This is a genomic window from Nocardioides sp. Z40_12 (assembly GCF_058215795.1).
Genome location: NZ_JBZAJA010000005.1, coordinates 55,220 through 166,558 on the forward strand (window position 1 = coordinate 55,220; position 111,339 = coordinate 166,558).

Annotated in this window: 104 protein-coding genes and 1 pseudogene (2 of these 105 only partly in view); 34 read left to right on the forward strand and 71 right to left on the reverse strand. The window is 72.2% G+C overall.

All coding sequences use genetic code 11. The features are described 5' to 3' along the window. The 3 genes from AC4BG9_RS10915 to AC4BG9_RS10925 all read left to right on the forward strand — a co-directional run. Nucleotides 1-553, forward strand: the 3' end of a protein-coding gene (locus AC4BG9_RS10915; protein ID WP_490571123.1) for a sensor histidine kinase. It extends 584 nt beyond the left edge of the window; 553 of the gene's 1,137 nt are visible here — the last part of the coding sequence; the start codon falls outside the window, past its left edge; its stop codon occupies nucleotides 551-553. After that, nucleotides 550-1,227: a response regulator gene (locus tag AC4BG9_RS10920; protein ID WP_490571124.1), complete on the forward strand. Its 678-nt coding sequence runs from the start codon at nucleotides 550-552 to the stop codon at nucleotides 1,225-1,227. Before AC4BG9_RS10915 ends, AC4BG9_RS10920 begins: the two co-directional genes overlap by 4 nt. A 65-nt stretch (nucleotides 1,228-1,292) precedes the next feature. Then, nucleotides 1,293-2,276, forward strand: coding sequence for a DMT family transporter (locus AC4BG9_RS10925; RefSeq protein WP_490571125.1), 984 nt, complete (start codon nucleotides 1,293-1,295; stop codon nucleotides 2,274-2,276). On the opposite strand, the gene AC4BG9_RS10930 is transcribed toward AC4BG9_RS10925, so the two are convergent. The 4 genes from AC4BG9_RS10930 to AC4BG9_RS10945 all read right to left on the reverse strand — a co-directional run bounded on the left by AC4BG9_RS10930 (nucleotide 2,221) and on the right by AC4BG9_RS10945 (nucleotide 5,511). Next, nucleotides 2,221-2,724, reverse strand: a complete 504-nt coding sequence (locus AC4BG9_RS10930; RefSeq protein WP_490571367.1) for a type III secretion system chaperone family protein — start codon at nucleotides 2,722-2,724, stop codon at nucleotides 2,221-2,223. The two genes, AC4BG9_RS10925 and AC4BG9_RS10930, sit on opposite strands and share 56 nt — an antisense overlap. 11 nt (nucleotides 2,725-2,735) lie before the next feature. Beyond that, nucleotides 2,736-3,974, reverse strand: coding sequence for a D-inositol-3-phosphate glycosyltransferase (mshA, locus tag AC4BG9_RS10935; protein ID WP_490571368.1), 1,239 nt, complete (start codon nucleotides 3,972-3,974; stop codon nucleotides 2,736-2,738). Between the two features lie 177 nt (nucleotides 3,975-4,151). Next, nucleotides 4,152-4,397: a hypothetical protein gene (locus AC4BG9_RS10940; protein WP_490571126.1), complete on the reverse strand. Its 246-nt coding sequence runs from the start codon at nucleotides 4,395-4,397 to the stop codon at nucleotides 4,152-4,154. Between the two features lie 214 nt (nucleotides 4,398-4,611). Continuing rightward, nucleotides 4,612-5,511, reverse strand: coding sequence for an RNase H family protein (locus AC4BG9_RS10945; RefSeq protein WP_490571127.1), 900 nt, complete (start codon nucleotides 5,509-5,511; stop codon nucleotides 4,612-4,614). A gap of 19 nt (nucleotides 5,512-5,530) precedes the next feature. On the opposite strand from AC4BG9_RS10945, the gene AC4BG9_RS10950 reads away from it, so the two are divergent. Then, complete coding sequence (locus tag AC4BG9_RS10950) at nucleotides 5,531-6,316, forward strand: SDR family NAD(P)-dependent oxidoreductase (RefSeq protein ID WP_490571128.1); 786 nt, start codon at nucleotides 5,531-5,533, stop codon at nucleotides 6,314-6,316. Nucleotides 6,317-6,341: 25 nt separating this feature from the next. On the opposite strand, the gene AC4BG9_RS10955 is transcribed toward AC4BG9_RS10950, so the two are convergent. The 3 genes from AC4BG9_RS10955 to AC4BG9_RS10965 all read right to left on the reverse strand — a co-directional run bounded on the left by AC4BG9_RS10955 (nucleotide 6,342) and on the right by AC4BG9_RS10965 (nucleotide 9,320). After that, on the reverse strand, nucleotides 6,342-7,742 hold the full coding sequence (locus tag AC4BG9_RS10955) for a matrixin family metalloprotease (RefSeq protein ID WP_490571129.1): 1,401 nt from the start codon (nucleotides 7,740-7,742) through the stop codon (nucleotides 6,342-6,344). A 122-nt stretch (nucleotides 7,743-7,864) separates the two neighbouring features. After that, on the reverse strand, nucleotides 7,865-8,557 hold the full coding sequence (locus tag AC4BG9_RS10960) for an aspartate/glutamate racemase family protein (protein WP_490571130.1): 693 nt from the start codon (nucleotides 8,555-8,557) through the stop codon (nucleotides 7,865-7,867). Between the two features lie 34 nt (nucleotides 8,558-8,591). Then, nucleotides 8,592-9,320, reverse strand: a complete 729-nt coding sequence (locus AC4BG9_RS10965; protein WP_490571131.1) for an alpha/beta fold hydrolase — start codon at nucleotides 9,318-9,320, stop codon at nucleotides 8,592-8,594. Nucleotides 9,321-9,437: 117 nt separating this feature from the next. Here AC4BG9_RS10965 and AC4BG9_RS10970 point away from each other — a divergent pair, with 117 nt between their 5' ends. Next, entirely contained in the window at nucleotides 9,438-10,415 is a 978-nt protein-coding gene (locus tag AC4BG9_RS10970; protein ID WP_490571132.1) for a helix-turn-helix transcriptional regulator, read from the forward strand. Nucleotides 10,416-10,431: 16 nt separating this feature from the next. Here the strand turns inward: AC4BG9_RS10970 and AC4BG9_RS10975 are convergent, their stop codons facing one another. The 4 genes from AC4BG9_RS10975 to AC4BG9_RS10990 all read right to left on the reverse strand — a co-directional run bounded on the left by AC4BG9_RS10975 (nucleotide 10,432) and on the right by AC4BG9_RS10990 (nucleotide 14,069). Then, nucleotides 10,432-11,874 carry a protealysin inhibitor emfourin gene (locus tag AC4BG9_RS10975; protein ID WP_490571133.1) on the reverse strand — a complete coding sequence of 481 codons (1,443 nt, stop codon included), beginning with the start codon at nucleotides 11,872-11,874 and terminating at the stop codon, nucleotides 10,432-10,434. Further along, a complete protein-coding gene (locus AC4BG9_RS10980; RefSeq protein ID WP_490571134.1) occupies nucleotides 11,871-12,521 on the reverse strand; it encodes a DUF4126 domain-containing protein in 651 nt (216 codons plus the stop codon). Before AC4BG9_RS10980 ends, AC4BG9_RS10975 begins: the two co-directional genes overlap by 4 nt. Nucleotides 12,522-12,611: 90 nt before the next feature. After that, complete coding sequence (locus AC4BG9_RS10985) at nucleotides 12,612-13,550, reverse strand: MBL fold metallo-hydrolase (protein ID WP_490571135.1); 939 nt, start codon at nucleotides 13,548-13,550, stop codon at nucleotides 12,612-12,614. 6 nt (nucleotides 13,551-13,556) lie between these two features. Beyond that, entirely contained in the window at nucleotides 13,557-14,069 is a 513-nt protein-coding gene (locus AC4BG9_RS10990; protein ID WP_490571136.1) for a ferritin, read from the reverse strand. 197 nt (nucleotides 14,070-14,266) lie between these two features. Here AC4BG9_RS10990 and typA point away from each other — a divergent pair, with 197 nt between their 5' ends. Beyond that, nucleotides 14,267-16,162: a translational GTPase TypA gene (gene typA / locus AC4BG9_RS10995; RefSeq protein WP_490571137.1), complete on the forward strand. Its 1,896-nt coding sequence runs from the start codon at nucleotides 14,267-14,269 to the stop codon at nucleotides 16,160-16,162. A 149-nt stretch (nucleotides 16,163-16,311) separates the two neighbouring features. On the opposite strand, the gene AC4BG9_RS11000 is transcribed toward typA, so the two are convergent. The 3 genes from AC4BG9_RS11000 to AC4BG9_RS11010 all read right to left on the reverse strand — a co-directional run bounded on the left by AC4BG9_RS11000 (nucleotide 16,312) and on the right by AC4BG9_RS11010 (nucleotide 20,505). Continuing rightward, the gene (locus tag AC4BG9_RS11000; RefSeq protein WP_490571138.1) at nucleotides 16,312-18,093 is read right to left on the reverse strand and encodes a glycosyltransferase family 39 protein; all 1,782 of its coding nucleotides are present in this window, start codon (nucleotides 18,091-18,093) and stop codon (nucleotides 16,312-16,314) included. 157 nt (nucleotides 18,094-18,250) lie between these two features. Further along, nucleotides 18,251-18,868, reverse strand: a complete 618-nt coding sequence (locus tag AC4BG9_RS11005) for a TetR/AcrR family transcriptional regulator (RefSeq protein WP_490571139.1) — start codon at nucleotides 18,866-18,868, stop codon at nucleotides 18,251-18,253. Next, complete coding sequence (locus AC4BG9_RS11010) at nucleotides 18,865-20,505, reverse strand: AMP-binding protein (protein ID WP_490571140.1); 1,641 nt, start codon at nucleotides 20,503-20,505, stop codon at nucleotides 18,865-18,867. Before AC4BG9_RS11010 ends, AC4BG9_RS11005 begins: the two co-directional genes overlap by 4 nt. 143 nt (nucleotides 20,506-20,648) lie before the next feature. On the opposite strand from AC4BG9_RS11010, the gene AC4BG9_RS11015 reads away from it, so the two are divergent. Continuing rightward, a complete protein-coding gene (locus tag AC4BG9_RS11015) occupies nucleotides 20,649-21,815 on the forward strand; it encodes an acyl-CoA dehydrogenase family protein (RefSeq protein WP_490571141.1) in 1,167 nt (388 codons plus the stop codon). Nucleotides 21,816-21,973: 158 nt separating this feature from the next. Further along, nucleotides 21,974-22,732 carry an SDR family NAD(P)-dependent oxidoreductase gene (locus AC4BG9_RS11020; RefSeq protein WP_490571142.1) on the forward strand — a complete coding sequence of 253 codons (759 nt, stop codon included), beginning with the start codon at nucleotides 21,974-21,976 and terminating at the stop codon, nucleotides 22,730-22,732. Here AC4BG9_RS11020 and AC4BG9_RS11025 read toward each other — a convergent pair. The 4 genes from AC4BG9_RS11025 to AC4BG9_RS11040 form a co-directional block, all read right to left on the reverse strand. Beyond that, nucleotides 22,692-24,677 carry an MFS transporter gene (locus AC4BG9_RS11025; RefSeq protein ID WP_490571143.1) on the reverse strand — a complete coding sequence of 662 codons (1,986 nt, stop codon included), beginning with the start codon at nucleotides 24,675-24,677 and terminating at the stop codon, nucleotides 22,692-22,694. The two genes, AC4BG9_RS11020 and AC4BG9_RS11025, sit on opposite strands and share 41 nt — an antisense overlap. A 153-nt stretch (nucleotides 24,678-24,830) precedes the next feature. Further along, nucleotides 24,831-25,004 (reverse strand): YbdD/YjiX family protein, encoded by a 174-nt coding sequence (locus AC4BG9_RS11030; protein ID WP_490571144.1) that lies wholly within the window; start codon nucleotides 25,002-25,004, stop codon nucleotides 24,831-24,833. Next, the gene (locus tag AC4BG9_RS11035) at nucleotides 25,001-27,202 is read right to left on the reverse strand and encodes a carbon starvation CstA family protein (RefSeq protein ID WP_490571145.1); all 2,202 of its coding nucleotides are present in this window, start codon (nucleotides 27,200-27,202) and stop codon (nucleotides 25,001-25,003) included. Before AC4BG9_RS11035 ends, AC4BG9_RS11030 begins: the two co-directional genes overlap by 4 nt. A 273-nt stretch (nucleotides 27,203-27,475) precedes the next feature. Further along, nucleotides 27,476-28,573, reverse strand: coding sequence for an ABC transporter ATP-binding protein (locus AC4BG9_RS11040; protein WP_490571146.1), 1,098 nt, complete (start codon nucleotides 28,571-28,573; stop codon nucleotides 27,476-27,478). A gap of 317 nt (nucleotides 28,574-28,890) precedes the next feature. Here AC4BG9_RS11040 and AC4BG9_RS11045 point away from each other — a divergent pair, with 317 nt between their 5' ends. From AC4BG9_RS11045 to AC4BG9_RS11075, 7 genes are all read left to right on the forward strand, one after another. Further along, nucleotides 28,891-30,174, forward strand: a complete 1,284-nt coding sequence (locus AC4BG9_RS11045) for an extracellular solute-binding protein (protein WP_490571147.1) — start codon at nucleotides 28,891-28,893, stop codon at nucleotides 30,172-30,174. A gap of 19 nt (nucleotides 30,175-30,193) precedes the next feature. Then, complete coding sequence (locus AC4BG9_RS11050) at nucleotides 30,194-31,285, forward strand: carbohydrate ABC transporter permease (protein WP_490571148.1); 1,092 nt, start codon at nucleotides 30,194-30,196, stop codon at nucleotides 31,283-31,285. Further along, nucleotides 31,282-32,100 carry a carbohydrate ABC transporter permease gene (locus tag AC4BG9_RS11055; RefSeq protein ID WP_490571149.1) on the forward strand — a complete coding sequence of 273 codons (819 nt, stop codon included), beginning with the start codon at nucleotides 31,282-31,284 and terminating at the stop codon, nucleotides 32,098-32,100. The genes AC4BG9_RS11050 and AC4BG9_RS11055 overlap by 4 nt, the downstream gene beginning before the upstream one ends. Continuing rightward, complete coding sequence (locus AC4BG9_RS11060; RefSeq protein WP_490571150.1) at nucleotides 32,097-33,599, forward strand: GH1 family beta-glucosidase; 1,503 nt, start codon at nucleotides 32,097-32,099, stop codon at nucleotides 33,597-33,599. The genes AC4BG9_RS11055 and AC4BG9_RS11060 overlap by 4 nt, the downstream gene beginning before the upstream one ends. Before the next feature lie 5 nt (nucleotides 33,600-33,604). Continuing rightward, entirely contained in the window at nucleotides 33,605-34,624 is a 1,020-nt protein-coding gene (locus AC4BG9_RS11065; protein ID WP_490571151.1) for a LacI family DNA-binding transcriptional regulator, read from the forward strand. Nucleotides 34,625-34,693: 69 nt separating this feature from the next. Beyond that, complete coding sequence (locus AC4BG9_RS11070) at nucleotides 34,694-35,044, forward strand: nuclear transport factor 2 family protein (protein ID WP_490571152.1); 351 nt, start codon at nucleotides 34,694-34,696, stop codon at nucleotides 35,042-35,044. Nucleotides 35,045-35,122: 78 nt separating this feature from the next. Further along, nucleotides 35,123-35,899 (forward strand): SDR family NAD(P)-dependent oxidoreductase, encoded by a 777-nt coding sequence (locus tag AC4BG9_RS11075; protein WP_490571153.1) that lies wholly within the window; start codon nucleotides 35,123-35,125, stop codon nucleotides 35,897-35,899. A gap of 5 nt (nucleotides 35,900-35,904) precedes the next feature. Here the strand turns inward: AC4BG9_RS11075 and AC4BG9_RS11080 are convergent, their stop codons facing one another. After that, complete coding sequence (locus AC4BG9_RS11080; protein ID WP_490571154.1) at nucleotides 35,905-36,876, reverse strand: aldo/keto reductase; 972 nt, start codon at nucleotides 36,874-36,876, stop codon at nucleotides 35,905-35,907. A gap of 128 nt (nucleotides 36,877-37,004) precedes the next feature. Between AC4BG9_RS11080 and AC4BG9_RS11085 the strand changes: the two genes are divergently transcribed. Next, nucleotides 37,005-37,565 (forward strand): hypothetical protein, encoded by a 561-nt coding sequence (locus AC4BG9_RS11085; RefSeq protein WP_490571155.1) that lies wholly within the window; start codon nucleotides 37,005-37,007, stop codon nucleotides 37,563-37,565. 49 nt (nucleotides 37,566-37,614) lie between these two features. On the opposite strand, the gene AC4BG9_RS11090 is transcribed toward AC4BG9_RS11085, so the two are convergent. Genes AC4BG9_RS11090 through AC4BG9_RS11105 form a run of 4 tightly spaced genes read right to left on the reverse strand, consistent with a single transcriptional unit; the run spans nucleotide 37,615 to nucleotide 41,141 of the window. Then, nucleotides 37,615-38,367, reverse strand: a complete 753-nt coding sequence (locus tag AC4BG9_RS11090) for an enoyl-CoA hydratase/isomerase family protein (RefSeq protein ID WP_490571156.1) — start codon at nucleotides 38,365-38,367, stop codon at nucleotides 37,615-37,617. 2 nt (nucleotides 38,368-38,369) lie between these two features. After that, complete coding sequence (locus AC4BG9_RS11095) at nucleotides 38,370-39,548, reverse strand: thiolase family protein (protein ID WP_490571157.1); 1,179 nt, start codon at nucleotides 39,546-39,548, stop codon at nucleotides 38,370-38,372. Nucleotides 39,549-39,605: 57 nt separating this feature from the next. Continuing rightward, entirely contained in the window at nucleotides 39,606-40,448 is an 843-nt protein-coding gene (locus AC4BG9_RS11100) for a 3-hydroxybutyryl-CoA dehydrogenase (protein ID WP_490571369.1), read from the reverse strand. A 60-nt stretch (nucleotides 40,449-40,508) separates the two neighbouring features. Then, a complete protein-coding gene (locus tag AC4BG9_RS11105) occupies nucleotides 40,509-41,141 on the reverse strand; it encodes a rhomboid family intramembrane serine protease (protein WP_490571158.1) in 633 nt (210 codons plus the stop codon). Nucleotides 41,142-41,231: 90 nt separating this feature from the next. On the opposite strand from AC4BG9_RS11105, the gene AC4BG9_RS11110 reads away from it, so the two are divergent. Then, nucleotides 41,232-41,756, forward strand: a complete 525-nt coding sequence (locus AC4BG9_RS11110; RefSeq protein WP_490571159.1) for a MarR family winged helix-turn-helix transcriptional regulator — start codon at nucleotides 41,232-41,234, stop codon at nucleotides 41,754-41,756. Between the two features lie 49 nt (nucleotides 41,757-41,805). On the opposite strand, the gene AC4BG9_RS11115 is transcribed toward AC4BG9_RS11110, so the two are convergent. Next, nucleotides 41,806-42,360, reverse strand: a complete 555-nt coding sequence (locus AC4BG9_RS11115) for a carboxymuconolactone decarboxylase family protein (protein ID WP_490571160.1) — start codon at nucleotides 42,358-42,360, stop codon at nucleotides 41,806-41,808. 261 nt (nucleotides 42,361-42,621) lie between these two features. On the opposite strand from AC4BG9_RS11115, the gene icmF reads away from it, so the two are divergent. Beyond that, the gene (gene icmF, locus AC4BG9_RS11120) at nucleotides 42,622-45,873 is read left to right on the forward strand and encodes a fused isobutyryl-CoA mutase/GTPase IcmF (RefSeq protein ID WP_490571161.1); all 3,252 of its coding nucleotides are present in this window, start codon (nucleotides 42,622-42,624) and stop codon (nucleotides 45,871-45,873) included. A 17-nt stretch (nucleotides 45,874-45,890) separates the two neighbouring features. Here icmF and AC4BG9_RS11125 read toward each other — a convergent pair whose 3' ends face one another. Beyond that, the gene (locus AC4BG9_RS11125; RefSeq protein WP_490571162.1) at nucleotides 45,891-46,667 is read right to left on the reverse strand and encodes an SDR family NAD(P)-dependent oxidoreductase; all 777 of its coding nucleotides are present in this window, start codon (nucleotides 46,665-46,667) and stop codon (nucleotides 45,891-45,893) included. 175 nt (nucleotides 46,668-46,842) lie between these two features. Between AC4BG9_RS11125 and AC4BG9_RS11130 the strand changes: the two genes are divergently transcribed. Both AC4BG9_RS11130 and AC4BG9_RS11135 read left to right on the forward strand, forming a co-directional pair. Continuing rightward, nucleotides 46,843-48,051: a CaiB/BaiF CoA transferase family protein gene (locus tag AC4BG9_RS11130; RefSeq protein ID WP_490571163.1), complete on the forward strand. Its 1,209-nt coding sequence runs from the start codon at nucleotides 46,843-46,845 to the stop codon at nucleotides 48,049-48,051. Nucleotides 48,052-48,157: 106 nt separating this feature from the next. Next, nucleotides 48,158-48,895, forward strand: coding sequence for a FadR/GntR family transcriptional regulator (locus tag AC4BG9_RS11135; RefSeq protein ID WP_490571164.1), 738 nt, complete (start codon nucleotides 48,158-48,160; stop codon nucleotides 48,893-48,895). Between the two features lie 16 nt (nucleotides 48,896-48,911). Here the strand turns inward: AC4BG9_RS11135 and AC4BG9_RS11140 are convergent, their stop codons facing one another. The 4 genes from AC4BG9_RS11140 to AC4BG9_RS11155 are packed head-to-tail and all read right to left on the reverse strand — an operon-like array spanning nucleotide 48,912 to nucleotide 52,822. Then, the gene (locus AC4BG9_RS11140; RefSeq protein WP_490571165.1) at nucleotides 48,912-49,709 is read right to left on the reverse strand and encodes an amidohydrolase family protein; all 798 of its coding nucleotides are present in this window, start codon (nucleotides 49,707-49,709) and stop codon (nucleotides 48,912-48,914) included. A gap of 20 nt (nucleotides 49,710-49,729) precedes the next feature. Next, nucleotides 49,730-50,479, reverse strand: coding sequence for an SDR family NAD(P)-dependent oxidoreductase (locus AC4BG9_RS11145; protein WP_490571166.1), 750 nt, complete (start codon nucleotides 50,477-50,479; stop codon nucleotides 49,730-49,732). Further along, on the reverse strand, nucleotides 50,479-51,621 hold the full coding sequence (locus AC4BG9_RS11150; protein WP_490571167.1) for an acyl-CoA dehydrogenase family protein: 1,143 nt from the start codon (nucleotides 51,619-51,621) through the stop codon (nucleotides 50,479-50,481). The genes AC4BG9_RS11145 and AC4BG9_RS11150 overlap by 1 nt, the downstream gene beginning before the upstream one ends. Before the next feature lie 49 nt (nucleotides 51,622-51,670). After that, nucleotides 51,671-52,822: an acyl-CoA dehydrogenase family protein gene (locus tag AC4BG9_RS11155; RefSeq protein ID WP_490571168.1), complete on the reverse strand. Its 1,152-nt coding sequence runs from the start codon at nucleotides 52,820-52,822 to the stop codon at nucleotides 51,671-51,673. Nucleotides 52,823-52,957: 135 nt separating this feature from the next. Between AC4BG9_RS11155 and AC4BG9_RS11160 the strand changes: the two genes are divergently transcribed. The 3 genes from AC4BG9_RS11160 to AC4BG9_RS11170 are packed head-to-tail and all read left to right on the forward strand — an operon-like array spanning nucleotide 52,958 to nucleotide 55,747. Further along, the gene (locus AC4BG9_RS11160) at nucleotides 52,958-54,163 is read left to right on the forward strand and encodes a thiolase family protein (protein WP_490571169.1); all 1,206 of its coding nucleotides are present in this window, start codon (nucleotides 52,958-52,960) and stop codon (nucleotides 54,161-54,163) included. Nucleotides 54,164-54,203: 40 nt separating this feature from the next. Continuing rightward, on the forward strand, nucleotides 54,204-54,962 hold the full coding sequence (locus AC4BG9_RS11165) for an SDR family NAD(P)-dependent oxidoreductase (protein WP_490571170.1): 759 nt from the start codon (nucleotides 54,204-54,206) through the stop codon (nucleotides 54,960-54,962). Beyond that, a complete protein-coding gene (locus tag AC4BG9_RS11170; RefSeq protein WP_490571171.1) occupies nucleotides 54,959-55,747 on the forward strand; it encodes a crotonase/enoyl-CoA hydratase family protein in 789 nt (262 codons plus the stop codon). The genes AC4BG9_RS11165 and AC4BG9_RS11170 overlap by 4 nt, the downstream gene beginning before the upstream one ends. A gap of 67 nt (nucleotides 55,748-55,814) precedes the next feature. Here AC4BG9_RS11170 and AC4BG9_RS11175 read toward each other — a convergent pair whose 3' ends face one another. Then, a complete protein-coding gene (locus tag AC4BG9_RS11175; protein ID WP_490571172.1) occupies nucleotides 55,815-56,264 on the reverse strand; it encodes a fibronectin type III domain-containing protein in 450 nt (149 codons plus the stop codon). A gap of 129 nt (nucleotides 56,265-56,393) precedes the next feature. On the opposite strand from AC4BG9_RS11175, the gene AC4BG9_RS11180 reads away from it, so the two are divergent. After that, on the forward strand, nucleotides 56,394-58,817 hold the full coding sequence (locus AC4BG9_RS11180; RefSeq protein WP_490571173.1) for an immune inhibitor A domain-containing protein: 2,424 nt from the start codon (nucleotides 56,394-56,396) through the stop codon (nucleotides 58,815-58,817). A 78-nt stretch (nucleotides 58,818-58,895) separates the two neighbouring features. Here the strand turns inward: AC4BG9_RS11180 and AC4BG9_RS11185 are convergent, their stop codons facing one another. Then, a complete protein-coding gene (locus AC4BG9_RS11185) occupies nucleotides 58,896-59,327 on the reverse strand; it encodes a hypothetical protein (RefSeq protein ID WP_490571174.1) in 432 nt (143 codons plus the stop codon). Between the two features lie 42 nt (nucleotides 59,328-59,369). Continuing rightward, nucleotides 59,370-60,854, reverse strand: a complete 1,485-nt coding sequence (locus AC4BG9_RS11190; RefSeq protein ID WP_490571175.1) for a DUF4389 domain-containing protein — start codon at nucleotides 60,852-60,854, stop codon at nucleotides 59,370-59,372. Nucleotides 60,855-61,202: 348 nt separating this feature from the next. Between AC4BG9_RS11190 and AC4BG9_RS11195 the strand changes: the two genes are divergently transcribed. Beyond that, nucleotides 61,203-61,661: a GNAT family N-acetyltransferase gene (locus AC4BG9_RS11195; RefSeq protein ID WP_490571176.1), complete on the forward strand. Its 459-nt coding sequence runs from the start codon at nucleotides 61,203-61,205 to the stop codon at nucleotides 61,659-61,661. Here the strand turns inward: AC4BG9_RS11195 and AC4BG9_RS11200 are convergent. After that, entirely contained in the window at nucleotides 61,604-62,437 is an 834-nt protein-coding gene (locus tag AC4BG9_RS11200; protein WP_490571177.1) for an alpha/beta fold hydrolase, read from the reverse strand. The two genes, AC4BG9_RS11195 and AC4BG9_RS11200, sit on opposite strands and share 58 nt — an antisense overlap. Before the next feature lie 40 nt (nucleotides 62,438-62,477). Between AC4BG9_RS11200 and AC4BG9_RS11205 the strand changes: the two genes are divergently transcribed. Continuing rightward, nucleotides 62,478-64,250 carry a GNAT family N-acetyltransferase gene (locus AC4BG9_RS11205; protein ID WP_490571178.1) on the forward strand — a complete coding sequence of 591 codons (1,773 nt, stop codon included), beginning with the start codon at nucleotides 62,478-62,480 and terminating at the stop codon, nucleotides 64,248-64,250. A gap of 12 nt (nucleotides 64,251-64,262) precedes the next feature. Here the strand turns inward: AC4BG9_RS11205 and AC4BG9_RS11210 are convergent, their stop codons facing one another. The 18 genes from AC4BG9_RS11210 to AC4BG9_RS11295 all read right to left on the reverse strand — a co-directional run bounded on the left by AC4BG9_RS11210 (nucleotide 64,263) and on the right by AC4BG9_RS11295 (nucleotide 81,071). Further along, the gene (locus AC4BG9_RS11210; RefSeq protein ID WP_490571179.1) at nucleotides 64,263-65,147 is read right to left on the reverse strand and encodes an HpcH/HpaI aldolase/citrate lyase family protein; all 885 of its coding nucleotides are present in this window, start codon (nucleotides 65,145-65,147) and stop codon (nucleotides 64,263-64,265) included. Between the two features lie 24 nt (nucleotides 65,148-65,171). Next, nucleotides 65,172-66,827 (reverse strand): AMP-binding protein, encoded by a 1,656-nt coding sequence (locus AC4BG9_RS11215; protein ID WP_490571180.1) that lies wholly within the window; start codon nucleotides 66,825-66,827, stop codon nucleotides 65,172-65,174. A 15-nt stretch (nucleotides 66,828-66,842) separates the two neighbouring features. Next, nucleotides 66,843-67,619 carry an enoyl-CoA hydratase/isomerase family protein gene (locus AC4BG9_RS11220; RefSeq protein ID WP_490571181.1) on the reverse strand — a complete coding sequence of 259 codons (777 nt, stop codon included), beginning with the start codon at nucleotides 67,617-67,619 and terminating at the stop codon, nucleotides 66,843-66,845. Nucleotides 67,620-67,936: 317 nt separating this feature from the next. Continuing rightward, nucleotides 67,937-68,722 carry an enoyl-CoA hydratase/isomerase family protein gene (locus AC4BG9_RS11225; protein WP_490571182.1) on the reverse strand — a complete coding sequence of 262 codons (786 nt, stop codon included), beginning with the start codon at nucleotides 68,720-68,722 and terminating at the stop codon, nucleotides 67,937-67,939. Further along, complete coding sequence (locus tag AC4BG9_RS11230; protein WP_490571183.1) at nucleotides 68,719-70,296, reverse strand: AMP-binding protein; 1,578 nt, start codon at nucleotides 70,294-70,296, stop codon at nucleotides 68,719-68,721. The genes AC4BG9_RS11225 and AC4BG9_RS11230 overlap by 4 nt, the downstream gene beginning before the upstream one ends. A 1-nt stretch (nucleotide 70,297) precedes the next feature. Continuing rightward, nucleotides 70,298-70,858, reverse strand: a complete 561-nt coding sequence (locus AC4BG9_RS11235) for a pyridoxamine 5'-phosphate oxidase family protein (protein WP_490571184.1) — start codon at nucleotides 70,856-70,858, stop codon at nucleotides 70,298-70,300. Next, on the reverse strand, nucleotides 70,851-71,573 hold the full coding sequence (locus tag AC4BG9_RS11240; RefSeq protein WP_490571185.1) for an ABC transporter ATP-binding protein: 723 nt from the start codon (nucleotides 71,571-71,573) through the stop codon (nucleotides 70,851-70,853). Before AC4BG9_RS11240 ends, AC4BG9_RS11235 begins: the two co-directional genes overlap by 8 nt. Next, complete coding sequence (locus AC4BG9_RS11245) at nucleotides 71,566-72,324, reverse strand: ABC transporter ATP-binding protein (protein WP_490571186.1); 759 nt, start codon at nucleotides 72,322-72,324, stop codon at nucleotides 71,566-71,568. Before AC4BG9_RS11245 ends, AC4BG9_RS11240 begins: the two co-directional genes overlap by 8 nt. A 5-nt stretch (nucleotides 72,325-72,329) precedes the next feature. Beyond that, nucleotides 72,330-73,217 (reverse strand): branched-chain amino acid ABC transporter permease, encoded by an 888-nt coding sequence (locus AC4BG9_RS11250; RefSeq protein ID WP_490571187.1) that lies wholly within the window; start codon nucleotides 73,215-73,217, stop codon nucleotides 72,330-72,332. Further along, on the reverse strand, nucleotides 73,214-74,098 hold the full coding sequence (locus AC4BG9_RS11255) for a branched-chain amino acid ABC transporter permease (RefSeq protein ID WP_490571188.1): 885 nt from the start codon (nucleotides 74,096-74,098) through the stop codon (nucleotides 73,214-73,216). Before AC4BG9_RS11255 ends, AC4BG9_RS11250 begins: the two co-directional genes overlap by 4 nt. 72 nt (nucleotides 74,099-74,170) lie before the next feature. After that, nucleotides 74,171-75,322: an ABC transporter substrate-binding protein gene (locus AC4BG9_RS11260; RefSeq protein ID WP_490571189.1), complete on the reverse strand. Its 1,152-nt coding sequence runs from the start codon at nucleotides 75,320-75,322 to the stop codon at nucleotides 74,171-74,173. 78 nt (nucleotides 75,323-75,400) lie between these two features. Next, nucleotides 75,401-77,125: an FAD-dependent oxidoreductase gene (locus tag AC4BG9_RS11265; RefSeq protein WP_490571190.1), complete on the reverse strand. Its 1,725-nt coding sequence runs from the start codon at nucleotides 77,123-77,125 to the stop codon at nucleotides 75,401-75,403. Nucleotides 77,126-77,232: 107 nt separating this feature from the next. Next, nucleotides 77,233-77,772, reverse strand: coding sequence for a nuclear transport factor 2 family protein (locus AC4BG9_RS11270; RefSeq protein ID WP_490571191.1), 540 nt, complete (start codon nucleotides 77,770-77,772; stop codon nucleotides 77,233-77,235). Continuing rightward, the gene (locus AC4BG9_RS11275; RefSeq protein ID WP_490571192.1) at nucleotides 77,769-78,218 is read right to left on the reverse strand and encodes an acyl-CoA thioesterase; all 450 of its coding nucleotides are present in this window, start codon (nucleotides 78,216-78,218) and stop codon (nucleotides 77,769-77,771) included. Before AC4BG9_RS11275 ends, AC4BG9_RS11270 begins: the two co-directional genes overlap by 4 nt. Beyond that, entirely contained in the window at nucleotides 78,215-78,640 is a 426-nt protein-coding gene (locus AC4BG9_RS11280) for a MaoC family dehydratase (protein WP_490571193.1), read from the reverse strand. The genes AC4BG9_RS11275 and AC4BG9_RS11280 overlap by 4 nt, the downstream gene beginning before the upstream one ends. Then, nucleotides 78,637-79,071, reverse strand: a complete 435-nt coding sequence (locus tag AC4BG9_RS11285; protein WP_490571194.1) for a hypothetical protein — start codon at nucleotides 79,069-79,071, stop codon at nucleotides 78,637-78,639. Before AC4BG9_RS11285 ends, AC4BG9_RS11280 begins: the two co-directional genes overlap by 4 nt. Continuing rightward, nucleotides 79,064-80,581 carry an AMP-binding protein gene (locus tag AC4BG9_RS11290; protein WP_490571195.1) on the reverse strand — a complete coding sequence of 506 codons (1,518 nt, stop codon included), beginning with the start codon at nucleotides 80,579-80,581 and terminating at the stop codon, nucleotides 79,064-79,066. Before AC4BG9_RS11290 ends, AC4BG9_RS11285 begins: the two co-directional genes overlap by 8 nt. Nucleotides 80,582-80,666: 85 nt before the next feature. Beyond that, nucleotides 80,667-81,071, reverse strand: a complete 405-nt coding sequence (locus tag AC4BG9_RS11295) for a nuclear transport factor 2 family protein (protein ID WP_490571196.1) — start codon at nucleotides 81,069-81,071, stop codon at nucleotides 80,667-80,669. A gap of 184 nt (nucleotides 81,072-81,255) precedes the next feature. Here AC4BG9_RS11295 and AC4BG9_RS11300 point away from each other — a divergent pair, with 184 nt between their 5' ends. Then, entirely contained in the window at nucleotides 81,256-82,086 is an 831-nt protein-coding gene (locus AC4BG9_RS11300) for a mycofactocin-coupled SDR family oxidoreductase (RefSeq protein WP_490571197.1), read from the forward strand. 77 nt (nucleotides 82,087-82,163) lie between these two features. Here AC4BG9_RS11300 and AC4BG9_RS11305 read toward each other — a convergent pair whose 3' ends face one another. From AC4BG9_RS11305 to AC4BG9_RS11340, 8 genes are all read right to left on the reverse strand, one after another. Beyond that, complete coding sequence (locus AC4BG9_RS11305; protein ID WP_490571198.1) at nucleotides 82,164-83,042, reverse strand: mycofactocin-coupled SDR family oxidoreductase; 879 nt, start codon at nucleotides 83,040-83,042, stop codon at nucleotides 82,164-82,166. After that, nucleotides 83,039-84,820: a flavin-containing monooxygenase gene (locus AC4BG9_RS11310; protein WP_490571199.1), complete on the reverse strand. Its 1,782-nt coding sequence runs from the start codon at nucleotides 84,818-84,820 to the stop codon at nucleotides 83,039-83,041. The genes AC4BG9_RS11305 and AC4BG9_RS11310 overlap by 4 nt, the downstream gene beginning before the upstream one ends. Before the next feature lie 88 nt (nucleotides 84,821-84,908). Continuing rightward, nucleotides 84,909-86,567, reverse strand: coding sequence for an FAD-dependent oxidoreductase (locus AC4BG9_RS11315; RefSeq protein ID WP_490571200.1), 1,659 nt, complete (start codon nucleotides 86,565-86,567; stop codon nucleotides 84,909-84,911). Next, nucleotides 86,564-87,133 (reverse strand): nuclear transport factor 2 family protein, encoded by a 570-nt coding sequence (locus tag AC4BG9_RS11320; protein WP_490571201.1) that lies wholly within the window; start codon nucleotides 87,131-87,133, stop codon nucleotides 86,564-86,566. Before AC4BG9_RS11320 ends, AC4BG9_RS11315 begins: the two co-directional genes overlap by 4 nt. A gap of 77 nt (nucleotides 87,134-87,210) precedes the next feature. Beyond that, complete coding sequence (locus AC4BG9_RS11325) at nucleotides 87,211-87,711, reverse strand: nuclear transport factor 2 family protein (protein WP_490571202.1); 501 nt, start codon at nucleotides 87,709-87,711, stop codon at nucleotides 87,211-87,213. After that, entirely contained in the window at nucleotides 87,711-88,871 is a 1,161-nt protein-coding gene (locus AC4BG9_RS11330; RefSeq protein ID WP_490571203.1) for an acyl-CoA dehydrogenase family protein, read from the reverse strand. Before AC4BG9_RS11330 ends, AC4BG9_RS11325 begins: the two co-directional genes overlap by 1 nt. A gap of 88 nt (nucleotides 88,872-88,959) precedes the next feature. Continuing rightward, on the reverse strand, nucleotides 88,960-90,246 hold the full coding sequence (locus AC4BG9_RS11335; RefSeq protein ID WP_490571204.1) for an MFS transporter: 1,287 nt from the start codon (nucleotides 90,244-90,246) through the stop codon (nucleotides 88,960-88,962). A gap of 37 nt (nucleotides 90,247-90,283) precedes the next feature. Continuing rightward, a complete protein-coding gene (locus AC4BG9_RS11340) occupies nucleotides 90,284-90,682 on the reverse strand; it encodes a ferredoxin (protein ID WP_490571205.1) in 399 nt (132 codons plus the stop codon). Between AC4BG9_RS11340 and AC4BG9_RS11345 the strand changes: the two genes are divergently transcribed. From AC4BG9_RS11345 to AC4BG9_RS11360, 4 genes are all read left to right on the forward strand, one after another. Beyond that, nucleotides 90,641-91,915, forward strand: a complete 1,275-nt coding sequence (locus tag AC4BG9_RS11345; RefSeq protein WP_490571206.1) for a cytochrome P450 — start codon at nucleotides 90,641-90,643, stop codon at nucleotides 91,913-91,915. The genes AC4BG9_RS11340 and AC4BG9_RS11345 overlap by 42 nt on opposite strands. Further along, nucleotides 91,912-93,102 (forward strand): NAD(P)/FAD-dependent oxidoreductase, encoded by a 1,191-nt coding sequence (locus tag AC4BG9_RS11350; RefSeq protein WP_490571207.1) that lies wholly within the window; start codon nucleotides 91,912-91,914, stop codon nucleotides 93,100-93,102. Before AC4BG9_RS11345 ends, AC4BG9_RS11350 begins: the two co-directional genes overlap by 4 nt. Continuing rightward, complete coding sequence (locus AC4BG9_RS11355) at nucleotides 93,099-94,343, forward strand: MFS transporter (protein ID WP_490571208.1); 1,245 nt, start codon at nucleotides 93,099-93,101, stop codon at nucleotides 94,341-94,343. The genes AC4BG9_RS11350 and AC4BG9_RS11355 overlap by 4 nt, the downstream gene beginning before the upstream one ends. A gap of 62 nt (nucleotides 94,344-94,405) precedes the next feature. Beyond that, entirely contained in the window at nucleotides 94,406-94,864 is a 459-nt protein-coding gene (locus AC4BG9_RS11360; RefSeq protein WP_490571209.1) for a MaoC family dehydratase, read from the forward strand. 147 nt (nucleotides 94,865-95,011) lie between these two features. Here AC4BG9_RS11360 and AC4BG9_RS11365 read toward each other — a convergent pair whose 3' ends face one another. After that, the gene (locus tag AC4BG9_RS11365) at nucleotides 95,012-96,055 is read right to left on the reverse strand and encodes an LLM class flavin-dependent oxidoreductase (RefSeq protein ID WP_490571210.1); all 1,044 of its coding nucleotides are present in this window, start codon (nucleotides 96,053-96,055) and stop codon (nucleotides 95,012-95,014) included. A gap of 80 nt (nucleotides 96,056-96,135) precedes the next feature. Then, complete coding sequence (locus AC4BG9_RS11370; RefSeq protein WP_490571211.1) at nucleotides 96,136-97,629, reverse strand: aldehyde dehydrogenase family protein; 1,494 nt, start codon at nucleotides 97,627-97,629, stop codon at nucleotides 96,136-96,138. Between the two features lie 217 nt (nucleotides 97,630-97,846). Here AC4BG9_RS11370 and AC4BG9_RS11375 point away from each other — a divergent pair, with 217 nt between their 5' ends. The 3 genes from AC4BG9_RS11375 to fdxA are packed head-to-tail and all read left to right on the forward strand — an operon-like array spanning nucleotide 97,847 to nucleotide 101,237. Next, nucleotides 97,847-99,799, forward strand: a complete 1,953-nt coding sequence (locus tag AC4BG9_RS11375) for a 2-oxoacid:acceptor oxidoreductase subunit alpha (protein ID WP_490571212.1) — start codon at nucleotides 97,847-97,849, stop codon at nucleotides 99,797-99,799. Then, the gene (locus tag AC4BG9_RS11380) at nucleotides 99,796-100,917 is read left to right on the forward strand and encodes a 2-oxoacid:ferredoxin oxidoreductase subunit beta (RefSeq protein ID WP_490571213.1); all 1,122 of its coding nucleotides are present in this window, start codon (nucleotides 99,796-99,798) and stop codon (nucleotides 100,915-100,917) included. Before AC4BG9_RS11375 ends, AC4BG9_RS11380 begins: the two co-directional genes overlap by 4 nt. Continuing rightward, nucleotides 100,914-101,237, forward strand: coding sequence for a ferredoxin (fdxA, locus tag AC4BG9_RS11385; protein ID WP_490571214.1), 324 nt, complete (start codon nucleotides 100,914-100,916; stop codon nucleotides 101,235-101,237). The genes AC4BG9_RS11380 and fdxA overlap by 4 nt, the downstream gene beginning before the upstream one ends. 79 nt (nucleotides 101,238-101,316) lie before the next feature. Here fdxA and npdG read toward each other — a convergent pair whose 3' ends face one another. The 10 genes and pseudogenes from npdG to AC4BG9_RS11435 all read right to left on the reverse strand — a co-directional run. Further along, entirely contained in the window at nucleotides 101,317-101,985 is a 669-nt protein-coding gene (gene npdG, locus AC4BG9_RS11390; protein ID WP_490571215.1) for an NADPH-dependent F420 reductase, read from the reverse strand. Nucleotides 101,986-102,073: 88 nt separating this feature from the next. Continuing rightward, complete coding sequence (locus AC4BG9_RS11395; protein WP_490571216.1) at nucleotides 102,074-103,405, reverse strand: MFS transporter; 1,332 nt, start codon at nucleotides 103,403-103,405, stop codon at nucleotides 102,074-102,076. Between the two features lie 803 nt (nucleotides 103,406-104,208). Beyond that, nucleotides 104,209-104,889, reverse strand: coding sequence for a transposase (locus AC4BG9_RS11400; protein ID WP_490571217.1), 681 nt, complete (start codon nucleotides 104,887-104,889; stop codon nucleotides 104,209-104,211). Further along, nucleotides 104,814-105,035: pseudogene (locus AC4BG9_RS11405) on the reverse strand (transposase); the annotation flags it as partial. The pseudogene AC4BG9_RS11405 and the gene AC4BG9_RS11400, both read right to left, overlap by 76 nt. Before the next feature lie 50 nt (nucleotides 105,036-105,085). Next, complete coding sequence (locus AC4BG9_RS11410) at nucleotides 105,086-106,093, reverse strand: TIGR03557 family F420-dependent LLM class oxidoreductase (protein WP_490571218.1); 1,008 nt, start codon at nucleotides 106,091-106,093, stop codon at nucleotides 105,086-105,088. A 49-nt stretch (nucleotides 106,094-106,142) separates the two neighbouring features. Further along, a complete protein-coding gene (locus AC4BG9_RS11415; protein WP_490571219.1) occupies nucleotides 106,143-107,009 on the reverse strand; it encodes an ABC transporter ATP-binding protein in 867 nt (288 codons plus the stop codon). Beyond that, nucleotides 107,006-108,100: a putative F420-0 ABC transporter permease subunit gene (locus AC4BG9_RS11420; RefSeq protein WP_490571220.1), complete on the reverse strand. Its 1,095-nt coding sequence runs from the start codon at nucleotides 108,098-108,100 to the stop codon at nucleotides 107,006-107,008. Before AC4BG9_RS11420 ends, AC4BG9_RS11415 begins: the two co-directional genes overlap by 4 nt. After that, nucleotides 108,097-109,116 carry a putative F420-0 ABC transporter substrate-binding protein gene (locus AC4BG9_RS11425; protein ID WP_490571221.1) on the reverse strand — a complete coding sequence of 340 codons (1,020 nt, stop codon included), beginning with the start codon at nucleotides 109,114-109,116 and terminating at the stop codon, nucleotides 108,097-108,099. Before AC4BG9_RS11425 ends, AC4BG9_RS11420 begins: the two co-directional genes overlap by 4 nt. A gap of 174 nt (nucleotides 109,117-109,290) precedes the next feature. After that, nucleotides 109,291-109,953 (reverse strand): nitroreductase, encoded by a 663-nt coding sequence (locus AC4BG9_RS11430; protein ID WP_490571222.1) that lies wholly within the window; start codon nucleotides 109,951-109,953, stop codon nucleotides 109,291-109,293. Between the two features lie 164 nt (nucleotides 109,954-110,117). Next, nucleotides 110,118-111,339, reverse strand: the 3' portion of a protein-coding gene (locus tag AC4BG9_RS11435; protein WP_490571223.1) for a WXG100 family type VII secretion target. Its footprint extends 455 nt past the window's final position; only the last 1,222 of its 1,677 coding nucleotides appear in the window; its start codon lies beyond the right edge, outside the window — the gene reads right to left on this strand; the stop codon is at nucleotides 110,118-110,120.

Here is a 111,339-nt window from a genome sequence, read left to right on the forward strand (position 1 = left end):
CGAGCGGCTCACCCAGCTGGTCCACCAGGTCATCGAGCTCTCCCGGCTCCAGTCGCTCGACCCGGTCGACGACCGGTCGACGGTCTCGGTCGACGAGGTGATCGCCCGGGCCGTCGACACCTCCGCCACCGACGCGCAGGCCAAGCGGATCGAGCTGGTCACCGACGTCGAGCCCCGCCTGGAGGTGCGCGGCAACGCACGCCAGGTGGTGGCCGCCGTCTCCAACCTGGTCGCGAACGCCGTCGCCTACTCCCGGGAGGGCACCTCGGTGGTGGTCAGCGCCGCCGCGACCGACGAGACGGTCGCCATCTCGGTCATCGACCGCGGGATCGGGATCCCCTCGGCGGAGATCGACCGCATCTTCGAGCGCTTCTACCGCGTCGACCCGGCACGCCACCGCTCCACCGGCGGCACCGGGCTCGGCCTCTCCATCGTCAAGCACGTGGCCGCCACCCACGGCGGCGACGTCTCCGTCTGGTCCGTGGAGGGACAGGGTTCGACCTTCACCCTCTCGCTGCCGCGCCAGACCGCCCGTCAGGAAGGAATCCGATGACCCGCGTGCTAGTCGTCGAGGACGAGGACAGCTACAGCGACGCCCTCGCCTACATGCTCCGCAAGGAGGGTTTCGAGGTCGCCGTCGCGGCCGACGGGACCACAGCCCTGCAGGAGTTCACCCGCCACGGCGCCGACATCGTGCTCCTGGACCTCATGCTGCCCGGTGTGCCCGGCACCGAGGTCTGCCGGCAGATCCGGGCGACCTCCAACGTCCCGGTGATCATGGTCTCCGCCAAGGACGACGAGGTCGACAAGGTGGTCGGCCTCGAGCTGGGCGCCGACGACTACGTCACCAAGCCCTACTCCCCCCGTGAGCTGGTCGCCCGGATCCGGGCGGTGCTGCGTCGCGGCTCCGAGCCGGAGCTGCTCCCCGACACCCTGGAGGCCGGCCCGGTGCGGATGGACGTCGAGCGCCACGTGGTCACCGTCGACGGCGAGGAGCAGCGCCTGCCGCTCAAGGAGTTCGAGCTGCTCGAGATGTTCCTGCGCAACCCCGGCCGGGTGCTGACCCGCGGGCAGCTCATCGACCGGGTCTGGGGCTCGGACTACGTCGGCGACACCAAGACCCTCGACGTGCACGTCAAGCGCCTGCGCGCCAAGCTGGAGCCCGACCCGTCGCAGCCGCGCCGCCTGGTGACGGTCCGCGGACTGGGCTACAAGCTGGACCTGTGAGCCGCCCCGATGCCGCGTCCGAAACCCGCGCGACGGGCGACGGCGGCGCCGAATAGGGTCCCTGTGTGACGACCCCGACGACCCCGACGACACCGCCCGGCCAGGCGCCCCGTGCCGTCTCCGGATGGCTGCCGCTCCTCGCGGTCGCCTTCACGCTGGTCACCTGGGCCTCGGCCTTCGTGGCGATCCGCCACCTCGGCGAGACGGTGCCGCCGGGGTCGCTCAGCCTGGGCCGCCTGGTGGTGGCGGTGGCGGCGCTGGGCGTCATGGTGTGGCTGCAGGGCCGGGGCCGGCGGCGCCGCGGCGGGGCGACCCGCCTACGGGTCCCTCACCGTGCGGAGTGGCCCCTGGTGGTCGTGGGCGGGCTGAGCTGGATCACCGTCTACAACGTCGCGCTCAACGAGGCGGAGCGACGGGTCGACGCCGGCACGGCCGCCCTCCTGGTCCAGCTGGGTCCCATCCTGGTAGCCCTGCTGGCGACCTTCTTCCTCGGAGACCGGCTCACCGGCTGGCTCGTCGCCGGGCTCGCCGTCGGCTTCGGCGGGGTGATCCTGATCGCCCGCGCCTCCTCCGAGAGCGCCGAGGGCGACGTGCTGGGCGTGGCGCTCGGCGTCGTCGCGGCAGTCGGCTTCGCCTTCGGCGTGCTGACGCAGAAGCGGCTGCTGGGCAGCGGCATGACCGCGCTCGACATGACCTTCTGGTACTACGTGGTCGGCATGGTCGGCTGCCTGCCGTGGACGTTCGAGCTCGCCGGGGTGGTCCGGGACGCCAGCACGGCCGACCTGTGGTGGATCGCCTACCTGGGGGTCTTCCCCAGCGCGATCGCCTTCACCACGTGGGCCTACGCCCTCTCCCACGCCGACGCCGGCCGCTTCGCGATGTCGACCTTCCTGGTCCCCTTCATCACCACGCTGCTCGCCTGGGCGCTGCTCGACGAGGTGCCGCCGGCCCTCGCCTTCGCCGGCGGGGTGCTCTGCATCGGCGGCGTGCTGCTCAGCCGGGTGAGCCGTCCGTGGCGGGGTCGGTCCCGGACTCCAGCCAGCCCCTGAACGCCTCGAGGTTGGCGGTCGACTCCCCGCGCGAGGTCCGCCACTCCCACTCCTTGCGGATCGAGCTGGCGAAGCCGAGCTCGAGGATGGTGTTGAAGGACTCGTCCGCGTAGGACAGCACCGAGCCGAGCAGACGGTCGAGCGTCTCTGCGTCCAGCCCGGTCAGGGGCAGCCGGGCATCGAGATAGATGTCTCCGGTGGCGTCGACCGCGAAGGCGACCGCGAAGAGCTTCAGGTTCTTCTCCAGCAGCCATCGGTAGACGCGCTCGTGGTTCTCGTCGGGGTTGCGGCACACGAAGGCGTGGACGCCCAGCGCGTGCGGGCCGACGTCGAGGCGCACCGGGGTCTGGAGCTTCTTCTCCCCCGGCAGGTTGAACGAGAAGACCCCCGGCGAGATCTCGTCGTACGCGATCTCGTTGTCGTCCAGGTGGTCTCGGACCAGCGTCACGACTGCCTCGCTCACACCGGCACCTCCGTCCTCATCAGGGACGCGGCACGCCCGTAGGTCTCCAGGGTCTCGCGGGCGGTCCGCTCCCACGCGAACCGGCCCGCCTGGGCCACCGCCCCGGCGCTGAGCCGGTCGTGGAGCCCGGGCTCGGCCAGCACCCGCCGCAGCGCGTGCGCCCAGTCGGCGGGGCGGTGTCCCTCGACCAGCAGTCCGCTCACCTCGTCGGCGACCGCCGTGGTCAGCCCTCCCACCGCAGCCGCGACGACCGGGGTCCCGCAGGCCTGGGCCTCGACGGCGACCAGGCCGAAGGACTCGTTGTAGGACGGGACCGCCACCAGGGAGGCCGCGGCGTACCAGGTCGAGAGGGTCTCCTGGCCGACTGGCGGCACGAACCGCACCACGTCGTCCAGCCCCAGGTCGTGCGCCAGCTGCGCGAGCGACTCGGGGTGCTCCAGGCCGCTGCCCGAGGGGCCGCCGACCACCGGGACCACCAGGCGGGGCCTCAGCGACGGGTCGAGCTCGAGCAGCGTGGCCACGGCGCGCAGCAGCACGTCGGGCGCCTTCAACGGCTGGATCCGCCCGGCGAAGAGGACGACGTGCGCGTCCACGGGCAGACCGAGCCGGCGCCGGGCGGCGTCGCGGTCCTGCCGCCGGAAGACGCCGAGGTCCACACCCGGGTGGATCACCTGGACCCGGCGCGGTTCCGCGTCGTAGAGGTCGACGAGCTGGCGGGCCTCGTCGTCGGTGTTGGCCACCAGGACGTCGGCGGCCTGGACCACCTGCTCCTCGCCGATCAGCCGGGCCGTCGGCTCGGGCGTGTCCCCGTCGGCGAGGGCGGCGTTCTTGACCTTCGCCATCGTGTGCATCGAGTGGATCAGCGGCACCTGCCAGCGGTCGCGGGCCAGCGCCCCCACCTGTCCGGAGAGCCAGTAGTGGGAGTGGACCACGTCGTAGTGACCTCGCGGGCGCACCGCCTCGGCGCGGAGCACCTCGCGGGCGAAGGCGCAGAGCTGGGCGGGCAGCTCCGCCTTCGAGAGCCCTTCGAAGGGCCCGGCCGCGACGTGGTGGACCAGGACGCCGTCGGCCGCCTCCACGACCGGGGGCAGCGAGGATGCGGTCGCCCGGGTGAAGATGTCGACCGCCACGCCCTGGCCCGCCAGCCTCCTGGCCAGCTCCAGGACGTAGACGTTCATGCCCCCCGCGTCACCCACCCCGGGCTGATCGAGGGGGGAGGTGTGCACGCTGATCATCGCCACCCGGTCCACGCATGAGGCCTTCCGTCGTCCACTCAGTGAGGCGGACGCTTCGTCCCACCCCGGGAGTGCCGGGGCGGCGCGACCGCGCCGAGCACAACACGGAACGCCCCCTGGTTGATTCCCCGCCCGCGGTGGGGCGGGGAACCCAGGAGCGTCGTGCGGCGGCTCGGGTCAGACGTGCGCCTCCTCAGGCTCCTGCACGCGCGGCTTGCCCTTGACGATCAGGCCCATGCCGACCAGCACCCACAGCACGCCCACGATCCCGTGGAAGAGCAGCGCGGGCTCCGCGAGCTCGGCCCGGACCATCTCGTAGACGGCCCAGAAGAGCGCGGGCGCCGCGAACCCGACGACGACGTCGAGCCACAGGGCCTGCCCCTTCACCAGGGTCAGTCCGACGCAGACGAGTCCGAGGAGCATGAGAGCGAGGCCTGCATAGCGCATGACGTCCGCGGGGCCGTCCGCCGGCGCCAACAGCCAGCGAGCGATCCACACGAGTCCGCCGAGGAGGCCGAGCCCGCCACCCAGTTGACGTACTGTCATTGTTCTCCACTTCCTGTGAGGCACGCAGCGAGAGTGCGAGGAGCAGCGCAACCGCGCGCGTGCGCGACACGGCTGCGTCCTGTGTCACATTTTACCTACGTTCGGCCGTCGCGTGGTGAAACCGTTGAACCCAATTTCCTTGTGCGCGCAGCCACCATGAACTGTGCAGTGCCGGCCCGCCGGTGCCGAGGCTCCGGCAGACGAGCAGCACGTGGTCGGGGTCGACCTGCTCGACCGAGACGATGTCGAGGGTCGCCTCCTCTCCCGCCGGCAGGGGCGAGACGTCGTCGAGCAGCTCGTCGCGGCTCCGGGCCCGGCCCGACGGCCCGATCTCCTGCCACCTGGGATGCAGCAGCGCCGCCACCGCCGCCCGGTCGCCGCGCACCTGGTGGGTCAGCAGGTTGCGCGCCAGCTCGACCACCTCCTCCTCGGGCGTCGGGACGTGGTCGGGGAGCTCCGCGAGCCCGGTGAAGAGGTCGGGCTCCTCCTCGACCTGTCCGGGCGCGGCTGCCGGGTGCCGGGTGCTGGACCCCGAGAAGCCGGGCCCGGGATCGGGCTCCGCGCCCTCCTTGAAGGCCAGGGCTGCGCCCGTGGCGAGCCGGTCGGCGTGCTCGTTGAGGACGTGGCCGGTGTGTCCCTTGACCCACTCGAAGGTGACCTTCCGCCCCGACATCGCCGCGTCGATCGCCTTCATCAGCTCGACGTTGAGGACGGGCTTGCCGTCGCCCTTCTTCCAGCCGCGCCGCTTCCAGCCGGCCATCCACTTGGTGACGGAGTTGATGACGTAGGTGCTGTCGCAGATGACGTGCAGGTCCTCGTCGAGGTGCGCGCTCTGCTGGAGCAGGTCGAGGACCGCCATCAGCTCACCCATGTTGTTGGTGCCGGTCGGCCAGCCGCCGCAGGCCCACCGCTCCTGGTCGACGTACCACCCCCAGCCGGCGGGGCCGGGGTTGCCGAGGGCCGAACCGTCTGCCGCTGCGATGATCGTCACGAGCGGCGATCCTGCCATCATGTCTCCCGTGATCCCACCTGCCCTCCCCCGCACCGCAGTCGTCACCGGAGCCAGCAGCGGCATCGGCGCGGCCACCGCCCGAGCGCTGGCCGCCGCCGGCCTCCACGTGGTGTGCGCGGCCCGCCGCGTCGAGCGCCTCGAGGCGCTGGCCGAGGAGATCGGTGGCACCGCCGTGGCCCTCGACGTCACCTCGCCCGACTCGGTGGCCGCCCTGGCCGGCACCGTCTCCAGCCTCACCGGTCCGGACGGCCCCGGTCGTCTCGACGTCCTGGTCAACAACGCCGGCGGCGCGATCGGGATGGACCCGGTGGAGGCCGCGGACCCGGCCGACTGGCAGCGCATGTACGACGTCAACGTGCTGGGGACCCTGCGGGTCACCCAAGCGCTGCTCCCGGCGCTGCGGGCCAGCGGCGACGCCGTCCTGGTCAACGTGGGCTCCACCGCCGGGCGTATCGCCTACGAGGGCGGGGGCGGCTACACGGCGGCCAAGCACGGGCTCCAGGTGATGACCGAGACGCTGCGGCTCGAGCTCGTCGGCGAGCCGATCCGGATCAGCGAGGTCGCCCCCGGCATGGTCGCCACCGAGGAGTTCTCGCTCAACCGGTTCGACGGCGACGCCGAGCGGGCGGCCGGCGTCTACCAGGGCGTGCCCGACCCCCTCGTCGCCGAGGACGTCGCCGACGCGATCGCCTGGATCGTCACCCGCCCGGCCCACGTCAACATCGACGAGATCGTGATCAAGCCCCGGGCGCAGGCCGCCCAGCACAAGGTGCACCGGGTCTGAGCCGGCCCGGCTCGGCCGGCACGCCTCAGGGCAGGCTGATCGGCTCCCCGACCCGGTTCGCCGTGCCGAAGACCGGGAGCCGGCGGGAGCAGCCGTTGCGCGAGCCCACCGTGGCCAGCCCGGCGAGGTCACCGAGCCCGAAGAACTCAGGCGTCGCCGCGGAGAAGGCGGCCGACATGATCTGGTCGGGCGCCCGGGCGTGGTCCAGGCCGACGGCGTGCCCGATCTCGTGGTAGAGCAGCTGGGCCAGGTAGGCCGGGGTCCAGCGACTGGCCGCGGGGTCGAGGGAGTGCAGGAAGACCTGCGCGCTGTCGATCTGCACGTGCCGTCCGGCGGCGTCGAGCGCCCACCACCCCGGATCGGGGCCGCCGCGGCCGGCGTAGCCGCTCATCGGCTGGACGGTGTGCTGCTGGCCGCCGAAGCTGATCAGCAGGTCCGTCGTGCTCGTGTCGATGCCGGGCAGCCCGACCACCGGCCAGGAGTAGGCGTCGGTCGGGCCTCCGTCGACGAACGTGAGCCCGGTGGCGAAGCGCACGTGGCGCAGCGCCTCCTGGATCGAGCCCTGGGCATAGCTGGGCGCGTTGGCGTAGTTGACCCGGTAGCGCACGGGCTGGCACGAGTCGAAGCGGTTGCGGTTGGCGGAGAGCAGGGTGAAGTCCGTCGGGTCCGAGCCCTGCGGGGTGTAGTGCGACGTGACCTCGGTGACCACCGCCGGCTCCGAGACGGCCCCCAGGGCGCTGTCGGTCTCCTCCACCACCACCCGGGTGAAGGTGCTGCGCAGCCAGTCGTTGGGGAGGGCGACCGCGTAGCTGCCGTCGGCGGCACTCACCGTGCTGGCGAGCGGCAGCCAGTCCTCGCCGAGCTGGCCCTGGACGACGACGCTGCGACCCGCCGGCACGCCGGTGACCAGGCCGGAGGCCGTGGTGACGGTGGTGTAGGCCACGGCGCCCGGCACGTCGACGGTCGCGGTCACGCCGGTCGGCGCCTTGGGCGGCTCACTCGGGCGCACCACCCGCACCTTGACGGTGCGACGGAAGGGCTTGAGGCCACGGGTCCGCGGCGCGCTGACGACGAAGGTCCGGGTCCTGCGCTTGCTGCCCGCCCGGACGGAGAAGCTGAACCTCCCCTTCTTGCTCGCCCGGGTCCGGTCGACCCGGCGCAGCTTGCGCCCCTTCTTCTCCTGCAGGGTGACGGTGCGCTTCACCCCCCGACGGGTCGCCACCTTGCCCTTCAGCCGGAAGCGCGAGCCCGCCTCGACCTTCTTCACCCCGGGGCGGCGCGCCGCCGGTGTCGACGTCGACTCCGCGAGCTCGAGCGTGACCTCGGTGGGGACGGCGGCCCCGACCGCGGTCGGCGCGGCCCCCAGCAGCGGGAGGCTGACGACGGCAGCGGCGAGGACGGCCACGACCGGGCGGTGCAGGTGCATCACGGGACCCCTTGGTGTCGGTGGAGGCCGGACAGGCCGGGCACAGCCTGCCGGAGTGGTACGGGCCGCCGGGCGTCGTCCACCGGCTGATCGGGCCGGCCCGCCCGGAGGCCCCGGCCGGCTCAGTCGGACAGGGCCCGATCCAGTGCGGCCTTCACGTGCAGCGTGGTGCAGCCCAGGACCGGAAGCTCGACGTCGGCCTGACGGACGAGCAGCTCGAGCTCGGTGCAGCCGAGGATCACCCCGCCGGCGCCGGCGTCCCAGAGCTCCTCGATGATCTGGACGACCTCGCGGCGCGAGCCGTCCTCGACCCGGCCGTGGACGAGCTCGTCGTAGATGATCCGGTTGAGGGTGGCGTGGTGGCGCTCCTCGGGGACCACGACCTCGAGGCCGTGCGAGGCGATCCGGTCGGTGAAGAAGCTGCGCGACATCGAGAACCTGGTCCCGATCAGGCCGACCGACTCCAGCCGGTGCTCGGCGCAGGCCTCGGCGACGACGTCGGCGAGGTGGAGCAGCGGGATGTCCACCGCCGCCTCGACCTGCTCGGCGACCCGGTGGAAGGCCGTGGTGCAGAGCATGAGGAAGTCGGCGCCGGCCCGCTCCGCGCCGCGGGCGGCCTCGGAGAGGATCTCGGCCACGTCGTCCCAGCGCTCCTGCTCCTGCAGGGCGGTGACCTCGGCGAAGTCGACCGAGACCAGCACGGTCCTGGCCGAGGCGAATCCCCCGACGCGCTCCTCCACCCCCTCGTTGAGGAGCTTGTAGTACACCGCGCTGGATTCCCAGCTCATGCCGCCGACGAGTCCGATGGTCTTCACGCGGAGCAGTCTGCCAGTTGTTGTCCGGCCAGGCTCAACGAACGACACCCTCGTCCCGCGGCGCGCCGGCCCAGGGCGCCGCCACCTCCGCCAACGTGGCGGCCAGGAGACGGGGGTCGCTGACCATCGGCCAGTGCCCGGTCGCGAGGTCCACCAGGCGCAGGTCGGCGGCCCGGGGCAGCTCGGGCACCTCGCCGGCGTCGATCCACGCCCGCGCCTCCTCGGGGGAGTACTCGGGGCAGAGCATGACCGCCGGCACCTCGTACCTCCTCGGGTCCTGCAGCCGGACCACGCCCTGCGCGACCGCCGCCGGGAACGCCACCATCCGTCCGGCGAGGTCGGCGCGCATCGGCTCGTCGAGGTCGGCGATGTCCGGCCCCTCGAAGCGCGCCCACCCGGGGAACGCGATCTTGGAGTCGGAGGCCTCGAACCAGTTCGCGTACTCGTCACCGTCGGCCACCGGCATCCCGCCGATCATCACCACGCCGGCCACCCGGTCGGCGCGTGCGTCCGCCGCCACCCAGGCCAGGGCGCTGGCGGCCGAGTGACCGACCACCGCCACCGGGTCGCCCGAGGCCGCCGCGGCGTCGACCGCGTCGACCACCGCGCGGACCTGGTCCTTGTAGGTGGCGGTCGGGTCGTCGTCCCCCTGGCCCGGGAGGGTCAGCGGGAGCCCCTCGATCCCGAGCTCCGCCAGGACCGGCACGACCTCCTCCCACACCGCTCCGTCGAGCCAGAGCCCCGGGATCAGCAGCATCCTCATGTCGGTTCCCTCCTGCGTCTCTCACGGCCGGGGCGCCCGGCGCGTGGTCCTGCCACCGTAGGAGGCATTCCGGACGTTCTACTTCCTGACCAGGCGACGAGGTCCTAGGGTCGGGAGATGACCGAGCGGCTCAGCCCCACGGCGCGTGCCCTCCGCACCCTCGAGGTGCTGCAGCAGCGGCCCGGGACCACGGCGGCAGAGCTGGCCGAGCGGCTCGGGGTCACCGAGCGGGCGGCCCGGCGCTACGTCGCCATCCTGCGCGAGGCGGGGGTGCCGGTCACGGGCTCCCGTGGCCCCTACGGCGGCTACCGCCTGGGGCGCGGCACCCGGCTGCCCCCGGTCAGCTTCAGCCAGGACGAGGCGCTCGGCCTGGTGATGGCCGTCCTGGACGGGCAGCCGGCCGCCACGGACCCCGACGACCTGGTCGGTGCCGCCCTCGGCAAGGTGATCAGGGCGCTGCCGGAGGCCCTCGGGGCGGAGGCGGCGGCGCTGCGCGAGCACGCGGCCGCCACCCCCGACCGCCGCGCGAGCCGGCCCGACCCGCGGATCACCTCCGACCTGGTGGCGGCGGTCGCGGCGCAGCGGCGGGTGCGCCTGGTCCACGGCGGTGCCGAAGCCGGACAGTGGGACGCGCTCGTGGACCCGTGGGCGGTCGTGGTGCGCCACGGCCGGTGGTACCTGCTGTGCCACTCCCACCGGGCCGACGCGGTCCGCACCTACCGGGTCGACCGGATCCGGGCCGTCACCCCCACCGAGGAGCGGTTCACCCCGCCGGAGGGGCTCGATCCGGTCGCCTCGCTCGCCGAGCACCTGGCCTCCGGCTGGGCGATGCCCACCCGGGTGGTCTTCGGGACGCCGGCCGACGAGGTCGCCCGGTTCGTCGGCCCCCACATGGGCCGTCTCGAGCCGCACCCGGAGGGCTGCGTGCTCGTCGGCTCCACCCAGAACCCGACCATGTACGCCGCGGAGTGGCTGGCGGCGGTGCCCCTGGCTTTCCGGGTCGAGGAGGGCCCCGAGCTGCGCGCCGCGGTCGCCGAGGTCGCCGGCCGGCTCGCCGCTGCCCTGGAAGGCCCACCCTCCCCCGGCCGGGCGTGAGCCGGCAGGGACAAGGTCAGGCCTCGCCACCCAGCTCGACCACGAGGTCGGCGAGGCGGCGCAGGGCGTCGGTCAGCCGCTGCTCCGGCACCCGCAGCGGCTCCAGGCCGGGCACCTCGAAGGTGTAGACGAAGGCGTCGGGGACGTCCCGGCCCTCCCCGGCCCCGGCCCCCTCGACCCGGGCCCGGCGCACCGAGGCGAGCAGCTCGGCGAGCTCCCCCTCGCGCACCTCGTCGGGCACCTGCGTCAGGTCCACCTGGAACGAGGTGGTGCGCCCGGTGAAGCCGCCCGAGCGACGGACGCAGAGGTGACCGCTCGCCGGGACGGGGGCCGCCGGGTCCGGCGCGGACCCCGGCTGCTCCGTGGTCGGGGCGTCAGGCTCAGAGCGCCCCGGCTGCGCACCGGCGACCCTGACGCCCACCTCGGCCCAGGCCTGGGCGACCACCTCGGCGGCCCGGGAGTCCAGCGCCGCGGAGGCGGCCGCGACCGTGGCCTCGGCGAAGCCGGCGAAGTCGCTGCGCGGGCCGACCAGGTCGCCGGTGAGCGCGTCGTACCAGACCCTGCCGGCTCCCTCCCAGACCCGGCCACCCAGCCGGGTGGCCGCCAGGTGGAAGGCGCGGTTGGGGATGCCCGAGTTGAGGTGGACCCCACCGTTGTCGTCTTCGGTGACCACGAAGTCGTCCAGGTGGCCGACCTGCGGGTCCCGGCCCAGCACCGGGTCGTCGTACGCCGTCCCGGGCGCGGCCATGTCGCGCAGGGCGCGGGCCGAGACGCCGGGGAGGAAGAGGCCCTGCCCGATCAGCCAGGTGCCCTCGCCCGCCTCCTGCCCGGCCAGCCACTGGAGCAGGCAGGTGGCCAGCACGTCGGCGACCGACTCGTTGAGGGCCCCGCTCTGGTCGGCGTAGACCAGGCGGGCGGAGCCGTCGACGACCGCGTGCCCGAACTCGTGGGCCAGCACGTCGACCGGCTTGGTGAAGCGGTCGAAGACCTCGCCGTCCCCGTCGCCGAAGACCAGCTGGTGGCCGTCCCAGAAGGCGTTGTCGTAGTCCTCGCGGTAGTGCACGGTGAGCGAGACCTGGGCGCCCTGGTCGTCGTAGGAGTCACGGCCGAAGACCTCGGAGAAGAGCCGCAGGGTCGCCTCGATCCCGTCGGCCGCCTCGTCGACCGCCGGGTCCCCGGTCGGGGCCTCGCCGGGACGCCGGGCCGCCCTGCCCGGCAGCCGCGTGCCGTTCTCCGCGTCGTGCACGGTCCAGGGCACGGCGGAGGCGACGGCACGGGCGCGGGCGCCCAGCTCGGTGGTGTGTACCGAGAACCCCGCACGCGACCCCTCGGTGCGCCGCGCGTCACGGAACCCCTCGTCGACGCGGAGCGTGTCCTGGCTCAGCGCCGCCGCCCGCTGTGCCGAGGACCGGGCGATCCCCCGCAGCAGGTAGGGCGGCACGAATCCGCACCTGCTCATCGTGCGCCTCCCCCCGCGTGTCCCCCGGCCCGCCCGCCCGCGGGTCCGCCCGCGCGTCCGCCCGGCTGCGGGCGGCGGCGCCAGCGGCCGACGGTGACCAGCGCTCCGACCATCATCGCCGCCAGCACCGCGAGGAGGAAGAGGGCCAGGACCGGCCAGAAGACGGCGCTGAGGGCGAGACCCGCCGAGAAGGAGTCCTCGACCGTGGAGACGACCGGGGTCGCCGTGCCGAGCGACCCGGCGTCGATCACCGGCCGGGCGACGCTCTTGCCGCCGTGCACCACCGCGGAGACCACCCCGCCGAGGAGCACCGCCACCCACGGGTTCTCCTGCAGCCACCCGCTGGACCGCTCCAGGTCGTCGGCAGCCTGGGTGGCCGCGAAGACCAGACCCCCGGTGGCTGGCCGGATGACGGTCTGGATCGCGTCGTTGGCCGAGTCGACCACCGGAATCTTGTCCAGCACCATCTCGACCAGCAGCAGGACGGCGCAGATGCCGATCGCCCACCACGACTCGATCCACGCGTAGCCGGCGGGCAGGGTCAGGACGTCGGTGAACCGGGCCACCACCGCCACCACCAGGAACGGGATGTAGGCGTTGAGGCCCGCCGCGGCCGACAGGCCGGCGCCGGTCAGGGCAGCGAGCATGCGGTCCTCCTCGAGCGGTGCGCGTCGCGTGGGGACCAAGGTGGCACGCGCCGCCGACAGCCGCCAGCCCCTCACGGGCGCGGCGGACCCTCAGTCCAGGAGGCCCCACGGGTCGCAGCGCTCCCACAGGTCGGGCATCCGCAGCACCACGCCGTCCCGGTCGGCGAGGTGCCGCAGCCGGGCCACGGAGACGTGGAGGTCGTCCCCGGCGTAGGGCAGGCTCCGCAAGGGCGCAGTCAGCGGGCGGAAGAAGTCGTCCCAGTGGACCAGCACCACGGCCCGGGCGCCGACCTGCCCGACGGTCTCGTCCCAGTACCGGTCGATGTAGGCGTGGTCCATCAGGCCGAGCTGACCGACGCCGAGGTAGACCACCTCGGCGGCGTGGCCGGCGAGGTGGCCCGGCACGCAGCCCGCCGACCCCTGGACCAGCAGCCGGCGGCCGCTGGGCAGGTGGTGGACGAGTGTCGACCATGCCTCGCCGCAGCGGTACGCCGTGGTGCGCGCGCGCCGCGGCACCGGCGCGGTGATCTCGCCCGGGTAGCGGTCGGGCGGGCAGTGCGAGCCCTCGACCAGGGTGACCTCGTAGGCACCCAGGCGCATCGGCTCCCCCGGCACGGCGGTCCGGATCCGGTCCTCGGGCAGGCCGTGGCCGCGGGCCACCCGGGCGGCCGACTCCCCGCCGACCAGCACCGCCCCGGTCCGGGAGGCGACGGTCGCGGAGTCGAGCACGTGGTCGTAGTGGGTGTGCACCGGCACGACGGCCTCGAGCCGGCGAATGCCGGCGCGGGCCAGCGCCTGGTCGATCCGTGTGATGTCCGGCTCGATCCGGCCCAGGCCGACCCTCAGCAGCCCCGGGCGGGAGAAGAATCCGTCGGTGAGCAGGGCCGACTCACCGTCGTCGACCAGCACCGTGCTGACTCCCAGCCAGGAGACCGACGGGCCCTGCGCCGGGTCGCCGCCCGCCGCCGCGGGCAGCCCGCGGAGACCGGCGTGAGCGGCGAGGTCCGGCCGGCCGGGCCGCAGCCGCATCCTCGGCTACCGCGCCTCGGTGGTGCCGACCTTGCGGGAGCCGAGCTCCTCGTCGAGGCGGAGCAGCCCGGGGCCGTCCTCGTTGATCAGCTCGACGCGGCCGACGATCTCGCTGACGGTCGCCTCCTCCTCGATCTGCTCCTCGAGGAACCAGTTGAGCAGCGGCCGGGAGTCGAGGTCGCCCTCGGACTCGGCGAGCCGGTAGAGCTGGCGGATCGACGCGGAGACCTTCTGCTCGTGCGCCAGCGCGGCCTGGAAGACCTCCAGCACGGTGGTGCCGGTGACCTCCGGCGCGCCCAGGGCACCGATGCGCGGGTGGTTGTCGCGGTCGGCCACGTGGTCGATGAACTTGTTGGCGTGGACGATCTCCTCGTCGGCCTGGTGGCGCAGCCACGCAGCCATCCCCGGGAGGTCCTTGAGCTCCATCTCGATCGCCAGCTGGCGGTAGACCATGGAGGCGTGCAGCTCCAGGCTGATCTGGGCGTTGAAGGCGTCTTCGAGGGTCTGGGTGAGCTTCATGGCCGCAAGCCTAGGCGGCAGCGTCGTATGCCGCACCGAAGGCAAGTCTTGCCTCACCTGCACCGTCGGGGTCCAGGAGGCGCGGCCGGGACGGTCCGGGCCCCGTCGTCGAGTCGGGGGATGCGCTCACCAGCCTTTACACTGGCGGACGGCCCGAACGGGTCCCCGACCCGAACCGAAAGTGACGCCGTACCTCCATGTCTTCCACTCGCAGGAACGACCTGCGCAACGTTGCCATCGTCGCCCACGTCGACCACGGCAAGACCACCCTCGTCGACGCGATGCTCCGTCAGGGTGGCGCCTTCACCGAGCACCAGGCCGAAGGCGTGGCAGAACGCGTCATGGACTCCGGTGACCTCGAGCGCGAGAAGGGCATCACCATCCTCGCGAAGAACACCGCCATCCACTACGCCGGCCCCGCCGCCGAGGGCAAGCCGATGACGATCAACATCATCGACACCCCCGGCCACGCCGACTTCGGTGGCGAGGTCGAGCGCGGTCTCTCCATGGTCGACGGCATCGTGCTGCTGGTCGACGCCTCCGAGGGCCCGCTGCCGCAGACCCGCTTCGTCCTCCGCAAGGCGCTCAACGCCGACATGCCGGTCATCCTGGTGGTCAACAAGACCGACCGTGGCGACGCCCGCATCGCCGAGGTCGTCGACGAGACCTACGAGCTCTTCATGGACCTGCTCGACGACTCACACGGCCAGGACGCCCTGGACTTCCCCGTCGTCTACGCCTCGGGCAAGGCCGGCATCGCCGCCCTCACCGCGCCCGGCAACGGCGAGCTCCCCGACGGCGACAGCCTCGAGCCGCTCTTCAAGACGATCCTGGAGACCATCCCCGCGCCGGTCTACGACGAGGGCGCCCCGCTGCAGGCCCACGTCACCAACCTCGACGCCTCGCCGTTCCTCGGTCGCCTGGCGCTGCTGCGCATCCGCCAGGGCAACCTGAAGAAGGGCCAGACCGTGGCCTGGATGCGCCGCGACGGGTCGGTCAAGAACGTCAAGATCACCGAGCTCCTGGTGACCGAGGGCCTCGAGCGCCAGCCCGGCGAGTCCGCCGGCCCCGGCGACATCGTGGCGGTCGCGGGCATCCCGGAGATCACCATCGGCGAGACCCTGGCCGACCCCGAGAACCCGGTCGCGCTGCCGCTCATCCACGTCGACGAGCCGGCGATCTCGATGACCATCGGCACCAACACCTCGCCGCTGGTCGGCCGGGTCAAGGGCTCCAAGGTCACCGCCCGCCTCGTCAAGGACCGCCTCGACTCCGAGCTGGTCGGCAACGTCTCGCTCCGCGTGCTGCCCACCGAGCGTCCCGACGCCTGGGAGGTGCAGGGCCGCGGCGAGCTGGCGCTGGCCATCCTGGTCGAGCAGATGCGGCGCGAGGGCTACGAGCTCACCGTCGGCAAGCCGCAGGTGGTCACCAAGGAGATCGACGGCAAGATCCACGAGCCGGTCGAGCGCCTCACCATCGACGCTCCCGAGGAGTACCTCGGCACCATCACCGAGCTGCTCGCCACCCGCAAGGGCCGGATGGAGCAGATGACCAACCACGGCACCGGCTGGGTGCGGATGGAGTTCCTCGTCCCGGCACGTGGCCTGATCGGCTTCCGGACCGAGTTCCTCACCGAGACCCGCGGCACCGGCATCGCCCACCACATCTCCGAGGGCTACGAGCCGTGGGCCGGCGAGATCCGGTCGCGCAACAACGGCTCGCTCGTCGCCGACCGCAAGGGCGCCGCGACGGCGTACGCCATGACCTCGCTCCAGGAGCGCGGCGTGATGTTCGTCGAGCCGACGACCGAGGTCTACGAGGGCATGATCGTCGGCGAGAACTCCCGCGCCGACGACATGGACGTCAACATCACCAAGGAGAAGCAGCAGACCAACATCCGGTCCGCCACCTCCGACAACTTCGAGAAGCTGATCCCGCCGAGGAAGCTCTCGCTGGAGCAGTGCCTGGAGTTCTGCCGCGAGGACGAGTGCGTCGAGGTCACCCCCGACGCCGTCCGCATCCGCAAGGTCGAGCTGGACGCCAACGTCCGCGCCAAGACCGCCTCGCGGGCGCGCAAGGCCAACAAGGCCTGATCCGCACGCGCTGAGCCCGAAGGCCCGCCACGCGACCGCGTGGCGGGCCTTCGTCGTTCCGCGCCGCCGGAAGCGGAGCAGAGAGGGTGCACACCGGTGTCCCGGCCGGCCCTTCTGCAGGCCCTGCCCGCGACTGCGGCGACGCGCGCTCAGTGGGCGCAGCCCTCGGGCGTGAGGTACTCCTCCCCGGTGACGGCCTGCCAGGTCAGCACGAGGTCGAACTCGCCGGAGGGCTCACCGGTCTCCGGGCACGGGCTGGCGTGACCGAGCGTGGCGTCGGGGTTGCTCTGCTTCGCCAGCCACCACAGCGGGTACTCCCACTGCCACATGCCCGAGGACACCCCGATGCGCGGGGCCTCCTGGTCACGCAGGGAGTCCACGGCGTGCTGGTAGGGCCAGGCCAGGTTCGGGCGACCCCGGAAGAGCTCCTCCTCGGCGCTCGTGGTCAGGACTGACCTCTCGCCGACCAGCGGCCGCAGGTCCTGCTGGACGAGGTAGGGGACCGACGCGGCCGTCAGCACGCCCAGCGTGACGACCCCGATCCACCGGGGCCACCGGCTCAACGCAGCGCCGACCAGCACGGCGCCCAGAGCGATCGCCGTCAGCAGGAAGCGTCCGCCCCACACCTGCCACTTGAGCACCGCCGAGGCGCCCACGAGCACCACCACGGTGGCCATCGCGACTGGCCACAGCGCCCGGTGCCGGCGACCGCCCGCCAGCAGGGCCACGAACGCGACGAGGATGAGGAGGACCTGCAGCGGGTTGGCGGCTCGATCCTCGGTCTTGAACGAGTCGACGACGAAGGTGCCCATGGTGGCCCTCTGGTCGTCGGGGTCCAGCCCCAAGCCCTCGAGGAGGCCGCGGACGCCCCTCTCGAGGCGGTCGTTGACCTCGGGGTCGGGCAGGGCCACGTGGAGGGTGATGTTCCTGACCACGTTCAGGCCGGTCGTCGCGGGCGTGATGACCTCGTTGGTCAGCTTCGACTCGACCCCGGCGATGCTGCCCCACGTCTGGTGGTTGTTGACCATCCACCACACGTTCGGGGCCACCCCGAGGAGGACCGCCAAGGCGAGCGGGAGCACCGCGCGCCGTAGGGCGACCCCGCGCAGGAGCCGCAGCGAGATGACCACCGCGGGGAGCACCATCAGCACCGCAGTGGGCTTGACCGCCACCGCCAGGCCGCTCGCCAGGGCCACCCCCAGCAGCCAGCCCGGGTGGGCTCGCGGGTGCAGCGCCATGGCGTAGGCAATCACCGCCAGGGTGCACATGACGTAGTCCGTCTGGGTGGTCACGGCCTGCCCCACCACCAGCGGGCTCAGCCCGAAGACACCGGCGGCGATGGCCTGGCCCCGTCGGTCGACGCCCACGTTGCGGGCCAGCACGGAGACTGCGACCAGGGCGACGAGGTGGGCGCTGTACTGGACCAGGTTGACCGCCCACACCGCCCCGCTGAGCAGGGAGAGGTGGGCCATGCCGAGCTCCGCGGTGAAGGGGAGGTAGACCTGCGGGGCGAACTCCGTGGGGAACGAGGTCACCCGCTCCGCCTGCAGCCACTGCTCCACCTTGACCAGGTGGTAGCTCATCGAGTCCCAGTTCGTGGGGGCGACGCTCACGGCCAGCACGAGCAGGACGAGGGCCTCCACGGCCAGCACCACGACCCAGGGGTCGCGCCACCCCTTGCCCAGGACGGGGCGGGGTGGTCGCCTGCGGTAGAGCAGGAGGGCCTGGATCGCCAGAAGGACGAGATGGCTCAGCAGCACCCCGGTGAAGTTGAGCTGGTCGACCAGCGAGAGCAGACCTGCGACCAGCTGCCAGCCGGCGACCCACAGCAGGAAGCCGAAGAGGATCCCATCGCGCCATCCCACGCGGGCCGCCGCGACCGCCGACCAGCCGCCCAGCACGAGGAAGGGCAGCAGCACCAGGGCCGTCACCGAGCGACCTCGCGGGTGCCGACCGGGCGGCGCTCGGCCCGGGTCCCGGCGTGCTCAGGGCGGCATTCACACACGTGGCGTCGAGACGTCATGCGGGCAGGGTAGGGGCCACCAGCGGACCTCCGCGTGCTTTTCCCGGGACGGCTCGTTTCTCGCGTCAGTCGCCGACAGCCAGGGCGTGCACGACCAGCGAGGCCAGCTCGGCGTACGCCTCGGCGTCGGTCATCTCCATCCGCGCGAAGAGCTCACCGCGCTGGATCGCCGCCATCGTGGCGGCGACCATCTCGGCGACGAACTGGGCGTTGACGGAGCGGAAGGACCCGGCCTCGATGCCCTCGGCGATCAGCTCGCGGATCCGGGTGGCAGCCGCCGCGGTGTTCGTCGAGTAGACCTCGGCGGTGGCGCGGGAGGCGAGCAGGTCCTCCATGAACTCCCGCGACAGCGGCCGGAGGTAGTCGGCGACCGCGAGCAGGTAGGCGGTGACCCGCTCCCCCGGGTCGCCGGCCTGCCCGACCCGGGCCTCCACCACCGGCACCGAGGCGCGGAAGTACTCGCGGACCACCTCCAGCACCAGCTCCTGCTTGGAGGAGGCCAGCGCGTAGAGGGTGGTCTTCGAGCAGTGCAGCCGCTCGGCCAGGTCGTCCAGGGTGAACTGGGAGAAGCCCTCGGCCGCGAGCAGGTCGACGAGGCGGCGCAGCAGGTCCTGCTGACGCGCTGTACGCGGCCGCCCCGGCCGCCCCGGCCGCCCCGACCCCGCCTGGCCCGCCGGGGTCATGACCCGGATGCCTGGGCCTCGGCCCGAGCCTTGCGCAGGTGGTAGCGCTGGATCTTGCCCGAAGGGGTCTTGGGCAGCTCGTCGACCACGTGCACGGCCCGCGGGAACAGGTGCGCGGCCAGCTTGGTCTTGACCCGCTGCTGCAGCTCCGCGCTCAGCTCGGGGGTCGGCTGGACCCCCGGGGCCAGCACCACGAACGCCTCGACCACCTCGCCGCGCAGGTCGTCGGGCACACCGATGACCGCTGCCTCCGCGACCCGCTCGTCGGCGACCAGCACGCTCTCGATCTCGAACGGGCCGATCCGGTAGCCGGCCATGATGATCACGTCGTCGTCGCGGGAGGCGAAGAAGAAGTCGCCGTCGCCATCCACGTGCCCCGTGTCGCCGGTGTAGTACCAGCGACCGTCGGCGCTGAACCGCTCTGCGGTCTTCTCCGGGGCGTCGACGTACCCGGTGAACCACATCAACGGGCTGCCGGCCAGGTCGATGACCACCCGCCCCGGCTCCCCGGGCGCGGCGGGCTCGTCGACGTCGTTGCGCAGCACCGCTGCCGCCCAGCCGGGCATCGGGCGACCCATCGACCCGGGCTTGACCGGACGGCGGACGTCGTCGTGCCAACCGTTGACGATCGACATGCCCAGCTCGGTCTGGCCGTAGGTGTCGTGGATCTCCGCGCCCAGCACCCGCTCCCCCCACTCGACCATGTCGGGGTTGAGCGGCTCCCCGGCCGAGCTGGCCCGGCGCAGCCGCAACCCCTCGGGCGGGGGCACCTCGGAGCTGCGCAGCGTGCGGTAGACGGTCGGGGCGGCAGCCAGGTTGGTGACGCCCAGCCGCTCGATCACCTGCCAGGTGGTGGCCGGGGTGAACCCGGCCTGGAGCAGGATGTTGCGCCGACCCACGGCCAACGGGGCGGCGATGCCGTAGTAGAGACCGTAGGCCCAGCCGGGGTCGGCGGCGTTCCAGTAGACGTCGTCCTCGCGGACGTCGAGCCCGTACTCCAGGTAGGCGACGAAGGCGGCCAGGGCGCGCACCGGTATCGGCACCCCCTTGGGCGTGCCGGTGGTGCCACTGGTGAAGAGCCGGACCAGCTCGGCGGCGCCGTCGACCGGCACCACCGGCGCCTCGTCGGGGTCCGCCTCTGCCAGCATCGGGTCCAGGAGCAGGTCACCGTCGCGCCCCGCACCACCGGCCACCACCACGCGCCACGCCACGTCGGCAGGGAGGTCCTCTCCCGGCACGAGCTTGGCGCGCTGGCCGGAGTCGCAGACCACCAGCTTGGCGTCGGCCCCGGCGAGGCGGAGCGCGATGGCCGGGGTGGCGAAGGCGGTGAAGAGCGGCACGTGCACGGCGCCCGCGCGCCAGATGCCCAGCACCGCGGTGACCAGGTCGAGCGACTTGCCCATCAGGGTCGCGACCCGGTCGCCGGGCCGGACGCCCTCGGCGACCAGCGCGGCGGCGAACCGCCGGGACCGCTCGGAGAGCTCGCCGTAGGTGACGTCGACCGGCTCCAGGTCGGGGCCGACGACGGTGAAGCCGACCGCGTCGGCCGGGTGCCGGTCGCACAGGAGGTCGGCGACGACCATCTCGGGGGCGTCGAAGGTGCTCAACAGGTCGGCGACGCGGCCATCGGGGGTCATCTGATCTCCTCGGTAGGGGCGGGCGGGCTAGCTGTCGCCACCTCCGTAGGATACGGATAACGATACTGGCGACTGCGCTACAGTATCGCTGTGATGTGGCTGGCGCCACACCAGCCCACCAGAGCCCACGAGACGGAGCCCCCATGACCGCCACCCGCCGGATGCCCACCGAGGAGTCCGCCGAGCTCCTCGCCCTGGTCCGCGACCTGGCCGCCCGCGAGCTCGCTCCGCGCAGCGCGGAGGCCGAGGCCACCGAGACCTTCCCGCGGGACGTCTTCCGCCTGCTCGGCGAGGTCGGCGTGCTGGGCCTGCCCTACGCCGAGGAGCACGGCGGAGGCGGCCAGCCCTACGAGGTCTACCTCCAGGTGCTCGAGGAGATCGGGGCGGTCTGGTCCTCGGTCGGCGTCGGGGTCTCGGTGCACGCCCTCTCCTGCTTCGGCCTGGTCAACTTCGCCACCCCCGAGCAGCAGCAGCGCTGGCTGCCCGACATGCTCGGCGGCGACCTGCTCGGCGCCTACTGCCTCTCCGAGGCGCACGCCGGCTCCGACCCGGCCGCGATGCGCACCACCGCCCGCCTCGACGGCGACGAGTACGTGCTCAACGGCGCCAAGGCGTGGACCACCCACGGCGGGCAGGCCGACTTCTACAAGGTGATGGCCCGCACCAGCGACGACCGGAACGGCATCTCCTGCTTCCTCGTCCCGGCCGACACCCCGGGCCTGAGCGCCGACGCCCCCGAGCGCAAGATGGGGCTGACCGGCTCCACCACCGCGACCATGCGGCTCGACGACGTCCGGATCCCGGTGGAGCGCCGGCTCGGCGCCGAGGGCGACGGCCTCAAGATCGCGTTGGCCGGGCTCGACTCCGGCCGGCTCGGCATCGCCGCGGTCGCCACCGGTCTGGCCCAGGGCGCCCTGGACCAGGCGGTCGCCTACGCCCGCGAGCGGGAGACCTTCGGCAAGCCGATCATCGACCACCAGGGGCTCGCCTTCGTGCTGGCCGACATGGAGGCGGCGGTGCAGTCCGCCCGCGCGATCACCCTGCACGCCGCCCGGCTCAAGGACGCCGGGCTGCCGTTCTCCCGGGAGGCCTCGATCGCCAAGATGGTCGCCACCGACCACGCCATGAAGGTGACCACCGACGCCGTCCAGGTCTTCGGCGGCTACGGCTACACCCGCGACTTCCCGGTGGAGCGCTACATGCGCGAGGCCAAGGTGATGCAGATCTTCGAGGGCACCAACCAGATCCAGCGGATGGTCATCTCCCGCTCGCTGGCCAAGGACGACGCGGGCCGGATCACCCACGCCTGACCCTGTCCCGCCCGCGCCTCCCCGCGCCTCCCCGCCCGGCGGCTCGCCCCACGTCCGTCCTGCGCACCCCCTGCGTACCCCCGCGCGCCCACCCGACCCACGCCCGACCGTCCACACCCATCCACACCCATCCACACACAGCAGGAGAGTCACCGACCGTGCAGCTCAACGACACCGCCGCGATCGTCACCGGAGGAGCCTCCGGGCTCGGAGCGGCCACCGCCGCCGCCCTGGCCGCCCAGGGCGCCCGGGTCTTCGCCTTCGACCTGCCGACGGCGATCGAGGACGCCCCCGAGGTCGCCGGGGCGACCTACCTCGGCGTCGACGTCACCGACCCCGAGCAGGTGGCCGCCGCGGTGGAGACCGCGGCCGGCGCCGGCCTCGCGCTGCGCACCGTGGTCAACTGCGCCGGCATCGGCCCGTCGATGCGGATCCTGGGCCGCAAGGGCCCCCACGACCTGGCCTTCTTCGCCAAGGTCGTCCAGGTCAACCTGGTCGGCACCTTCAACGTGATGACGCTGGCCGCGGAGCGGATCGCCGCCACCGAGCCGCTCGAGGACGGCCAGCGCGGCGTGGTCATCAACACCGCCTCGATCGCCGCCTACGACGGCCAGGTCGGCCAGGCGGCGTACGCCTCCTCCAAGGGCGGGGTGGTCGGCCTGACCCTGCCCGCGGCCCGCGACCTCGCCCAGCACGGCATCCGGGTGCTCACCATCGCCCCCGGCATCATCGAGACCCCGATGCTGGCCACCGTCTCCGAGGAGTTCCGGGCCGGGCTCGCGGCCGGCGTCCCCTTCCCGCAGCGGCTCGGCCGCCCCGAGGAATACGCCCGGCTCGCGCTCGCCATGATCGAGCACGACTACCTCAACGGCGAGGTCATCCGGATGGACGGCGCCCTGCGGATGGCCCCGCGCTGATCTCCCCCGAGGGCGCCGGGGCGCCGGCGTCCTCGGGGCTCTCGGGCAGGACGACGTTGAACCGTCGCCGCTGCACGCTCACCACGACGTCCTGGGACTCCGCCCACCCGGTCTCGGGGTCCAGGGCGGTCAGCACGTAGCGCCCGATCGGCGGCAGGTCGAGCTGGTAGTGGCCCTCGTCGTCGGTCCGGGTGATCCCCACCGACTCGCCGGTGCTGTCGGTCAGCACCACGAGCGCGCTGTCGACCGGCCAGCCGCCCCGGGAGACCACCCCGGCGACGGTGAGCCGCTCGTCGAGCCTCAGCGCGGACTCCACGTCGGGCGAGAGCTGACGCAGCTGCGACCTCGCGGCCCAGCCCTCGGCGGAGCAGACGACGAGGTACTCCCCCGCGCCCGGCAGCACCACCGACCAGCGTCCCGCGTTGTCGGCGCGCGCCCAGTCGGCCTGGCGACCGGTCGGTTCGAGCACCGAGACCACCGCCAGCCGGGCCGGCGAGCCGTCGGGCTTGCGCACCTGGCCCCGCACCACGACCTCCGCGGCGGCGTCCACCCGGCGTCCGGCGTCGGCCCGGGCGGGTTCCCCGGCCGGTCGGTCGGTGGCGAGCACGGGCGCGAGGCGGACCGGGATGAACCAGCCGACGCCCGCCCCGAGGAAGGCGGCGCAGGCCGCCAGCCAGCTGGTCGCGTGCACGGCGGCCTCGGACGGGAAGCCGTCGGCGAGCGTGCCCGCGGCGAGCACGGCCGCGACGCACGCCGAGGAGGTCGAGGTGCCGATCGAGCGGACCACCGTGTTGAGCCCGTTGGCCGCGGCCGTCTCGGTGATCGGGACGGCCTGCATGATCAGCACCGGCATGGCCGCGAAGCAGACCGCGATGCCGACGGAGACGATCGTGACGCCGACCAGCAGCTGGATGACGGTGGCGTCGAAGATCACCCGGGAGACGTAGCCCAGGCCGGTCACCACGAGTCCGGCGATCAGCGTGGTGCGGGCACCGAAGGTGCGGGTCACGGCGGCCGAGACCGGGGACATCAGGATCATCAGGACGCCGCCGGGCAGCATCGCCAGCCCCGCCTCGGTCACCCCCAGGCCGAATCCGACACCGCTCGAGGCGGGCAGCTGCAGCTGCTGGACGGCGACCAGCAGGTTGGCGAACATCGCGAACCCCGCGAGCAGGGAGGCGATGTTGGTCAGCAGCACCGGACGACGTCCGGAGGTGCGCAGGTCGACGAGAGGCTGGCCGGTGCGCAGCTCCCACGGCGCCCACAGCCCGAAGACGAGCACCGCGAGCAGGAAGCAGAGCAGCGTCCACTGCGACGTCCAGCCCCACTGCCCGCCCTTGGAGATGCCCATGAGCAGCGAGGTCAGCGCCACCGACATCAAGATCGCGCCCAGCCAGTCGAAGCTGCCGCGCGCCTGTACCGACGACTCGGGCACCACCACGAAGACCAGCGCGAGCATCACCACCGACATCACGACGCTGCCGTAGAAGACCGACTGCCAGCCGAAGGTCTCGTACATCAGCCCGGACAGCGGCAGGCCCACCGCGCCCCCGATGCCCAGGGTGGCGCTCATCAGCGCGACCGCTCCGCCGATCTTCTCCGGCGGCAGCTCGTCGCGCATGGTGGAGATGCCGATGGGGATCAGCGCGGGCGCGAAGCCCTGCAGGGCCCGGGCCACGATCAGCACGGTCAGGGAGTCGCTCGCGGCTCCCAGGAGCGAGCCGGCCAGCAGCACCAGCAGCGCGACCATCATCATCCGGCGCTTGCCGTACATGTCGGCCAGGCGGGAGAGGATCGGCGTCGCCACGGCCGAGGTGAGCAGGGTGACGGTGACCAGCCAGGAGGCGTTGTCGGCCGTGGTGCCGAGCAGCCGGGGGAAGTCGGGCAGCAACGGCACGACCAGGGTCTGCATCAGCGAGACCGCGGTGCCGCAGAGAGCCAGCACGAGCACGATCGTGCCGGAGCGCCGCGGTCCCCGCGAGGTCTGGGGAGCGGGTGTGGCGGTCGCGGTCAACGCAGCACCGCCCTCGTCAGGACAGCCATGCCTGGCACCCTACGGCGTGGCCGGATCGCGCCCGTCGGGCTCCCGCCCCGACCGCTAGCAGCAACGGGCCCCCGGCGCGTGCTCGCGCTGGTCGTCGCGGTGGCGTTCGAACTCGCGCCGCGCCATCGGCGTGGCGCCGGCCGCCGCGCACTCGGCGAGGTAGTCGTCCCACTTCGCCTCCCCGGTGAGCTGACGGACGTACCAGCGCAACCGGGACAGCACCCTCATGACCGCTCCCCCGTCCCGGCGGTCTGGCGCTGCTCCTCCCAGCGGCGCACCGCCTCCTTCTCCTCGGGGGTGGCGATGAAGCCCGAGGGGGCGACCAGGGCCGACGGCTGCTTGGGCACCTCGGTGGTGGGCAGGCCACCGGAGCGGATCGCCTTGACGCAGACGACGAGCGCGTTGGCCACCACCACGATGACCAGGAGGGCGAACAGCGCCTGCAGCGTGCCGTTGAGCGTGGAGTTGAAGATGACCTGGTCCATCTGGGCCCGGTCGGTGGCCGGGGCGAGCAGCTCCCCGGCGTCGCGCGCCTCGACGTAGCGCGAGCGCTGGGAGAAGTAGCCGATCGCCGGGTTGTCGGAGAAGACCTTCTGCCAGCTCGCGGTCATGGTCACCACCAGGTCCCAGACCAGCCCGATGCCGGGCACCCAGACCCACTTCACCTTGCCGTGCTTGATCAGCAGGGTGGCGCAGAGGGTGAGCGCGATCGCCGCCAGCAGCTGGTTGGCGATGCCGAAGAGCGGGAAGAGCTGGTTGATGCCGCCGAGCGGGTCGGTGACCCCGACGTAGAGCATGTAGCCCCACAGCCCGACCACCACGGCACTGGCCGACCAGGCGGCCGGCCGCCACTCCAGGTCGGCGTACCGGGGCCACAGGTTGCCCACCGTGTCCTGCAGCATGAAGCGGCCCACCCGGGTGCCGGCGTCGACCGCGGTGAGGATGAACAGCGCCTCGAACATGATCGCGAAGTGGTACCAGAAGGCGGCCAGACCGCCGCCGAAGGCCTCGGTGAAGACCGAGGAGATGCCGAAGGCCAGGGTGGGCGCACCGCCGGTGCGGGAGATCAGCGACTCCTCCTCGACCGAGGCGGCGGCCGCCTGGAGGTCGGCCGGGCTGATGCTGAACCCGAGGCTGGTGACGAACTCCGCGGCGGTCGCCGGATCGACTCCGGTCGCGCCGGCCGGGGAGTTGATCGCGTAGTAGAGCCCGGGGTCGATCACGCAGGCGGCGATCAGCGCGCTGATCGCGACGAACGACTCCATCAGCATCCCGCCGTAGCCGATCATCCGGACCTGGCTCTCCTTGGCCACCATCTTGGGCGTGGTGCCCGAGGAGATCAGTGCGTGGAACCCCGACAACGCCCCGCACGCGATGGTGATGAAGACGAACGGGAAGACCTTGCCCGCGAAGACCGGGCCGTCGCCGTCGACCGCGAAGTCGGTGACCGCCGGGCTCTGCAGCGCCGGCGCGGCGATCACCAGGCCGACCGCGAGGAGCACGATCACCCCGATCTTCATGAAGGTGGAGAGGTAGTCGCGGGGGGTGAGCAGCATCCACACGGGCAGGATCGAGGCGACGAAGCCGTAGACGACCAGGGCCAGGGTCAGCTGCTCCTTGGAGAGGGTGAGCGCGTCGGCCAGGCCCCAGGAGTCGACGTACCCGCCGCCGATGATCGCCAGCAGCAGCAGCACCACGCCGATCGCGGTGACCTCCGAGACGCGCCCGGGGCGCAGGACGCGCAGGTAGAACCCCATGAAGAGCGCGATCGGGATGGTCAGCCCGATCGAGAAGACACCCCACGGGGACTCGGCGAGCGCGTTGACCACGACCAGGGCCAGCACCGCCAGGATGATGATCATGATGGCGAAGACCGCGATCAGCGCGGCGATCCCGCCGATCGTCCCGATCTCCTCGCGCACCATCTGGCCCAGCGACTTGCCGTCGCGGCGCATCGAGAAGAAGAGGACCACCATGTCCTGGACCGCCCCGGCGAAGATGACGCCGACGATGATCCAGATGGTGCCGGGCAGGTAGCCCATCTGGGCGGCCAGCACCGGCCCGACCAGCGGCCCGGCCCCGGCGATCGCGGCGAAGTGGTGGCCGAAGAGGACGTGGCGGTCGGTGACGTCGAAGTCGCGCCCGTTCTCCAGGCGCTCGGCCGGGGTGGCTCGGGTGTCGTCGACCTCGAGCACCTTGCGGGCGATGAAGCGGGCGTAGAAGCGGTAGGCGATCGCGTAGGAGGACAGGGCGGCGAAGAGGATCCACAGCGCCGAGACCTCCTCCCCGCGCGAGAGCGCCAGCACGGTCCAGCAGGCCGCCCCGACCACCGCGACGGCGATCCACACGGCCACCGAGACGGGGTTGCGCCGGACCGGGCCGGGCGTGGGGGGCGGCGTCACCGTGGCGGTCGACCCTGCGGACATGTGGTTCCTCCTCCGAGAACGGGCGCGCCCCGGGTCCGCGAGCCCACCCCTGATTCGTACTCCTCCGTGAGGTGGATCACAAGGACCGCCACGAGCCGGCCTCCCCTACGGGCGGGCGGTGCGGTTGGCCGTGATGCCGGCGCCGACGAGGCCGACGGTCATGAGGACCGCCGGGACGCCCTGCACGCTCGCGGGGAGGAACCCCGGCCCGGCCACCACGAGCCGCCCACGCCAGGGGGAGCGACGGCCCCGCGAGAGCCCACGCCGTGCCTCTCAGGCCGACAGTCGCTGGCCGGACGCGGGGTCGAAGACGTGGACCGCCGCCGGGTCGATCGCCAGCCCGATCCGGTCGCCCTTGGCGACCTGCTGGTGCCCCTCGAGCCGCACCACCACCGGGGTCGGGGCCACCGCGGCCTGCGCGGCGTCGCCGTCGCGCAGGGCGTAGACGAAGGCGTCGGCGCCGAGCTCCTCGACCACCGTGACGGTGACCGGGACGGCGGCCTCGTCGGGACCGACGACCCTCCAGGCGTGGGGACGCACCCCGAGCGTGACCTCCCCGTCCGCCCGCGCGATCGCCTCCCGCGGCAGCGGGACGGGGCAGCCGTCGACGAGGGCCACACCGTCGCTGACCTGCGCCGTGAGCAGGTTCATCGCGGGCGAGCCGATGAAGCCGGCGACGAAGAGGTTGGCCGGGCGGTCGTAGAGGGCCAGCGGGGTGTCGACCTGCTGGAGCGTGCCGGCCCGCATCACCGCCACCCGGTCGCCCATCGTCATCGCCTCGACCTGGTCGTGGGTGACGTAGACGGTGGTGGTGCCGAGCCGGTGCTGGAGCGCCGCGATCTGGGTGCGGGTCGAGACCCGCAGCTTGGCGTCGAGGTTGGAGAGCGGCTCGTCCATGCAGAAGACCTGGGGCTGGCGGACGATCGCCCGGCCCATCGCCACCCGCTGCCGCTGCCCCCCGGAGAGCGCCTTGGGCTTGCGGTCGAGGACGTCGGTGAGGTCGAGCATGGCCGCGGCCTCGGAGACCCGCCGCACCCGCTCCTCCTTCGGCATCCGGGCGACCTTGAGGGCGAAGCCCATGTTGTCGGCCACGCTCATGTGCGGGTAGAGCGCGTAGTTCTGGAAGACCATGGCGATGTCGCGGTCCCGCGGGAGGTCGCGGGTGACGTCACGGTCGCCGATGGAGATGTGCCCCGAGGTGCACTCCTCGAGCCCGGCGAGCATCCGCAGCGAGGTCGACTTGCCGCAGCCCGACGGGCCCACCAGGACCATCAGCTCGCCGTCGGCGATCTCGAGGTCGAGGGCCTGCACCGCTGGGCGCTCCGCACCCGGGTAGCGGCGTTCCGCCTGGTCGAACCGGACCTGCGCCATGGGGGCTCTCCCTCTGTCGGGCATCTGTCGGGGGTGGTTCCGGGTGTGGTTCCGGGTGTGCCGGCGACCCCTCCCCGGCCTCGGACGGCCCGGGTGCTCCTCACCGTACGACGCTTGCCGCCCCCCGTCTAGTGGAAGCGCTCTCACGCTACGTACAACTTGGCACGAGGCGTGTATTGACACTCAATGTGACCCCTGTCATGGTGAATCGGAGATCGGCGTGGAAGCGCTTCCACACTCTCCATCCGGAAGACCACCTCGATCCACCCGTCGGACCAAGGCGGTCCGCGCGTCAGCAGGAGTGTCAGGAGATCACGGTGCACGGAGACAAGAGGCGTAGGACACGGGCCGCCGCGGGGGCCCTGGTGGCGCTCGCGCTGGCCGCGACGACGGCCGCCTGCGGAGGCGGCGACGACGAGGGCGAGTCGGGTGACGGGAAGGTGCGGCTCACGGTCGCCACCTTCAACGAGTTCGGCTACGAGGACCTGATCACCGAGTACAACGAGATGCAGGACGAGGTGGTGGTCGAGCAGAAGAAGGCCGGCACCGCCAACGAGCACCAGGACAACCTCTACACCAAGCTCGCCGCGGGCTCCGGCCTCTCCGACATCGAGGCGATCGAGGTCGACTGGCTGGCCGCCCTGATGCAGGAGTCCGACGCCTTCGTCGACCTCTCCGACCCCGACGTCGAGGGCCGCTGGCTGGACTGGAAGGTCGACGCGGCCACCACCGACGACGGCAGGCTCATCGGCTACGGCACCGACATCGGCCCGCAGGCGCTCTGCTACCGCGCCGACCTGTTCAAGAAGGCCGGGCTGCCCACCGACCGCGAGCAGGTGGCCGGCCTCTTCACCACGTGGGACGAGTACTTCGCCGCCGGCCGCGACTTCGTCGAGAAGGTGCCGGGCGTGGCCTGGTACGACGCCTCCGGCGCCACCGCGCAGGCGATGGTCAACCAGACCCAGTACACGTTCGAGGACGAGGACGACAACGTCATCGCCGCCGAGAACCCGGAGGTGAAGAAGATCTTCGACACCGTCACCTCGATGTCGCAGGACGGTCTCTCCACCAAGCTCGTCCAGTGGGGCGAGGACTGGGTCGCCTCCTTCAAGAAGGACGCGTTCGCCACCATGGCCTGCCCGGGCTGGATGCTCGGTGTGATCGAGGGCAACTCCGAAGGCGTCGAGGGCTGGGACGTCGCCGGGGTCTTCCCCGGCGGTCCCGGGGTCTGGGGCGGCTCCTACCTGACCGTGCCCGCGCAGGGCGAGCACCAGGAGGAGGCCATGGCGCTGGCCAAGTGGCTCACCGACCCCGAGCAGCAGGCCAAGGCCTACGCCGCGAAGGCGACCTTCCCCAGCCAGGTGGAGGCGCTGGAGGACCCCGTGGTGACCGAGAGCAGCCGCGAGTTCTTCAACGACGCGCCGGTCGGCGAGATCATGGTGGAGCGGGCCAAGGCGATCGAGTTCATCCCCTACAAGGGCCCGAAGTTCGCCGACATCAACACCGCCTTCCAGCAGGCCATCCAGCGTGTGGACGAGGGCAAGGAGTCCCCGGACGAGGCGTGGGAGTCGTTCCTGGCCGACGTCGAGCGGCTCGGCTGAGCGGGACCGGCCACCCTCCATGTCCCTCGACCCCGGGCGCCTGCAGGCGCCAGGCACCCCCGCCGGGGGGGCCGGATCACCGGCCTCCCCGGCGGGTTCGACCAGCGGCTCCTCGGCCGGGGCACCCACCCCGGGTGCGACCGGCCGCCGGCGCTCCGGCCCCTGGCGCTCCCGGCTCGGCCGCTGGGAGGCCAAGCTCTCCCCCTACCTCTACATCTCCCCGTTCTTCCTGCTCTTCGCCCTCGTCGGCCTCTTCCCGCTGCTCTACACCGCCTACGTCTCGCTCCACCACTGGAGCCTGCTCGGCGGGCAGGGCGAGTTCAGCGGGCTGGAGAACTACGAGCGGGTGCTCGCCGACCGCTACTTCTGGAACGCGCTGCGCAACACGATCAGCATCTTCCTGCTCTCCTCGGTCCCGCAGGTGCTCCTCGCCCTCGGGCTGGCGGGACTCCTCGACTCCCAGCTTCGCGGCCGGACGCTGTGGCGGATGAGCGTGCTGCTCCCCTTCGTGGTCGCTCCCGCCGCGGTCGCGCTCATCTTCGGCAACGTCTTCGGCGACCGCTTCGGCCTGGTCAACGCCGCGCTCGACCTCGTCGGGGTGGAGCCCATCGCCTGGCACGTCAACACCCTGGCCAGCCACCTGGCGATCGCCTCGATGGTCAACTGGCGCTGGACCGGCTACAACGCGCTGATCTTCCTGGCCGCGATGCAGGCGGTGCCGCGCGACCTCTACGAGTCCGCCTCGCTGGACGGGGCCGGCAGGGTGCGGCAGTTCGTCTCCATCACCGTGCCGATGATCCGGCCCACCCTGCTCTTCGTCATCATCACCTCCACCATCGGCGGGCTGCAGATCTTCGCCGAGCCGCGGCTCTTCGACACCCAGGGCCTCGGGGGCTCGGGCCGGCAGTACCAGACGCTCACCATGTATCTCTGGGAGCTCGGGTGGCGGGTCCGCGACCTCGGCATGGCCTCCGCGGTGGCCTGGCTGCTCTTCCTGATCATCGTGGTCTTCGCCGTCCTCAACCTCTGGCTCAGCCAGCGCGCCGGCTCGCTGGCCGGCCGCCCCGGCGGCCGCGGGCGGGCCGGGCTCCGGGCGGGGGTGCGGCGATGACCCGGCGTCCCGGCTTCCTCGTCTACGGGCTGCTCACCGCCTTCGTGCTCGGCTCGTGCGCCCCGCTCTACTGGTCGTTCCTGGTCGGCTCCCACAGCCGCGAGGACCTCGACGGCCGGGTCCCCCCGCTGCTGCCGGGCGGCCACTTCCTCGACAACGCGCAGCGGGCCATCGAGGCGGTGCCGTTCTGGAAGGCCCTGGGCAACAGCCTGCTGGTCTCCTCCACGGTGGCCACCTCGGTGGTCGTCTTCTCCACCCTGGCCGGCTTCGCCTTCGCCAAGCTCGCCTTCCGCGGCCGCACCCCGCTGATGGTCTTCGTGGTCGCCACCCTGGCGGTCCCGACGCAGCTCGGGGTGATCCCCCTCTTCATCGTGATGGCGGAGCTGGGCTGGGTCGGCTCCGTGTGGGCGCTGATCGTGCCCGGCATGGTCACCGCGTTCGGCGTCTTCTTCATGCGCCAGTACCTGGTCGACGCCGTCCCCGACGAGCTGATCGAGGCGGCCCGGATGGACGGGTGCTCGATGGCCCGCACCTTCTGGAACGTCGCGGTCCCGGCCGCGCGGCCAGCCGCCGCGATCCTGTGGCTCTTCACCTTCATGTACACCTGGACCGACTTCTTCTGGCCGCTGATCGTGCTCCCCGCGAGCAACCCGACCATCCAGATCGCCCTCCAGCAGCTGCAGAGCGGCTACTACGTCGACTACAGCCTGGTGCTGGCCGGCACGACGCTGTCGATCGTGCCCCTGCTGGCCCTCTTCGTCCTCGCCGGCCGCCAGCTGGTGTCCGGCATCATGCAAGGAGCAGTCAAGGGATGACAGTCGAGCGCACCCGCCCCCTCCAGGCCGACCACCCCCACGAGGCGGCCGGACGCCCCCGCTTCCCGGCGACCTTCACCTGGGGCGCGGCCACCGCGTCCTACCAGGTCGAGGGGGCGACCGCCGAGGACGGCCGGACGCCGTCGATCTGGGACACCTTCTCCGCGGTGCCGGGGGCGGTGCTGGGCGGCGACACCGGGCAGGAGGCGTGCGACCACTACCACCGGATGCCGGACGACGTGGCGCTGATGGCCGACCTGGGGCTCACCTCCTACCGGTTCTCGGTCGCCTGGCCCCGGGTCCGTCCCGACGGCGGGGCGGTCAACCCCGCCGGGCTGGCCTTCTACGACCGCCTGGTCGACCGGCTGCTGGCCCACGACATCGCCCCGTGGCTGACCCTCTACCACTGGGACCTGCCCCAGGCGCTGGAGGACGCGGGCGGCTGGACCGCCCGCGACACGGCGTACCGCTTCCTCGACTACGCGGGGTCGGTCCACGACGTGCTCGGCGACCGGGTGCCGACCTGGACGACGCTCAACGAGCCGTTCTGCGCCGCCCTGCTCGGCTACGCCGCGGGGCACCACGCGCCCGGCCGCCAGGAGGGCGCCGCCGGGCTGGTCGCGGCCCACCACCTGCTGCTGGGCCACGGCCTGGTCGTCGACGAGCTGCGCCGCCGCGGCGTGCACGGCGAGGCGGGCCGGCTCGGGGTCAGCCTCAACTTCACCGTCGCCGACCCCCACGACCCCGACGACCCGGTCGACGTGGACGCCGCCCGGCGGGTCGACTCCCTGCACAACCGGCTCTTCCTGGACCCGGTGCTCCGCGGCACCTATCCGGCCGACCTGGTCGACGACACCGCCCACCTCACCTGGCGGGACCGCGCCTGGACCGACGTGGTCCACGACGGCGACCTGTCACTGATCGCGACCCCGATCGACGTGCTGGGCGTGAACTTCTACCACGGCAACGCCGTCTCCGGGCACCCGCACACCGACGTGATGGCCCGCGACGCCGACAAGCCCGACCGGGTCTCGCTCTCCCCCTTCGTGGGGTCCGAGCACGTCACCTTCCCGCGCCGCGACCTGCCGGTGACCGACATGGGGTGGGAGGTCCACCCCGAGGGGCTGCGCCGGCTGCTGGTGCGCCTCCACGAGGAGTACGCCGCCCCGCCGATCTACCTGACCGAGACCGGGGCGGCCTACGCCGACTCCCCGGACGAGCACGGACGGGTCCACGACCCCGACCGGATCGCCTTCCTCGACGCCTACCTGCGCGCTACCCACGACGCGATCAGCGAGGGGGTGGACGTGCGCGGCTTCTTCCACTGGTCGCTGATGGACAACTTCGAGTGGGCCTTCGGCTACGCCAAGCGCTTCGGCCTGGTCCACGTCGACTACGACGACCAGCGGCGTACGCCGAAGAGCAGCGCCCGCTGGTATGCCGAGCTGGCCCGCACCTCGACCCTGCCCGAGGGCGATCCGGAGCGCTGGCTACGGTGAGCCGCGTGAACGGGTCAGGAGGGTCGCCCACCCTGGACGAGGTCGCGAGGGTCGCGGGCGTCTCACGCGCCACCGCCTCGCGGGCGATCAACGGCGGGATGCGGGTCAGCCCCCAGGCGCTGGCCTCGGTGGAGTCGGCGGTGCGCACCCTCGGCTACGTGCCCAACCCGGCCGCCCGCAGCCTGGTCACCCGCCGCACCGACTCCGTGGCCGTGGTGGTCCCGGAGCCGGACGAGCGGATCTTCTCCGACCCGTTCTTCGCCGGCACGCTGCGCGGGGTCACCCGGGTGCTGACCGAGCACGACCTGCAGCTGGTGCTGCTGCTCGCCCGCCCGGGGGCCTCCAGCGCGCGCACCCTGCGCTACCTCAACAACCGGCACGTCGACGGTGCCCTGGTCGTCTCCCACCACCGCGACGACGGGCTGGCCGAGCAGCTCGCCGGCACCGACCTGCCCTGCGTCTTCGGGGGCCGCCCCTGGACGGCCGGCGACCGGGTCGCCTACGTCGACGTGGACAACGTGGCCGGGGCCCGGCAGGCCACCGAGGCGCTGCTCGAGCGGGGCTGCCGGCGGATCGCCACGATCGCGGGCCCGGCCGACATGACGGCGGGGGCCGACCGGCTGGAGGGCTGGCGGCAGGCGATGGCGGCGGCCGGGCTGCCGCTGGACGCCGTCGAGCACGGGGACTTCACCCAGGAGAGCGGGGAGGTCGCAGCCCTGTCGCTGCTGGAGACCCACCCGGACCTCGACGGCCTCGTGGTGGCCTCCGACCTGATGGCCGCCGGCGCGCTGCGGGTGCTGGCCCGGGCCGGTCGCCGGGTGCCAGACGACGTGGCCGTGGTCGGCTACGACGACCTCGGCGTCGCTGAGCGGACCACTCCCCCGCTGACCACCATGCGCCAGCCGGTCGAGGAGATGGCCGAGCGGGCGACCCGCCTGCTGCTGGAGCAGATCGAGGGCCGCGGCAGCGGGCGACCGATGCGCGTCATCATCCCCCCGCAGCTGGTGCGGCGCGCCAGCGCCTGAGGTCGAGCTCGTCCGGGTGCCCAGTTCAGGCGATGGCGACACGGTCCGCGCGCGTCGAGACTGTGGACCATGGCCACGGAACGCGCGGACGCCGTACGAGCCCTGTACCAGTCGTTCAACGAGCGAGACGTGGACGCCGTGCTCGCGGCGTTGGCGCCCGACGTCGACTGGCCCAACGCCTGGGAGGGCGGAAGGCTGCTCGGGCGTGAACAGGTGCGTGCGTACTGGGAGCGCCAGTGGCGGGAGATCCGCCCCACCACCGTCGTGCGGGACATCCGCGCACGCCCCGACGGCACCGTCTCGGCCCGCGTCGGCCTCGTCGTGCGCGACCTCGGCGGGGACGTCCTGGCGCGTTCCGAGGTCACTCACGTCTACGAGTTCGCGGGAGCCCACGTCCAGCGCATGACGGTCGAGGAGTAGGCGACCTACCCCGTCGCCCCGTCGCCCCGGCGGTCCGGCTCCGACCACACCGGCCTCCCGACCACTAGCCTGCCGGGCATGGACATCACCGGAGCATCCGCCCTCGTCACCGGAGGCGCGTCGGGCATCGGCGCCGCCGCCTGCCGCCAGCTGGCCGCCAAGGGCGCCCACGTCGTCGTCGCCGACCTCAACGACTCCGCCGGCGAGGCGCTGGCCGCCGAGATCGGCGGCGTCTTCGTGCACGTCGACGTCACCGACACCGAGCAGATCAAGGCCGCCGTCGACCGGGCCACCGAGCTCGGCCCGCTGCGGGTGCTGGTCAACTCCGCCGGCATCGGCTGGGCCCAGCGCACCGTCGGGCGCGACGGCGAGCTCGCCTCCGCCCACGACCTCGAGGCCTACAAGAAGGTGATCGCGATCAACCTGATCGGCACCTTCGACGCGATCCGGGTCGCCGCCACCGCGATGGGCCGCACCGAGCCGCTCGCCGACGGTGAGCGCGGCGCGATCGTCAACATGGCCTCGGCCGCGGCCTTCGACGGCCAGATCGGCCAGGCGGCGTACTCCGCCTCCAAGGGCGGCGTGGTGGGCATGACGCTGCCGGTGGCCCGCGACCTCTCCGCGATCGGCGTCCGGGTCAACACCATCGCCCCCGGACTGATCGACACCCCGATCTACGGCGAGGGCGAGGCGTCGGAGGCGTTCAAGGCCAAGCTGGGCGAGTCCGTGCTCTTCCCCAAGCGGCTCGGCGTCCCCGACGAGCTGGCCAGCATGGTGGTCGAGTGCGTGACGAACTCCTACCTGAACGGGGAGACCGTCCGGGTCGACGGTGGCATCCGGATGCCACCGAAGTAGGGCGCTCAGCGGTGACCGGAGATGGCGTGCGGCTCGTAGCCGCGCTCCAGCTCGGCGACCTCGTCGTCGGTCAGCTCGACGTCCAGCGACGCCAGGGCGTCGGCGAGGTGCTGCGGCTTGGTCACCCCGACGATCGGGGAGGTGACGGCCGGCCTGGAGGAGAGCCAGGCCAGTGCCACCTGCGCCCGCGGGATCCCGCGCCGCTCGGCGACGGCGGCGACCGCCTCGACGATCGTCCTGTCGCCGTCGCGGTAGAGGGTGGCGCCGAACTCGTCGGTCTGGACGCGGGCGGTCTCCGCGTCCCAGTCACGGGTCAGCCGGCCGCGGGCGAGCGGGCTCCACGGGATCACCCCGACGCCCATGTCCTCGCAGAGCGGGAGCATCTCCCGCTCCTCCTCCCGGTAGATCAGGTTGTAGTGGTTCTGCATCGAGACGAACCGGGTCCACCCGCCGAGGTCGGCGGCGTGCTGGGCCTTGGCGAACTGCCAGGCATACATCGACGACGCCCCGAGGTAGCGGGCCTTCCCCGCCTTCACCACGTCGTGCAGCGCCTCCATGGTCTCCTCGATCGGCGTCGTCGGGTCCCACCGGTGGATCTGGTAAAGGTCGACGTGGTCGACCCCGAGCCGACGCAGGCTCGCGTCGACCTGGGTCATGATCGCCGCGCGGGAGAGCCCCGAGCCGGCAGGGCCGGGCCCCATCCGGCCGTGCACCTTGGTGGCGATGACCACCTCGTCACGGGGCGCCATCTCCTTGAGCAGCCGGCCGGTGATCTCCTCGCTGCTGCCGCCGGAGTAGACGTTGGCGGTGTCGAAGACGGTGACGCCGCCCTCGAGCGCGGCCCGGACGATCGGGCGTGCGGCGTCCTCGTCGAGCACCCACGGGTGCCCCCCGCGGCCCGGGTCGCCCCAGCTCATGCACCCCAGCGTCAGGGCCGAGACCTCCAGCCCGGTGCTGCCCAGCTTCGTGTACCGCATCCCCCCACCTTCCGCCGTCGTCGTCCGCACCCTAGCCGGGTCGGCTCGGGGAGGTCCGGCGCTCGCTACCCTCGCCGCACGACCAGGGGGCCGCATCACCAGGGGGACCGGATGAGCAGGACGAACGCATGAGCGGGACGAACCACGACGAGGTGGTCTACCGCGGGCGCGCGGTGGCGGGCTGGCTCTGGTGGGGCACCTGGGCGGCGCTGCTGGCGATGGCGGTCGTGCCTCCCGTGCTGGACGACGACTTCGTCTCGATCGGCGACTTCCTCATCCAGGTGCTCGCCTACGGCGTCGCCTGGGGGGTGCCGATCTGGGTCATGCTGATCACGCTGTGGTCGATGGAGCTCTACGGCAAGGTCACGCTGACCCGTTCCACCCTGCGGGTCGGGCGGGACCGGATGCCGCTCTCCGAGCTCGACCCCGTGGGAGTGCGCGCGGTCGACGACGAGCAGCCGTCGATGGGCAGGCGGGTCCGTGCCTCGGCGGGCGACGTGCACGTGCCGACCTCGCGCCCGGCGGGCCCAACCGGCGCGACCTTCCGCTACCTGGGTGGCTCCTACGGGACCCCCCTGGGCATGGACGCCATCAGCCTGCCGACCCGCGACGGCGGCGCGGTGCGGTTCTACGTCCGCGACCGCGGGGCGTTGCTCGCGGCGCTCGAGGGGGTGCTCCCCCCGTCCTGAGCGCCGGCCCGGGCACGCAGCGCTGACGCCGGCGCCCGGTGCGCCGGCGTCAGCGCCCCAGGAACCGGCCGATGAGGGCCTTCGCCTCCGCACCGGGGACCATCGAGCTGATGGTCCGTGCCTCCTCGGCACCGGTGGCGGCACGGTCGAGCTCCCAGCCGGACCGCAGCAGCCGGCGCACCTGGCCGTAGGCCGCGGCCGGTCCGGTCGCGAGGCCGGCGACCAGCTCGGCGGCGCGTGCCGCGGGGTCCTCCGCCACCTCGGTGACCAGGCCCCACTCGAGCGCGGTGCCGGCGGTGATGGGCCGACCGCTGAGCGCGAAGCCCAGCGCGCGGTGCGAGCCGACGGCCCGCGGCAGCAGCCAGGAGACCCCGCAGTCGGGGGTGAGGCCGATGCCGGGGTAGGCGAAGACGAACTTCGTGCCCGTCGCGGCGACCACGAGGTCGGCGCTGAGCATCACGCCCAGCCCGGCGCCGGCGACCGCGCCCTGGACGGCGCAGACCACCGGCTTGGGCATCGCGGCGAGCCGCTGCAGCACCCCGTCGAGGTGGAGCGCCAGCTCGTGCAGGTAGGCCTCGGGGTCGGCGGCGGCGTCGAACGAGGCGACGTCTCCCCCGGCGCAGAACCGGGGGCCCGCCCCGGTCAGCAGCACCGCCCGCACCTCGTCGTCACCCGCGGCCCTGTCGACCGCCTCGCCGAACGCCTGGGAGGTCGGCAGGTCGAAGGTGTTGGCCGCCTCGGGCCGGGAGAGCTCGACGTGGGCGACGCCGTCGCGCACCTCGTAGGTGACCAGCGCGCCCATCCTCAGGCCCGCCGGAAGAGGGCGGCCAGCGCCTGGCCGCCGCCGATGCACATCGTCACGATGCCCAGCTCGAGGTCGCGGCGGACCATGTCCTTGGCGACGCGCAGGGTGAGGATCGCACCGGTCGCACCGACCGGGTGACCCAGCGCGATCGCCCCGCCGTAGGGGTTGACCTGGTCGAGCCCGAGACCGGCGTCGCGGACCACCGCGACCGCCTGGGAGGCGAAGGCCTCGTTGAGCTCGATCACGCCGATGTCGGAGGGCGCCGTCCCGGTCTTCTCGAAGAGGCTCTTCAGCGCCAGCACCGGGGCGTAGCCCATCAGCTCGGGCTCCATCGCGGCCGTGGCGACGGCCTCGATGGTGACCAGGCCGCTCATGCCGCGCTCGATCACCGCGGACTCGCGGGCGAGCACCAGCGCCGCGCCGCCGTCGTTGATCCCCGAAGCGTTGCCGGCGGTGACGGTGCCGTCCTTCTTGAACGCCGGGCGCAGCGAGGCCAGGGTGCCGAGCGTGGTCTCGGGCTTGGGGTGCTCGTCGACCGAGACGGTCACCGACCTGCGGCCGCCGGTCTCGACCGCGACGATCTCCTCGGCGAACGCCCTCCGGGCCGCCTCGGTGGCCGCCCGCCGCTGGGACTCGGCGGCGAACTCGTCCTGCTGCTGGCGGGAGACGTCGTATCGCTCCGCGACGTTCTCGGCGGTGACGCCCATGTGGATGCCGTGGAACGGGTCGGTCAGCATCATCACGGTGCCGTCGGCGAGCTCGCGGTGGCCGAGGCGGTGGCCGTTGCGGGCGCCGAAGTCGTAGAACGGCATCCGGGTCATCGACTCGTCGCCACCGGCGAGGGCGAAGTCGAGGTCGTTCCAGCGCATCTCCATCGCCGCCGACCAGACCGCCTGCAGGCCGGAGCCGCAGAGCCGGTTGACGGTGTAGGCGGGCACGTTCGTGGGCAGTCCGGCCGCCACCGCGACGCGCCGGGCGTTGTAGGCGTCGGGCCCGACCTGGCCGATGCACCCCATGACGACTTCCTCGATCTCCTCGGCGGCGACCCCGGAGCGCTTCAGCGCCTCCTTGGCCGCGGCCGCACCGAGCTCGTGGCCCGGCACGTCCTTGAAGGCCCCGCCGAAGCTGCCGATCGGGGTCCGGGCACCGTCGAGGACGACGATCCTGTCGTTGTTCATGCGGGTTGGTCCTCCAGCTGGTCTGCGGGTCGGGCAGCCGCTGTGGTCGACGCCCGTTCAGTAGGTGTAGAAGCCGCGCCCGGTCTTGCGTCCGAGGAGGCCGGCGTCGACCATTCTGGCCAAGAGGGGCGGAGCGGCGTACAGCGGCTCCTTGAACTCCTCGTAGAGCGACTCCGCGACGGCCTTGGTGGTGTCGAGCCCGATCAGGTCGGCCAGCGCCAGCGGGCCCTGCGGGTGGGCGGCGCCGAGCACCAGGCCGCGGTCGATGTCCTCGGCGGTGGCGAAGCCGGACTCCAGCATCCGGATGGCGGAGAGCACGAACGGGATCAGCAGGGCGTTGACCACGAAGCCGGCCCGGTCCTGGCAGTCGATCGCCTGCTTGCCCAGCACGCCCTCGACGAAGTCGCGGCTGCGCTCGGTGGTCTCCGGGGCGGTGAGCAGGCTGGGCACCAGCTCGACCAGCTGGAGGACCGGGACGGGGTTGAAGAAGTGGATGCCGATGACGCTCTCGGGGCGGGAGGTGACCACGCCGAGCTTCATGATCGGGATCGAGGAGGTGTTGGAGGCCAGGATCGCGTCGGGGTCGGCGACCACCCGGTCGAGGGTGCGGAAGAGCTCGGTCTTGGCGTCCTCGTCCTCCACGATCGCCTCGACGACCAGCTGGCGGTCGGCCAGCTCGTCGAGGTCGGTGACCACCCGGATCCGGTCCAGCACCGCGGCGGCGGAGTCGATCTTGCCCTTGGCCTCGGCGCGTGAGAGCGACTTCTCCAGGCGCGCCCGGCCGGCCTCGGCGGCTGCCGCGCTCGACTCAGCCACCACCACGTCGAGCCCCGCGCGGGCACTGACCTCGGCGATGCCGGCTCCCATGAGCCCGCAACCGACAACTCCGACCTTCTCCATCTTGCTCATCCGTGAGTGCGCCCTTCGTCGTTATGGGACCGAGTACACCCCTGACGGTATTCAGTACCGGCGAGTAGGCGAAACTCGGCGGTCCTCGTAGCGCATCCCCCAGGCGGCGCAGACGCCTCCGAGGGCGCCGAACAGGTGCCCCTGCCAGGAGACGCCCGCCTGTCCGGGCAGCACCCCCCACAGGGCCCCGCCGTAGAGGAGGAAGACGAGCACCCCGAGCGCGATCTGGCCGGGGCGACGGGTGAAGAAGCCGCGGACGATCAGGTAGAGCAGCCAGCCGAAGACCAGGATCGAGGCGCCGAGGTGGACGGTGCCGGCCCCGCCGAAGAGCCAGGTGCCCAGGCCCCCGACGATCCAGACCACCGCGGTGACCACCAGCCACCTGCCCACCCCGGAGAGCAGGATCAGGAAGCCGAGCACCAGCAGCGGGACCGTGTTGGCGATCAGGTGGTCCCACCCGTGGTGCAGCAGCGGCGCGAGCAGCACGCCCATCAGCCCGTCGGTGCTGCCGGGCCGGATCCCGTCGTCGTCGAGCTGGTTGCCGGTGGTCGCGTCGAAGCCCTCGATGGCCCAGAGCAGGGCCACGAAGCCGAGGCTCCACACCGCCGCGGTCCGCCAGGCCGCCCACCGCGACGGGCCGCGCTCCACGTAGGGACCTGGGGAGGAGGGTGGCCAGCCGGACATGCCCCCACGCTAGGCGGCGCCGACAAGGGGATGGACGGACGCGGTGATCACCCGACTCCTAGGACGTCCGAGCAGCGCTAGCGTGGAGCCATGACCTCCCACTCCCCCGAGGCCCGCGACCCGATCCGGGAGGCGCACGCCCAGTGGCTGCGCCACGGCTGGGAGGACGCGGCCGACGGGATGGCGATGGTCACCTCGGTGGTGCGGGTGCACCAGCTGCTGATGGAGCGGATCGACGCCGCCCTGCGCCCGCTGGGGCTCACCTTCGCCCGCTACGAGGTGCTCCGGCTGCTCTCCTTCGTGAAGTCCGGCTCGCTCCCGATGACCCGCCTCGGGTCGCTGCTCCAGGTGCACCCCACCAGCGTCACCAGCGCCGTCGACCGCCTGGTCAAGCAGGGGTACGCCGAGCGCCGACGGCACGCCGACGACGGGCGGGTGGTGCTCGCCTCGCTCACCGAGTCGGGGCGCGACGTGGTGGAGCAGGCGACCCTCGCCCTCAACTCCTCGGTCTTCGAGCAGCCGGGCCTGCCGCCCGCGCAGGTCGCGGCCCTGACCCGCCTGCTGGGCGAGGTGCGGGTCGGCGCGGGCGACGTCGTCGTGCCGCTACGCCCCTGACCCGACCCAGCGGGGCCCACGGGGCCCCGGACCCGGCGGCCGGAGCGACTCAGAGGAAGGTGACCGGGGCCTGCCGCCAGGGCGCCAGCACCCCGTCCGCCTCGGCGTACTCCTCGGGGAGGTCGTCGGTCAGCGCGAGGCTGGAGTCCATCCGCCCGTAGCCCACGAAGGAGCCCACGAGCAGGCACAGCTCCATCACCTCGGGCCAGGTGAAGTGCTGGCGCAGGCGCTCGAAGGTCTCGTCCTCGACCTGCAGGTGGTCGGTCGCCATCAGGTCTGCGTAGGCCAGCGCGGCGCGCTCGGCCTCGGTGAGGTCGGGCGACTCCTCGGGCTTCTCCAGCGAGCAGACCAGCTCCTCGTCGAGGCCGCCGGTGGAGTAGCGGATGGCCATGCAGCTGCGGCACTGGTTGTGGAAGGCGACCCGCAGCCGCACCAGCTCCACCAGGCGACCGGGGAGGATCCCCTTGGTCTTGATGGCAGTCATCCAGGCGATGTAGTCCTCCAGCAGGTGGGAGGCGTGGGCGTGCACCTGACGGCGCAGTGGCGCGTCGGCCCCGACGATCGGCTCGTAGACCTCGGGGGACGCCGGAGGGATTCGCGACACGCTGCACTCCTGGGGTGGCGGGCGGAGGAGCACGGACGGGCCCGTGAGGAGCACCGCGGCCGTGCATCCGGGACCCCAGGGGAATCGAGGCGGCCTCTCGTTGTCAAGGGTCGCGCCCCGGCCGGAGCGGCTCCCCGAGCTCATCTCGACCGCGACTTGGCCGGACTACCTGCGAGTAGGGCACCCCGGCGCTTCCTAGGCCTATGTGGACGTCCTACCATCTAGGTACTAGGAAGTCCTACCAACTCTCCCGAGGTCTCGATGCCCCTCACGCCCGACCTGCACGTCCCCCAGCACCCGGTGCGCCTCGTCACCGCCTCCAGCCTCTTCGACGGTCACGACGCGTCGATCAACATCATGCGGCGGATCTTCCAGTCCCAGGGCTGCGAGGTCATCCACCTCGGGCACAACCGCTCCGTGCAGGAGGTCGTCGACGCGGCGCTGGAGGAGGACGTGCAGGGTGTCGCGGTCTCCTCCTACCAGGGCGGCCACGTGGAGTACTTCGAGTTCCTGGTGGAGTCGCTGCGCGCGGCGGGGGCCGGCCACGTCAAGGTCGTCGGCGGCGGCGGGGGCGTGATCGTGCCCGCCGAGATCGCCCGGCTCCGCGAGTCCGGCGTCACCATCTTCTCCCCCGAGGACGGCCAGCGGCTGGGCCTGGTCGGCATGGTCAACTCGGTCGTCCGCGACTGCGACTTCGACCCCTGGGCGATCCGCCAGGTCGGGGCCGACGAGCTCCTCACCGGCGACCGCGCCGCCGTGGCCCGGGCGCTCACCGGCGCCGAGACCGGCCAGCTCCCCGCCGCGGCGCTGGCCCGGATCAGGGAGGCGGCGGCGGCTCGCGCCACCCCGGTGCTCGGCATCACCGGCACCGGCGGCTCCGGCAAGTCGAGCCTGACCGACGAGATCGTCCGCCGCTTCCGCGTCGACCAGGCCGACAAGCTGCGGATCGCGGTCATCGCGGTCGACCCCACCCGGCGCAAGGGCGGCGGCGCCCTGCTCGGCGACCGGATCCGGGCCAACAGCCTGGACGGCGACCGGGTCTTCTTCCGCAGCCTGGCCACCCGCGGCGCCCACGAGGTGCCCGAGCACCTGGCCGACGCGATCGCCTGCGTCAAGGCCGCCGGCTTCGACCTGGTGATCGTCGAGACGCCGGGCATCGGGCAGGGGGACGCGGCGATCGTGCCCTACGTCGACACCTCGCTCTACGTGATGACGCCCGAGTTCGGCGCCGCCTCGCAGCTGGAGAAGATCGACATGCTCGACTTCGCCGACACGGTGGCGATCAACAAGTTCGAGCGCCGGGGCGCCAAGGACGCGCTGCGCGACGTGGGCCGCCAGCTGGTCCGCAACCGCGAGGCCTTCGGGAAGCAGCCGCACGAGATGCCGGTCTTCGGCACCAGCGCCGCCACCTTCAACGACGACGGCGTCACCGCGCTCTACCAGCACCTGCGCGACCTGCTCGCCGACCGGGGCCTCCCGGTCGCCGAGGGGACGCTCCCCCACGTCGACGTGCGGCACTCCTCCGGCATCCGTCAGGTCGTCCCGACCGACCGGGTCCGCTACCTCGCCGAGATCGCCGAGACGGTCCGCGACTACCACGCCCGCACGAACATGCTGGCCCACGCAGCCCAGCGGCTCCAGCGACTCCAGTGGACCGCCGAGGAGCTGGCCGCCGCAGGCGCTCGGGACGAGGCGGCACAGCTGGGCGGCCTCCCGGCCCTGCTCGAGGCTGCCCGCAAGCAGCTGCCCCACGAGGTCGCCGACCAGATCGCGGCCTGGCCCGCGGTCGTGGAGTCCTACTCCGGCGACGAGCAGGTCGTGAAGGTCCGCGACCGGGAGATCCGCACCACGCTGACCAAGGAGTCGCTGAGCGGCAACAGGATCCCGCGGGTCGCGCTGCCCCGCTACACCGACCACGGTGAGCTGGTCCGCTTCTGGCGCAAGGAGAACCTGCCCGGCTTCTTCCCCTTCACCGCGGGCGTCTTCCCGTTCAAGCGGGACGGCGAGGACCCGGCGCGGATGTTCGCCGGCGAGGGCGACCCGGCGCGCACCAACCGCCGCTTCAAGGTCCTCTCCGCCGACGGCGAGGCCACCCGCCTCTCGACGGCCTTCGACTCCGTCACCCTCTACGGCCGCGACCCCGACCCCCGCCCCGACGTCTACGGCAAGGTCGGCACCTCGGGCGTCAGCGTCGCCACGCTGGAGGACATGAAGGTCCTCTACGACGGCTTCGACCTGGTCGCGCCGAGCACCAGCGTGAGCATGACGATCAACGGGCCCGCGCCGACCGTGCTGGCGTTCTTCCTCAACACCGTGATCGACCAGCAGGTCGAGCGCTTCCGCGAGCGGGAGGGGCGCGAGCCCGACGACGTCGAGCGCGCCGACCTCACGGCGTACGCCCTGGCGAACGTGCGCGGCACGGTGCAGGCCGACATCCTCAAGGAGGACCAGGGCCAGAACACCTGCCTGTTCTCCACCGAGTTCAGCCTGCGGATGATGGCCGACGTCCAGGAGTGGTTCATCGAGCAGCAGGTGCGCAACTTCTACTCCGTCTCGATCTCCGGCTACCACATCGCCGAGGCCGGGGCGAACCCCCTGAGCCAGCTCGCCTTCACCCTGGCGAACGGGTTCACCTACGTGGAGGCCTACCTGGCCCGCGGCATGGACATCGACGACTTCGCGCCCAACCTGTCGTTCTTCTTCTCCAACGGGATGGATCCCGAGTACAGCGTGCTGGGCCGGGTCGCCCGACGGATCTGGGCGATCGCGATGAAGGAGAGGTACGGCGCGAACGAGCGCTCGCAGAAGCTGAAGTACCACGTGCAGACCTCGGGCCGCTCCCTGCACGCCCAGGAGATGGACTTCAACGACATCCGCACCACGCTGCAGGCCCTGATCGCCATCTACGACAACGCCAACAGCCTGCACACCAACGCCTTCGACGAGGCGGTCACCACCCCGACCGAGGAGTCGGTGCGCCGCGCCCTGGCGATCCAGCTGATCATCAACCGGGAGTGGGGGCTGGCGATGAACGAGAACCCGCTCCAGGGCTCCTTCATCATCGACGAGCTCACCGACCTGGTCGAGGAGGCGGTGCTGCGCGAGTTCGACTCGATCAACGAGCGCGGCGGCGTGCTCGGGGCGATGGAGACCGGCTACCAGCGCGGCCGGATCCAGGACGAGTCGATGCTCTACGAGCACCGCAAGCACGACGGCTCGCTGCCGGTCGTCGGGGTCAACACCTTCGTGCGACCCGACTCCGACGTCACTCCCACCGAGGTCGAGCTGGCCCGCGCCACCGAGGCGGAGAAGGAGTCCCAGCTGCGCCGGGTCCGCGACTTCCGGGCCGCGCACGCCTCGGAGGCCGAGGCGGCCCTGGCCCGCCTCAAGGAGGCGTCGGTCTCGGGCGACAACGTCTTCGCGGTGCTGATGGACGCCGCCCGGGTCTGCACCCTGCAGCAGGTCACCGAGGCGTTCTTCGAGGTCGGGGGGCAGTACCGCCGCAACGTCTGAGCGGCCACCCGGGGCGGTCAGGGCACCGGGGAGAACCCGCCGTCGACGTTGACGGTCGCCCCGGTGACGTAGGAGGCCCGCGGCGAGAGCAGGAACGCCGCCACGTCCGCGAACTCCTCGGCCCGCCCGAGCCGGCCCATCGGGATGCCGAGCCGGCCGGCGAGCGCCGCGGTGAACTCGCCGTACTCCTGACCGGCCGTGGCGGCGGCGCGCACCCACTGGTCGCTGTCGACGTAGCCGATGAGCACCGCGTTGACCCGCACCCTCGAGGGGGCGAGCTCCTGGGCCATCGCCTTGGTCCAGGCCAGTCCCGCGCTGCGCGACGCCGAGGTGGGCAGGGTGCCGGCGGCCGGCGCCTTCGCGGAGACCGCCAGGCTGTTGAGCACCGCTCCCCCGCGCTCGCGCAGGTGGGGCAGTGCGAGGCGGGTGAGCCGGATCATCGCCATCACCTTGAGCTCGTGGTCCGCGAGGATCTCCTCGTCGCCGAGCCCCTCGAAGGCGCCGGCCGCGGCCTGTCCGGCGTTGTTCATCACGCCGTCCAGGCGGCCGAACCGCTCCAGGGTCCGCTCCACCAGGGTCGCGAGGTCACCGGTGTCCCGGACGTCCGCGCGCACCCCGATCACGCTGCCGGGCAGGCCCTCCAGGGCGGCCACCGCGCGCTCGAGCCGCGTCTCGTCCCGGCCGCAGACCGCCACCCCGGCGCCCTCCGCGGCCAGCCGGCGCGCGGTCGCCAGCCCCAGCCCGTCGGAACCTCCCGTGATGACGAACGCCCGGCCAGTCAGCTCCAGGTCCATGGATCTCCCCTCTCGGCTCGGATCCATCCTGCCGCGCCCGCCCCGGGCGGGCCATCCCCGAGCCGCAGGCGCAAGGACCGACAAGGACCGACCGCACCGCCCTCGCGGAACATCTTGTGACTGGCACCACGGATGTTATTATTCATATGCATTGATTGCGTCGAGAGGAAGCCACATGAGCGAGTCCGGGTCCCAGGCACCCCTGTCCGGCGTGCGCGTCATCGAGCTGGGCTCGATGTATGCCGCCCCCACCGCGGGGCGCATGCTGCGCGACTTCGGCGCCGACGTGGTCAAGATCGAGGACCCCGCCCAGGGTGACTTCGCCCGCCAGTGGCAGCCGGCCCACGAGGGGCTGGCGATCGGCTACTCCCGGCTCAACTCCGGCAAGCGCTCCGTCGGCCTCGACATGCGCAGCCCCGAGGCCCGCGACATCGCCCGGAACCTGATCGCCTGCGCCGACGTGGTCATCGAGAACTTCCGCCCCGGCCGGATGGAGAAGTGGGGCCTCGGCTACGACGCCCTCTCCGCCGAGCACCCGGGTCTGGTCATGACCAGGGTCAGCGGGTTCGGCCAGACCGGTCCCTACGCCGCCCGGCCCGGCTTCGGCACGGTCGCCGAGACGGCGTCCGGCTACGCCTTCCTCAACGGCTGGCCCGACACCCCGCCCACCGCCCCGCCGTTCGGCTTCGCCGACTCGATCGCCGGCATCTCGGCGGCCTTCGGCACCGCGATGGCGCTCTTCAAGCGCGAGATGACCGGCCGGGGCTCCGAGGTCGACGTCGCGCTCTACGAGCCGCTGATGTTCATCCTCGGCGACGCGGTCCTCAACTACACCGCGAGCGGCACGATCATGCAGCGGCACGGCAACGCCTCGGGCGCCGCCTCGCCGCGCGGCATCTACGAGGCGGCCGACGGGGGGTGGCTCTCCATCGCCGCCTCCAACCAGTCGATCGCGCTGCGGCTCTTCGAGGCGATGGGCCGACCCGACCTCAAGGACGACGAGCGCTTCGCCACCAACACCGCCCGGATGGCCAACAACGAGGCCATGCAGCAGATCGTCATCGACTGGGTGGGGTCCTACCCGCGCGACGAGGCGCTGGCGATCCTGGACAAGCACGAGGTGGTGGCGGCGGCGGTCAACGACGCCAGGGACGTCACCCAGGACCCCCACTTCCAGGAGCGGACCCTGGTCGAGCTGGCCAACACCGTGCTCGGCCCCGCCCTGATGCCCGGGCCCATCCTGCACCTCGACGACTACAATGGACCCAGGTACGACGGCGTCGCCGCGGTGGGGGAGCACACCAGGGAGGTGCTGGTCGACGAGTTGGGCATGGCGCCCGACGAGGTTGCCCGCTTGGCCCACAACGGCGTGGTCAGCGGCTGAGACGCCCTGAAGCCCCTTTGCGAATGAGCGAGTTGCAACCCTCAATGCTGATTATGATCACGCCACCGCACGGACGCGCCTGGTCCGGCTCCGAAGGGAATCACCGATGACTGCCACCACCCTGCGTCCGATGAAGACCGCGATGCTGGTCGCTCAACGCATCGTCGCGGACATCAACGCGCGCGGCAACGTCATCGGCGATCGCCTGCCCCCCGAGCGCGCCATGCTGGAGAAGTACGACGTCGGCCGCGGCACGCTGCGCGAGTCGCTGCGCTTCCTCGAGCTCCAGGGCGTCATCACCCTCAAGCCCGGCCCCGGCGGCGGCCCCGTGGTGGTCCAGCCGGACGCCAGCAGCCTGGCCACCTCCCTGACGCTGCTGCTCCAGTTCTCCGACGCGCCGTTCCGCACCATCGCCGAGGCCCGCCTGGGCCTGGAGCCGATGATGGCGCAGCTGGCCGCCGAGCGGATGAGCGAGGACTCGCTGGCCTCGCTCAAGGACAGCGTGGAGAACATGCACGACAACCTCGGGAACCAGTCGGTCTTCCTGGAGGAGAACAAGCGCTTCCACGACCTCATCTCCCACGGCTCGGGCAACGCCATGTTCGGCCTGCTGGTCGACGCCCTGCTCGGCATCCTGGACGGCTCCGCGATCGGCATCGACTACCCCGAGCTGCGCCGTGCCGCGGTGCACAAGGCTCACCTGCACATCTACCAGACGATCGAGGCCCGCGACCCCGCCGCCGCCGCCTCGGCCATGCAGGACCACATCCAGGAGTACGTCCGCTACGCCGAGCGGAAGTTCCCCGAGGTGCTCGACGCCCCCATCGTGTGGGGCCGGGTCTGAGCCGACGGCCCCGCCGTCAGGAGGGCAGCCGGTCGCCCAGCACGCCGGCCAGCGTGCCGCCGAGCACCATCTTGGTCTCGTCGTCGGTGAGCCCCAGCGCCTCGATGGCCCGGATCTCCTCCGCGGGGCTCGTCATCGGCCAGTCGGAGCCGAAGACGATGCGCTCGGCGCCGTGCTTGCGGATCAGGTCGCGCACCCGCTCGGGACGCAGCGTGGCCAGGCTGGGCGGCCAGGAGGTCTCCAGCACCACGTCGGCGCCGGCCAGCATCTCCTCGGCGTCGTCGAGGATCTTGTAGCCGCCGAAGTGGCAGGCCATCAGCCGCAGGTCGGGGAACTGCCGGGTGATGTCACGGATCATCTTCGGGCTGGAGAGGCTGTTGGTGAACTCGTCGCCGCCCTCCCCCACGTGGGTGATCACCGCGTAGTCGCTGCCGAAGGCCTCGAAGATCTCCCACAGCCGCGGGTCGTCGAGCGCGAACTTCTGGAAGAGCGGGTGGATCTTGACCGCCCGGACCCCGTGCCGCTGCAGGCTGGCGAGGTTCTCCTCCACCGACAGCTCGACGTGCACGGTGCCGAACGGCACGTGCGTCTCGTCGGCCAGGCCGGCCACGAAGCGGTTGACCGAGTCGACGTGACGGGCCTCGTTGGCGATGGCCAGGCAGCAGCTCACCTGGACGCCGCTCTCGGCCATGTCGCCGGTCAGGCCGGTGACGGTGCCGTCGCCGCGGGCCTCCAGGCCCTGGACCCGGTTGCCGCCGAGGGCGACCGCGGCGATCTTGTCGGGCCAGACGTGGGTGTGCGCGTCGATGATCATGGGGGGCGTCCTCTTCTGGGTCAGAGCTTGCCGGACTCGCCACCGTCGACCACGAAGATCGCGCCGGTGGTGAAGGACGACAGGGGGGAGACGAGCAGGCAGGTCAGCGGCACGATCTCGGACGGGTCCGCCATCCGGCCGGCCGGGATCTTCGCGATCCGCTTGGCGTGGAGCTCGGGCGACTCGGTGACCGCCTTCTGCGCCTCGGTCACGAAGGCACCGGGCGCGATGCAGTTGACCTGCACGTTCTTCGACGCCCACTCGGCGGCGAGCGCCTCGGTGAAGCGGACCACCGCACCCTTGGAGGTGGAGTAGGGCACCAGGAACGGCTTGCCGCGCAGACCGGTGGTGGAGGCGACGTTGACGATCCGTCCCGCGCCCTGCTCGATCATCTGCCGGCCGGCGGCCTGGGCGAGCAGCATCGGGGCGATCACGTTGACCGCCAGCGCGTCCTTCCAGATCGCCGGGTCCTGGGTGGCGAACTTCCCGGCCGGGGCGATGCCGGCGTTGTTGACCAGCCCGTCGATGCGGCCGTGGCGCGCGATGACCTCGGGCACCAGCGCCGCCACCGACTCCTCGTCGCGCATGTCGACCCGGGCGGCGGTGATGCGCCCCTCGCCCCGCGAGGCCACCTCGTCGAGGCTGTCGACCGAGCGTGCGGCGGCCACCACGGTGGCGCCCTCGCGGGCCAGGGCCAGCGCCATCGCGGCACCGAGGCCGCGGCTGGCACCGGTGACCAGGACGACCGTTCCGTCGAGCTTGAGGTCCATCAGCGGGCACCCTTCGCGAGCCGGCGCGCCAGCGAGTCGAGGAGCACCTCGGTGGCGCCCTCGTAGACGCGCAGCGGGCGGGCGTTGCGGTAGAGCCGCTCGATCTTGGAGCCGCGGACGAGGCCGAAGCGGCCCATCGTCTGCACCGACCGGTCGACCACCCCGGCGGCGGCCTCGGTGGCGTGCACCTTGGCCATCGAGGAGTAGTCGAGGTGGGCCAGCGGGTCGCTCTTGGCCAGCGCCGCGGCCCGGTAGACGAACGCCCGCGCCGCCTCGACGTCGGTCCACGACTGGGCCAGCTTCTGGGAGACCGCACCGAGCTCGATCAGCGGCTTGCCGAACTGCTCTCGGGTGATGGCATGGTTCTTGGCCTCGTCCAGCGCCGCCTGGGCCAGGCCCACGGCGGAGCCGGCGACGGTGACCCGGAAGACCGCGAGGGTCTGCAGCATCAGCGAGAACGCCTTGCCCGGCACCCCGAGACGGTGGTCGGCGGGCACCCGGACGCCGTCGAAGGTGAGCTCGCCGAGGATGTGCGGGGCCATCAGGTCGGCACCCTTCTCCACGCTGAGGCCCGCGGCGTCGGCCGGGACCAGCACCATCGACCAGCCCTCGTCCTCGCGGACCAGGGTGCAGTAGAAGTCGGCCGCCCCACCGTTGGTGATGAAGGACTTGCGCCCGTCGATCACCAGCTCGTCGCCGTCGACGACCATCGTGGTGGTGATGGCGCGCAGGTCCGAGCCCACGTCGGGCTCGGTGAGCGCGAGCCCGGCGATGGCCTCGAGCGTGGCCACCTTGGGCAGCCACTGCTGCTTGAGCTCCTCGGAGCCGCCCACCGACAGCGAGTAGCTGCCCACCCCCTGCATCCCGAACATGGAGTCCAGGTGGGCGGAGGAGTACATCAGCTGCTCGCGGACCACCGCGATGGTCAGCGGGTCGAGCACCTCGTCGTGACCGCCGTACGCCGCCTGGACGACGTAGCGGGCAAGCCCGCTGTCCCGCAGCGCGTCGAGGCAGCCCTGGTGCACGTCGACCGCCTCGTCGGCCTCGGCCGCGAAGGGCTCGACCTTGGCGGCCGTCTCCCGGGCGATCTCCCTGACCTCGCGGTGTCGCGGGCTGAGGTCGAACAACTGGCCGTCTTCCACGGTGAGTCCCTTCTGGAAAGAATGTCGAGGTGCGGGCGGGCGGGCCCGGTCAGCGACGCTGGTCGAACTTGCGGCCGAGCACCTCGGAGACGATGCGGATCCGCTGCATCGTCGGGGTGCCGCCCGCGATCGCCCAGCCGTGCGAGTCGCGGTGGAGGCGCTCGAGACCGTACTCCTCGGTGTAGCCGTTGCCGCCGTGGATCTGCATCGCCAGGTCGGTGACCCGCTTGGCCATCTCGTTGGCGGTGCACTTGGCCAGCGAGACCGCGAGCGGGTCCGGGATGCCGGTCTCGGTGGCGGAGGCGGCGGCGCGGTCGCGCAGCAGCCGGGCGGCCTCGACCTGCAGGATCATGTCGGCCAGCATCACCTGGATGCTCTGGAACTCCACGAGCTCCTTGCCGAACTGCTCGCGCTCCTCGACGTACTTCAGCGTCTTGTCGAGGGCGGCCTGCCCGATCGCCAGGCTCATGGTGGTGTTGCCCATGCGCTCGATCGAGAAGATGCCGAAGAGCTTGCCGAACGAGCCGGCCGGGACGACGACGTTCTCCAGCGGCACCTCGACGTTGTCGAAGTAGAGGTCGGCCGAGGGGATCCCGCGGAAGCCCATCAGGCGCTCGCTGGCACCGAAGCTGAAGCCGGGGGTGCCCTTGTCGACCACGACGGCGCCGATGCCCTTGGCGCCGGGCGCGTCGGAGAGACGGCAGTAGAGGAGGTACTGGTCGGCCTCGCCGCCGTTGGAGATCCAGCGCTTGGAGCCGTTGATCACCAGGTGGCCGTCGACCTCCTTGGCGGTGGTGCGCATGTCGGTGGCGGCGGAGCCGGCGTCGGGCTCGGAGATGCCGACGGCCATCGTGCGCTCGCCGCTGATGATGTCGGGGAGCCAGCGCTCGCGCTGCTCCTCGGTGCCGAGGTGGGTGATCACCTGCGCCGGACCGGTGTTGGCCTCGAACACCTGGAAGGCGGCCGGGCGGCAGACCTTGCCCAGCTCCTCGATGACCACGAGCGCCTCCTCGAGCGGGGCGCCGGAGCCGCCGTACTTCTCCGGGTGGGCGATGCCCAGGAATCCGAGGTCGCCGAGACGGCGCCGCTCCTCCTTGGGGATGGGCGTGCGGTTGACGTCGAGCGCTTCGGCCATGGGCTCGTAGACCTCACGAGCCACCTGCGCGGCCAGCTGCCTGATCTCCGCGTACTGATCCGTCACGGACTCACCTCCTTGGTTGTAATCATTATCCTAGATTCATCGAGGATTTCGTGTCAAGCAATGGCGCCATCCGTCCCTGCCCGGGCGGCGGACCGCTCGTGGACATACGCATGACAATCATGATAAGCAATAGGTATGGTCCAGACGCAAGAGAACAGCCCTCGTGACGTGGTGATCGTCGACGCCGTCCGCTCCCCGGTCGGCCGCGGCAAGGCCGGGGGTGCCCTCGCCGACGTGCACCCCGTCGACCTGCTCGCCCAGACGATCCAGGCGCTGCTGGCCCGCTCCCCGCAGGTCGAGCCCGGCACCGTGGACGACGTCATCATCGGCTGCGTCTCGCAGGTCGGCGAGCAGTCGGCGACCCCGGGCCGGATGGCCTGGCTGGCCGCCGGCTTCCCGGCACACGTGCCGGCCGTGACCATCGACCGCAAGTGCGGCTCGAGCCAGCAGTCGGTCCACTTCGCCGCGCAGGGCATCCTGTCGGGCGAGGCCGACATCGTGGTCGCCGGTGGCGTGGAGTCGATGAGCCGGGTGGTCATGGGCTCCGCCCGGATGGGAGAGGACCCGTACGGCGACGGGATCCTCGCCGCCTACGCCCCCGGCCTGGTCTCCCAGGGTGTCGCCTCCGAGCTGGTCACCGCCGAGTGGGACCTCACCCGCGACGAGCTCGACGAGTACGCCGCCCTCTCCCACCAGCGGGCCGCCGCGGCGCAGGACGCAGGTGCCTTCGCGCGCGAGATCGTGCCGATCACCACCCCCCACGGCGTGGTGAGCGAGGACGAGACGATCCGCCGCGGCACCACCCCGGAGAAGCTCGGCGGCCTCAAGGCCGTCTTCGAGACCCCGGAGCTCTCCGAGCGGTTCCCGCAGGTGACGTGGTCGACGACCGCGGGCAACTCCTCCCAGATCACTGACGGCGCGGCCGTGATGCTGCTGATGTCGCGGGCCAAGGCCGACGAGCTCGGGCTCCGCGCCCGGGCCCGGGTGCACACCATGTCGGTGGTCGGCAGCGACCCCCTGCTGATGCTCACCGGCCCGATCCCCGCCACCGACAAGGTGCTGGGCCGCTCGGGCCTGACGCTGGACGAGATCGACCACGTGGAGGTCAACGAGGCCTTCGCCTCGGTGCCGCTGGCCTGGCTCAAGGAGCTCAAGGGCGACCCGGCCAAGCTCAACCCCCGGGGCGGCGCGATCGCGCTGGGCCACCCGCTGGGCGCCTCCGGGGCCCGGCTGATGACCACCATGCTGCACGCCCTCGAGGACGAGGGCCAGCGCTACGGCCTCCAGCTCATGTGCGAGGCCGGCGGGATGGCCAACGCCACCATCATCGAGCGGCTCTGACCCGCTCCTCCCCTCCCACACACACACGCAAGGAGTCCGAGTGGACGTCAACGGAGCATCAGCCCTGGTCACCGGCGGGGCCTCCGGGCTCGGTGCGGCGACCGCCCGCCGTCTCGCGAAGGCAGGGGCCCACGTCGTGGTCCTCGACCTCAACGAGGAGCTGGGCAAGGAGTTCGCCGCCGAGATCGGGGGCACCTTCGCCCAGGGCGACGTGACCGACGCGGCGTCGGTCGACGCCGCCCTGGACGCCGCCGAGCAGCACGGCCCGCTGCGGGCGCTCGTGCACTGCGCCGGCAAGGGCGGCACGGTCCGCCTGGTCAACCGCGACGGCACCCCGGGCGACCTCGAGCTCTACCAGCAGCTGATCAACATCAACCTGGTCGGCACCTTCAACGTGCTGCGGCTCGCCGCGGCCCGGATGGCGAAGAACGAGGTCGTCGAGGGCGAGCGCGGCGTCTGCGTGCTCACCGCCTCGGTGGCCGCCTGGGAGGGCCAGATCGGCCAGATCCCCTACGCCTCGGCCAAGGCCGGCGTGGTCGGCATGACCCTGGTGGCCGCCCGCGACCTGGCGACGAAGAACATCCGGGTCAACACCATCGCCCCGGGCGTCTTCGACACCCCGATCCTGGCCCGGTTCTCCCCCGAGATCCGCGACGGCCTCGGCGCGCAGGTGTCCAACCCGGCGCGCCTCGGCCAGCCGGACGAGTTCGCGATGATGGCCCAGCAGATCGTGGAGAACCCCTACCTCAACGGCGAGACGATCCGTCTCGACGGCGCGATCCGGATGTCGCCGCGATGAGCGCCGCGCCCGAGGAGCCGACCGGTCCGGAGCTGAAGGTCACCGAGCGCGGCCGGGTGCTGGTCATGACCATGGACCGGCCCCAGGCGCGCAACGCGATGTCCCTGCAGATGTCGCAGGAGATCGCCGACGCGCTCGACCTGCTCGACAGCCGCCCCGACCTCAGCGTCGGCGTGATCACCGGCGCCAACCAGACCTTCTGCGCCGGCATGGACCTCAAGGGGTTCGCCCGCGGGGAGCGCCCGGTGATCGAGGGCCGCGGCTTCGCGGGCCTGGTGCAGAAGCCGCCGACCAAGCCGCTGATCGCGGCCGTCGAGGGCTACGCCCTGGCGGGCGGCTTCGAGATCGTGCTCGCCTGCGACCTGGTCGTCGCCTCCGAGTCGGCGAAGTTCGGCCTGCCGGAGGTCAAGCGCGGCCTCACCGCCGCGGCCGGCGGCCTGCTCCGCCTCCAGCGGCGCATCCCCTACCACCTGGCGATGGAGCTGGTGCTGACCGGCGCGATGTGGCCGGCGACGGCCGCGGCCGAGGTGCACCTGGTCAACCGGCTCGCCGAGCCCGGCTCCGCCCTCGACGTCGCCCTCGAGCTCGCCGACGAGATCGCGGCCAACGCTCCCCTCGCACTGGCCGCCTCCAAGCAGGTGCTCGTCCGCTCCCAGGACTGGGAGCTGGAGGAGATGTTCGACCGCCAGCACGAGTTCGTGCAGCCGATCCGCGAGTCCGCGGACGCCAAGGAGGGCGCGCTCGCCTTCGTCGAGAAGCGGGACCCGGTCTGGACCGGTCGCTGACGGAGCCACGTCGCACAGCAAGGCCGCGCACCCTCCGGGGTGCGCGGCCTTCCTCGTCTCCGAGGAGTCAGCGCAGGGTGACCCAGCCGCCCCAGGCGGTCTCGGACCAACCGGCCTCGTTGCGGGCGATGACCCTGACCCGGTAGCGACCGGGCGACACGTGGACCACCGCACGGTTGCGGGTGGTCATCACGGCGACCGCACTGGCCCGGTCCTGGGACCTCGCCACGACCATGTGCTTCTCCGCCGGCGGACGACCGCCCCGGCCCGGCTTCCAGGTCACCAGCAGGCGGCCCCGCTTCGCGACCACCTCCACCGCACGCGGGCGGGCGGGCGCTCCGACCGGCGCCTCGGCGGCGACCTCGGCCCGCGGGGCGACCGGGGCGAGCGGGGCGAGCGGGGCAACCGCGACGACCGGGGCGGTCGGGCCGACGGCCAGGGACAGGAGCGCGGCCGCGAGCAGGCCCACCCGAGGTGGTGCGGGCGGCCGGCCCGCCTGGCAGCTCCGAGTGCGCACGTCGATCCCCCTCGCCGATTTCCCAAGGTAGCCCCTGTGCAGGACGTGGCTGCGGCCCTAGTGTCACAAGTCACAGGGGAGTCGGCTCGCTCGGGGTTCGTCCCTCTGGTCTCGGAAAGGAACCACCTCGTGCGAACCACGACTGCCGGGCTCAGCCTGGCCCTGATGGCGGGAGCCGGCCTGCTGGCCATCCCCACGACGGCTGCGGCCCCACCGGCCGCAACCCCCGGCGGCGCGGGCGAACCCCAGGCCGCCACCCCCTCCCACGTCCTGCCCAACCCCGACGCTGAGAAGCAGGAGGTCCTGCGCCAGGAGGCGTGGGCCGACGTGCTCAGCGGGGAGGCGACACCCCGGACGATCAACGGCAGCTCGGTGCTCAAGGTCGGTCAGGAGCCGGCGCCCGCGACCCAGGCCCGCAGCCAGGCCGCGGCCGAGACCCAGGACCAGTTCGTCGAGCTCTCCAACGAGCGGACCGACAAGGTCTTCGTCTTCCTGGTCGAGTTCGGCAACGAGCGGCACCCGCAGTACCCCGACCGCGACACCTCCCCCACCACGGCCGGCCCGGCCCGCTTCGACGGCCCGCTCTTCAACGAGATCCCCAAGCCCGGCCCCGACGACAACCGGACCCAGTGGCGCAAGAACTACAACAAGCGCTACTACAAGGACCTCTACTTCGGCGAGGGCGAGGGCGTGGAGTCGCTCAAGACCTACTACGAGCGGCAGTCCTCGGGCCGCTACAGCGTCGAGGGCATGGTCACCGACTTCACCACGGTCCGCTACAACCAGGCCCGGTACGGCCGCAGCGACGGCTACCCGTGCGGCAGCAACGTCTGCTCCAACACCTGGAACCTGGTCTCCGACGGCCTCACCCAGTGGGTGGCGGACCAGAAGGCGGCCGGCAGGACCGACGCCCAGATCCGCCGGCAGGTGGCCCAGTACGACATCCGGGACCGCTACGACTACGACGGCGACGGCAACTTCGACGAGCCCGACGGCTACATCGACCGCTTCCAGATCATCCACGCGGGTGGCGACCAGGCCGACAGCGACCCGATCTACGGCGAGGACGCCATCTGGAGCCACCGGTGGAAGGCGTTCCAGAACGTCGACGGCATCGCCGGCCCCGCGGGCAACCTCGACGGCGGCACGCAGATCGGCAACACCGGGATCTGGGTGGCCGACTACACCATCCAACCGGAGAACGGCGGTCTCTCGGTGGTCGCCCACGAGTACGGCCACGACCTCGGTCTCCCCGACCACTACGACACTGCGGCCACGGGCGACAACCCGGTCAGCTGGTGGACGCTGATGGCCCAGAGCCGCGTCTCCGCCCCGGGCGACCAGGGCATCGGCACCCGTGCCGCCGACCTCGGCGTCTGGGACAAGCTGCAGCTCGGCTGGCTCGACTACGAGACCGTCGTGGCCGGGCAGGACCGCACCATCGACCTCGGCCCCCACGAGTACAACTCCGACAGGGCCCAGGGCGTCGCGGTGGTGCTGCCCGACAAGCAGACCGTCACCACGCTGCCGACCCCGCCCCAGGGGACCCGGCAGTGGTGGAGCGGCGAGGGCGACGACTACGAGGCGTCCATGTCGCGGGCCGACGTGGCGGTGCCCGCCGGTGGCGCGACGCTGAGCCTCAAGACGCAGTTCAACATCGAGGAGGACTACGACTACGCGTGGTTCGAGGCCGAGGTGCCCGCGGGCAGCGGCACCTGGACCCAGCTGCCGACCACGATCGACCCGGACGCCGGCCCGGACGCCGACGAGATCGGGATCGACGGGGTCAGCGCCGGCTACGTGCCGGTGACCTTCGACCTCACGCCGTACGCCGGTCAGACCATCGGCTTCCGGGCCCGCTACCTCACCGACGGTGGGGCTCAGGGTCAGGACCCGGCGCTGGGCTGGTCGGGGATCTTCGTCGACGACATCTCGGTCACCGCCGGTGGCCAGGTGGTCTTCGCCGACGGTGCCGAGACCTCGCCCAACGGATGGACCCTCGACGGCTTCACGTCGGTGGGCGCCACCCGCACCACCACGACCGACCAGTTCTACCTGGCGAGCAACCGGGCCTACGTCTCCTACGACAAGTACCTCCAGACCGGTCCGTACAACTTCAGCTTCCCGGACCGGCCGAACTTCGTGGAGAAGTTCCCCTACCAGAACGGGCTGCTCGTCAACTACTGGGACGCGTCCTTCACCAACAACAACACCAGCCAGCACCCCGGCCAGGGCCTGGTGCTTCCGGTGGACGCCAACCCGCAGGTGCTCTACAACCTGCAGGGCCAGGCGTGGCGTGGTCGGATCCAGACCTACGACGCCCCGTTCGGGCTGGAGCGGTCGGACTCGTTCTACCTCTACGCAGGTGGACGCCGCAGCTACGTGCGCGGTGCGGCAGCGAACCCGGTCTTCGACGACTCCGACCCGGACCGGTACTTCCGGCCGTTCGCGGAGGCAGGTCAGCCGCGCACCGGCGTGAAGGTCGCCGGCGTGGGTGTGAAGATCCAGGTGCTCGAGCAGAACGGCACCTCCATGCGGATCCGGGTGCAGTGACCGGACCCTTGTAGGAGCACAGCAGCAGCACGGTGAGGGCCGGGGGCGGCACGCCCCCGGCCCTCGTCGCGCCCGGCCTCAGTCGAGAACGGTGACGGTCGTCGCCCGCACCAGCGGTCCGCCGCACCCGGTGGCCCCCAGGTCGGGGGCGCCGGTGACCCGGACCCGGTCCCCCACCGCGAGCCCGTCGGTCGCCGCACCCGTCAGGGTCCAGGTGACCGCGTGCTCGTCGCGCACCACCACGCAGTCACCGGTGCCGGTGACCTCCCCGGTCACCCGGATCTTCTGCAGGCCGTCGGTGGGTGGGGTCGTGGCCCGGGTGGGCGTGGGAGTGCCGGCCGGCGCCTCTCCGGCCGGCGCCTCTCCGGTCGGCGCCTCGCCGGTCGGGGTGGAGGCCGCCTCGGCGGGCTCGGCCTCACGGGCGTCCTGGGACGCCGTGGGGTCGCCGCACGAGGTCAACGCCAGCACGGCGGCCAGCAGCAGGGCGCAGGGTCGGAGTCGCGGCGTCATAGAGGTGGGACGCGCGGCTGGCCGCGGCGGCTCCACCCGCGTTCACGACCGGGTCATCACCCGGCGGCTCCGTGACGCGCCGCGGATCGGGATAGCCACCAGCAGCGCACCGATCAACAGCACGACCGCGGCCGTGACCAGCAGGACCGCGACCACCGTCGCCAGCACGGGGAACTCCGCCCCGACGGCGACGTCGGCAGCCACCCCGGCGGTGCCGTCGGCCCGCATCAGCACGACGGTCCAGTCGCCCCCTTCGGGCGACCAGGTGACCTGGACGCCGTCCACCCCCGAGTCGCTGTCGGTCCAGAACCCCTCGTCGGTGGGGGCGGTCGCGGGCGCTCCTCCCTCGACCGGACGGAAGACGGGCCTCCCGTCGTCGCCCAGGTCCTTGACGACGTCGTACCGGACGCCGTCGAGGTAGCGGTCCACGTCGCGGGTGGGCGCGACACCGAGGAACACCTCGTCGCCGGCGCGGCTGTCCGCGGTGAACCGCACGTCGCCGACCAGGCTCTCCCGCAGGAGCGGCTCGGGGATGTCGGTCGGGATGTCGAGGTCGTCGGAGGTGATGGCGAACGCGGTGGTGGTGAACGACTCCTCTGAGCTCATCACGTACCCGTCGGGGTCCTTCGCCCCCACGTCGGCCGCGGCCAGCACGAGCCCGAGCAGAGCGAGGAAGAGCGAGAACGCGACCAGCATCGATCCGATGACCAGGGAGACGACCCGCCCGGCGGTCCACCCGGTCTGGGTGGGCTCCGAGCCGGTCGGTGTGGGCTCCGGGCCGGTCGGTGTGGGCTCCGAGCCCATCGGTGTGGTGGGGGCGACCGCCGGGTCCGCGACGGTCGGTGCGGAGACCGGCCGGGGGGCCTCGTGCCCGCCCTGCTCGAGGCTGAACGGCGGGTAGCGGTCGGTCATCAGGGAGACGTAGGCGGCCACCCTCAGCATCCATCGGTTGATGCCCAGCAGGAGGTCGAAGACCCCTCGCGGATAGCGGCCGGTGAAGAGGAGGGCCACGCCCGCGATCAGCACCAGGACGCCGACCAGGCCGAGGCTGAGCGCCGGGTCGTCGGGGAAGCCGCGGACGCCGTACCCCACCCCGCCGACGAAGAGGGCCACCACCAGGTAGTGCGGGATGGCCAGCAGCCACCACTTGACCAGCACCAGGCCACGGGAGAGGCGCGCCGGGTAGTCCACCTCGAGGTGGGCCGGGTAGCCCGGGACGTCCGCGAGCGTGAACGGCGGGTAGCGGTCGGTTCCCAGGGCGCCGTAGGCGTAGAACGCGACCCGCCAGCTCCACCGCATGACCCCGACGTTGAAGTCGAACAGGACGTGCGGGTAGCGGCCGGTGAACAGGATGCTGAAGAAGGCGATGAGGCTGGTGACCCCGAAGGCGGTCCACAGGAAGGTCAGCACCACGTAGTGGGGCACCGCGAGGAGCCACTTGACGAGCCAGAGGCCACGGCTGAGGCTGGGATCCAGCTCGGCCTCGACGCGGACGGGGTAGGGGGCTGGGCCGTTCGGGGTGTCCATCGACCCCTCCTCACACGAGGACCCAGCCCGTCATGGGGACGGGCTGTGGTCTGGGGCAACGCACCTGCCCTCTATTAGTCCGCCGCTCGCCGCAATGGGCTAGGGCCGAGAGGCCCGGGCCCTTCGGCCGCCCGGGTTCGTCCATGACCGGAGGTCCTCGCGCTGCACGTGGAGCGGGGGCACCACCTTCTCCCGGACGTCGGCCGGGCGCCAGGCCGGATCGGCGTGCGTCCGGAGCTCGTAGTCGAGGGTCCGCAGGGCGACCTCGCGGGCGGACCCTCCCGGATCTTGGGGGTCTAGTCCAGGATCTTGGGAGTCCCTGGCGGCCGGCTCGTGGATGATCGGTCCGTGGCGAACCGCGACAGCTGGGAGATCCGCCCTGTGGGCGAGGACTGCGACGACCTCCTGACCCTGAGGAGGCGCTGGTTCCCGCCGGCCGAGGACGACGCGGACGAAGACTTCGACGAGGAGTTCCGCGCCTGGTGGGCCGCCGAGCGCCACCACCGACGCGCCTGGGTGGCCTACGACGACGGTCGCCCGATCGGCATGGCCAACGCACAGGTCTTCACGCGGATGCCCGCGGCCGGGCGACCGCGCACCCGGTGGCTCTACGGCGCCAACGTCTACGTCGTACCGCAGGAGCGCCGACAGGGCGTCGGGCGGGCACTGATGGAGGCCCTCCTCGGGTTCGCGCGGAGCAACGCGATGGCGCGGGTCGTCCTCGCACCCTCGGAGGTCTCGATCCCCCTCTACGAGGCGCTCGGCTTCCGCCCCGCCCACGACCTGATGCGGCTCGACCTGTCGTAGTGCAGCGCCTGCACCTGGTCGTGCAGCAGCCCCGGCCAGCGGGCGACGTCGTCGGGAGTGCGTGCCAGCACCAGGCTGCTCCCCGGGACCAGCGAGACCAGCGCCTGCGCGGTGCTCTCCGGGTGCGCCGGGTCGTCGGTCCAGGCCAGCACCGTGGTGGGCACGGCGATCCGGGCCACGGCGTCGCGGGGCGGCAGGTCGGTGAGCGCCGCACCCCGGAACAAGGTGGAGAGCATCTCCTTCGGCACGTCCGGCACGGTGCGCGGCGCCCCGACGGTCGCCGGCGGCGGCTGCACGGCGGCGCCCACCGCCACGAAGGCCTCGAAGCCCGCCCGGTCCACCAGGTCGGCGGCCTCCACGTACTGCGCCGCCTTGCCCGTGCGGGTCTCCCACGCGGTGGGCGGCACCACCAGGGTGAGCGCGGAGAACCGCTCGGGGGCCCGGGTGATCGCGTGCAGCAGGGTCCCGCAGCCCATCGAGGGCCCGACCCCGTGCACCGGCTCCCCCGGGAAGACGTGGTCCAGCAGCCGCAGCAGGTCCTCGGCGAGCGCCTCCCACCGGTAGTCCTCGGGCACCTTGCGGCCGGTGGACCTGCCGTGGCCCCGCGCGTCGTAGCGCAGCAGCCGGGTGCCGCTGAGCCCGAGGCCGAGGTCCAGGTCGAGCAGCCGGTCCCGGTAGCGGCTGGAGGTCAGGCCGTGCAGCTGGACCACGGGAGCTCCGCCCTCGTCGCTCAGCTCCCAGTCCAGCTCGGCGTGGGGCACCTTGAGTCTGGGCAAGCCGGGCTCCTGTCGTGGCGGGAGATCTAGGGTACGGCTCATGCGACTGACCAACATCGCCCATCTGCGGTTGCCCTTCGGTCGGTTGCGCGCCTACCAGCTCGCGGTGGAGCCCTCCGGCCGGTCCCTGCCGGTCTCCTTCGACCAGCGACGGCACGTCGGGGCCGGCGACCGGGCCGGGTCGTGGATGGCGCTCTCGTTCCGGCTTCCCTCCCCCAGGCCCGCCCCGGAGGTCGAGGCCGCGTGGCGTGCGGTCCTGCTGCGGCACGGCACGCTGCGCTCGGTCTTCTCACCCGGCCCCGATGGGCCGGAGCTCGAGGCGGTGACGGTGGGCGAGGGCCGGTGGGTCGACCACCCGATCGCCGCGGGCCAGGCGGTCAACGACGCGCTGCGCGAGCTCCTGGACGCCGCCTGCCGTCCCTGCTCGGCCCCCTCGCACCTGCTGTGCCTGCTGGAGACCGCCGACGGGACGACCCTGGTGGTCGCCGCCGACCACGCGCACGTGGACATGTGGTCGATGCTGGTGATCGCCCGCGACCTCCTCGGCGCCCTGGACGCCGTACGGCTCGGCCAGGAGCCGTTCGCCGACCTGCCCACCCCTCCCCACTTCGCCGAGCACACCGCCGCGCTGCAGGCCATGGAGCCCGCCCCCGAGGAGGTGCGGGAGCGCTGGCGCACCACCCTGGAGGAGTCGGGCGGGGTGATGCCCCGCTTCCCGATGCCGCTGGGCCCGGACGACGGGATGCACCGGGAGCGGGTCGAGGTGCGCGACGTGCTCGACGTCGACGCGAGCGCCTCCCTGGGGCACCTCGCGGCCGAGCTGGGGGTCTCCACCCTGGCGGTGGTGGTGGCGGCGATGACCCGGGTGACCCGGGTGCTGGCCGACGAGCCGCTACGGGCGGTCTTCCCGGTGCACAGCCGCTACGAGCCCACCTGGCACGACTCCGTGGGGTGGTTCATCACCAACTCGGTGCTGTGCAACGACGACCCCGACCCGCGCTCCGCCGCGACGGCGGTCAAGGACGCGGTCCGGCTGGGGTCGTGGCCGCTGGAGGACGTGCTCGCGCCGTGGGGCGGGATGCCCGAGGCGCCCGGGATGTTCGCCATCTCCTGGCTGGACCTGCGGCGGCTGCCGGTGCGGGTCGACGCCACCGGCCTGGAGGCGCAGTACGTGGGCGCCTCGATCCTCACCGACGGGGTGATGCTCTGGTTCGTCCTCGACGAGTCCGGACTTCACCTGCGCTGCCGCTACCCCGACACCGACGAGGCGCGCCGCAACGTCGGCCGGTGGCTCGACCTCCTCGTCGCCGAGCTGCGACGGGACTCCCAGGAGGCCTCCGGCGGGCTGCTCGCGGTGGGTGGGCGCGCCTACCGCCTCGCGCGTGCGACGCGTGAGGACGTGCCGGCCCTGGTCGCCCTCCTCGCCGGCGACGAGATCGGGGCGAGCCGCGAGAGCCTCGACCTTCCTCGCTACGAGGCCGCCTACGACCGCATCGCGCGCGACCCCGGCCAGCTGCTGGTGGCGGTGCGCGACGAGAGCGGCTCGGTCATCGCCACCATGCAGCTCTCGGTGATCCCCGGGCTCTCCCGGTCCGGGGCCACCCGGCTGCAGGTCGAGGGGGTCCGGGTCGACCCGGCGCTCCGCGGCGGCGGCCTCGGCACCGCGATGCTGGAGTGGGCGCACGAGCACGGCCGCGCGCGCGGCGCGACGCTGGCCCAGCTCACCTCGGACGCCCGACGCCAGGACGCCCACGCGTTCTACGCCCGGCTCGGGTACGTCGCCAGCCACCGCGGCCTGAAGCGGCCGCTCTAGCTGGAGCCGGCCTCAGCCCTCGCGCCGCACCTTCCGGGCGTGCGCGAGCCAGTCCCGCGCCTTGTCGGCGTGGGCGAGGTCGACGTGGGTGCCCTTGAACCGGACCGCGCCGTGGCCCTCGGCGACGGCCTTCTCCACGGTCGCCACCAGCTCCTCGTGGTAGGCGACCTCCTCGTCGGAGGGGGTGTAGACCTCGTGCACCACCGGCACGTGGGAGGGGTGGATCAGGACCTGGCCGCGGAAGCCGAGCTGGAGGCCGTAGTCGGCGAACTCGCGCAGACCCTCGAGGTCGGCGAGGTCCTCCCAGAGACCGGTGAGCGGGTGCAGGCCGAACTGGCGGCAGGCCAGCAGGATGCGGCTGCGCAGGTAGAGCGTCTCGCTGCCCTCGCGCGACTGGCGGTAGCCCACCGCGCGGGCGATGTCGGCGTGCTCGGAGGTGGGCCCGATCATCGCGCCCACCCGCGGGGACGCCCCGGCGATCTCGGTGGCGTTGGTGATCGCGTCGACCATCTCCACCGGCACGATCATCTCCAGGCCCTCGGCGCCGTTGCGCGCCTCGAACCAGTCGATCAGCGTCTCCCACCGGACCACGTCGGTGGCGTTGCGGATCTTGGGGGTGAACAGACCCGTCAGCTCGGGGCAGACGACGGCCTCGAGGTCCGCGCCCGACATCTTGGTGTCCAGCGCGTTGGGCCGCACGAAGAGTCCCACGTCGGGCGACTCGGCGCGCAGCTCGGCGAGCGTCTTGCGCGCGGTGTCACGGGCCGACTCCTTGAGGCCGGCCGGGACCGAGTCCTCCAGGTCGATGACCAGGCAGTCGGCCCCGGAGGCCAGCGCCTTGCGGGCCCACTCCGGCTTGTGCGCGGGGACGAAGAGGATCGAGCGGTAGGGATGCACGTCAGCTCCTGGGAGGGGGGTGGCTCAGCGGGTCTCGGGGGTCCGGTCGAAGGTGTCCTCGGTGACCCCGAGCTCACGGAGCTTGGCCTTCTGCACCCGCTGCGAGGGGGTCTTGGGCAGCTCCTCGACGAAGCGCAGGTAGCGCGGCACCGCGAACGACGGGATGCGCCCGTCGCAGTGCTCCCACAGCTCCGCAGGCGTCACCTCCTCCTTGGTGATGACGTAGGCCATCACCTCGTCCTCGCCCGCCTCGGTGGAGGCCGGCACCGCGATGACCGCGCACTCCACGACGGCCGGGTGGCTCAGCACGGAGGTCTCGATCTCGTAGGAGGAGATGTTCTCCCCGCGGCGGCGCAGCGCGTCCTTGAAGCGGTCGACGAAGTAGAACCAGCCCTCCTCGTCCTGCCGCAGCGCGTCGCCGGTGTGGTACCAGAGGTTGCGCCAAGCCTCGACGGTCTTCTCGGGGGCGTTGAAGTAGCCCATCGAGCAGATGAACGGCACCTTGGGCCGGATGACCAGCTCGCCGATCTCACCGACCGCGACCGGCTCGTCGGTCACCGGGTCGACCAGCGCGACGTCGAACCACTCGTCGGCCGCCAGGCCGGCCGCGCCCGCCGGGCGGTCCTCGCCGTACGGCGAGATGATCGGCGCCGAGGTCTCGGTGAGGCCGAAGACCTCCACGAACGCCTCGATGCCGTAACGCTCCTTCATCGGCTGCACCAGGGTCGCGGCGGTCGGGGCGGCGAAGACGACCCGCAGCGGGTTGTCGGCGTCGTCCTCGCGGCGGTCCTGCTTCCAGATGAAGTCCATCATCACGCCGATGAAGTTGGTGACCGTCACCCGGCTCTCCCGGATGTGGTCGATCCACCGGCTCGCGGAGAACTTGCTGCGGATCACGCAGCGGGCGCCGGCGACCAACGTCGGGTAGGCGGCCATGAACTGGGCGTTGCCGTGGAAGAGCGGGGTGAGCGTCATCCAGGCGTCGGCCGAGGTGAGCCGGACCAGCGAGACGCACTCGTCGGCGAAGAAGTACATCTGGGCGTGCGGCATCGCCACGCCCTTCGACGGGCCGGTGGTCCCGGAGGTGAAGAGCACCGAGGCGAGGTCCTGCGGGAGCACCTCGGGCAGCTCGACGCTCGTACCGGCGGGCAGCTCGTCCTCGAGCTCGTCCCACGGGGCGGCCTCCCAGCCGTTCTCGCGCAGCAGCTGGATCGCCTTGTCCTGCTGGCCGTTGTCGATCACCCAGAACTTGGTGATCGTCGAGGCGGCCTCCTTGACCGCGACGAACCGCTCGGCGAAGACGTCGTCGATGACCGCCAGCCTCGCCTCCACGGTGCGCACCTGGTGGGCCAGGAAGTCGTGCTCGTAAGCGGTGTTGATCGGCACCTCGACCAGGCCCGCCACGGCGGTGGCGATCCAGGTGCGCACGAAGCGCGAGGAGTTCTGCGCGACCAGCACCACGCGGTCGCCCTGGCCGGCGCCCTGGGTGAGGAAGTTGCGGCCCACCCGCTCGGCGGAGGCCAGCATCTCGCCGAAGGTCCAGGTGGCGCTCTCCTCCGGCACGTCGAGCCAGACCGAGTCGGGCCGCTCGGCGGCGTGGTGGCGCAGCACGGTCGGCAGCGCCCACTGGGAGCGGTCCTCGAAGGTGGGCTTCAGATCGCGGTAGTAGCGGAACGTCACGGTTCGAACCCCTCGTCAGGACTTCTCGGCGCGGGCGCCACGGAAGTCGGGTTTGCGCTTGGCCAGGAAGGCCCTGGCGCCTTCGAGCATGTCCTCGCTGCCGATCGCCTGGATCAGCGCGCCGAGGTTGGCGGCCATGTTGTCCTTCGACTGGTTCCACCACTGGTTGGAGCTGGTCTTGGCGATCTCCAGGTAGCGCGGGCTGAGCGCGTCGATCTCGTCGAGCCACCGCTCCACGGCGGCGTCGAGGCCGTCGTCGGGGACGACCTCGTTGACCAGGCCCCACTCGTGGGCCTGGGCGGCGGAGTAGCGGCGGCACATCATCGCCATCTCCTTGGCCCGGCGCTCGCCGATCTGCACCGCCATCAGGTTGGTCGCCCCGAGCACCGGCGCGGAGCCGACCTTGGGACCGGTCTGGCCGAACGTCGAGCGCTCGGTGGCGATCGCGAAGTCACAGGCCACGACCATCTCGTTGCCGCCCCCGGCGGCGGCGCCGTCGACCGCGGCGATCACCGGGCGCGGGCAGGCGCGGATCGCGTCGAGCAGCCGCAGCGAGGTGGTGAAGAGACGCCGCAGCTGGGCCGGGTCGGGCTCGCCGAGCTGGGTCAGCGCGCCGCCGGCGCAGAAGCTGCCGGCCGCCCCGGTGATGACCACCGCGCGGGCCTCAGCGGCGTCCTCGACCGCGGTGATCATGGCGCGGGCCATGTCCAGGTCGTAGGCGTTGCGCCGCTCGGGTGCGTTGATGGTGATCCACACGACGTCGCGGCGTTCGGCCACCTCGATGCTGCCCACGGACACTCCTCTCCTACGACCTATTGATGGTGTTCATGATCAACATTACTCACAGACGCTTCCGCTTGGCAACGGCCCTCCCCCACCCTCTCCCAGTCGGCCCCCGACCGCGAGGACCCCGGGACGTCATCGGCACAGGTTGTCCCGGCGACCGGAGGTGATGACGTCCCGCGGGGTGGGGCCTCACGACCCTGGGACGTCATCGGAGTGGGTCGTCCGGGCAACCAGAGCTGATGACGTCCCGCGGGGAGGGGGCGAGGCGGGGGCGGGGAGGGGGCGGGGCGGGGAGGGGGCGGGGGCGGCGGGGCGGGGCGCGGTCAGGTACGGCGGGCGCGGAAGGCGGCGACCGCGTCGCGGTGCTCGGGGGTGCCGAAGAGCAGCGCGATCGCCTCGACGGACTCCGGGTAGCCGACCTCGGTGCCCCGGTTGAGGAACGCCTTGCCGACCTGCACGGCTAGCGGGGAGTTGCCGGCCATCTCGGTGGCCAGCTCGACCGCCGCGTCGACCAGGCGGTCGTCGGCGTGCACCTCCTGCACCAGCCCCATCTCGAGCGCCTTCGCGGCGTCCACGGTGCGGCCGCTCAGCGCCAGGTAGCGCGTCCAGTGCCGCCCGATCACGTCGGGGCCGCGGACGATGCCGTAACCGGGCATCAGCCCCACCGAGGCCTCCTTGAACGAGAAGCGCGCCGACTCGGCGGCGTACGCGACGTCGCAGGCCAGGGTGAGCTCGCTGCCCCCGCCGAAGGCGATCCCGTTGACCGCCCCGACGACGGGCACGGCGCACTTCTCCACCGCGTGGAACGCCTCGTAGACCCGCAGCAGGTGGGGCCGGACCAGGTGCACGTCCCCGTCGAGGCCGTGGAACATGTCGATGTCGCCGCCGGCGGAGAAGGCGCGCCCCTCCCCCGTCAGCACCACCGCGCGGTGCGGGTCGCCGTCCTTGCCGACCCGGCGCATCAGGCTGGTCAGCTCGGCGAACCACTGCTGGTCCATGGCGTTGAGCTTCTCGGGCCGGCACATCGTCACCAGCAGCACGCCCGGGTCGAGCGACTCCAGCCGGAACCGCTCGTAGCCCTGCAGGTGCTCGGGCAGCACGGTGGTCATGAGGTCTCCCGGTCGTAGGTGTCGGGCGTGACGCCGTCCTGGCGCAGCTTGTACTTCTCCACCCGCTGGCTCGGGGTCAACGGGAGTGCGTCGACCTGGCGCACGAAGCGCGGGACGGCGAAGGCGGTCAGCCGGCCCTCGCAGTGGGCCAGCAGCTCCTTGGGGTCGAGGCGGGCTCCGGGAGCCGGGACCACGGCGACCATCACCTCCTCCTCGGAGAGCTCGGAGTCGACCCCGAAGGCGGCGACCTGGGCGACGCCGGGGTGCTCGGCGATCACCCGCTCCACCTCCCAGGTGGAGATGTTCTCGCCGCGGCGGCGCACCGTGTCCTTCATCCGGTCGAGGAAGGTGAGGTAGCCGTCCTCGTCGAGGACGCCGCGGTCACCGGTGTGGAACCAGAGGTTGCGCCACGCGTGCACGGTGGCGGCCGCGTCCTCCTCGTAGCCGTCGAACATCCAGCCCGGGTTCTTGGGCCGGGCCACGATCTCGCCGGGGGTGCCCGGGGGCAGCGCCTCGTCGTGCTCGTCGACGACGGCGACCCGGTAGAGCGGCGACTCCTGGCCCGCGGTGCCGACCCGTCGCCGCTCGGGCGGCATCTCGCAGATGAGCGAGAGCTCGGTGCTGCCGTAGATCTCGGTGAGGCGCAGGTCGAACCGCTCCTCGAACGCCTCGAAGATCTCGGCCGGGCACGGGGCGCCGAAGGCCACCCGGACCGGGTTGTCCCGGTCGTCGGGCCGCGCCGGCTGCTTGTGCAGGATGCTCATCATCGCGCCCTGGTAGTTGAAGGCGGTGATGGACTCGCGGCGGCAGATCTCCCAGAAGCCCGAGGCGGTGAAGCGGCGGTGCATCAGCAGCCGGGCGCCGGACTCGAGCGCCGCCATCACCGAGCAGTAGCGGGCGTTGGAGTGGTAGAGCGGGAAGACGCTGTAGAGCCGGTCGGCCGGGGTGTAGCCCATCAGCTCGACGGTGTGGCGGGCCAGGTTGACGTTGGCCCGGTGCGAGAGCCGGACGCCCTTGGGCGGCCCGGTCGTCCCGGAGGTGTAGAGGATCACCGCGACCGAGCCGGGGTCGACGGCCGGGGCCTCCCCCGCCGGGTGGGCGAGCAGCTCGGCGAAGGTGCTGGCGTTCAGCCCCGACAGCCCTGCCGGGGTCTCGGTCGCCTCGGCCGGCTCCTCGGGGTCGAGCAGCACCAGGTGCTCCACCGACGAGCCCTCGACCGCCCCCTCCAGGAGCTCGAGCAGCTCGGGTGCGCAGATCACCACCCGGGCCCGCGACCTGGTCAGGCAGTGCTGGAGCAGCACCGTGCCCGACGCCGGGTTGAGCGGGACCTCGACCAGCCCGGCCCGGGCGATGCCGAACCAGGACTGGAGGGCGGCGATCCGGGCGCTGGTCAGGACGGCGACCCGGTCGCCGGGGCCGAGGCCGAGGGCCAGCAGGCCGGCCGCGACCGAGCTCGCGGCCCGGTCGAGCTCGGCGGCGGTGGCCGCCTCGTCCTCGACGACGATCTCGGCGTCGCGGCGGCCGGGGTCCGCGGCCAGCGCGGCCAGCCATCCCCCGATGCTCAGGTCGGTCACGTCAGGCGTCTTCGGCAACGGGCTGCTCCTCCTCGGTCTTCCGGCCGCGACCGTCGCCGGCCAGCCGGGTGGAGTCGTGGGAGGCGGTGACCCGGGTGGGCACCACCTCGATCACCACACGCTTGGGGCTGTCGAGCAGCCGCACGAAGGCGTCGGGGTCCTCGGGGGCGAGCCGGGGGGCCAGCCTGCGCACCCGGTCGAGGACCACGTCGCGGTCCCGGTGCACCCGGGCCTCCCCGCGCAGCGCCACCATCCGGCGGCCCGGCAGGTCGGTCCCGGTGTTGGAGACCACGACGGCGACCCGCGGGTCGGAGTCGACCCCGCGGACCTGGCGCCGCCCCTCGACGGTGGCGAACCAGAAGTGCCCGTCCTCGTCGACCTGGAAGCTCATCACCACCGCGGTGGGGAACCCGTCCTGGAGGAACGAGAGCACGCACTCGGTCTGGGCCTCCCAGAGCTGGCGCTGCTCGGCCACGCCGAGGCGCGCCTGGGCGAGGTCCTCGATGTCCTGGTCGCCCGGGCGCCCCTGGGGAACTGCCCCCTGCGCCGGCTGCTCAGGCATCGTCGACGAGGGCTGCCTCGCCCAGCATCGCGTGCACGATCGCCTTGTTGCCGCGCGCCTCGGAGGCCGGGCCGCTCCAGACGGTCTCGCCGCGGGTGACCACGACGACGTCGTCGGCGATCCGCAGGCCCGCGTCGGCGTTCTGCTCGACCATCAGGATGCCGATGCCCGCGTCGGCCATCGTCCGGACGCTGCTGAGCACCTTCTCGACCATCGTCGGGGCCAGCCCCATCGAGGGCTCGTCCAGCAGCATCAGCTTGGGCTTCGACATCAGCGCCCGGCCGAAGGCCAGCATCTGCTGCTCGCCGCCCGACAGCAGGCCGGCCTGGGAGTGGCGCCGGTCGCCGAGGATCGGGAACTTCTCGTAGACCTCCTCCAGGCCGGCGTCCAGGCCGCCGCGGGGCGCGGCGTAGCCGCCGATCCGCAGGTTCTCCTCGACGGTGAGGGGGAAGAAGATCTTGCGCCCCTCGGGGACCAGGACCATCCCGTGCTTGACCACCTTGTGGGCGGGCGTGCCCGTGATGTCCCTGCCCTCGAGCACGACCTTGCCCGACGCGGGCTTGTGGAAGCCGGCGACCGCCCGGAGGCTGGTCGTCTTGCCGGCGCCGTTGGCACCCAGCACCAGCGTGATGCTGCCGGCCTCGGCGGAGAACGAGACGCCGTGCACCGCCCGGACCGGGCCGTAGTTGACGTGCAGATCGGTGACCTCAAGCATCGTCGGCCGCCCCCTTCCCCAAGTAGGCCTCCTGGACGTCGGGGTGGCGCACCACCTCCGCGGGCGTGCCCTGGGCGATGAGCTTGCCGAAGTTCATCGCGAAGAGGTAGTCGCAGGTGTCGACCATCATCTGCACGTCGTGCTCGACGATGAACTGGGTGATCCCCTCCTCGAGCAGCTGCTTCATCAGCGCGCCGATCTCCTCGCGCTCGGCGGTGTTCATGCCGGCCGTCGGCTCGTCGAGCAGCAGCAGCCGGGGTCGGCCGATGATGGCGCGGGCGAACTCCACCCGGCGCTGCATGCCGTAGGAGAGCTCGTCGGGACGCATCCGCGCCACCTCGCGCAGACCGATCCGCTCCATCACCTCCTCGACCCGGGTCGAGGCCTCCTTGCGGGTCTCCTTCGACAGGGTGTCCTGGCCGAGCAGGATGTTGTCGCGCACCGAGCGGTCGTCGAGCAGCCGCACGGTCTGGAAGGTGCGGGCGATCCCCATGTGGTGGACCTTGCGGGCCGGCCGGCGGGTGTAGTCCTCCCCGTCGAGCACGAAGCGCCCGCGGGTCAGCGGCGTCAGCCGGGTCATCGCGCCGAGCAGGGTCGACTTGCCCGACCCGTTGGGGCCGAGCACCCCGTAGATCTGGCCCGGCCGCATCTCGAGCGTGATGCCGTCGACGGCCTTGACGCCGCCGAAGTGCACCGCGACGTCCTGGACCTCCAGCAGCGCCGTCCTGGCGCGCACTGCGGTGTCAGTCATCTGCCTCAGCTCTTCTCTTGCAGGAGGGCGGCCACGCGGGCGCGCTCCTCTCGGGTGCGGAAGCGGTGCCAGGCGTTCTTGATCACGCCGAGCACGCCGTTGGGCAGGTAGATCGCGGCGGCGGCGACGATGAAGCCGTAGGCGACCTTCTCCCACTCCTGGACGAACGAGAGCCAGGTGGGCAGCCACACGAAGATGACGGCCCCGATCAGCGCGCCGACCCACGACCGGGCGCCGCCCACCACGATCGCGGTCAGCGCCACGATCACCAGGTGGAAGTTGACCTCGGCCGGGGTGATGGTCGAGCGCAGCAGGGTGGTGATCGCACCGGCCAGGCCGCCGATCAGGCCCGAGAGGGCGAAGGACATCAGCCGGTAGCGGTTGACGTCGATGCCCAGCGCCTGGGCGAGCTCGGGGTCCTCACGGACCGTGTCGATCCGCCGGCCGAGGCCGCGGGCCTCGGTCCAGACCAGGACCGCGACGACCGCGAGGGCCACCAGCACGATCTGGATCATGCTGATCTCGCCCAGCGCCCCGTAGAGGCCGCCGGCCCCACCGGTCAGGTCGCCGCCGTTGACCGCGACGACCGAGACGATGAGGGTGAAGGCGATGGTCGCCATGCCCATGTAGAGGCCGGTGAGGCGTCGCACCACCAGGCCCAGGACGAAGACCACCAGGGCGGCGGCCAGCGCGCCGACGGCCACCGACGGCCAGGTCGACCACTCCAGGTGGACCATCGTCATCGCGGCGCCGTAGCCGCCGACGCCGAAGGCGCCGACCCCGGCGAAGGAGAAGACCCCGAAGCGCAGCGGCACCTGGATGCTCAGCGCCAGCAGCAGCGTGGTCAGCGTCGTCTGGATCAGGACGACGTTCATGTAGTACCAGTCGCTCATGTGCGTCGCACCTCCTTGCGGCCGAGGAGCCCCTGGGGGCGAGCGAGCAGGATCAGGAAGATGAGGCCGAAGGAGACCGCGTCGACCCAGGTCCCCCAGTTCATGTAGAGCACGAAGGTCTCCGCGCCGGCCAGCACGTAGGCGCCGATGACGGTGCCCGCCATCGACCCCAGGCCGCCGAGCACGATGACCGCGAAGGCCTTGATGATCAGCTGGTCACCGGTCTCCGGCGCGATGGCGCCGAGCTGGAAGGTGAGCAGCGCCCCGGCCAGGCCGGCCATCGCCCCGGCGACGGCCATGGTGCCGAAGGCCAGGACGGTGCGGTTGACCCCCATGCCGGCGGCGGTCTCGGCGTCGACGCCGATCGCGCGCAGCGCCAGGCCCTGGCGGGACCTGCGCAGCCAGAGGGTGAGGCCGATCCCCATGGCGAGGCCGGCGACGATGATGATGGCCGACGTGGTGGTCAGCCGGAGGCCGAAGACCTCGAAGACCTCGGCCTTGTAGCTGCTCGTGAAGCCGAAGGGGCTCGAGCGCGTCTCGCGCTGGGCGAGCGCCAGCGGGATGGCGGCGACGCCGATGCCGCCGATCAGGATCCGCATCTCGGCGGCGTGCTGGTTCTTGGAGCGCTTCAGGATCGGTTGGAAGGCGAGCAGCATGGTCAGCGAGGAGATGATCGCGCCGGTCAGCACGGCGATCGCGATCACGCCCAGGAAGGGCAGCTCGGTCTCCCGGCTGACCAGGTGGCCGACGAAGGCCGAGAACATGAAGGTGGCGCCGTGGGCGAAGTTGAGGATGCCGATGGTCCCCCAGACCAAGGCCATGCCCAGCGCGAACAACAGGTAGATCGAGCCCAGCGTCGCTGCGTTCAGCAGATCTTGCACGGGGGTTCCTCTCGGTGTTGACGGGACGGAGTCACCGGGGTGCGGTCCTCGCGGACCACACCCCGGTCACCCTCACTTGACGAGCGTCTCCTTGCCGTCCTGCCAGCGCACGAGGGTGCCGTCGATCCGGGCGTCGTTCCCGTCGAAGGTCACCTCGCCCATCGCGCCGCTGTAGCCGTCGGCGGCGATCTCGGCGAGACCCTCGCGGATCCCCTCGCGGGAGGAGTCGCCCGAGGCCTTGATGGCCCGCGCGATCCACCAGATGGCGTCGTAGCCGTCAGCGGCGTACGGCGTGGCCTCCTTGTCGAACTTGGCCTGGAAGGCCTTGGCGAAGGCGTCGGACGCCTTGTCCTCCATGGCGACCGAGAACGGCACCGGGTAGACCAGGCCGTTGGCGTTGTCGCCGGCGGCCTCGATGTTGCCGGCGGCCTGGACCGAGGTGGCCACGATCTGTCCGTCGTAGCCGGCGTCGTTGAGCTGGCCGAGCGCGGTCACCGACTGGGGGGCGATGAGCAGCATGACGAGCGCGTCCGCGCCCTCCTTGGCGACCTGCTGGGCCTGGCCGGAGAAGTCCTGCGTGGTCATCTGGACCGGCAGCGACTGCACGATCTCCATGCTCCGCTCCTCGGCCATCGCCGGGACGTCGTCCTCGCCGAGCAGGGCGAACGTCGGGAAGGTGGCGTTGTAGAGGACCGAGACGGTCTTGACGCCCTCCTCCTCCAGGAAGTCCATCACCGAGGCGTAGTAGGACTCCATCGGCGGGGTGACGCGGAAGGTGTAGTCGTTGGTCACGACGCCCTCGCCACCCGCCTGGGTGAAGACGGTCGGCACCTTCTGGCGGCCCACCAGGGGCGAGACCGTGGCGGCCTGCTGGGTGGAGACCGGGCCCATGATCGCGGAGACGTCGCGGTCGCCCATGGCCTTGCTCATCTCGCTCGACGCCCGCTCGATCTCACCGGCGGTGTCGTACTTCTCCAGCTCGATGGTCACGCCGTCGCCGAGGAAGCCCTGCTCCTCGATCTCCTCGATCGCGAGCTCGGCACCCTCCGAGGCACCCAGGCCGGCGTAGGCCACGGTGCCGGTCTGGTCCTGCACCTGGGCGATCTTGATCGTGTCGGCGACGCCGCCGTCGCCACTGGCGCTGCCGCCACCACCACCGTCTCCGCACGCGGCGGTGCCGAACACCGTCGCCATGGCCAGGCCTGCCAGCAGCGCCTTGCGCATCTGCGCTCCTCTACCCATCGTTCCTCCACTGTTCGTTAGGTTGCAGGTCCCGCCGCGGAAGCGGAGGACTCTTGGGTGTCAGGCGACCGGGTCGCCCGACAGTTCACGACCGACCAGGTAGGCCAGCGTCAGTCCGCGCCCGAGCGCGATTCCCGAGTTGTAGGCGGTGCCGGTGGTGGTCAGCGCCGCCACCGACCCGGCGGCGTAGAGACCGGGGACCGGCTCTCCGTCCTCGGCGAGGACGTGTCCGTCGCCGTCGATGCGGACGCCCGAGGTGCCGATCCCGGTGCCGACGAAACGCAGCCGGATGCCGTGGAAGGGAGCCTGGACGATGGGCCCGAGCACGGGGCTGGGCTTGTTCTCCGGGTCGCCGGCGAACTTGTTGACGTAGTCCACGGTGCCGCGGCCCCAGTCGGGGTCCTCGCCCTTGTCGGCGTACTGGCTGAACCGCTCGGCGGTCCGGGTCAGCTGCTCGCCGTCGATGCCGAGCTTGTCGCCGAGCTCCTCGAGTGTGTCGGCCGAGGTCACCCAGCCATCGGGGTAGTCGCCGCCGGGCGGGGTCGCGGCCAGGCCGTACTTGATCCGGTGCTGGTCGTCCCAGACCAGGAAGAACGGCAGGTGGGTGTCGTCGGGGTCGAGCGTGCGGCGGCAGATGTCGACCCAGTAGGAGTCGTTGCAGTAGCGGTTGCCGTGCCGGTCGACGATCATCGAGTGCGGCATCGCGTACTCCGGGCCGTAGCCGAAGCCGGTGCCGACCTGCGAGCGCCATCCGGGAAGGATCGGCGTGGCGTTGGCGGGGATCCGGGCGATCTCGCCGCCGACCTGGCGGGCCAGCTTGATGCCGTCGCCGCGCAGCGTCTCGGGGGCGACCGAGCCCCAGTCCTCCTCGGTGAGGCCGAGGATCTCGTGGACCAGCTCGGGGTCCCAGTCGTAGGTGCTGGTGGCCAGCACCACCGGACCGCGCAGCTCCACGGTCCCGTCGGGGGTCTCGGCGCGGAGGCCGACGACGGCGCCGTCCTCGGTGATCAGCTCGACGACCCGGTGCTCGGTGCGGATCTCCACCAGCTCGTGGGCCACCACGCGCGCCAGGAAGCCGGCGACCACGCCGGTGCCGTAGGTGAGCGGGTCGGCGTCGGTGGCCCGCTCGAACTCGGTGCCGTCGGAGAGGCCGAAGGCGGGCAGCCCGGCGTGCGACTGCTTGGTCGCGCTCTGCTCCTCGCCGGCGTCGTCGACGTACGTCGCCCGGCGGCCCTTCTCCAGCAGGTCGCGGTAGGTCGTGCCGACCGGGAAGTAGGGGCTGTAGCGCAGCTTCTCGCGCCACGGCCCGAGCACCGAGCCGTCGATGACCTCGTTGGTCAGGTAACGCCCCTGGGGCAGCGCCCCGTCCGCCTCGTTGTGGTAGTCGGCGAGACCCGGGATGACGGTCCAGCGGATGGCGCCGTTCTCCTCGAAGTACTCCATCGCGGCGGGCGAGACGTCGATCCAGCGCAACAGCGCCTTCTCGTCGAGCACCTCGGGCGCCAGGTGGGAGGCGACGTCGCGGATGTAGGTCTCGGTCAGCGCCTTGGAGTCGCCCTCGATGCCCTCGCGCCGGGCCACGTGGTTGTCGCCGCACCACACCTGGCCGCCGGAGTAGGCGGCCGCGCCGCCGACCAGGTCGGCGGCCTCGAGCACCAGGGCCGGGCGGCCGTGGAGCGCGCAGGTCAGCGCCGTGGAGAGACCGGACAGGCCAGCGCCCACGACCAGGACGGGCACCTGCGCACCGTCGGAGGAGGCGGCCACGGCAGTGGGGCTGTCGGTCATCGGGAACACTCCTTGTCCAGGTGACAGTGGTCTGCGTCACAGGTCCTAAGGATGAGTGAATATCATGATCACTGTTGTGTCAATATCCCTGCGAATCATTTGACTCGTTAGGGGGTGGAGCGCAGATGTCCGTCCCCGACCGGGACGACCGCGCTGGTGCGGGCCGGCTCCCCCGGGAAGCGGACCCGGTCCACCTCGGGCAGGGTCGCGGCGTAGTCGATCGCGGAGGCCGCGTAGAGGAACCGCACCTCGCGGCGGGTGAAGACCCAGCGACCCTCGTGGCGGGCGTACCGGTCGGCGTAGCGGTAGGCGGCCAGCAGCACGCCCCGGCTGGTGACGAGCTCGGCGTGGCCGCTGGAGCTGCCGACCGCCTCGTCGGGGCCGGCGGTCTGGACCACCACGGCGTGCGGGGTGTGCACCATCCGCCGGAAGCCGCGCATCGACGCGCCCAGGGTCTCCGCGATCTCCGGCCAGCCCGTGGCGAGGTGACCGTCGCGGTCGAAGACCGCGTCGGGGTGGAACATCTGCTGCAGCGCGTCGAGGTCGTGGTCGTCGACGCACAACGCGTAGCGGGCCACCAGGTCGCGCACCTCCTCGCGGTCCAGGAGGCCCTGGACCCGGGGGTCGGCCCCGGCAGCCCCGCTCACACCTGGACCTCGAAGCGGGGCGCCGGCAGCTCCCCGAGGACCTTGCGCAGCCGCTCGGGGATCTGCGCCTTCGAGAAGTCGCCCGGGTTGCGCGAGGCGAAGACCATCTGGCCCTTGGTCACCAGCCGGTCACCGCGGGTGAACTCGAAGCCCACCGCGTAGGAGCTGCTGCCGATCCGCTCGGCGACGGCCTGGCAGACGATCTCGTCGAAGACCTCGACGGTGTCGACGTAGCGGCAGCCCGAGCTGATGCCGACGGTGACGACGCCGAGGTCGTCGGCCATCTGGCCGCTGCGGATCCCGTGGGAGTAGAGCCACGTGGAGTAGCAGCGCTCCATCCAGCGGTAGTAGATGTCGAAGTAGGCGATGCCCACCGTGTCGGTGTCGCCGTAGGCCAGCTGGAAGGCGAGGCGGCCCTTGGCGGGCTCGTGGGTCAGCGTCGTCATCGGGTCTCCTCCAGGAGCACGTCGGCGGTCCCGGAGAGCACGACGGCGCCGCCGACGACCTCCAGGCTGATGTCAGCGGTGGCCACCCGGCCACGCTCGGTCTCCTCGACCGCGGTGACGGTGCCGGTGGCCCGCACCCGGTCGCCGGCCAGGACGTTGCCCTGGAAGCGCACCCGGAAGGTGAGCAGGCGGTCGCGCCCGCCGGCCCAGCGGGCCAGCATGGTCTGCAGGTAGCCCATGTTGAGCGGGCCCTGGTTGACCGGCCGCTCGTCCATGCCCAGCGCGGCCAGCGCGCGGGTGTCGAAGTGGATCGGGTTGGGGTCGGCCAGCAGCGCGGCCATCACCTTCATCTTCTCCGGGTCGACGGTGAGCTCGAGCGCGGGGATCGTGGTGCCGACGCTCACGTCGTCAGGCGCGCTCATGCCGACCTCCTCGGGAAGACGATCGAGTTGTAGCAGCGGGCCACGTGGTCGCCGCCGCGGTGCAGGTCGAGCTCGTAGCCGACGACGTCCATGGCACCGGCACGCCGGCCGACCTTGCGGTCGACCGAGACCACCCGCCCGGAGACCTGGTAGGTCGCGCCGGTCTCCAGGGGGCGGTGCAGCGTGGTGTGGTGCTCGCCGAACATCGGGCCGTCCGCGGCGGTGGCTTCGAACCACCCGAAGAGGTCGTCCCAGGTCATCCCCATCCCGGCGACGCCCGCCATCCAGGCCAGCACCGGGTGGGGCACCTCGTCCCACGGGTCGTCGAGCAGGGTGTCGGCCACCAGCCAGGCCCGCCAGGGGGCGAGCGTGTACTCGCCCCCCGGGAACTCGCGACCGACCCTGTCCTCGTAGCCTCCCGGCTCAGACATTGCGATCCTGGTCCTCCCAGAACGGCTTGCGCAGCTCGCGCTTGAGGATCTTGCCGGTGGGCGCCTTGGGCAGCTCGACGACGAAGTCGACCGACCGCGGCTTCTGGTAGCTCGCCAGGTGCTTCTTGGCCTGCTCGATGATCTCCTGCTCGGTCGCCTCCGCGCCCGGCTTGAGGACCACGAACCCCTTGACCGTCTCGCCCCACTCCTCGTCGGGCACGCCGATCACGGCGCACTCGAGCACGGCCGGGTGGGAGGCGATGGCCTCCTCGACCTGGACGGAGTAGATGTTCTCCCCGCCCGAGATGATCATGTCCTTGGCGCGGTCGACGATGAAGACGTAGCGGTCCTCGTCCCAGGTGGCCACGTCGCCGGTCCACATCCAGCCGTCGCGCAGGGTCTGCGCGGTGAGGTCGGGGCGGTTGAGGTAGCCGACCATGTTGGCCGGGCTCTTGACGATGATCTGGCCGGGGGTCTTCCCGTCCTGGGGCACGTCGTTGCCGTCGAGGTCGACGACCCGGACGCTGGTCACGAAGCCCTCGCGGCCGCACGACTTGAGCCGCTCGGGGTGGATCCCGTTGATGGCGTCGAGGTGGTCCTCCTGGGAGAGGAACGTCATCGTGGTGCCCTCGGTCTGCCCGTAGCCCTGGATCAGGGTGCACGGGAAGGAGTCGAGCGCCTGCCGGACGATGTTGGACGGCATCGGCCCGCCGCCGTACTGGATGTTGCGCAGGCTGGAGAGGTCGTACTGCGCGAAGTTGGGCTCCGCCATCATCCAGTTGAGCATCGTGGTGACGCCGAGGAACGCCGAGACCTTCTCGTTCTCGATCAGGTCGAGGGCGAGCTTGGGCGCGAAGTTCATCAGCACCAGCGGGCAGCCGTGCTTGAGGTAGTTCATCGCCAGCACGATCGGGATGTGGTACATCTGCCCGGTCAGCATGTAGACGTCGGTCGGCACGATCCGCTCCGCGACCGTCTGGTTGAGCATGCCGGCCGCGGCGCTGCGGTGGGTGTGCAGGGCGCCCTTGGAGTCGCCCGTGGTGCCACCGGTGTAGAGCAGGAAGAACGGGTCGTCCTCCCCCACCTTGTCGCTCTGCGCGGGCTCCTCGTCCGACGACCGGGCGATCAGCTCGTCGAGGCTGCCGTCCGAGCCGGGGCCGAAGGAGAGGGAGGCGACCAGGTCGACCTCACGCTCCACGGCGGTCGCCACCTCGGCGAACTCGCCCTGGGTGATCAGCACCCGGGGACCGGCGTCGCGGACCACGCCGACCAGCGCCGGGGTGGCCAGCCGCCAGTTGAGCGGTTGGGTGACCAGGCCGACCCGGCCGGCGGCGAAGTAGAGCGCCTGGAACTCCACGCAGTTGCGCGAGAGCATCGCGACCTTGTCGCCCTTGGTGAGACCGAGGGCCAGCAGGCCGTTGGCCATCCGGCGGACGAGCTCGTCGAAGTCGCGCCAGGTGACGCGCCGGTCATCGGCGGCGTCGTAGATGGCCTGCCGGTGGGGGGTCATGCGCGCCCACTTGGCAGGGATGAGTCCTTGGTTCATGCAGGTCCTCCGGGGAGTCTTCCGAGATCGGCAGGCGGCGGCAGGTGGCTCAGTAGGCCTTGTCGAGGTCCAGGTGGAGCGTGCGGAAGCGCAGGCTGCCGCCCTCCTCCACGATCTCGGAGGAGTAGACCCCCGCGGACAGCAGGTTGGTCTGGTCGTTCTCGGTGGCGATCAGGGTGAGGTAGTGCTTGGTCCTGGTCACGCCGTCCTCGGAGCCCTCGACGATCAGGTTGGTGTTGACGTGCCGGCGCTGGTCGGTCTGCGAGGACATCGAGTCGCGCATCAGCTTCATGATCGCGTCGCGGGGCCCGAAGGAGATCTTGTCACCGCCCGCGATGATCATCGAGAAGGTGGCGTCCTCGGTGAAGACCGACTCCATCGTCTCGAGATCGGCGGTGTCGTAGGCCAGGGAGTAGCGGTTGGCGAGGTTCTCGAGAGCGGCGCGGTCAGTCATGGTGACTCCTTGGTGAGAGCGGGCGCGGCGTCGCACCAGCACGGAGAGAAGCGATTCGTGCATATTGTGCGCATGGTTAGAACGTGATGTCCACCACGCGCCGCCGCAACTTGCGGAAAAGTTTCGCCCACGCGGGAGCGCATGCTAATCATTGGCATAAAATTCCAAGACGGGGAGGTTCGCTGTGCCGAGAACTGATCGATTCACCGGAAAGGTCGCCCTGGTCACCGGGGCGGCGCGGGGCCAGGGCCGCAACCACGCGGTGCGCCTGGCCGAGGAGGGGGCCGACCTGGTCCTGGTCGACGCCTGCACCGACGTCGAGACGCTCGGCTACGACTTGGCCACGCCGGCCGACCTGGAGGAGACCGTGCGCCTGGTCAAGGCCGCCGGCGCCGGCGTGGTCGCCGAGCAGGTCGACGTCCGTGACGGGGCCGCACTGGAGGCCGTCGTCGCACGCACCCTCGCGGAGCTGGGCCGGCTCGACGTCGTCGTGGCCAACGCGGGCATCGCCGGCAGCTTCCCGATCACCGAGCTCACCGACGCCATCTGGCAGGACATGATCGACATCAACCTCACCGGCGTCTTCAAGACGGTCCGCGCCACGGTCCCGCACCTGGCCACCGGCGGCTCCGTCGTCATCACCAGCTCGATCGCCGGCATGAAGGGCCTCGCCAACAACACCCACTACACCGCCGCCAAGCACGGCGTGATGGGGCTGATGCGCTCGCTCGCCAACGAGGTCGCTCCCCGCGGGATCCGGGTCAACTGCGTCAACCCCACCAACGTCGACACCCGGATGCTCTTCAACGACGCGATCTACCGGCTCTTCCGCCCCGACCTGGAGGCACCCGGCCGCGAGGACGTCGAGGAGATCATGCGCGGCATGCACCCGCTGCCCACCGGGTGGGTCGAGGTCGACGACGTCAGCAACGCCGTGCTCTTCCTCGCCTCGGACGAGGCGCGGTTCATCACCGGGGTCGCGCTCCCGGTGGACGCCGGAGCCACCATCGCCTGAGAACGCCGCGGACGCCCCGGGCAGACTGCCCGGGGCGTCCGCATCCACTCGCTCGGATCGTCGCCGAGCCCTGCAGGTCACTGCACCGACGCGCCCCCGTCGACCGGGATCTGCCCGCCCGAGACGTAGTACGACTCCGGCCCGGCCAGCCAGGCCACCGCGTGCGAGACGTGCTCGGGCTCGATCCACGCCTTGCCCATCGGGTTGAGCCCGGCGAACGCCGCCTCGGCGTCCTCGGCCCGGGGCTCCTCCAGGTCGGGGCGGAAGAGCCGGTAGGTCCGGCTGTTCTTCACCATGTCGGTGTCGATGGAGTTGGGGTGGATGGTGTTGACCCGGATGCCGTGCGGCCCGAGCTCGTTGGCCAGCACCTTCATCAGCCCGACGATCGCGTGCTTGGTGGTGGTGTACGCCGCCACGTTGGCCAGGCCCTTGAAGCCGGCCAGCGAGGCGATGATGATGACCGAGCCACCGGGGCCGGCCGCCAGCAGGTGTGGCGCCGCCGCCTTGTAGGTGTGCCAGACGCCGGTCACGTTGACGTCCATCAGCTCGCGCCACGCGTCGGCGCTCACCTCGTGGGTCGCCTCGCCGAAGGTGAAGATGCCCGCGTTGGCCACCACGACGTCGAGGCTGCCGAGCGCGGCGACCCCGGCGTCCACGGCCGCGGTCAGCGCGTCGATGTCGCGCACGTCGGCCTGGGCGGCGTGGATGCGCCCGCCCGCCGCCTCGACCTGACGCACCGTCTCGGCGAGGTCGTCGGGAGTGGCCAGGTCGTAGAACCCGTCGAGGCTGCCGATGTGGTCGCAGAGGTCGACGGCGATGATCGCCGCCCCGTCGCGCACCAGGCGCAGCGCGTGGCTGCGGCCCTGGCCGCGCGCGGCGCCGGTGATGAGGGCGACCTTGCCGGCCAGGGGTCCGGCCCCCTGCTGGGGGGAGGTCGTGGTGGTGCTGTCGGTCATGCGGTCCTGCCTTCCGAGAGGGTGCGGGGCTCGAGGAGCCCCTCGTGGTCTGCCTTGATCTGCAGCGCGAGGAACTTGCCGTAGAAGCGGGCCATCGCGAGGTTGCCGCCCATGAACCAGAGGCCCTCCTGTCCCGAGCGGCGCCACACGCCTTGGAGCTCGCCCTCCGCGTCGAGGCCCCAGACGGGACCGCAGCGGTCGGCGACCTCGTCGCCGAGCAGCCGGCGGGCGGTCTCGAGCATCCCCTTGTAGCCGGTGGCGAAGACGACCACGTCGGCCTCCAGCACGGTGCCGTCGTCGAGCTCGAGGCCCTCGGGGGTGAAGCGGCGTACGCCGACCCCGGAGCGGACCGCGACCTCGCCCGCGGCGATCAGCTCCGAGCAGCCGACGTTGATGTAGTAGCCGCCGCCGCGCTGCAGGAAGAGCTGGAGCGCGCCGGTGCCGTTGATCCCGGAGGAGGTGAGGAAGCCGGCCTGCTCCAGGCCCGCCAGCATCTCCTTGTCGTGCTCGGCCATCGCGGCGGTGGTGGCCTGGTGCATCTCCGGCGCGCAGTTGAAGGGGAAGGAGGCACCGAGCAGGTCGGCCGTCTCGGTCGGCGGCCCGCTCTCGTCGTACAGGCCGGCCATCGCGAGACCCGAGCCGGCGACGCTGACCACGTAGGTGGGCGAGCGCTGCACCATCGTCACCGCGGCGCCCTTCTCGTGGAGCTCCTGGGCGATGTCGTGGCCGCTGTTGCAGCTCCCGACCACCACCGCGCGACGTCCGGCGAAGTCGGCGCCGCGGGGGAAGTCCTTGGAGTGGCAGGCGAGCCCGGTGAACTCCTCGGCGCCCGGCAGGTCGGGCAGGTTGGGCTCGGTGCCGCTGACCCCGGTGGCCAGCACGAGGTGCCGGGGTCGCACGGTGCGCACCGTGCCGTCGGCGCGCCGCAGCGTCACCTCCCAGCCGTCGGCACCGCGGTGTGTGCTCTCCACCAGCTCGGTACCGGTCCAGACGTTGAGCTCCATGATCCGGGCGTAGGACTCGAGCCAGTCGGCCAGCTTGTCCTTGGGCGTGTAGACCGGCCAGCTGGGCGGGAAGGGGAGGTAGGGCAGGTGGTCGTACCAGACCGGGTCGTGCAGCACGAGCGAGTCGTAGCGGTTGCGCCAGCCGTCGCCGACCCGCTCGCCGCGGTCGACCACCAGGGTCGGCACCCCGAGGCAGCCCAGCCGGGCGGCCAGCCCCAGGCCGCCGTGCCCGGCGCCGACCACGAGCACGGCCGGCTCACCGTCGGCGAACTCCTCCTGGCGCCGGCGGGTCTCCGACCAGCTGCGCGCCATCCGGTCGGCACCCTGCGCGCCGCCGAGCGGCCGCCTGGTGCCGGTGAGCTCCTCGTGGCCCACCAGCTCGTCGGCGGCGGTCAGCAGGGTCCACGCCCGCCAGGCGCCGTCGCGCTCCACCAGGCGCAGCACCCCTCGCCCGCGGACGAGCGGGGTCTCCAGGTCGAAGCCGGCCTGGACCCAGGGCTCGGCTCCCGCCTCGACCAGGGCGGGGGCGTCGGTGAGCCTCAGCGTCACCGGTCCTGCGGGCAGCTCCTCGATCCTGGCCGCCAGGGCGTCGTGGCCGTGGGCGGTGCGCAGGTCCCAGGTGAGGGCGAGCAGGTCGCGCCACCACCCGTCGGCGTGGAAGAGCTGCGGCACGGCGGCGCCGACACCCTCCGCCAGCATCGCCCGGAACTGCTCCAGCCACGCTCCGGTGAGGGCACCCAGGTCGGGTGCCACCCTCTCGTCGGTCGTTGTCATGGGCCCGAGACTCCAATCCTGATATCCGTAATCATGAATTGGTGAAAGTGTCTCAGATCACATCAGGGCCGACAAGAGGGTGGAGCGCTCACTCCCCCGCGACGGCGCGCCCGCAGCGGTACCCGAAGACCATCGCCGGCCCGAGGGTGCCGCCCGCGCCGCCGTAGACCATCCCGGTCGGCGCGGCCATCGCGTTGCCCACCGCGTAGAGGCCGGGGATCGGGTCGCCGTCGACGTCGACGACCTCGCAGTCGGGCGTCGTCAGCGGGCCGCCCTTGGTGCCGAGCGAGCTCGAGTGCACCGGCGCGGCATAGAACGGGCCGCGGTCGATGGGACCCAGGGTGGCGGCGGTCCCCGGGTAGTGGCTGCGGTCGCCGCACCACCCGTCGTACGCCGACTCCCCGCGACCGTGGTCGGTGTCGCGGCCCTGGGCGCACAGCTCGTTCCACCGGGCGACCGTGGCCTCCAGCTCCCCGGCGGGGACGCCGATCTCGACGGCCAGCTCGGCCACGGTGTCGGCCCGGGTCATCCACTCCGGCATCTCGCCGCCGGCGGGGATGCCGTAGCCGCCGTACATCTCGACGTAGCCCTGGTCGAAGACCGCCCAGGCAGGCTGGTTCTCGTACTCGAAGCGGGTCGGGTGGAAGACGTGGAAGGCCGCCCCCAGCGCGTTGTAGTTGGCGGCCTCGTTGGTGAACCGCCGCCCGTCCGCGTTGACCATGATCGTGCGGGGCAGGGTGCGCTCGCGCTGCAGCAGCTGGATGCCGTGGTTGGCGTACTGCTCCCCCTCGAACCCGGGGATCGTGACGACCGGGACCCACCACGCCTCGCGCATCACGCCGAGCTGGGCACCGACGCGCATGGCCATCCGCAGCCCGTCGCCGGTGTTGGTCGGGGCGCCTGGCGAGTGGCTGAGCGGGCCGCGCAGGAACGCGCGGGCCAGCTGCTCGTCGCGCTCGAAGCCCCCGGTGGCCAGCACCACCCCGCGACGCGCGCCGATCCTGCGGCCGTCGGCCAGCTCCACCCCGGTGACCCGACCGGAGTCGGTGACCAGCCGGACGGCGTCGGCCGAGGTCCGCACCGCGACGTCGCGGTCGAGCAGACCCTTCAGCAGCGCCCCGAGCAGGCCGCGGCCCAGGCCCTCGAGCGCCTGCTCGGTGCGGCGGGACTCCTCCGCGGGCTCGAGGAAGCCGGTGCCGCCGCCGACCGGCGTCTCGCCGACGTACATCGAGCGCGGGAAGCCCAGGAAGCGGTCCGCCCACTCCCCCAGCTCGTGGAAGGAGAAGAGCTCGGGCTCGGTCGAGCGGCCACCGCCCGGCATCCCGCCGGGGTGCTCGGGGTGGTAGTCGGGATAGCCCGGGACCAGGCGCATCCGCAGCGGGGTGCGGTCCTCGACCCAGTCGAGCATCTCCTTGACGGTCGAGACGAAGGCCTCGGCCATCTCGGGGCGGATGAGACCGTGGGAGAGCGCCGAGAGGTAGTCCAGGCCGTCGGCCTCGGAGTCGACCACGCCGTGCTCGGCCTGGTACTTGTTGGCCGGCAGCCAGGCGACCCCGCTGGAGAGCGCGGTGGTGCCGCCGAGCACGTCGGCCTTCTCCAGCAGCGCGACGCGGGCGCCCCGGTCGGCGGCGCTGAGCGCCGACATCATCCCGGCGCAGCCGCTGCCGAGCACGACGACGTCGAAGGTCTCCTCGAAGGCCTGGCCGGTGGTCCGGTCGGCGGTCTGGTCCGTGCTCTGGCCGCTCATGCGCCCACCCCGTCGGTGTAGAAGGAACGCAGCCAACCGAGGTCGCCACCGTGGAGGACCGAGGGCCAGTCGGCGGGCCGCGGATCGCCGTAGACCAGGGTGCGCCGGTCGCTCTTCATCGTCTCGACGTACTCCGAGGCGGGCAGGTAGTACATGTAGCCCAGCTGCCGGGCGGCGATCCGCCAGCCGCGCTCGGTACGGCGGTAGACGTCGTGGTAGCGCAGCGCGACCCACATGGTCTCCCCCTCGCGCACCAGCTCGGCGTGCCCGCTGACCAGCCCGGTGGCCAGGTCGGGGTCCGACCCGTCGAAGCGGGTGAGCACCGAGTGCATGAAGTGGTGGGTGGCGCCCAGGGAGTCGTAGCGCCCCTGGTAGGTCTGGGCGATCGTCTCGAGGCCGCGGGCGTCGAAGACCCCGTCCGCCGAGGTCAGGTGGGCGTCGGCGGTGAAGAGGCTCTCCAGCCCCTGCAGGTCTCGCTCGTCCATCACGAACCCGTAGAGGTGCACGAGGTCCGCGATCGCCTGCCTGTCCTCGAGCCGGCGCAGCCTCTCCTCGGTGGTCGTCATGTCTGTCTCCTTCTCCTCGGTGTCGGCGGCCTCGGGCGTCGGTCGGGTCAGGGTCGGCCGTGTCAGGGTCGGCCGTGTCAGCGTCGGTCGGGGCGCGGACCGAACGACTCCATCGACGCCGGCGCGATCGCCGCCGGGTCGACGAACGCCGTGCCCTTGACCTGGATCCGCTTGGCGCTGATCAGCCACCGCCCGCCGTCGCGCACCATGTCGTCGCGGTAGCGGCCCCAGACCATCCTGGCCTCGCCGGAGGCGTGGGTGGTGACCACCCAGAAGGTGGCGTCGAACCGGACCGGGTCGTAGGCACCGGTGCCGAGCGGGGAGACCTCGACGTTGGTGGCCATGTGCTGGGCCACCTCGACGTCCGAGGCCGCGAACCGGCGGTAGAGGTCGAGGAACGCCTCGCGACCGCGGGTCTCCTCGCCCTTGCGGGCGAGCAGCACGTCGCGGGTCACCAGCTCGCCCAGCCCGTCGACGTCCTTGGCGTCGACGAGCCGCTGGTAGGCGTGGAGCAGCCGCTCGGCCTCGCGCTGGAGCAGCAGCCCCTCGAGACCGTCGGCGCCCCCGACCCCGGGCATCAGTAGGACCTGGGCAGCCCGAGCACGTGCTCGGCGACGTAGTTGAGGACCATCTCCTGGCTGATCGGGGCGATCCGGTTGAGGCGCGACTCCCGGAAGTACCGCTCGACGTGGTACTCCTTCGCGTAGCCGTAGCCGCCGTGCACGTTGATCGCCACGTCGGCGGCGTTGAAGCCGGCCTCGCTGGCCAGGAACTTGGCCATGTTGGCCTCCCGGCCGCAGGGGATGTCGTTGTCGACCATCCAGGCCGCCTTGTCGCAGATGGCGGTGGCCGCGTCGAGGCGGATCCGGGCCTCGGCGAGCTGGCCGGCGATCAGCTGGTTCTGCCCGATCGGCCGGCCGAAGACGATCCGCTCGTTGGCGTAGGCGACGGCGCGGCGCAGCGCGGCCTCACCGAGGCCCAGCGCCGCGTTGGCCGAGATCACCCGCTCGGCGTTGAGGCCGCTCAGGATCACCTTGAAGCCCTCGCCGACCTCGCCGATGACGTCCTCGTCGGCGACGAAGAGGTCGTCGATGAAGAGCTCGTTGGTGTCGACCGCGTGCCGTCCCAGCTTGGGGATCTCGCGGATGGTCACGGCCTCGGGGTCGAGGGTGGCGAACATCAGGGTCAGGCCGCGGTGCGCCTTGCCCTCGCGCGGGGAGGTGCGGACCAGGAGGAACATCCGCTCCGCCTCCTGGGCCTTGGTGATCCAGACCTTCTTGCCCGAGACGAGCCAGCCGCCGTCGACCTTGCGGGCCGAGGTCTGCAGGTTGAGCGTGTCGGTGCCGGCGTCGGGCTCGGTGACCGCGAAGGAGACGTGCAGCTCGCCGGAGACCGCGCGGGGCAGGAAGCGCTTCTTGAGGCTCTCGCTGCCGTGGCGGATCAGGGGCTCGAAGCCGAAGATGCCGATGTGGACCGCCGAGCAGCCGGCCATGCCGGCCCCCGAGGCGGAGATCTCGCGCTCCACGACGGCCGCCTCCTGGACGCCGAGGCCGCCCCCGCCGTACTCCTCCGGGATGCTCAGCCCGAGCCAGCCGGCCTCGGCCACGGCGTTGTAGAAGTCCCAGGGGAACTCGTGCTTGTCGTCCTGCTGCATCCAGTAGTCGTCGTCGAACCGGGCGCACATGGCTCGCACCGCCTGCCTGATGGACTCGTGCGTCTCGTCCACGGCGAAGTCCATGCTTCCTCCTGCTCTCGGGTGGCTCAGGCTCACGTGTCCCGGCTCACAAGATTTCCTTATCACTATTATCACTAAGGATGCTGCGCTGTCACCCCCCGAGCGGAGGCTGCGCCGCGGCAGCGCGGGGCGGCCGCGCCGCGACGCGGACCAGGAGCATCGCCGCGGCCGAGGTGAGCGCCATCAGCGCCCACGCCCAGCCACGACCGCCGGCCGCCGAGAGCAGGCCGAAGCCGATCGGGCCGACGGCCGACCCCACCCCGCTGCCCAGCTGGAGCAGGCCGCTGGCGGCCCCGGCCCCCGCCGAGCGACGGACCAGCGTGACCAGCAGCAGTGCGGGCCAGGTCCACGCCGCGACCAGGCTGAGCAGCACGCCGGCGACCACCAGGGCGCGCCACACCTCACCGCCCGCCGCCTCGCCCGCCGTCCCGCCCGCCTCCCCGGGGCCCCCGGAGCCGGAGGCGGCGTCCAGCCCCAGGGTGCCGACCGCGACCAGGGCGAGGGCGACCACCGCGACGGCCATCACGCCCAGCAGCGGAGCCAGGTCGTCGGGCGGACGGCGGTCGAGCCACCAGCCGGCCGCGACCCGGGCCAGCACGGCCACCAGGCTCCCCGCGGAGACCACGCCGGCCGCCTGCACCGGGCGCAGCCCGGCCGAGACCAGGCTCAGCACCGCGAAGCCGGTGAGGGTGGCGACCGCGAAGGTCCCGAGACCGGCGGCGACCACCACCGGGGCCGCCCGCAGGGGATCCGCCGGCGGCGCCGACCCGGGCGGGTCGTGGACTCCGGAGGCCTCCCCGGCGCTGCCGGGGGCGGCAAGCAGCAGCCCGCCCACCACCGCGAGCGGCAGCACCAGGCCGACGGCCATCGCCGGCCGCCACCCGTGCACGTGGGCCAGGGCGGGCAGGGTGGCGCCGGCCACCGTCATCAGCAGCGGGGGCGCGGTCTGCTTGAGGCCCAGCACGGAGGCCTGGCGGCCGGGGGCGACCGTCGCCATCACCGCGAGGTTGCTGGTCGGCGAGGCGAAGGCGTAGCCGAGCCCGCTCAACGCGACCACCGCCAGCAGCGCGGGCAGTGAGTCGACCAGGAGCACGCAGGCCGCCAGGCAGCCGGCGATGAGCAGCGCACCCCACCACGCGCCGGCGGGCCAGCCGCGACCGTCCACCCAGCGCCCGGCGAGCGGGGCGGCGACCGCGGTCACCGCCCAGAAGGCGGAGACCACCAGGCCGAGGCGGGCGTCGTCGAGGCCGAGGTCGGCGGTGAGCTCGACCGAGAGCAGGCCGAGCAGCGTCGGCACCGCGACCGCGGTGCCGAGCAGCAGGAACGCGAGCAGGCCCGCCGACCGTCCTCCAGGACGGCGGCGGGCCTCCCGACGCACGTGTGGACTCAGTCCGGGACGACTCGGTCGGAGGTGCTCAGTCCTCGATGGTCAGCGCGATCTCCGGGCACGAGTCGACACCGAGCGCGGCAGCGTCCTCGAGCTCCTCGGGGATCTCGCCGTCGAACTTCACGATGACCTGGCCCTCGTCGACCGTCACGTCGTAGACGTCCGGGGCGGACATGCGGCAAAGGCCGTGGCCCTGACACTTGTCGAGATCAGCGACAACTCTCATGCTGGCTCCTCCTGACTGGCTGCACCGTCGGTGCCGGCTTTCGGGAATCGGTCGGGGGCCATGTTCGCACCGGCCTCCCTTGACTCCATGCTGGGTATAACTATTATCATGATCCTGCTCACCCAAGGAACCCCTTGGCCACCAAGGAGGATTGATCTGATGTCCGACCAGCCGCGCTGCCCCGTGACCGACTTCGACCATCACTCGGCAGCACACGCCGCGGACCACGTGGGCGCCTACCGCAAGCTCCGCCAGGAGTCTCCGGTGGCGTGGACGGAGGCGCACGGCGGGTACTGGGTGATCTCCAACTACCGGGGGGTCTTCGAGGCCTCGCGCAACGACGACATCTTCTCCTCCGGCCGCCACGACGAGTACGGCGGCCCCGGCCTCTCGGTGACCATCCCCAAGGCCCCGACCGCCTTCCACATCCCCATCGAGCTCGACCCGCCGCAGTTCCGGCCCTACCGCAAGGCCGTCAACAAGGTGACCGCGCCCGCGGCGGTGGAGAACCTCGACGCCGTGATCAAGCACTACGTCACCGGCTTCATCGACACCATCATCGAGCAGGGCGAGGCCGACCTGGCGATCGTGGCGGGCGTGCCCGCGGCGGTGACCATCGACTGGCTCGGCCTGGACCCGTCGGAGTACAGCAACTACGTCGACGCGATGCACACCCTGGTCGCCGCGGCGCCCGGCTCCCCGGAGTACGTGCACGCCGCCGAGGTCGCCGTCCCGTGGGTGAGCCGGACGGTCCGCGAGCACATCGCCCACCGCCGCGAGCACCCCAGCGACGACGCCACCACGCACTTCATCAACTCCGAGGTCGACGGCCGCCGGATGGACGACGACGAGGTCTACTCGATCCTCGAGCTGGTCATCTCCGGCGGCGTCGGCACCACCGCCTCGCTGGTCACCCAGTCGCTCGTCTGGCTCTACCAGAACCCCGACCAGCGGCAGCGGCTCATCGACGATCCGTCGATGGTCGACATCGCGGTCGAGGAGTTCCTGCGGGTCTTCTCCCCCACCCAGGCGCTGGCCCGGACGATCATGGAGGACACCGAGTTCCAGGGCTGCCCGGTGCGCAAGGGCGACCGCGCGCTGCTCGCGTGGGGCTCGGCCAACCGCGACGAGGAGCAGTTCGAGAACCCCGACGAGGTCGACATCACCCGCTGGCCCAACCGGCACGTCGCCTTCGGGCTCGGCATCCACCGCTGCGCCGGCTCCCACATGGGCAAGGCGATGGCGCGCGAGATGATCCGCCAGGTGCTTGCCCGGATGGGCGACTACGTGGTCGACATGGACAACGTGGTGGCCTACCCCGACCAGGGCACCAACGCCGGCTTCCACACCATCCCGGTCACCTTCACCCCGGGTGAGCGGCTGCTCGGCGACACGCCGCTCTTCGCCGACCACTACACCAAGACCGGGGCGTGAGCACCGCGCCCGGCGGCGCGCACCCCGCCCTGGACCTCGAGACCGGCCGGGTCGTCGTCGTCGGGGCCGGTCTGGCGGCCGCCCGCCTGTGCGCGGTCCTGCGTCGCAAGAAGTTCCGCGGCACCATCACGGTGCTGGGCGCGGAGCAGGTGCCGCCCTACGACCGGCCGCCGCTGTCCAAGGCGGTGCTGGCCGCCGAGCGGGACGACTCCCCGCTGCCCTTCGACACCGAGAAGCTCGCCGTCGACCTGCGCCTGGGCGCCACCGCGACCGGGCTGGACATCGCCTCGCGGACGGTGCTGACCGACGCCGGCACCGACCGGGCCGACGCGGTCGGCTACGACGCGCTGGCGATCGCGACCGGCGCCTCGCCGCTGCGGCTGCCCGGCGACGGCCCCCAGCTCACCCTGCGGACCCTCGACGACGCCCTGGCGCTGCGGGGCCGGCTGGTCCCCGGTGCCCGGATCGTGATCGTCGGCGCCAGCTGGATCGGCGCCGAGGTGGCGACCACGGCCCGCGCTGCGGGCTGCCGGGTCACCTGCGTGGAGTTCGGCCCCGAGCCGCTGGGCGGCGCCCTGGGCGAGGAGGCCGGCGGGGCCACCCGCTCCTGGTGGGAGGGGATCGACCTGCGCACCTCCACCGGGGTCACCTCCGTGGAGGCCGACGGCGTCCACCTCGAGGACGGCACGGTGCTGCCGGCCGAGGCCGTGGTCACCGGCATCGGGGTGCGCCCCGACCTGACCTGGCTGGCCGGCTCGGGGCTCGACCTGGAGCGCGGCATCCTCACCGACACCCGCTGCCGGACCAACGTGCCGGGCGTCGTCGCGCTGGGCGACGTGGCCCAGCGCTGGTCGCGACACACCGGGACCCACCGGCTCACCGAGCACTGGGACGAGGCGAGCATGGTCGCAACCGCGGCCGCCTCCACCCTGCTGGACTGGGAGCAGGGTCCCGAGCACGACCCTGTCCCCTACTTCTGGTCCGACCAGTTCGGCCGCAAGCTGCAGTACGTCGGGGCCCACGGCCTGGAGGACGAGCTGGTGCTCGACAAGGGCGCCGACGGCTCCCTCCTGCGCGCCACCTGGAGCCGCGAGGGCACCCTCACCGCCTGGCTGGGCGTCGACCTGAGCAAGGAGCTGGTGAGGGCCCGGACGGCGGTGGGCGGCCCCCTCTCCGCCCTGGAGTGAGCGTGGACCCCGCCCTGGCCGCGACGCCCGGGCCGGGCGCCACCGTGCCCGGCGGTCGGCTGCGGACCTGGGTGGCGCTGCTGCTGGTGGTGGGGATCGGCGTCAACATCCGCGCCGTCTTCGGGGTGACGCCGCCCCTGGTCCCGGTGATCAGCGACGACCTCTCGCTGAGCGCCACCGCGGCCAGCCTGCTGACCTCGGTGCCGATCCTGGCGATGGCGCTCTGCGCGCCACTGGGGCACGCGCTCTCGACCCGGCTCGGCCCGGACCGGGCGATGATCGCCCTGCTGGGCTTCCTCGGCGTCGCGGAGCTCACCCGGCTGGTGATCGACACGGCGGTGCCGCTGGTGGCCTCCGCCGGGCTCATCGGCGGCGCCCTGGGCGCGGTCTCCACGCTGACCCCCGCGTTCATCTCCCACCACCTCCCCCGGCTCCGCGGGCTGGCCACCGGGGTCTACTCGACCTCGATGGCGCTGGGCGTGGCGCTGGCCGCCGGCACCGCGCAGCCCATCACCGAGCTGCTGGGGGGCTGGCGCGTCGCGCTGGGGCTGTGGGGGGCGGCGGCGCTGCTGCTGGTGGCCGCCCTGCTCGCCGCCCGTGCCTCCGGGGCGGGGCTGCCCCGCGAGACCGGCCCGGCGCAGCGGATCTCGTTGCCGCTGCGCGAGAGGCGCGCGTGGTTCGTCACCGGCGTCTACAGCGTCCCGATGTTCCTGGGCTTCGGCGTGATCGCCTGGCTGCCGAGCCTCTTCATCGAGCACGGGATCGCGTCGGGCACCGCGGCGCTCTACCTGGTCCTCTTCCAGTCCGTGCAGGTCTTCTCCATCCTCACCCTGACCCCGCTGACCGACCGGATCCCCGGCCGGCGCGGGGTCTTCGCCACCGTCATGGTCACCGCCACGGTGGGCCTGCTCCTGCTCACCCTGGAGCCACGCGACCTCGCGCTGCCCGGCCTGCTGCTGGCCGGCTTCGGCATCGGCGGCGCCAGCAGCCTGGCCCTGGTCAAGGTGCAGGACGAGGCGACGTCGCCGCAGGACGCCACCCGGCTCAGCTCGATGGCGATGCTCTTCTCCTTCACCGGCGGGGCGGCCGCGCCCTTCCTGATGGGCGCCCTGACCGACCTCACCGGCAGCCTGGTGCCCGGCTTCGGCCTCTGCTTCGGGGTGAGCGCGTTGAGCATGCTGCTGCTGATCGGGATGCACCCGGCACCCGGCCACCCGCGCGCCACGGCGACACCGGCCTAGAAACCATGTTCATCATTGCACTAGACTGACCGGATCATCGAGAGCTGCAGGAAGGAGACCCCATGCCCGGCATGTGGTTCGAAGAGTTCGAGGAGGGCCAGGAGTTCAAGCACCCCTGGAGCCGCACCGTCACCGAGATGGACAACATCCTCTTCACGTCCATCACGATGAACCCGGCGCCGATCCACCTGGACGCGGAGTACATGGCGACCCAGCCGCACGGCCAGCGCCTGATGAACAGCCTCTACACCGCGGGACTCATCGGCGGGATGATCGTCTACGACCTCACCATGGGCACCACCCTGGGCAACCTGGGCTACACCAAGTTCGACTTCCCGAACCCGGTCTTCCACGGCGACACCCTGCGGGCCGAGACCACGATCCTGGGCAAGCGGGAGTCCAAGAGCCGCACCGACTCCGGCATCGTGAGGTTCGAGCACCGCGGCTACAACCAGCGCGACGAGCTCGTGCACATCGCGCACCGGGCCGGCCTGATGCTCAAGCGCCCCGCCGACGCCTGAGACCTCGCCCGACGCTTCGCCGCCAAGCGTTCCGCCGCGAAGACTCCGCCCCAAAAAAGCAAGCCGCAAGAAGAAGGGGGCCGCTCACCGTGACGGTGAGCGGCCCCTCGCGCGTCCCCGGTGAGGGAGGGGCACCGGAGACGCGGGTCAGGCGGGCTGCTTGGCGTCCAGCTCCTCGAAGCTGATGCTCTCCAGGTCCTTGAGCGGCTCGACGACCTCGCGGCCGACCTGCTCGAGGTAGGCGGCGGTCTGGTCGGCGTCCATCCCGGGCCAGTGCGGGCGCACCAGCAGCGGGCCGACCGGGAGGCGCGAGGCGATGTCACGGATCTGGTCGCGCACCTGCTCGCCGTTCCCGAGCAGCACGTGGTCCTTGACGTTCTCCAGGAAGTCCTGCTCGACCCGCTCGCGGTCCAGCAGCCCCATCCCCTGGTCGGCGTAGGAGACGTACTTGACCCGGGCCACGTCGGCGAACTTCTGCAGCGCGTCCTCGGGGTCGGTGCCGAGCTGCAGCTCGCGGCGCAGCGGGAACTTGGTCAGCGGCAGGTCGAACTTCGCCCGCTCGTCGAGGTAGGCGCCGACGAGCTGCTCGACCTGCTCGATGGTCTGCTGCGGGGTGATGGTCCAGACGTCGCCGTGCCGGGCGGCGCGGCGCACGCCCATCTCCTTCATCGCGCCGAGCCAGATCGGCGGGCGCGGCTTCTGCACGGGGTGCAGGTGGGTGGGGCGGTCCTCGATGTCGAAGAACTTGCCGTGGTGGGTGACGCGGTCCTGGGTCCAGACCTTGGTCATCACCTCGATCAGCTCCTCCAGCAGCGAGTAGCGCTGCTTGTAGGGCTTGCCGAAGACCTCGTACTCGTGCGGCAGGTAGCCGGTGCCGATGCCGACCACCAGCTTGCCGCGCGTGATGATGTCGAGGGTGGCCAGGTCCTCGGCCAGCTGGACGGGGTGGTGCAGCGGCCCGACGAGCACGGTGGTGCCGATCTTGACGTCGTCGTCCAGCTCGGCGGCCAGGCGCGCCAGCATCGGCACCGGCTGGAGCCAGCGGAACCCGTCGTAGAGGTAGTGCTGCCCGATGGTGAGGTAGGTGAAGCCCGCCTTCTGGGCAGCCTCGACCTTGCGCAGCATCAGGTCGAGGTGCTCCTCGGGCGGCGTCGAGACCGGCTGGTCCCCCATCAGGATGCCGAATTCCATGCTCTCTCCTCTGCTCGTTGCCGCCGTCCGGGCCGCTCGGCCGCGGGACGGGTGCTGCTCGACTGTGGGACCGGTGGGGCTCAGGTGCCCGGGGGGCGGGTGATGCCGGCCAGCGCGTACTGGATGTGCTTGACCTCGAAGAACTCCGCGTAGCCGTCCTCGCCGAGCTCGCGCCCGACGCCGCTGCGACCCGGGCCGCCCCACGGGGCGTCGGGGCGCATCCCGGAGCCGCCGTTGATCGTCACCGTGCCCGCCCGGATCTTGCGGGCCACCTCGATGGCCTCGTCGAGCGGGCCGAAGACGTTGCTGGCCAGCCCGTAGCGGGTGTTGTTGGCCAGCTCGATCGCGTGGTCGACATCGGTGTAGCCGAAGATCATCCCGACCGGGGCGAAGAACTCGGTGTCGGCCAGCGGGTCGTCGGGGTCGACGTCGCGCAGCAGCCCGGGCTTCATGTAGTGGCCCTTGTCCAGGCCCTCGGGCCGGCCGCCGCCGGCACCCCAGCTGGCCCCGCGCTCCATCAGCTCGGCGATCCAGCCCTCGACCTTGTCGCGGTGGGCCGCGGAGATGACGGGCCCGACGACGCTGTCCTCCTCCATCGGGTCGCCGACCTTGACCGTCTCGATGAAGTCGGCGGCCAGACGGCAGAACTCGTCGACCCGCTCCTCGGGGACCAGGATCCGGCTCCAGGCGGCGCAGCCCTGTCCGGCGTTGCGCGCGAAGCGCAGGATCGAGGCGCCGACCGTGGCCGGCAGGTCCGCGCTGGGCAGGATGATGTTGGGGCTCTTGCCGCCGAGCTCCAGCACGGCCTTGCTGAGCGAGCCGAGGGCACCCTGGGCCATCACCTTGGCGCCCACGGCGTCGGAGCCGGTGAAGGAGACCAGGTCGACGTCGGGGTGGCCGGTCAGGTGGACCCCGATCTCGGGACCCCCGGTGACCAGGTTGACCACGCCCGGCGGGAAGCCGGCCTCGTCGAGCAGCTCGAAGATGCGCAGCGTGCTCCACAGGCCCTGGGGCGAGGGGAGGACGACGGTGGTGCAGCCGGAGGCGAGGGCGCCGCCGAGCTTCCACACCAGCAGGTTGAGCGGGTAGTTGTACGCCGAGAGGGCGGCCACCACACCGACCGGCTCGTAGTGGAGCAGGCTGCCCGAGGCGACGGGCTTGCCGTAGTGCGGGAGCGCCTGCTCGTAGCCGCCGCGCGGGCCCTTGACGGCCATCTCGGCATACCAGCGCAGCACGTCGATGGGGCCACCCACCTGCATGGCACGGCAGGCGGCGACCGGGGTCCCGACCTCCGAGGCGATGAGCCGGGACATCGGCTCCAGCTCGCGCTCGAGGATGTCGGCGAAGCGGTTGATCGCGTCGGCGCGCATCCGGGGCGTCCAGGAGCGCCACTGCGAGCCGTGGTGGAAGGCCGCCTTGGCCGCGGCGACCGCCTCGTCGACCTGCTCGACCGAGCTGGTGACCGTCTCCCCCAGGGGCTGCCCGGTCGACGGGCTCACCGACAGGTAGGACTCGCCCGAGGCGCCGTCGACCCACGCCGAGTCGATGTAGGTGCTTGCGGTGCGCTTCTCCACTGTGACCAGTCTCCTCACCTCGGTCGGCGCGCGCGGGAGGCGACGGCCGGTCCTGTCCCAGGATCATAGCAATCATATGCATAGTTGAAAAGAAGCTTTGCTCGGGCGGAGCGCTCGATCCTGGTCAGCACTTGACGAATGGTGGCTATTCCGTAGGATTGATTATCACCATTAGGGCGTGCGTGTCGCCGCCCGACCCCACGAGCATGGGAGCACCATGACAGTCGCACCCGAGAAGCCGGTCGAACAGGTCGAGCGCGTGGTCATCCGCTTCGCCGGAGACTCCGGGGACGGCATGCAGCTGACCGGCGACCGGTTCACCCAGGAGACGGCCGCCTTCGGCAACGACCTGTCGACCCTGCCCAGCTTCCCCGCCGAGATCCGCGCTCCCCAGGGCACCATCCCCGGGGTCTCCTCGTTCCAGCTGCACTTCGCCAGCCGCGACATCCTCACCCCGGGCGACCGGCCCGACGTGCTGGTGGCGATGAACCCGGCCGCGCTCAAGGCCAACATCGCCGACCTGCGTCCCGGCGCGGTGATCATCGTCGACACCCACGACTTCACCGGCCGCAACCTCACCAAGGCCGGCTACACCCAGAGCCCGCTCGACGACGGCTCGCTGGACGACTTCCAGCTCCACCCGCTGGACCTGACCGGGATGACGGTCGAGGCGGTCAAGGAGTTCGGTCTCTCCCGCAAGGACGCCGCCCGTTCCAAGAACATGTTCGCCCTCGGGCTGCTGTCGTGGATGTACGGGCGCCCCACCGAAGGCACGATCGACTACGTCTCGACCAAGTTCGCCACCAAGCCGGCCGTCCGCGACGCCAACATCGCCGCCTTCAAGGCCGGCTACCACTTCGGCGAGACCACCGAGGCGTTCGCCGTCTCCTACGAGGTCAAGCCGGCCAAGACCGCCCCGGGGCGCTACCGCAACATCACCGGCAACACCGCGCTCTCCTACGGCCTGGTGACCGCGGGGCGCCTCAGCGACCTCCCGGTCTTCCTGGGCGCCTACCCGATCACCCCGGCCTCCGACATCCTCCACGAGCTGAGCAAGCACAAGGCGTTCGGCGTCACCACCTTCCAGGCCGAGGACGAGATCGCCGGCATCGGCGCCGCCATCGGGGCCTCCTACGCCGGCCACCTGGGCGTCACCACCACCTCCGGCCCGGGCGTCTCGCTCAAGTCCGAGGCCATGGGGCTGGCCGTGATGCTGGAGCTGCCGCTGGTCGTCGTCGACGTGCAGCGCGGCGGCCCATCCACGGGGCTGCCCACCAAGACCGAGCAGGCCGACCTGCTGCAGGCGATGTTCGGCCGCAACGGCGAGTCGCCGCTGCCGATCGTGGCTGCCCAGTCGCCGGCCGACTGCTTCGACGCGGCCATCGAGGCGTGCCGGATCGCGGTCGCCTACCGCACCCCGGTGATCCTGCTCTCCGACGGCTACCTGGCCAACGGCTCGGAGCCGTGGCGGCTGCCGGAGGTCGCCTCCCTGGCGAAGATCGACCCCGGCTTCGCCACCGGGACCAACCACACCTCGGTCGGCAAGAGCGGGGACGAGGTCGCCGACTTCTGGCCCTACCTGCGCGACGCCGACACCCTGGCCCGTCCCTGGGCACCGCCGGGCACCGCGGGTCTCGAGCACCGCATCGGTGGTCTGGAGAAGGCCGACGGACACGGCAACATCTCCTACGACCCGGCCAACCACGACCACATGGTCCGGATCCGCCAGGCCAAGATCGACGGCATCGCCCGGGCGATCCCCGACCTCGAGGTCGACGACCCCGGTGCCGCCGACGGGCGCCCGGCCCGGCTGCTGGTGATCGGCTGGGGCTCCACCTACGGGCCGATCGGCGCCGGCGTCCGCCGGGTGCGCGAGCGCGGGCTCGACGTCGCCCAGGTCCACCTGCGCCACCTCAACCCGTTCCCGCGCAACCTCGGCGAGATCCTGGCCCGCTACGACAAGGTCGTGGTGCCGGAGATGAACCTGGGCCAGCTCTCGCTGCTGCTGCGCGGCGAGTTCCTGGTCGACGCCGAGTCCCGCACCAACGTGCGCGGCATGCCGTTCGGCGCCGAGGAGATGGAGGGCATCCTGCTGGAGGCCCTCGCCGACCTCGGTGTCGCGCCGCCCGCCCCCGCCGACGACCGCCAGGCCGAGGAGGCACTGCGATGACCGCCACCCCCACCACCACCGACCTGCCGTTCCCCACCACCGGCACCGCCGGCGTCCCCACGATCGCCGAGGGCGAGAAGCAGACCGGCAAGGACTTCACCTCCGACCAAGAGGTCCGCTGGTGCCCCGGCTGCGGCGACTACGCCGTCCTCAAGGCCGTCCAGTCCTTCCTCCCCGACCTCGGACTCCGCCGCGAGAACATCGTCTTCGTCTCCGGCATCGGCTGCTCCAGCCGCTTCCCCTACTACCTCGACACCTACGGGATGCACTCCATCCACGGCCGAGCCCCCTCCATCGCCACCGGCATCGCCACCGCCCGCGAAGACCTCTCCGTCTGGGTCGTCACCGGCGACGGCGACGCCCTCTCCATCGGCGGCAACCACCTCATCCACGCCCTGCGCCGCAACGTCAACATGACGATCCTGCTCTTCAACAACCGGATCTACGGCCTCACCAAGGGCCAGTACTCCCCCACCTCCGAAGCCGGCAAGGTCACCAAGTCCACCCCCATGGGCTCCCTCGACCACCCCTTCAACCCCGTCTCCCTGGCGCTGGGCGCCGAGGCCTCCTTCGTCGCCCGCACCATCGACTCCGACCGCAAGCACCTCACCGCAGTGCTCGCCGCCGCCGCCGCCCACCGCGGCACCTCCCTGGTCGAGATCTACCAGAACTGCCCCATCTTCAACGACGGCGCCTTCGACGCCATCAAGAACCCCGACACCAAGGCCGATGCCATCATCCCCCTGGTCCACGGCGAACAGATCCGCTTCGGCCCCCACGACGACAACGGCCACGGCACCAAGGTCCTCATCCGCGACGAGGTCACCGGCGGCGTCCGCGCCGCCCTCGCCACCGACGTCGCAGAAGACCAGATCCTCATCCACGACGCCCACAACCCCGACCCCACCCTCGCCTTCGCCATCAGCCGCCTCACCGACTCCGGCTACCTCAACCAGTCCCCCATCGGCATCTTCCGCGCCGTCGAACGCCCCACCTACGACGACCAGGCCCGCGAACAGCTCACCCTCGCCGGCGTCGGTGAGGGCGAGGGCGAGGCGAACCTGCAGGCGCTGATCGACGGACAAGACACCTGGACCGTGGAAGGAGACCCCCGATGACCTACGTGATCGCGCAGCCCTGCGTGGACGTCAAGGACCGTTCCTGCGTCGACGAGTGCCCGGTCGACTGCATCTACGAGGGCAAGCGGATGCTCTACATCCAGCCCGACGAGTGCGTCGACTGCGGAGCCTGCGAGCCGGTCTGCCCGGCCGAGGCGATCTTCTACGAGGACGACACCCCCGAGGAGTGGAAGGAGTACTACGACGTCAACGTCGGGTTCTTCTCCGAGATCGGCTCCCCGGGCGGCGCCTCGAAGACCGACGTGAGCGACCGGGACCACCCGACCATCGCCGCGCTGCCTCCGCAGAACCAGGAGTGACGCAGCCACACGGCACACGAACATGACAGCAGGCCTGCTCCGGGAGATCCCCGAGCAGGCCTGCTGTCGTGTTGGCGCCTCAGACGTCGGTGACGCGGACCCCGGCGTGCGCCTTGTAGCGGCGGTTGATGCTGATCAGGTTGGCGGTCAGCGCCTCGACCTGGTGGGCGTTGCGGCGGCGCCCGGCGTAGACGCCGCGCATCCCCGGGACGGCGTCGGCCAGCGCCTGCACCAGGTCGGTGGCCTCGCGTTCGTCGCCGAGGACCAGGACGTCGGTGTCGACGCGCTCGACCTCGGGGTCCTCCAGCAGCACGGCTGAGACGTTGTGGAACGCCCCGACCACGGTCGACTCGGTGAGGATCGCGGCGGCCTGCTCGGTGGCCGAGCCCTCGGGCACCGGGAGGGCGTAGGCCCCCTGCTTGTCGAAGCCGAGCGGGTTGACGCAGTCCACCACGATCTTGCCGTCCAGGTGCGGCTTGAGGTCGGCGAGGAGCTCGGCGTGGCCGTCCCAGGGGACGACGACCAGCACCAGGTCGCCCGCCGCGGCGGCGTCGGCGTTGGCGGCCCCGGTCACGTCGCCCCCCGTGGCGGCGGCGAGCTCGGCGGCTGCCTGCTCGGCCTTCTCCGCCGCCCGGCTGCCCAGCACGACGGTCAGGCCGGCCGTCGCGAAGCGGCGGGCCAGCCCGCGCCCCTGCGGTCCGGTGCCTCCGAGGATGGCGATCGTGCGGCTGGTCAGTTCGGTGTTCAAGGCACTCTCCTAGGCTGGGGGATCTATGAACATAGTATGGGCGGCCGGCGCTCCTGCGCGGCACCGGCCGCGGGCGCGGACCGCCCCCTCAGGTCGACCTCGCCGCGGCGCGCTCCCGCCTCACCTCGGGCAGCACCGCGAGGATCCCCAGCAGCGGCAGCAGGGCCAGCACCAGCAGGCTGCCGGGGATGCCGAGCACCTCCCCCAGGCCGGCGACCATCGCCGAGCCGACGCTGCCGCCGACCAGGAAGACCAGCGTCGCGACGCCGAGCGCGGCGCCCCTGACGTCGGCGTCGACCGCGTCGCCGACGACCGCGATCATCGCCGGCTGGCCGAGCCCGAAGGCGATGGTGGTCAGCACCACGGCGATCCCGACCGCGACCGGCCAGGCCTGCGCGGTGGCCAGCGCGGAGACCAGCATCGAGCCGGCGGCCACCACCGCGGCCAGCACCAGGGTGAGCGGCCCGCCGCGGGTGGCGAGCAGCCAGGAGGTGGCCCGCGGGAGGAAGAGGGCGGCCACCGCGCTCGGCACCAGCAGCAGCCCCACCCGCCACGCCGGCCAGCCGGCGTCGACCAGGGCGGCCGGTACGCCGACCAGCATCGCGAACCAGGAGGCGGGCATCGCCGAGGCCGCCAGGGCCGAGCGCACCACCGTGCCGTTGCGGATCACCGAGGCGGGCAGGAAGCCGTGCGGGTGCCGGCGCACCCGGCGGAGCACCAGCGGGACGCCCAGCACCATCAGGGCGACCCCGACGACCGCCACCACCAGCCCCGTCGAGGGCGACTGCACGACCATCACCAGGCCCGCGGAGGTGCCGGCGACCAGCACGGCCCCGATCACGTCGAGGCGGGCTCCGGAGCCGCCGCCGGCGATGGCGCGCCACAGCAGCGGCAGCACCAGCACGCCGAGGATCGGCAGCGCCATCACGCTCCGCCACCCGACGGCGTGCTCGACGACGCCGCCGGCCAGCGGCCCGAGGCAGCTCAGGGCGGCCGCCATGGCGCTGAGGCGGCCGAGCGCCAGGCCGCGGATCTCCCCGTCGTAGCGGGCGCTGAGCACCGTCACCCCGAGCGTGGGCACGGCGGCCGCGCCGGCGCCCTGGAGGATGCGCATGACGAGCAGCAGCTCGAAGGAGCTCGCGGCCGCCGCCCCCAGCGCGCCCAGCGTCATCAGGCCGACCCCGACCAGCAGCGGGATCCGCACCCCGACCAGGTCGGAGACGCGGCCGTAGATGGGGGTGGCCACGGCGAGCAGCAGCACGTAGCCGCTGATCGTCCAGGCCGCGACCCCGACGGAGGTGTCGAACTCCGCCGCCACCGCCGGCAGCGCGATCGCCGCCGAGGAGGAGCCCATCCCCGCGAGCCCGAAGAGCAGCCCCAGCAGCAGCGAGACGCGGCGCGCGTCCTGGTGTGGGGTCATGACCGGTGGCAACCTCGGCGGGCGCCGGCTGATTCCCCGGCGCGCATGGCGCACGTCCGGGCACGCGACCTCTCACTGGGTGTGTCCCTATTGGCGATCAGCAGTTACCGGATCTGCCTCCCGATGAGCGCGCACTTCGAGTAGGCAAGGCCGGCGATGAGCGGGCTATCCCGCCATCCCACCAGTCAATCGTCAAGTGTGACTAGACGGTGACCGTCTAATCATCCCAGACTTTGGGCGTAGTGATGGGCGAACGTCACGCCCGAGTCCGTGCCTCCAGGCAAGACAGAGCGGACACTGAGACGACAGAGGCGGGAACGATGACTGACTCAAAAGACGAGAGCGAGCCGAGACTCTTTGACGTGATAGTCGAGCGCGATGGAGGTAGTTGGCACGTCCGTGTCCCTGACGTCAACGGTTATGCCCCAACTAGGACCCTACGAGGTGCTTCCGCGGTGGCCCGCGACCTGATCACACACGTGACTGGACGGGCAGGCAACAGTTTTGGACTGAGACTCGAATGGGTCCTGCCAAGCGAGGTCCAGGCTCACCTCGACGCCGCTCAGCGTCTGCGATACGAACAAGAGCGGGTGACCAATGCCGCCGCGAGCGAAGTTCGATTGGCCGCGAGGGGGATGGCCGCTGCTGGGATGTCCATGCGGGACATCGGCACCGTGTTAGGCGTCTCGCACCAACGTGCGCACCAGTACCTCGCCGCGCAACCAGACGGAGGCTAGTCGGCACGGTGGTTTTGGGCAGGCCCATTCGGACATGGCGCCATGAGGGCGGTCCCCACGAGCACGTCAGGCTGCGAGGGCAGCTGGTTGACGCCGCCCTCGCTCCCGGGACAAATGGCGCAAGGTCGTGGCGATGCAGGCGACCTGCAACCAGCCCGTTGCCGAGGCGGTCGTGTTCTCGAACGACTTCGCCAGCCGGCGGGAGCGTCCGAGGCGGCCGTGGGCGACCTCGACACGCCAGGCGTGCCGGATGGGGCGGAAGATCGGCTGCTTGTCGTCCCACCCGACGCGGCGGACCTCGACATCGTGCTCCCGGCCGAGGTCCCGCGCGGCGGCCGCAGTGACCCCGCGGTCCACCAGGACGAGCTCGAGTCGGTCGGTGAGGCGCTGCTGGGTCAGGTGCTCCAACACGAGGTCGCTGGCGCGGTTCTCGTGGGTGGAAGCGGGCACGACCAGGGCGGCCACTGGAAGGCCGGTGACATCGACGGCCACGACACGCTTGGCGCCGTTGGTGCGGCCGTAGGGCCCACCTCGGTCGTGGAACGTGAACCCGCCATTCGAGGCACCACGGGCAAGTGGGTGTCGATGACGACCATCGACGGCGTCCCCTCCGCCCTTCCGTCCTCTCGGCGCGCGACCGCGTGCAAGACCGTCAACGCCTGCGCCCACGTACCGTTGCGCGACCAACGACGGAACTGCGACCAGACCCGGGTCCAGGGACCGAACGACTCCGGGAGGTAGCGCCACTGACAACCAGTCTGGGCGATGTACAGCATCGCGTCCACAACGCTCCGCAGGTCATCGGCGTGCCTGCGGCCGCGCTTGCCCGGCGCGTTGAAGACCGGCTCCAGCAGGTCCCACTGCTCATCGGTCAGATCACTTGGATACGGCATGCCCCGCACGGTGCCTTCGCAACACACCCAGCCAATAGGGACACACCCAGTCAGGCCAGCGCGGGCAGCACCTTCTCGCCGAAGGTCTGCACGAAGGCGGCCTGGTTGGGGCCGACGTTGTGCACGAAGACCCGGTCGTAGCCGAGGTCGAGGTAGGTGCGGATCTCGGCCACGTGGTCGGCCGGGTCGGCGCTCACCGGGAGGCGGCCCTCGAAGTCCTCGGGCCGCACCAGCCGGGCGATCTGCTCCACCACGTGCGGGGAGCGCAGGTCGCCGCGGGCGAACCGCATCGCGGCCATCGGGTAGCGCTCGGCGACGTGCCGCACCGCCTCCTCGCGGGTCGTGGCCCAGCTGAGGTTGAGGTGGAGCCACGCCGGCATCGTGGCCGGGTCCTTGCCGCCCTCCCGGGCCCCCTCGCGGAACCGCTCGAGCAGCAGGCCCGCCTGCTGCGGGCGCACCGCGACCGCCAGCAGCCCGTCGGCGCTGCGGCCGGCCCGGCGGGCGGTCTGCGGCCCGCTGGTGGCCACCAGCACCGCCGGCGCCTGCTCCGGCATGGTCCACAGCCGGGAGTTCTCCATCTGGAAGTGGACCCCGTCGTAGCGGACCTCGCGACCGGCCAGCGAGCCGGCGTAGAGCCGCTTGACCAGCTCGACGGCCTCGAAGAGCCGAGCGACGCGCTGGGGCGCCTCGGGCCAGTAGCCGCCGACGACGTGCTCGTGCAGCGCCTCCCCCACCCCGAGCGAGATCCAGTGGCGACCGGGGTGCAGGGCCGCCAGCGTCGCCGACGCCTGGGCCAGGGCGGCCGGGTGCATCCGCCCCCCGGAGGCGGCCATGCCCACCCCGAAGTCGCCGGTGGTGTGCTCGGCCAGCGCCCCGAGCAGCGTCCAGGCGTGCGGCGCCTGCCCGAGGCTGGGCAGCCAGGGCTGGAACGTGTCGGCGGCCATGGTGCCGGAGAAGCCCGCGTGCTCGGCGAGCACGCTGAGCTCGACCGCCTCCCGGGGGGTCACCGCGTCGACCGGTACGACGTACCCGACGCGTCCCTGCGCCCGTGCCTGCACGCTGCCTCCCCGCCTCGACGCCCCCGCCGGGCCACAGTCTAGGTTCCGGTTAGGCCGGGGCGGAGGCGTGCACCTGCCGGGAGAAGGCGATCAGCGGGCGGCCGGTCCGCGGATGGGCCACCACGTCGGCCACCACGCCGTAGGTCGCGGCGATCAGCTCGGGGGTGAGCACGTCGCCGACCGCGCCGACGGCCCGCACCCGCCCCTGGGCCACCACGACGACGTGGTCGCAGTGCGCCGCGGCCAGGTTGAGGTCGTGGAGGGCGGCCATCACGGTGATGCCGGTCCCGGCGATCTCGCGCAGCAGCGCGAGCGTGTCGAGCTGGGCGCGGACGTCGAGGTGGTTGGTGGGCTCGTCGAGGAGCAGCAGCCGGGGCTCCTGGGCGAGCGCCCGGGCGAGCTGGATCCGCTGCTGCTCGCCTCCCGAGAGCGTCGCCAGCGACCGGTCGGCGAGGTGCTCGGCGCCGACCCGGGCCAGGGCGGCGTCGACGACCGCCGCGTCGCCGGCGGCCACCGCCCAGGGCGACTCGTGCGGGATCCGCCCCAGCGCGACGACCTGCCGGACGGTCAGCGAGAACTCCGCGCGGGCGTCCTGCTCGACCAGCGCCACCACCCGGGCCCGCTCCCGGCGGCGCAGGGCCAGCAGGTCGACCCCGTCGAGGACGACGCGCGCGGGCAGGTCGCCCCTGGCCGTCCCGGGCAGCCGGTCGGAGGCGGCGGTGCCGGCCACCAGCCGCAGCAGGCTCGACTTCCCGGCACCGTTGGGCCCCACCAGGGCGACCAACCCGCCGCCGGGCACCGCGAAGGAGGCGTCCTCGAGCAGCACCTGGCGACCGACGACCCGCGACAGCCCCTGGACGCCGAGGACACCGGGGCCGCCGGGGCCGCCGGGAGGGGTCGACGCGCTGCCGCTCATGCCCGCCCCCGGTGGGAGAGCAGGACCATCACGAAGACCGGCGCCCCGACCAGCACGGTGATGATGCCGACCGGCACCTCGCGCGGGTCGAAGAGGGTGCGCGCGAGGGTGTCGACCCAGACCATGAAGATGGCGCCGGTCAGCACGCTGAGCGGCAGCAGCCGCCGGTGGCGGGAGCCGACCACCAGCCGGACGGCGTTGGGCAGGACGAGCCCGACGAAGCCGATGGCGCCGCTGACCGAGACCATCGCGCCGGTGAGCAGCGCGGAGCCGGCGAGCAGCAGCCAGCGGGTCCGGCCGGTATCGATGCCGAGCGCGGCCGCGGCGGTGTCGCCGAAGGCGAAGGCGTCGAGCACCCGGCCCTGCAGCACCACGGGGACCCCGATGAGGAGCAGCACCACCCAGGCGATGGTCACCGCCGTCCAGTCGGCGCCGGCGAGCGACCCGAGCATCCAGTTGAGCACCTCGCGGAAGGAGTCGCCGTCGGCGTTCCAGAAGACCAGCATCGAGGTGACCGCCCCGGCGAACGAGGAGACCGCGAGCCCGGCGAGCACGGTCCGGCTCGGGGTGATCTCGCCCAGCGAGCGGGCCAGGCCGAGGGTGGCGGCCAGCGCGGTCAGCGCCCCCACGAAGGCGGCGAGCGGAAGCATCACCGAGAGCCCCAGCAGCAGCACCAGCACGGCGCCGGTGGAGGCGCCCGAGGAGAGACCCAGCAGGAAGGGGTCGGCCAGCGGGTTGCGGGTCAGGGCCTGCATCACCGCGCCGCTGAGCGCCAGCCCCGCCCCCACGGCGGCGGCGGTCAGCACCCGGGGCAGCCGGAGCTCCCAGACGATGCCGGCCCGCAGAGCGGTGACGTCGGTGTCGCCCAGGCCGAGGGCGCCGAGCCCGAGGCGCTGCGCGATCACCCCCCACACCTCGCGCACGCCGAGGTCGGCGGGGCCGATGGTGACCGTCCAGCTGATCGAGCCCGCCAGCACGACGAGGAGCACCGGCAGCCAGAGCAGCCACGGCTCCGGCCTGCGGCGCCGGCGGGCGGGGGCGACCGGGGCGGGGGCACCCCCGGCCCGGCGCGCCTGCAGGGCGAGCGTCACGGCGCCTGCCCCCCTTCGGCCAGCAGCCCGAGATCGTCGAGCTGCCGGGCCAGCTCGGTGGCGGCGGGCACCGAGCGGACGCCGGCCTCCGCGGCGGGGAACGACACGGTGAGGTAGCGCCGATGCCGGACGGCGGTGAGCCCGCGGGTGGCGGCGTCCGACTCCAGCTCCGCGATCTTGTCCGCGGCCCGGTTCCACTCGGCGTCGACCAGGACGAGCACGTCGGGGTCGGCGTCGACGATCGACTCCCAGCCCAGCGAGGTCCACGTCTGGTCGACGTCGGCCACCACGTTCTCCAGGCCGACCGCCTCCATCACCATCTGGGGGGCGCCGATGCCGCCGCCCACGAAGGGGGTGTCGGTGCCCGAGGACCACCACAGCGCGGTGGTGCCCTCCTGCGCCCGGGGCACCTGCGCGAGCTCGGCACGCTGCTCGGCGACCAGCTCGGCCGCAGCGTCGGGCACCCCGAGGATCCGGCCCATCTCCTCGAACTGCTCGAAGAGCAGGTCGTAGGTCATCGGGTCGGGCCGGTGCTCGGGCGCCGTGCAGGCCGCCGGGGCGACGTAGGTGTCGACCCCCAGCCGGGCGAGGCTCTCCCGCTCGCCGGCGGTGTCCCCGGCGAGGTTGCTCTCCCAGCCGGCCAGCACCAGGTCGGGCTCCTGCTCGAGCACCACCTCCTGGCTGGGGGCCTGGTCGGAGAGGGTGGTGATCGAGGCGGCCTCGTCGGCCCACTGCTCGGGCACCGGCCCGTCCTGGAAGGCGTGCGCGACGATCCGCTCCCCCACGCCCAGGGCGAGGAGGAGCTCGGTCGAGGTGGACTTGATGGTCACGACGCGCTGCGGCGCGCTCTCGAAGGTCACCTCGGTGCCGCAGTTGTCGACGACCACCGGGTAGCCGGACGCCGCGTCGGCCCCCGGCTGGTCGTCGGGCTGGTCGTCCTGGCCGCAGCCGGCCAGGGCGAGGACGAGGACGACGGGAGCGAGGCGCGCGGCGAGCTGCCGTGGGCGACGGGACATGTGGGAGGGCCTCCGGATCCGGGCGTGACAGGGGACGGCCGCGGGCAGTCACCGCGGGCGATCCGTCGCCCCAATCCGGGTCCGACTCCCCGGCCTGGACAGACGGCCGAGTGATCGAGGACACCTTAACCCGTGCGGCCGCCCGTGCCCGGAGGAGGGCGGGCGAGGGCGCGGTCAGTCCCGCACGTGGGCCACGACGTCGCCCACCGGCGCCCGGGAGGTGCGGAACCGGTTGGCGGGGTGGTCGGCGTCGACGTACCCGAGGGAGACCGCGCAGACGACCAGCCGGTCCTCGGGCAGGTCGAGGAAGTCGCGCACCTTCTCGGAATACATGGCGATCGCGGCCTGCGCCACCGAGGCCAGCCCCAGCGAGGTGGCGGCGTTGGTCAACGTGGCGACGTAGCCGCCGCAGTCGATGGCGCCGTAGGTGCCCTGCTCGCGGTCGGTGGTGATCACGGCGACGTGCGGGGCGCCGAAGAAGGTGTAGTTGAGCAGCGCCTGGGCCCCCCGGGCGAGCTTGTCGTCGCGGGCCACCCCGACGGCCTCGTAGAGCGCGAAGCCGGACTCGCGGCGGCGCGCGGCGTAGACGCCGGAGTAGCCGCCGGGCATCTCCAGGTCGGGGCTCTGCGGCTGGGAGAGCACGTGGTCGGTCAGCTCGGTGGAGAACCGCTTGATCGCGGGCCCGGAGACCAGGTGCACCTGCCAGGGCTGGGTGTTGCACCACGACGGGGTGTGCTGGGCCAGCGCGAAGAGGCGGCCGAGGACCTCCTCGGGCACCTCCTCGCCACGGAAGGCGCGGCAGCTGTGGCGGGCGGCGAGGACGTCGGCGAACTCCATGCCGCCGATCCTCTCAGGCGGGCCCCCAACGCCCGGTCCGGCGCTCAGTTAGGCGTTCAGTTAGGCGCTCAGTTAGGCGCTCAGTTAGGCGCTCGGTCAGGCGCTCAGTTAGGCGCTCGGTCAGGCGCTCGGTCAGGCGCTCGGTCAGGCGCTCGGTCAGGCGCTCAGTCCGGTGTCATCCCGCGCATGCCGCGCTCCACGAACACGTCGGCGCGCTCGTAGTCGGTGGCGCTGGAGCGCAGCAGCTCGGCGACCGCGGCGACGGCGGCCGCGCCCGAGCGGGAGCTGTCGGCGGCGGCTCCGACCAACCGGACCACCGTCCTGGCGGTGGGGCCCGCCCCCGGCACCTCGCCGAGCAGGTGGGCGGGCACCCGGACGCCGTCGAGCTCGGCCCCGATCGCCTTCAGGTCACCGGCGGGTGGGCCGTGCTCGGCGGCGGCGGTGCGCAGCGTCTCGGGCTCGACCTCGAACTCCTCCCCGGCACCGCCCAGGCCGAGCTCGGAGAGCGGCGTCCGCGTCATGTAGGGGTTGCCCCACAGCTCCTGGTCCTCCTTCCACCAGAGCATGCCGGTGCTCTTGTTGGCGTGGTCGAACTCCTCGGCACCCGACTCGTAGGTCACGATCAGCTCGCCGTCCACCTCGACGACGCCCTGGGACATGCTCGGCAGCGGGTACGGGTCGCCGTAGGAGCCGTCGAAGTCGCCGACGTAGAGCTGGCTGTTCCCCTCGTGCCGGCCGTAGGAGGAGCTGTAGACGATCTCGTCGTCACGGACCACGACGCCCTGGACGTTGGGCGGGGTGTCGATCGAGTCCACCTTCACCCACTCGCCGCCGGACCTCTCATAGACGTAGAGCTTGTCCTGCTCGTGGTGGCCGAGGTAGAGACGGCCGTCCTTCATCGCCGAGTAGGAGCCGCCGGAGACCCCGTCCTGGATCGACGAGGCCGGCACGGTCTCGCCGTCCTTGGCGCTTCGGATCGCCTTCATCGAGTAGGTGAAGAGCTTGCCGTTGTCGGCGACGTAGACCTTGTCGCCGTCGACACTCACCCCACCGGCGTGCTTGGGCTGGTCGCCGTCGCGCGGGATCCCGTTGGGGTCCAGCGGTCCCCCGAGCTTGACCGAGCCCGTCTCCTGCCCGGTCACCTCGTCGATGACGGACAGGTAGGACTCCAGCCCTTTCCCGTCGGGCCCCTTGATGTAGTAGCCCTGCATCAGGGTCCCGGTCTCCGGGTCGTAGCCGAGGCCCTGCGGGATCCAGCCCCGGGAGTCGCCGTTTGCCCCGATGTTCGGGATCCGGGGTCCGAGGCTGCTGTCGTTGCCCTCCAGCCACTCCTGGTTCTTCGCCAGCCCGTCCTTGACCCACTCCCGGGTCTCCTCGTCGAGCTCG

Bases quoted from the DNA above. Each gene is read 5' to 3' on its own strand.
- AC4BG9_RS10920 (WP_490571124.1), top strand. From the start codon at position 550: ATGACCCGCGTGCTAGTCGTCGAGGACGAGGACAGCTACAGCGACGCC.
- mshA (WP_490571368.1), bottom strand. From the start codon at position 3,974: ATGATCAGCGTGCACACCTCCCCCCTCGATCAGCCCGGGGTGGGTGAC.
- AC4BG9_RS10940 (WP_490571126.1), bottom strand. From the start codon at position 4,397: ATGCTCCTCGGACTCGTCTGCGTCGGACTGACCCTGGTGAAGGGGCAG.
- AC4BG9_RS10950 (WP_490571128.1), top strand. From the start codon at position 5,531: ATGTCTCCCGTGATCCCACCTGCCCTCCCCCGCACCGCAGTCGTCACC.
- AC4BG9_RS10955 (WP_490571129.1), bottom strand. From the start codon at position 7,742: ATGCACCTGCACCGCCCGGTCGTGGCCGTCCTCGCCGCTGCCGTCGTC.
- AC4BG9_RS10965 (WP_490571131.1), bottom strand. From the start codon at position 9,320: ATGAGGATGCTGCTGATCCCGGGGCTCTGGCTCGACGGAGCGGTGTGG.
- AC4BG9_RS10970 (WP_490571132.1), top strand. From the start codon at position 9,438: ATGACCGAGCGGCTCAGCCCCACGGCGCGTGCCCTCCGCACCCTCGAG.
- AC4BG9_RS10975 (WP_490571133.1), bottom strand. From the start codon at position 11,874: ATGAGCAGGTGCGGATTCGTGCCGCCCTACCTGCTGCGGGGGATCGCC.
- AC4BG9_RS10980 (WP_490571134.1), bottom strand. From the start codon at position 12,521: ATGCTCGCTGCCCTGACCGGCGCCGGCCTGTCGGCCGCGGCGGGCCTC.
- AC4BG9_RS10985 (WP_490571135.1), bottom strand. From the start codon at position 13,550: ATGCGGCTGCGGCCCGGCCGGCCGGACCTCGCCGCTCACGCCGGTCTC.
- AC4BG9_RS10990 (WP_490571136.1), bottom strand. From the start codon at position 14,069: ATGAAGCTCACCCAGACCCTCGAAGACGCCTTCAACGCCCAGATCAGC.
- typA (WP_490571137.1), top strand. From the start codon at position 14,267: ATGTCTTCCACTCGCAGGAACGACCTGCGCAACGTTGCCATCGTCGCC.
- AC4BG9_RS11005 (WP_490571139.1), bottom strand. From the start codon at position 18,868: ATGACCCCGGCGGGCCAGGCGGGGTCGGGGCGGCCGGGGCGGCCGGGG.
- AC4BG9_RS11010 (WP_490571140.1), bottom strand. From the start codon at position 20,505: ATGACCCCCGATGGCCGCGTCGCCGACCTGTTGAGCACCTTCGACGCC.
- AC4BG9_RS11015 (WP_490571141.1), top strand. From the start codon at position 20,649: ATGACCGCCACCCGCCGGATGCCCACCGAGGAGTCCGCCGAGCTCCTC.
- AC4BG9_RS11030 (WP_490571144.1), bottom strand. From the start codon at position 25,004: ATGAGGGTGCTGTCCCGGTTGCGCTGGTACGTCCGTCAGCTCACCGGG.
- AC4BG9_RS11035 (WP_490571145.1), bottom strand. From the start codon at position 27,202: ATGTCCGCAGGGTCGACCGCCACGGTGACGCCGCCCCCCACGCCCGGC.
- AC4BG9_RS11040 (WP_490571146.1), bottom strand. From the start codon at position 28,573: ATGGCGCAGGTCCGGTTCGACCAGGCGGAACGCCGCTACCCGGGTGCG.
- AC4BG9_RS11050 (WP_490571148.1), top strand. From the start codon at position 30,194: ATGTCCCTCGACCCCGGGCGCCTGCAGGCGCCAGGCACCCCCGCCGGG.
- AC4BG9_RS11055 (WP_490571149.1), top strand. From the start codon at position 31,282: ATGACCCGGCGTCCCGGCTTCCTCGTCTACGGGCTGCTCACCGCCTTC.
- AC4BG9_RS11060 (WP_490571150.1), top strand. From the start codon at position 32,097: ATGACAGTCGAGCGCACCCGCCCCCTCCAGGCCGACCACCCCCACGAG.
- AC4BG9_RS11070 (WP_490571152.1), top strand. From the start codon at position 34,694: ATGGCCACGGAACGCGCGGACGCCGTACGAGCCCTGTACCAGTCGTTC.
- AC4BG9_RS11075 (WP_490571153.1), top strand. From the start codon at position 35,123: ATGGACATCACCGGAGCATCCGCCCTCGTCACCGGAGGCGCGTCGGGC.
- AC4BG9_RS11080 (WP_490571154.1), bottom strand. From the start codon at position 36,876: ATGCGGTACACGAAGCTGGGCAGCACCGGGCTGGAGGTCTCGGCCCTG.
- AC4BG9_RS11085 (WP_490571155.1), top strand. From the start codon at position 37,005: ATGAGCGGGACGAACCACGACGAGGTGGTCTACCGCGGGCGCGCGGTG.
- AC4BG9_RS11090 (WP_490571156.1), bottom strand. From the start codon at position 38,367: ATGGGCGCGCTGGTCACCTACGAGGTGCGCGACGGCGTCGCCCACGTC.
- AC4BG9_RS11095 (WP_490571157.1), bottom strand. From the start codon at position 39,548: ATGAACAACGACAGGATCGTCGTCCTCGACGGTGCCCGGACCCCGATC.
- AC4BG9_RS11100 (WP_490571369.1), bottom strand. From the start codon at position 40,448: ATGGAGAAGGTCGGAGTTGTCGGTTGCGGGCTCATGGGAGCCGGCATC.
- AC4BG9_RS11105 (WP_490571158.1), bottom strand. From the start codon at position 41,141: ATGTCCGGCTGGCCACCCTCCTCCCCAGGTCCCTACGTGGAGCGCGGC.
- AC4BG9_RS11110 (WP_490571159.1), top strand. From the start codon at position 41,232: ATGACCTCCCACTCCCCCGAGGCCCGCGACCCGATCCGGGAGGCGCAC.
- icmF (WP_490571161.1), top strand. From the start codon at position 42,622: ATGCCCCTCACGCCCGACCTGCACGTCCCCCAGCACCCGGTGCGCCTC.
- AC4BG9_RS11125 (WP_490571162.1), bottom strand. From the start codon at position 46,667: ATGGACCTGGAGCTGACTGGCCGGGCGTTCGTCATCACGGGAGGTTCC.
- AC4BG9_RS11130 (WP_490571163.1), top strand. From the start codon at position 46,843: ATGAGCGAGTCCGGGTCCCAGGCACCCCTGTCCGGCGTGCGCGTCATC.
- AC4BG9_RS11135 (WP_490571164.1), top strand. From the start codon at position 48,158: ATGACTGCCACCACCCTGCGTCCGATGAAGACCGCGATGCTGGTCGCT.
- AC4BG9_RS11140 (WP_490571165.1), bottom strand. From the start codon at position 49,709: ATGATCATCGACGCGCACACCCACGTCTGGCCCGACAAGATCGCCGCG.
- AC4BG9_RS11145 (WP_490571166.1), bottom strand. From the start codon at position 50,479: ATGGACCTCAAGCTCGACGGAACGGTCGTCCTGGTCACCGGTGCCAGC.
- AC4BG9_RS11160 (WP_490571169.1), top strand. From the start codon at position 52,958: ATGGTCCAGACGCAAGAGAACAGCCCTCGTGACGTGGTGATCGTCGAC.
- AC4BG9_RS11170 (WP_490571171.1), top strand. From the start codon at position 54,959: ATGAGCGCCGCGCCCGAGGAGCCGACCGGTCCGGAGCTGAAGGTCACC.
- AC4BG9_RS11185 (WP_490571174.1), bottom strand. From the start codon at position 59,327: ATGACGCCGCGACTCCGACCCTGCGCCCTGCTGCTGGCCGCCGTGCTG.
- AC4BG9_RS11190 (WP_490571175.1), bottom strand. From the start codon at position 60,854: ATGGACACCCCGAACGGCCCAGCCCCCTACCCCGTCCGCGTCGAGGCC.
- AC4BG9_RS11205 (WP_490571178.1), top strand. From the start codon at position 62,478: ATGCGACTGACCAACATCGCCCATCTGCGGTTGCCCTTCGGTCGGTTG.
- AC4BG9_RS11225 (WP_490571182.1), bottom strand. From the start codon at position 68,722: ATGACCACCGTGCTGCCCGAGCACCTGCAGGGCTACGAGCGGTTCCGG.
- AC4BG9_RS11235 (WP_490571184.1), bottom strand. From the start codon at position 70,858: ATGCCTGAGCAGCCGGCGCAGGGGGCAGTTCCCCAGGGGCGCCCGGGC.
- AC4BG9_RS11240 (WP_490571185.1), bottom strand. From the start codon at position 71,573: ATGCTTGAGGTCACCGATCTGCACGTCAACTACGGCCCGGTCCGGGCG.
- AC4BG9_RS11245 (WP_490571186.1), bottom strand. From the start codon at position 72,324: ATGACTGACACCGCAGTGCGCGCCAGGACGGCGCTGCTGGAGGTCCAG.
- AC4BG9_RS11250 (WP_490571187.1), bottom strand. From the start codon at position 73,217: ATGAGCGACTGGTACTACATGAACGTCGTCCTGATCCAGACGACGCTG.
- AC4BG9_RS11260 (WP_490571189.1), bottom strand. From the start codon at position 75,322: ATGCGCAAGGCGCTGCTGGCAGGCCTGGCCATGGCGACGGTGTTCGGC.
- AC4BG9_RS11265 (WP_490571190.1), bottom strand. From the start codon at position 77,125: ATGACCGACAGCCCCACTGCCGTGGCCGCCTCCTCCGACGGTGCGCAG.
- AC4BG9_RS11275 (WP_490571192.1), bottom strand. From the start codon at position 78,218: ATGACGACGCTGACCCACGAGCCCGCCAAGGGCCGCCTCGCCTTCCAG.
- AC4BG9_RS11280 (WP_490571193.1), bottom strand. From the start codon at position 78,640: ATGAGCGCGCCTGACGACGTGAGCGTCGGCACCACGATCCCCGCGCTC.
- AC4BG9_RS11285 (WP_490571194.1), bottom strand. From the start codon at position 79,071: ATGTCTGAGCCGGGAGGCTACGAGGACAGGGTCGGTCGCGAGTTCCCG.
- AC4BG9_RS11290 (WP_490571195.1), bottom strand. From the start codon at position 80,581: ATGACCCCCCACCGGCAGGCCATCTACGACGCCGCCGATGACCGGCGC.
- AC4BG9_RS11295 (WP_490571196.1), bottom strand. From the start codon at position 81,071: ATGACTGACCGCGCCGCTCTCGAGAACCTCGCCAACCGCTACTCCCTG.
- AC4BG9_RS11305 (WP_490571198.1), bottom strand. From the start codon at position 83,042: ATGACCGACAGCACCACCACGACCTCCCCCCAGCAGGGGGCCGGACCC.
- AC4BG9_RS11310 (WP_490571199.1), bottom strand. From the start codon at position 84,820: ATGACAACGACCGACGAGAGGGTGGCACCCGACCTGGGTGCCCTCACC.
- AC4BG9_RS11315 (WP_490571200.1), bottom strand. From the start codon at position 86,567: ATGAGCGGCCAGAGCACGGACCAGACCGCCGACCGGACCACCGGCCAG.
- AC4BG9_RS11320 (WP_490571201.1), bottom strand. From the start codon at position 87,133: ATGACGACCACCGAGGAGAGGCTGCGCCGGCTCGAGGACAGGCAGGCG.
- AC4BG9_RS11325 (WP_490571202.1), bottom strand. From the start codon at position 87,711: ATGCCCGGGGTCGGGGGCGCCGACGGTCTCGAGGGGCTGCTGCTCCAG.
- AC4BG9_RS11330 (WP_490571203.1), bottom strand. From the start codon at position 88,871: ATGGACTTCGCCGTGGACGAGACGCACGAGTCCATCAGGCAGGCGGTG.
- AC4BG9_RS11345 (WP_490571206.1), top strand. From the start codon at position 90,641: ATGTCCGACCAGCCGCGCTGCCCCGTGACCGACTTCGACCATCACTCG.
- AC4BG9_RS11340 (WP_490571205.1), bottom strand. From the start codon at position 90,682: ATGGTCGAAGTCGGTCACGGGGCAGCGCGGCTGGTCGGACATCAGATC.
- AC4BG9_RS11360 (WP_490571209.1), top strand. From the start codon at position 94,406: ATGCCCGGCATGTGGTTCGAAGAGTTCGAGGAGGGCCAGGAGTTCAAG.
- AC4BG9_RS11365 (WP_490571210.1), bottom strand. From the start codon at position 96,055: ATGGAATTCGGCATCCTGATGGGGGACCAGCCGGTCTCGACGCCGCCC.
- AC4BG9_RS11375 (WP_490571212.1), top strand. From the start codon at position 97,847: ATGACAGTCGCACCCGAGAAGCCGGTCGAACAGGTCGAGCGCGTGGTC.
- AC4BG9_RS11380 (WP_490571213.1), top strand. From the start codon at position 99,796: ATGACCGCCACCCCCACCACCACCGACCTGCCGTTCCCCACCACCGGC.
- fdxA (WP_490571214.1), top strand. From the start codon at position 100,914: ATGACCTACGTGATCGCGCAGCCCTGCGTGGACGTCAAGGACCGTTCC.
- AC4BG9_RS11395 (WP_490571216.1), bottom strand. From the start codon at position 103,405: ATGACCCCACACCAGGACGCGCGCCGCGTCTCGCTGCTGCTGGGGCTG.
- AC4BG9_RS11415 (WP_490571219.1), bottom strand. From the start codon at position 107,009: ATGAGCGGCAGCGCGTCGACCCCTCCCGGCGGCCCCGGCGGCCCCGGT.
- AC4BG9_RS11425 (WP_490571221.1), bottom strand. From the start codon at position 109,116: ATGTCCCGTCGCCCACGGCAGCTCGCCGCGCGCCTCGCTCCCGTCGTC.
- AC4BG9_RS11430 (WP_490571222.1), bottom strand. From the start codon at position 109,953: ATGGAGTTCGCCGACGTCCTCGCCGCCCGCCACAGCTGCCGCGCCTTC.